This window comes from Sulfurospirillum sp. E15m, assembly GCF_059415145.1.
Genome location: NZ_JCAHZS010000004.1, coordinates 88,389 through 203,731, shown reverse-complemented (window position 1 = coordinate 203,731; position 115,343 = coordinate 88,389). Strand labels below are relative to the sequence as shown.

The 115,343-nt window shown below is 35.8% G+C and carries 115 protein-coding genes and 2 tRNA genes (1 of these 117 only partly in view); 56 read left to right on the top strand and 61 right to left on the bottom strand.

The features are described from left to right. The 8 genes from pgsA to murJ form a co-directional block, all read right to left on the bottom strand. Positions 1 to 346, bottom strand: partial view of a CDP-diacylglycerol--glycerol-3-phosphate 3-phosphatidyltransferase gene (gene pgsA / locus AC5SLP_RS07830; RefSeq protein ID WP_495254599.1) — the 5' portion only. The gene continues 197 nt to the left of window position 1, outside the view; only the first 346 of its 543 coding nucleotides appear in the window; its start codon is at positions 344 to 346; its stop codon lies off the left edge, out of view. Next, positions 343 to 1,110 carry an enoyl-ACP reductase gene (locus tag AC5SLP_RS07825; protein WP_495254598.1) on the bottom strand — a complete coding sequence of 256 codons (768 nt, stop codon included), beginning with the start codon at positions 1,108 to 1,110 and terminating at the stop codon, positions 343 to 345. Before AC5SLP_RS07825 ends, pgsA begins: the two co-directional genes overlap by 4 nt. Continuing rightward, positions 1,110 to 2,003: a 4-hydroxy-tetrahydrodipicolinate synthase gene (gene dapA / locus AC5SLP_RS07820; protein ID WP_495254597.1), complete on the bottom strand. Its 894-nt coding sequence runs from the start codon at positions 2,001 to 2,003 to the stop codon at positions 1,110 to 1,112. The genes AC5SLP_RS07825 and dapA overlap by 1 nt, the downstream gene beginning before the upstream one ends. A 1-nt stretch (position 2,004) precedes the next feature. Next, on the bottom strand, positions 2,005 to 3,264 hold the full coding sequence (locus AC5SLP_RS07815; protein ID WP_495254596.1) for a M16 family metallopeptidase: 1,260 nt from the start codon (positions 3,262 to 3,264) through the stop codon (positions 2,005 to 2,007). Between the two features lie 48 nt (positions 3,265 to 3,312). After that, a complete protein-coding gene (locus AC5SLP_RS07810) occupies positions 3,313 to 4,374 on the bottom strand; it encodes a quinone-dependent dihydroorotate dehydrogenase (protein ID WP_495254595.1) in 1,062 nt (353 codons plus the stop codon). Between the two features lie 75 nt (positions 4,375 to 4,449). Next, the gene (locus tag AC5SLP_RS07805) at positions 4,450 to 6,186 is read right to left on the bottom strand and encodes an ABC transporter ATP-binding protein (protein ID WP_495254594.1); all 1,737 of its coding nucleotides are present in this window, start codon (positions 6,184 to 6,186) and stop codon (positions 4,450 to 4,452) included. Then, positions 6,168 to 7,565, bottom strand: coding sequence for a cysteine--tRNA ligase (gene cysS / locus AC5SLP_RS07800; protein WP_495254593.1), 1,398 nt, complete (start codon positions 7,563 to 7,565; stop codon positions 6,168 to 6,170). Before cysS ends, AC5SLP_RS07805 begins: the two co-directional genes overlap by 19 nt. Further along, positions 7,552 to 8,961, bottom strand: coding sequence for a murein biosynthesis integral membrane protein MurJ (murJ, locus tag AC5SLP_RS07795; protein ID WP_495254592.1), 1,410 nt, complete (start codon positions 8,959 to 8,961; stop codon positions 7,552 to 7,554). Before murJ ends, cysS begins: the two co-directional genes overlap by 14 nt. A gap of 139 nt (positions 8,962 to 9,100) precedes the next feature. Between murJ and AC5SLP_RS07790 the strand changes: the two genes are divergently transcribed. From AC5SLP_RS07790 to AC5SLP_RS07750, 9 genes are all read left to right on the top strand, one after another. Further along, positions 9,101 to 11,029, top strand: coding sequence for a flagellar assembly protein A (locus tag AC5SLP_RS07790; RefSeq protein ID WP_495254591.1), 1,929 nt, complete (start codon positions 9,101 to 9,103; stop codon positions 11,027 to 11,029). Further along, positions 11,026 to 11,583, top strand: coding sequence for a Holliday junction branch migration protein RuvA (gene ruvA, locus AC5SLP_RS07785; protein WP_495254590.1), 558 nt, complete (start codon positions 11,026 to 11,028; stop codon positions 11,581 to 11,583). Before AC5SLP_RS07790 ends, ruvA begins: the two co-directional genes overlap by 4 nt. Positions 11,584 to 11,598: 15 nt before the next feature. Further along, positions 11,599 to 12,639 carry a D-alanine--D-alanine ligase gene (locus AC5SLP_RS07780; RefSeq protein ID WP_495254589.1) on the top strand — a complete coding sequence of 347 codons (1,041 nt, stop codon included), beginning with the start codon at positions 11,599 to 11,601 and terminating at the stop codon, positions 12,637 to 12,639. 51 nt (positions 12,640 to 12,690) lie between these two features. After that, positions 12,691 to 12,915, top strand: coding sequence for a prevent-host-death protein (locus AC5SLP_RS07775; RefSeq protein ID WP_495254588.1), 225 nt, complete (start codon positions 12,691 to 12,693; stop codon positions 12,913 to 12,915). Then, positions 12,908 to 13,627, top strand: a complete 720-nt coding sequence (gene estV / locus AC5SLP_RS07770) for an EstV family lipase (protein WP_495254587.1) — start codon at positions 12,908 to 12,910, stop codon at positions 13,625 to 13,627. The genes AC5SLP_RS07775 and estV overlap by 8 nt, the downstream gene beginning before the upstream one ends. Continuing rightward, a complete protein-coding gene (locus AC5SLP_RS07765; protein ID WP_495254586.1) occupies positions 13,624 to 13,893 on the top strand; it encodes an acylphosphatase in 270 nt (89 codons plus the stop codon). Before estV ends, AC5SLP_RS07765 begins: the two co-directional genes overlap by 4 nt. Positions 13,894 to 13,895: 2 nt before the next feature. Beyond that, on the top strand, positions 13,896 to 15,332 hold the full coding sequence (locus AC5SLP_RS07760) for a Mur ligase family protein (RefSeq protein WP_495254585.1): 1,437 nt from the start codon (positions 13,896 to 13,898) through the stop codon (positions 15,330 to 15,332). Between the two features lie 93 nt (positions 15,333 to 15,425). After that, positions 15,426 to 17,534, top strand: a complete 2,109-nt coding sequence (gene pta / locus AC5SLP_RS07755) for a phosphate acetyltransferase (RefSeq protein ID WP_495254584.1) — start codon at positions 15,426 to 15,428, stop codon at positions 17,532 to 17,534. Then, entirely contained in the window at positions 17,531 to 18,736 is a 1,206-nt protein-coding gene (locus tag AC5SLP_RS07750; RefSeq protein ID WP_495254583.1) for an acetate/propionate family kinase, read from the top strand. The genes pta and AC5SLP_RS07750 overlap by 4 nt, the downstream gene beginning before the upstream one ends. 39 nt (positions 18,737 to 18,775) lie before the next feature. Here the strand turns inward: AC5SLP_RS07750 and AC5SLP_RS07745 are convergent, their stop codons facing one another. Further along, complete coding sequence (locus tag AC5SLP_RS07745) at positions 18,776 to 19,222, bottom strand: GatB/YqeY domain-containing protein (RefSeq protein ID WP_495254582.1); 447 nt, start codon at positions 19,220 to 19,222, stop codon at positions 18,776 to 18,778. Positions 19,223 to 19,308: 86 nt separating this feature from the next. Here AC5SLP_RS07745 and flgH point away from each other — a divergent pair, with 86 nt between their 5' ends. Both flgH and AC5SLP_RS07735 read left to right on the top strand, forming a co-directional pair. After that, positions 19,309 to 20,016, top strand: a complete 708-nt coding sequence (gene flgH, locus AC5SLP_RS07740) for a flagellar basal body L-ring protein FlgH (RefSeq protein WP_495254581.1) — start codon at positions 19,309 to 19,311, stop codon at positions 20,014 to 20,016. A 17-nt stretch (positions 20,017 to 20,033) separates the two neighbouring features. Further along, a complete protein-coding gene (locus AC5SLP_RS07735; protein ID WP_495254580.1) occupies positions 20,034 to 20,477 on the top strand; it encodes a hypothetical protein in 444 nt (147 codons plus the stop codon). Between the two features lie 55 nt (positions 20,478 to 20,532). On the opposite strand, the gene AC5SLP_RS07730 is transcribed toward AC5SLP_RS07735, so the two are convergent. The 14 genes from AC5SLP_RS07730 to AC5SLP_RS07665 form a co-directional block, all read right to left on the bottom strand. Continuing rightward, positions 20,533 to 21,774, bottom strand: coding sequence for a type II secretion system F family protein (locus AC5SLP_RS07730; RefSeq protein ID WP_495254579.1), 1,242 nt, complete (start codon positions 21,772 to 21,774; stop codon positions 20,533 to 20,535). Further along, a complete protein-coding gene (locus AC5SLP_RS07725; protein WP_495254578.1) occupies positions 21,771 to 23,522 on the bottom strand; it encodes a GspE/PulE family protein in 1,752 nt (583 codons plus the stop codon). The genes AC5SLP_RS07730 and AC5SLP_RS07725 overlap by 4 nt, the downstream gene beginning before the upstream one ends. A 66-nt stretch (positions 23,523 to 23,588) precedes the next feature. Further along, positions 23,589 to 24,449, bottom strand: a complete 861-nt coding sequence (locus AC5SLP_RS07720; protein ID WP_495254577.1) for a CDC27 family protein — start codon at positions 24,447 to 24,449, stop codon at positions 23,589 to 23,591. Then, on the bottom strand, positions 24,442 to 25,251 hold the full coding sequence (locus tag AC5SLP_RS07715) for an AAA family ATPase (protein ID WP_495254576.1): 810 nt from the start codon (positions 25,249 to 25,251) through the stop codon (positions 24,442 to 24,444). The genes AC5SLP_RS07720 and AC5SLP_RS07715 overlap by 8 nt, the downstream gene beginning before the upstream one ends. After that, on the bottom strand, positions 25,244 to 26,779 hold the full coding sequence (mshL, locus tag AC5SLP_RS07710) for a pilus (MSHA type) biogenesis protein MshL (protein WP_495254575.1): 1,536 nt from the start codon (positions 26,777 to 26,779) through the stop codon (positions 25,244 to 25,246). The genes AC5SLP_RS07715 and mshL overlap by 8 nt, the downstream gene beginning before the upstream one ends. Continuing rightward, complete coding sequence (locus AC5SLP_RS07705; RefSeq protein ID WP_495254574.1) at positions 26,748 to 27,176, bottom strand: hypothetical protein; 429 nt, start codon at positions 27,174 to 27,176, stop codon at positions 26,748 to 26,750. The genes mshL and AC5SLP_RS07705 overlap by 32 nt, the downstream gene beginning before the upstream one ends. Further along, positions 27,173 to 27,820: a hypothetical protein gene (locus AC5SLP_RS07700; RefSeq protein ID WP_495254573.1), complete on the bottom strand. Its 648-nt coding sequence runs from the start codon at positions 27,818 to 27,820 to the stop codon at positions 27,173 to 27,175. Before AC5SLP_RS07700 ends, AC5SLP_RS07705 begins: the two co-directional genes overlap by 4 nt. After that, positions 27,813 to 29,339 (bottom strand): hypothetical protein, encoded by a 1,527-nt coding sequence (locus tag AC5SLP_RS07695; protein ID WP_495254572.1) that lies wholly within the window; start codon positions 29,337 to 29,339, stop codon positions 27,813 to 27,815. The genes AC5SLP_RS07700 and AC5SLP_RS07695 overlap by 8 nt, the downstream gene beginning before the upstream one ends. A 62-nt stretch (positions 29,340 to 29,401) precedes the next feature. After that, positions 29,402 to 30,301: a GTPase Era gene (era, locus tag AC5SLP_RS07690; protein ID WP_495254571.1), complete on the bottom strand. Its 900-nt coding sequence runs from the start codon at positions 30,299 to 30,301 to the stop codon at positions 29,402 to 29,404. 10 nt (positions 30,302 to 30,311) lie between these two features. Beyond that, positions 30,312 to 31,637, bottom strand: a complete 1,326-nt coding sequence (gene hslU / locus AC5SLP_RS07685) for an ATP-dependent protease ATPase subunit HslU (RefSeq protein WP_495254570.1) — start codon at positions 31,635 to 31,637, stop codon at positions 30,312 to 30,314. After that, positions 31,634 to 32,179 carry an ATP-dependent protease subunit HslV gene (hslV, locus tag AC5SLP_RS07680; RefSeq protein WP_495254569.1) on the bottom strand — a complete coding sequence of 182 codons (546 nt, stop codon included), beginning with the start codon at positions 32,177 to 32,179 and terminating at the stop codon, positions 31,634 to 31,636. Before hslV ends, hslU begins: the two co-directional genes overlap by 4 nt. A 5-nt stretch (positions 32,180 to 32,184) precedes the next feature. Next, positions 32,185 to 32,631 carry a 50S ribosomal protein L9 gene (gene rplI / locus AC5SLP_RS07675; protein ID WP_495254568.1) on the bottom strand — a complete coding sequence of 149 codons (447 nt, stop codon included), beginning with the start codon at positions 32,629 to 32,631 and terminating at the stop codon, positions 32,185 to 32,187. Positions 32,632 to 32,633: 2 nt separating this feature from the next. Next, positions 32,634 to 33,047, bottom strand: a complete 414-nt coding sequence (locus AC5SLP_RS07670) for a rhodanese-like domain-containing protein (RefSeq protein ID WP_495254567.1) — start codon at positions 33,045 to 33,047, stop codon at positions 32,634 to 32,636. A 5-nt stretch (positions 33,048 to 33,052) separates the two neighbouring features. After that, positions 33,053 to 34,282, bottom strand: a complete 1,230-nt coding sequence (locus tag AC5SLP_RS07665; protein ID WP_495254566.1) for an argininosuccinate synthase — start codon at positions 34,280 to 34,282, stop codon at positions 33,053 to 33,055. A gap of 154 nt (positions 34,283 to 34,436) precedes the next feature. On the opposite strand from AC5SLP_RS07665, the gene AC5SLP_RS07660 reads away from it, so the two are divergent. Genes AC5SLP_RS07660 through AC5SLP_RS07640 form a run of 5 tightly spaced genes read left to right on the top strand, consistent with a single transcriptional unit; the run spans position 34,437 to position 38,084 of the window. Next, on the top strand, positions 34,437 to 34,682 hold the full coding sequence (locus AC5SLP_RS07660) for an RNA-binding S4 domain-containing protein (protein WP_495254565.1): 246 nt from the start codon (positions 34,437 to 34,439) through the stop codon (positions 34,680 to 34,682). Next, a complete protein-coding gene (gene trpD, locus AC5SLP_RS07655) occupies positions 34,682 to 35,665 on the top strand; it encodes an anthranilate phosphoribosyltransferase (protein WP_495254564.1) in 984 nt (327 codons plus the stop codon). The genes AC5SLP_RS07660 and trpD overlap by 1 nt, the downstream gene beginning before the upstream one ends. Before the next feature lie 11 nt (positions 35,666 to 35,676). Continuing rightward, positions 35,677 to 36,087, top strand: coding sequence for a tRNA (adenosine(37)-N6)-threonylcarbamoyltransferase complex ATPase subunit type 1 TsaE (tsaE, locus tag AC5SLP_RS07650; protein ID WP_495254563.1), 411 nt, complete (start codon positions 35,677 to 35,679; stop codon positions 36,085 to 36,087). After that, positions 36,074 to 36,796 (top strand): LPS export ABC transporter ATP-binding protein, encoded by a 723-nt coding sequence (gene lptB, locus AC5SLP_RS07645; protein WP_495254562.1) that lies wholly within the window; start codon positions 36,074 to 36,076, stop codon positions 36,794 to 36,796. The genes tsaE and lptB overlap by 14 nt, the downstream gene beginning before the upstream one ends. A 16-nt stretch (positions 36,797 to 36,812) precedes the next feature. After that, on the top strand, positions 36,813 to 38,084 hold the full coding sequence (locus tag AC5SLP_RS07640) for an RNA polymerase factor sigma-54 (RefSeq protein ID WP_495254561.1): 1,272 nt from the start codon (positions 36,813 to 36,815) through the stop codon (positions 38,082 to 38,084). On the opposite strand, the gene AC5SLP_RS07635 is transcribed toward AC5SLP_RS07640, so the two are convergent. From AC5SLP_RS07635 to AC5SLP_RS07625, 3 genes are read right to left on the bottom strand one after another with little or no spacing between them, the layout of a single operon-like run. After that, positions 38,081 to 38,911 (bottom strand): adenylosuccinate lyase, encoded by an 831-nt coding sequence (locus tag AC5SLP_RS07635; protein WP_495254560.1) that lies wholly within the window; start codon positions 38,909 to 38,911, stop codon positions 38,081 to 38,083. The genes AC5SLP_RS07640 and AC5SLP_RS07635 overlap by 4 nt on opposite strands. 55 nt (positions 38,912 to 38,966) lie before the next feature. Then, positions 38,967 to 39,692 (bottom strand): arginyltransferase, encoded by a 726-nt coding sequence (locus tag AC5SLP_RS07630; protein ID WP_495254559.1) that lies wholly within the window; start codon positions 39,690 to 39,692, stop codon positions 38,967 to 38,969. Positions 39,693 to 39,694: 2 nt separating this feature from the next. Then, a complete protein-coding gene (locus AC5SLP_RS07625; protein WP_495254558.1) occupies positions 39,695 to 39,865 on the bottom strand; it encodes a hypothetical protein in 171 nt (56 codons plus the stop codon). A gap of 326 nt (positions 39,866 to 40,191) precedes the next feature. Here AC5SLP_RS07625 and AC5SLP_RS07620 point away from each other — a divergent pair, with 326 nt between their 5' ends. After that, positions 40,192 to 41,316 (top strand): tyrosine-type recombinase/integrase, encoded by a 1,125-nt coding sequence (locus AC5SLP_RS07620; protein ID WP_495254557.1) that lies wholly within the window; start codon positions 40,192 to 40,194, stop codon positions 41,314 to 41,316. Positions 41,317 to 41,319: 3 nt separating this feature from the next. On the opposite strand, the gene AC5SLP_RS07615 is transcribed toward AC5SLP_RS07620, so the two are convergent. The 3 genes from AC5SLP_RS07615 to AC5SLP_RS07605 form a co-directional block, all read right to left on the bottom strand. Next, entirely contained in the window at positions 41,320 to 42,225 is a 906-nt protein-coding gene (locus AC5SLP_RS07615; protein WP_495254556.1) for a hypothetical protein, read from the bottom strand. Between the two features lie 72 nt (positions 42,226 to 42,297). Beyond that, positions 42,298 to 42,729 (bottom strand): hypothetical protein, encoded by a 432-nt coding sequence (locus tag AC5SLP_RS07610; RefSeq protein WP_495254555.1) that lies wholly within the window; start codon positions 42,727 to 42,729, stop codon positions 42,298 to 42,300. A 12-nt stretch (positions 42,730 to 42,741) separates the two neighbouring features. Further along, a complete protein-coding gene (locus tag AC5SLP_RS07605) occupies positions 42,742 to 43,302 on the bottom strand; it encodes a hypothetical protein (protein WP_495254554.1) in 561 nt (186 codons plus the stop codon). A 226-nt stretch (positions 43,303 to 43,528) separates the two neighbouring features. Here AC5SLP_RS07605 and AC5SLP_RS07600 point away from each other — a divergent pair, with 226 nt between their 5' ends. The 11 genes from AC5SLP_RS07600 to AC5SLP_RS07550 all read left to right on the top strand — a co-directional run bounded on the left by AC5SLP_RS07600 (position 43,529) and on the right by AC5SLP_RS07550 (position 57,190). After that, positions 43,529 to 43,774: a hypothetical protein gene (locus tag AC5SLP_RS07600; RefSeq protein WP_495254553.1), complete on the top strand. Its 246-nt coding sequence runs from the start codon at positions 43,529 to 43,531 to the stop codon at positions 43,772 to 43,774. Positions 43,775 to 43,776: 2 nt separating this feature from the next. Continuing rightward, a complete protein-coding gene (locus AC5SLP_RS07595; RefSeq protein ID WP_495254552.1) occupies positions 43,777 to 44,460 on the top strand; it encodes a hypothetical protein in 684 nt (227 codons plus the stop codon). Further along, on the top strand, positions 44,457 to 47,495 hold the full coding sequence (locus tag AC5SLP_RS07590) for a hypothetical protein (RefSeq protein ID WP_495254551.1): 3,039 nt from the start codon (positions 44,457 to 44,459) through the stop codon (positions 47,493 to 47,495). Before AC5SLP_RS07595 ends, AC5SLP_RS07590 begins: the two co-directional genes overlap by 4 nt. 71 nt (positions 47,496 to 47,566) lie before the next feature. Continuing rightward, positions 47,567 to 47,887, top strand: a complete 321-nt coding sequence (locus AC5SLP_RS07585) for a hypothetical protein (protein WP_495254550.1) — start codon at positions 47,567 to 47,569, stop codon at positions 47,885 to 47,887. 18 nt (positions 47,888 to 47,905) lie between these two features. Next, on the top strand, positions 47,906 to 48,337 hold the full coding sequence (locus AC5SLP_RS07580; protein WP_495254549.1) for a hypothetical protein: 432 nt from the start codon (positions 47,906 to 47,908) through the stop codon (positions 48,335 to 48,337). Positions 48,338 to 48,346: 9 nt separating this feature from the next. Beyond that, complete coding sequence (locus AC5SLP_RS07575; RefSeq protein ID WP_495254548.1) at positions 48,347 to 49,126, top strand: nucleotide-binding protein; 780 nt, start codon at positions 48,347 to 48,349, stop codon at positions 49,124 to 49,126. Continuing rightward, positions 49,123 to 49,398, top strand: coding sequence for a hypothetical protein (locus AC5SLP_RS07570; RefSeq protein ID WP_495254547.1), 276 nt, complete (start codon positions 49,123 to 49,125; stop codon positions 49,396 to 49,398). Before AC5SLP_RS07575 ends, AC5SLP_RS07570 begins: the two co-directional genes overlap by 4 nt. Positions 49,399 to 49,687: 289 nt before the next feature. Then, positions 49,688 to 55,006, top strand: a complete 5,319-nt coding sequence (mobF, locus tag AC5SLP_RS07565; RefSeq protein WP_495254546.1) for a MobF family relaxase — start codon at positions 49,688 to 49,690, stop codon at positions 55,004 to 55,006. After that, a complete protein-coding gene (locus AC5SLP_RS07560; protein ID WP_495254545.1) occupies positions 55,006 to 55,353 on the top strand; it encodes a hypothetical protein in 348 nt (115 codons plus the stop codon). The genes mobF and AC5SLP_RS07560 overlap by 1 nt, the downstream gene beginning before the upstream one ends. Positions 55,354 to 55,416: 63 nt before the next feature. Continuing rightward, entirely contained in the window at positions 55,417 to 55,623 is a 207-nt protein-coding gene (locus AC5SLP_RS07555; RefSeq protein ID WP_495254544.1) for a hypothetical protein, read from the top strand. Between the two features lies 1 nt (position 55,624). Further along, positions 55,625 to 57,190, top strand: coding sequence for a type IV secretion system DNA-binding domain-containing protein (locus AC5SLP_RS07550; protein WP_495254543.1), 1,566 nt, complete (start codon positions 55,625 to 55,627; stop codon positions 57,188 to 57,190). Positions 57,191 to 57,235: 45 nt separating this feature from the next. Here AC5SLP_RS07550 and AC5SLP_RS07545 read toward each other — a convergent pair whose 3' ends face one another. From AC5SLP_RS07545 to AC5SLP_RS07535, 3 genes are all read right to left on the bottom strand, one after another. Beyond that, positions 57,236 to 57,688, bottom strand: a complete 453-nt coding sequence (locus tag AC5SLP_RS07545; RefSeq protein ID WP_495254542.1) for a DUF805 domain-containing protein — start codon at positions 57,686 to 57,688, stop codon at positions 57,236 to 57,238. Between the two features lie 156 nt (positions 57,689 to 57,844). After that, positions 57,845 to 57,929 (bottom strand) — tRNA-Leu (locus tag AC5SLP_RS07540). Between the two features lie 84 nt (positions 57,930 to 58,013). Beyond that, positions 58,014 to 58,292, bottom strand: a complete 279-nt coding sequence (locus AC5SLP_RS07535; RefSeq protein WP_037955478.1) for an HU family DNA-binding protein — start codon at positions 58,290 to 58,292, stop codon at positions 58,014 to 58,016. 165 nt (positions 58,293 to 58,457) lie between these two features. On the opposite strand from AC5SLP_RS07535, the gene flgL reads away from it, so the two are divergent. The 9 genes from flgL to AC5SLP_RS07490 all read left to right on the top strand — a co-directional run bounded on the left by flgL (position 58,458) and on the right by AC5SLP_RS07490 (position 73,582). Beyond that, positions 58,458 to 60,872, top strand: a complete 2,415-nt coding sequence (gene flgL / locus AC5SLP_RS07530; RefSeq protein WP_495254541.1) for a flagellar hook-associated protein FlgL — start codon at positions 58,458 to 58,460, stop codon at positions 60,870 to 60,872. A gap of 86 nt (positions 60,873 to 60,958) precedes the next feature. Next, positions 60,959 to 63,076 (top strand): FtsK/SpoIIIE family DNA translocase, encoded by a 2,118-nt coding sequence (locus tag AC5SLP_RS07525; protein WP_495254607.1) that lies wholly within the window; start codon positions 60,959 to 60,961, stop codon positions 63,074 to 63,076. Positions 63,077 to 63,098: 22 nt separating this feature from the next. Then, positions 63,099 to 65,657 carry a bifunctional aconitate hydratase 2/2-methylisocitrate dehydratase gene (gene acnB / locus AC5SLP_RS07520; RefSeq protein WP_495254540.1) on the top strand — a complete coding sequence of 853 codons (2,559 nt, stop codon included), beginning with the start codon at positions 63,099 to 63,101 and terminating at the stop codon, positions 65,655 to 65,657. Positions 65,658 to 65,715: 58 nt separating this feature from the next. Further along, the gene (locus AC5SLP_RS07515) at positions 65,716 to 66,210 is read left to right on the top strand and encodes an FKBP-type peptidyl-prolyl cis-trans isomerase (protein WP_495254539.1); all 495 of its coding nucleotides are present in this window, start codon (positions 65,716 to 65,718) and stop codon (positions 66,208 to 66,210) included. 5 nt (positions 66,211 to 66,215) lie between these two features. Further along, positions 66,216 to 66,908, top strand: a complete 693-nt coding sequence (locus AC5SLP_RS07510) for a response regulator transcription factor (RefSeq protein WP_495254538.1) — start codon at positions 66,216 to 66,218, stop codon at positions 66,906 to 66,908. Beyond that, positions 66,895 to 68,556: an ATP-binding protein gene (locus tag AC5SLP_RS07505; RefSeq protein WP_495254537.1), complete on the top strand. Its 1,662-nt coding sequence runs from the start codon at positions 66,895 to 66,897 to the stop codon at positions 68,554 to 68,556. Before AC5SLP_RS07510 ends, AC5SLP_RS07505 begins: the two co-directional genes overlap by 14 nt. 67 nt (positions 68,557 to 68,623) lie before the next feature. Next, positions 68,624 to 69,424, top strand: coding sequence for a sulfate reduction electron transfer complex DsrMKJOP subunit DsrO (dsrO, locus tag AC5SLP_RS07500; protein WP_495254536.1), 801 nt, complete (start codon positions 68,624 to 68,626; stop codon positions 69,422 to 69,424). A gap of 1 nt (position 69,425) precedes the next feature. Continuing rightward, complete coding sequence (gene nrfD, locus AC5SLP_RS07495; protein WP_495254535.1) at positions 69,426 to 70,556, top strand: NrfD/PsrC family molybdoenzyme membrane anchor subunit; 1,131 nt, start codon at positions 69,426 to 69,428, stop codon at positions 70,554 to 70,556. 2 nt (positions 70,557 to 70,558) lie between these two features. Beyond that, positions 70,559 to 73,582, top strand: coding sequence for a molybdopterin-dependent oxidoreductase (locus tag AC5SLP_RS07490; RefSeq protein WP_495254534.1), 3,024 nt, complete (start codon positions 70,559 to 70,561; stop codon positions 73,580 to 73,582). Positions 73,583 to 73,616: 34 nt separating this feature from the next. Here the strand turns inward: AC5SLP_RS07490 and ppsA are convergent, their stop codons facing one another. Continuing rightward, positions 73,617 to 76,001, bottom strand: coding sequence for a phosphoenolpyruvate synthase (gene ppsA, locus AC5SLP_RS07485; RefSeq protein WP_495254606.1), 2,385 nt, complete (start codon positions 75,999 to 76,001; stop codon positions 73,617 to 73,619). 102 nt (positions 76,002 to 76,103) lie between these two features. Next, the gene (locus AC5SLP_RS07480; RefSeq protein ID WP_495254533.1) at positions 76,104 to 76,841 is read right to left on the bottom strand and encodes a MipA/OmpV family protein; all 738 of its coding nucleotides are present in this window, start codon (positions 76,839 to 76,841) and stop codon (positions 76,104 to 76,106) included. Positions 76,842 to 76,976: 135 nt separating this feature from the next. On the opposite strand from AC5SLP_RS07480, the gene AC5SLP_RS07475 reads away from it, so the two are divergent. Then, a complete protein-coding gene (locus tag AC5SLP_RS07475; protein ID WP_495254532.1) occupies positions 76,977 to 77,861 on the top strand; it encodes a helix-turn-helix domain-containing protein in 885 nt (294 codons plus the stop codon). A gap of 56 nt (positions 77,862 to 77,917) precedes the next feature. Here AC5SLP_RS07475 and AC5SLP_RS07470 read toward each other — a convergent pair. Continuing rightward, positions 77,918 to 77,995 (bottom strand) — tRNA-Pro (locus AC5SLP_RS07470). Between the two features lie 179 nt (positions 77,996 to 78,174). Between AC5SLP_RS07470 and AC5SLP_RS07465 the strand changes: the two genes are divergently transcribed. Genes AC5SLP_RS07465 through trmA form a run of 3 tightly spaced genes read left to right on the top strand, consistent with a single transcriptional unit; the run spans position 78,175 to position 81,570 of the window. Continuing rightward, complete coding sequence (locus tag AC5SLP_RS07465) at positions 78,175 to 79,689, top strand: B12-binding domain-containing radical SAM protein (RefSeq protein ID WP_495254531.1); 1,515 nt, start codon at positions 78,175 to 78,177, stop codon at positions 79,687 to 79,689. 23 nt (positions 79,690 to 79,712) lie between these two features. Then, a complete protein-coding gene (locus AC5SLP_RS07460) occupies positions 79,713 to 80,423 on the top strand; it encodes a DUF445 domain-containing protein (protein WP_495254530.1) in 711 nt (236 codons plus the stop codon). A 43-nt stretch (positions 80,424 to 80,466) separates the two neighbouring features. Next, complete coding sequence (gene trmA / locus AC5SLP_RS07455; protein ID WP_495254529.1) at positions 80,467 to 81,570, top strand: tRNA (uridine(54)-C5)-methyltransferase TrmA; 1,104 nt, start codon at positions 80,467 to 80,469, stop codon at positions 81,568 to 81,570. 17 nt (positions 81,571 to 81,587) lie between these two features. Here trmA and AC5SLP_RS07450 read toward each other — a convergent pair whose 3' ends face one another. Next, positions 81,588 to 82,769, bottom strand: coding sequence for a methyl-accepting chemotaxis protein (locus tag AC5SLP_RS07450; protein WP_495254528.1), 1,182 nt, complete (start codon positions 82,767 to 82,769; stop codon positions 81,588 to 81,590). Between the two features lie 192 nt (positions 82,770 to 82,961). Here AC5SLP_RS07450 and AC5SLP_RS07445 point away from each other — a divergent pair, with 192 nt between their 5' ends. Together AC5SLP_RS07445 and ilvA are read left to right on the top strand one after the other, a co-directional pair. Then, complete coding sequence (locus AC5SLP_RS07445; protein ID WP_495254527.1) at positions 82,962 to 83,399, top strand: CoA-binding protein; 438 nt, start codon at positions 82,962 to 82,964, stop codon at positions 83,397 to 83,399. After that, positions 83,396 to 84,607, top strand: coding sequence for a threonine ammonia-lyase (ilvA, locus tag AC5SLP_RS07440; protein WP_495254526.1), 1,212 nt, complete (start codon positions 83,396 to 83,398; stop codon positions 84,605 to 84,607). The genes AC5SLP_RS07445 and ilvA overlap by 4 nt, the downstream gene beginning before the upstream one ends. On the opposite strand, the gene AC5SLP_RS07435 is transcribed toward ilvA, so the two are convergent. From AC5SLP_RS07435 to AC5SLP_RS07415, 5 genes are all read right to left on the bottom strand, one after another. Then, positions 84,604 to 85,059, bottom strand: coding sequence for a hypothetical protein (locus AC5SLP_RS07435; protein WP_495254525.1), 456 nt, complete (start codon positions 85,057 to 85,059; stop codon positions 84,604 to 84,606). The two genes, ilvA and AC5SLP_RS07435, sit on opposite strands and share 4 nt — an antisense overlap. Before the next feature lie 30 nt (positions 85,060 to 85,089). After that, complete coding sequence (locus AC5SLP_RS07430) at positions 85,090 to 85,836, bottom strand: amino acid ABC transporter ATP-binding protein (RefSeq protein ID WP_495254524.1); 747 nt, start codon at positions 85,834 to 85,836, stop codon at positions 85,090 to 85,092. Between the two features lie 8 nt (positions 85,837 to 85,844). Continuing rightward, positions 85,845 to 86,930, bottom strand: coding sequence for an amino acid ABC transporter permease (locus tag AC5SLP_RS07425; protein ID WP_495254523.1), 1,086 nt, complete (start codon positions 86,928 to 86,930; stop codon positions 85,845 to 85,847). 1 nt (position 86,931) lies between these two features. Then, positions 86,932 to 88,086, bottom strand: coding sequence for an amino acid ABC transporter permease (locus AC5SLP_RS07420; RefSeq protein WP_495254522.1), 1,155 nt, complete (start codon positions 88,084 to 88,086; stop codon positions 86,932 to 86,934). Positions 88,087 to 88,155: 69 nt separating this feature from the next. Continuing rightward, positions 88,156 to 89,184: an amino acid ABC transporter substrate-binding protein gene (locus AC5SLP_RS07415; RefSeq protein WP_495254521.1), complete on the bottom strand. Its 1,029-nt coding sequence runs from the start codon at positions 89,182 to 89,184 to the stop codon at positions 88,156 to 88,158. A gap of 390 nt (positions 89,185 to 89,574) precedes the next feature. Here AC5SLP_RS07415 and AC5SLP_RS07410 point away from each other — a divergent pair, with 390 nt between their 5' ends. From AC5SLP_RS07410 to AC5SLP_RS07400, 3 genes are all read left to right on the top strand, one after another. Further along, positions 89,575 to 91,686, top strand: a complete 2,112-nt coding sequence (locus AC5SLP_RS07410) for a methyl-accepting chemotaxis protein (RefSeq protein WP_495254520.1) — start codon at positions 89,575 to 89,577, stop codon at positions 91,684 to 91,686. Positions 91,687 to 91,759: 73 nt separating this feature from the next. After that, the gene (locus AC5SLP_RS07405) at positions 91,760 to 93,124 is read left to right on the top strand and encodes a class II 3-deoxy-7-phosphoheptulonate synthase (protein WP_495254519.1); all 1,365 of its coding nucleotides are present in this window, start codon (positions 91,760 to 91,762) and stop codon (positions 93,122 to 93,124) included. A gap of 84 nt (positions 93,125 to 93,208) precedes the next feature. Then, complete coding sequence (locus tag AC5SLP_RS07400) at positions 93,209 to 93,523, top strand: NIPSNAP family protein (protein WP_495254518.1); 315 nt, start codon at positions 93,209 to 93,211, stop codon at positions 93,521 to 93,523. Between the two features lie 28 nt (positions 93,524 to 93,551). On the opposite strand, the gene AC5SLP_RS07395 is transcribed toward AC5SLP_RS07400, so the two are convergent. After that, positions 93,552 to 93,830 (bottom strand): J domain-containing protein, encoded by a 279-nt coding sequence (locus tag AC5SLP_RS07395; protein ID WP_495254517.1) that lies wholly within the window; start codon positions 93,828 to 93,830, stop codon positions 93,552 to 93,554. A 121-nt stretch (positions 93,831 to 93,951) separates the two neighbouring features. Between AC5SLP_RS07395 and AC5SLP_RS07390 the strand changes: the two genes are divergently transcribed. Beyond that, positions 93,952 to 94,368 (top strand): chemotaxis protein CheX, encoded by a 417-nt coding sequence (locus AC5SLP_RS07390; protein ID WP_495254516.1) that lies wholly within the window; start codon positions 93,952 to 93,954, stop codon positions 94,366 to 94,368. 3 nt (positions 94,369 to 94,371) lie between these two features. On the opposite strand, the gene AC5SLP_RS07385 is transcribed toward AC5SLP_RS07390, so the two are convergent. The 6 genes from AC5SLP_RS07385 to AC5SLP_RS07360 form a co-directional block, all read right to left on the bottom strand. Beyond that, positions 94,372 to 94,986 (bottom strand): DedA family protein, encoded by a 615-nt coding sequence (locus AC5SLP_RS07385; RefSeq protein ID WP_495254515.1) that lies wholly within the window; start codon positions 94,984 to 94,986, stop codon positions 94,372 to 94,374. A 27-nt stretch (positions 94,987 to 95,013) separates the two neighbouring features. Continuing rightward, positions 95,014 to 95,592: an ATP-binding cassette domain-containing protein gene (locus AC5SLP_RS07380; protein ID WP_495254514.1), complete on the bottom strand. Its 579-nt coding sequence runs from the start codon at positions 95,590 to 95,592 to the stop codon at positions 95,014 to 95,016. After that, positions 95,589 to 96,824, bottom strand: a complete 1,236-nt coding sequence (locus AC5SLP_RS07375) for a glutamate-5-semialdehyde dehydrogenase (RefSeq protein WP_495254513.1) — start codon at positions 96,822 to 96,824, stop codon at positions 95,589 to 95,591. Before AC5SLP_RS07375 ends, AC5SLP_RS07380 begins: the two co-directional genes overlap by 4 nt. Before the next feature lie 168 nt (positions 96,825 to 96,992). Further along, positions 96,993 to 97,217, bottom strand: a complete 225-nt coding sequence (locus AC5SLP_RS07370; protein WP_495254512.1) for a hypothetical protein — start codon at positions 97,215 to 97,217, stop codon at positions 96,993 to 96,995. 1 nt (position 97,218) lies between these two features. Continuing rightward, positions 97,219 to 97,560 carry a hypothetical protein gene (locus AC5SLP_RS07365; protein ID WP_495254511.1) on the bottom strand — a complete coding sequence of 114 codons (342 nt, stop codon included), beginning with the start codon at positions 97,558 to 97,560 and terminating at the stop codon, positions 97,219 to 97,221. Between the two features lie 11 nt (positions 97,561 to 97,571). Beyond that, positions 97,572 to 97,925, bottom strand: a complete 354-nt coding sequence (locus tag AC5SLP_RS07360) for a hypothetical protein (protein ID WP_495254510.1) — start codon at positions 97,923 to 97,925, stop codon at positions 97,572 to 97,574. 186 nt (positions 97,926 to 98,111) lie between these two features. Here AC5SLP_RS07360 and AC5SLP_RS07355 point away from each other — a divergent pair, with 186 nt between their 5' ends. Genes AC5SLP_RS07355 through AC5SLP_RS07345 form a run of 3 tightly spaced genes read left to right on the top strand, consistent with a single transcriptional unit; the run spans position 98,112 to position 99,229 of the window. Next, positions 98,112 to 98,426, top strand: coding sequence for a hypothetical protein (locus AC5SLP_RS07355; RefSeq protein ID WP_495254509.1), 315 nt, complete (start codon positions 98,112 to 98,114; stop codon positions 98,424 to 98,426). Between the two features lie 4 nt (positions 98,427 to 98,430). Then, positions 98,431 to 99,033 carry a hypothetical protein gene (locus tag AC5SLP_RS07350; protein ID WP_495254508.1) on the top strand — a complete coding sequence of 201 codons (603 nt, stop codon included), beginning with the start codon at positions 98,431 to 98,433 and terminating at the stop codon, positions 99,031 to 99,033. A 4-nt stretch (positions 99,034 to 99,037) separates the two neighbouring features. Further along, positions 99,038 to 99,229 (top strand): hypothetical protein, encoded by a 192-nt coding sequence (locus tag AC5SLP_RS07345; protein WP_495254507.1) that lies wholly within the window; start codon positions 99,038 to 99,040, stop codon positions 99,227 to 99,229. A 432-nt stretch (positions 99,230 to 99,661) separates the two neighbouring features. On the opposite strand, the gene AC5SLP_RS07340 is transcribed toward AC5SLP_RS07345, so the two are convergent. From AC5SLP_RS07340 to AC5SLP_RS07330, 3 genes are all read right to left on the bottom strand, one after another. After that, positions 99,662 to 100,018 carry a hypothetical protein gene (locus tag AC5SLP_RS07340; protein ID WP_495254506.1) on the bottom strand — a complete coding sequence of 119 codons (357 nt, stop codon included), beginning with the start codon at positions 100,016 to 100,018 and terminating at the stop codon, positions 99,662 to 99,664. A 132-nt stretch (positions 100,019 to 100,150) separates the two neighbouring features. Further along, entirely contained in the window at positions 100,151 to 100,753 is a 603-nt protein-coding gene (locus tag AC5SLP_RS07335; protein WP_495254505.1) for a hypothetical protein, read from the bottom strand. Positions 100,754 to 100,761: 8 nt separating this feature from the next. After that, on the bottom strand, positions 100,762 to 101,529 hold the full coding sequence (locus tag AC5SLP_RS07330; protein WP_495254504.1) for a hypothetical protein: 768 nt from the start codon (positions 101,527 to 101,529) through the stop codon (positions 100,762 to 100,764). A gap of 190 nt (positions 101,530 to 101,719) precedes the next feature. Between AC5SLP_RS07330 and AC5SLP_RS07325 the strand changes: the two genes are divergently transcribed. Next, the gene (locus AC5SLP_RS07325; RefSeq protein WP_495254503.1) at positions 101,720 to 102,223 is read left to right on the top strand and encodes a hypothetical protein; all 504 of its coding nucleotides are present in this window, start codon (positions 101,720 to 101,722) and stop codon (positions 102,221 to 102,223) included. On the opposite strand, the gene AC5SLP_RS07320 is transcribed toward AC5SLP_RS07325, so the two are convergent. The 10 genes from AC5SLP_RS07320 to AC5SLP_RS07275 all read right to left on the bottom strand — a co-directional run bounded on the left by AC5SLP_RS07320 (position 102,218) and on the right by AC5SLP_RS07275 (position 108,568). After that, a complete protein-coding gene (locus tag AC5SLP_RS07320; RefSeq protein ID WP_495254502.1) occupies positions 102,218 to 103,267 on the bottom strand; it encodes a hypothetical protein in 1,050 nt (349 codons plus the stop codon). The genes AC5SLP_RS07325 and AC5SLP_RS07320 overlap by 6 nt on opposite strands. Then, a complete protein-coding gene (locus tag AC5SLP_RS07315) occupies positions 103,268 to 103,861 on the bottom strand; it encodes a hypothetical protein (protein WP_495254501.1) in 594 nt (197 codons plus the stop codon). A 10-nt stretch (positions 103,862 to 103,871) separates the two neighbouring features. Continuing rightward, positions 103,872 to 104,192 (bottom strand): hypothetical protein, encoded by a 321-nt coding sequence (locus AC5SLP_RS07310; protein WP_495254500.1) that lies wholly within the window; start codon positions 104,190 to 104,192, stop codon positions 103,872 to 103,874. Positions 104,193 to 104,201: 9 nt separating this feature from the next. Next, positions 104,202 to 104,594 carry a D-Ala-D-Ala carboxypeptidase family metallohydrolase gene (locus tag AC5SLP_RS07305; protein ID WP_495254499.1) on the bottom strand — a complete coding sequence of 131 codons (393 nt, stop codon included), beginning with the start codon at positions 104,592 to 104,594 and terminating at the stop codon, positions 104,202 to 104,204. A 19-nt stretch (positions 104,595 to 104,613) separates the two neighbouring features. Beyond that, entirely contained in the window at positions 104,614 to 105,999 is a 1,386-nt protein-coding gene (locus AC5SLP_RS07300; protein ID WP_495254498.1) for a hypothetical protein, read from the bottom strand. 133 nt (positions 106,000 to 106,132) lie between these two features. Further along, entirely contained in the window at positions 106,133 to 106,675 is a 543-nt protein-coding gene (locus AC5SLP_RS07295) for a hypothetical protein (protein ID WP_495254497.1), read from the bottom strand. After that, positions 106,672 to 106,869, bottom strand: coding sequence for a hypothetical protein (locus AC5SLP_RS07290; RefSeq protein WP_495254496.1), 198 nt, complete (start codon positions 106,867 to 106,869; stop codon positions 106,672 to 106,674). The genes AC5SLP_RS07295 and AC5SLP_RS07290 overlap by 4 nt, the downstream gene beginning before the upstream one ends. A gap of 140 nt (positions 106,870 to 107,009) precedes the next feature. Continuing rightward, positions 107,010 to 107,327 carry a hypothetical protein gene (locus AC5SLP_RS07285; protein WP_495254495.1) on the bottom strand — a complete coding sequence of 106 codons (318 nt, stop codon included), beginning with the start codon at positions 107,325 to 107,327 and terminating at the stop codon, positions 107,010 to 107,012. Continuing rightward, the gene (locus AC5SLP_RS07280) at positions 107,320 to 107,616 is read right to left on the bottom strand and encodes a hypothetical protein (RefSeq protein ID WP_495254494.1); all 297 of its coding nucleotides are present in this window, start codon (positions 107,614 to 107,616) and stop codon (positions 107,320 to 107,322) included. Before AC5SLP_RS07280 ends, AC5SLP_RS07285 begins: the two co-directional genes overlap by 8 nt. Further along, positions 107,609 to 108,568, bottom strand: coding sequence for a transposase (locus tag AC5SLP_RS07275; RefSeq protein ID WP_495254493.1), 960 nt, complete (start codon positions 108,566 to 108,568; stop codon positions 107,609 to 107,611). Before AC5SLP_RS07275 ends, AC5SLP_RS07280 begins: the two co-directional genes overlap by 8 nt. A gap of 272 nt (positions 108,569 to 108,840) precedes the next feature. Here AC5SLP_RS07275 and AC5SLP_RS07270 point away from each other — a divergent pair, with 272 nt between their 5' ends. The 5 genes from AC5SLP_RS07270 to AC5SLP_RS07250 all read left to right on the top strand — a co-directional run. Then, complete coding sequence (locus AC5SLP_RS07270) at positions 108,841 to 109,800, top strand: NAD(P)-binding domain-containing protein (protein WP_495254492.1); 960 nt, start codon at positions 108,841 to 108,843, stop codon at positions 109,798 to 109,800. Between the two features lie 8 nt (positions 109,801 to 109,808). Then, complete coding sequence (locus AC5SLP_RS07265; protein ID WP_495254491.1) at positions 109,809 to 112,922, top strand: hypothetical protein; 3,114 nt, start codon at positions 109,809 to 109,811, stop codon at positions 112,920 to 112,922. Between the two features lie 3 nt (positions 112,923 to 112,925). After that, a complete protein-coding gene (locus AC5SLP_RS07260; RefSeq protein ID WP_495254490.1) occupies positions 112,926 to 113,624 on the top strand; it encodes a tRNA1(Val) (adenine(37)-N6)-methyltransferase in 699 nt (232 codons plus the stop codon). Beyond that, on the top strand, positions 113,612 to 113,992 hold the full coding sequence (locus AC5SLP_RS07255; RefSeq protein ID WP_495254489.1) for a YkgJ family cysteine cluster protein: 381 nt from the start codon (positions 113,612 to 113,614) through the stop codon (positions 113,990 to 113,992). The genes AC5SLP_RS07260 and AC5SLP_RS07255 overlap by 13 nt, the downstream gene beginning before the upstream one ends. After that, a partial coding sequence (locus AC5SLP_RS07250) for a hypothetical protein (protein WP_495254488.1) occupies positions 113,968 to 115,343 on the top strand: 1,376 nt, incomplete at its 3' end. The genes AC5SLP_RS07255 and AC5SLP_RS07250, both read left to right, overlap by 25 nt.

The window sequence follows — 115,343 nt, the reverse complement described above, 5'->3', positions numbered from 1 at the left end:
CGCGAAGACCCGTGATGAAAAACTCACGTGTTAAAATCAAATAAATTGCCCATGGATTTGCTCTATCTAAAATCATAAGACCAAGAAAAGCAGCTAATGTGAGCATCTTATCGGCAAGTGGGTCTAGAATTGCTCCTAATTGGGTTTTTTGATTCCAATTACGAGCAATATAACCATCAAAAAAATCTGTTGCACTGGCTATGACAAAAATAAGTGCCGCAAAATAATCCAGCCATGAGGTATGTATACCTTCAAAAAAAGGCAAATTGCGATTGACCAATAGGACAAACATCAAAGGAGCCAGTCCTATGCGCATACTCGCAAGCAAATTCGGTAAATTCATCATTTAAACGTAGTACCGCCATCAATAATAAGGGTATGTCCTGTAATCCATGATGCTTTCTCCGAGCAAAGGAAAAGACAAGCCCCCGCTAAATCTTGTGGTTGTCCCATACGATTTAATGGAGAAAGATGCGCCGTTTTATCGCGAACTTCTTCATAATTTGTAAAGGCACGCAATGCATCGGTTTCAATCGGTCCACCACTAACAACATTAACACGAATTCCCATCGCACCAAGCTCAGCCGCGGCATAGCGTACCATAGCTTCTACTGCCGCTTTTGCTGTGCCATGACCTGCATAGTTTTCAATATAGACTAAATTGCCAGTCGAAGAGAGTGAGATGATGCTTCCACCACCCACTTTTTCCATTCGCTTGGCTGCTTCTTGCGCACCTACGACAAAAGCATTAACGGTTGCAGTAAAGATATTGTTAATACCTTTTGGTTTCAGTTTCATAAACTTTGTGTAGCCACCCACAACAGGGCGACCAGAAATAATTGCATTCGAAATGAAAAAATCAACTCGATCAAAGTCTTTATCAATTTCTAAAAAAAGATCTTTATAGGTTTCTGGCTCTAAAATGTTTAAAGGATATGCTTTCGCTTTAATCCCATAAGTTTTTTCTAAATCTTTGACTTGTTCTATGGCTAATTCTTCATTAGAGTTGTAAGTAAATGCAACATTTACTCCCTCTTTTGCAAATTCATACACGATAGCTTTACCGATACCTCTAGTACCTCCGCTAATGACGAGTGTCTTTCCTTTCATTAAAATCCTTTAATCGTATATTTTTTAAGCGTATTTTCGATGCGTTTCATATTTTCATTACTTGGGGCACACAGTGGTAAACGATATTCTAATGTTTCAAGGAGACCTGCAATATACATAGCCGCTTTAATTGGAATAGGATTACTTTCACAAAAGAGCGTTTTATTGATTTCATACAAGGAATCATTAATTGCTTTTGCACCATGAAAATCACCTTCAAGTGCCAAATGCGTTAATTCTGAAATTTGATCCGGTAAAATATTGGATGTAACAGATATAACACCTGATCCTCCGTTGGAGAGAATAGGGTAGTTAATCGCATCTTCACCACTAAATACAGCCAATTTTGGTTGATGTGCCAGTAAATCAACACAGCGATCAATAGAACCGGTTGCCTCTTTAACACCAAAAATATTAGGGCACGCATCAAAAAGTCTAAAAATAGTATCCGGAAGTAAATCACACCCTGTACGACCAGGTACATTGTATAAAAGTACAGGAATATCAACAGAATTTGCGATGGCTTTATAATGTTGAAAGAGTCCCTCTTGTGTTGGTTTATTATAATATGGCGTAACAGAAAGGATACCGTGTGCACCGTGTGCTTGGGCAAATTTTGCAAGTCCTATGGCTTCATGCGTAGCATTACTTCCTGCGCCCGCGAGTACTTTAACGTTACTGTGCGAACAGACATCGACAGCTATTTCAATACATCGTCGGTGTTCTTCATGGTCTAACGTAGCACTTTCTCCCGTTGTACCGACAGGTACAACGACATCAATGCCATTTTTTATTTGTCTCTCTATCAATTTTGCATAATGAACTTCATCTAATTTACCATTTTTAAATGGTGTAATAAGTGCTGTCATAGCACCTTGTAAAACATGTTGCATCTTAGTTATCCTTTCGTAAAATTACGGTGGTTGATGTGTGTGAAATCAAATATTTATTGACAACGTTGATTATATCCTCTTTTTTTAATGCATTAATGGCATCTTCATAGGTGAGTAAAGGGGAGATGTCCCCCTTGGCATAATAGGAGCCAAATAATGTCGCTAATTCACTTGAGCTCTCTAAATTATGGATAAAATCAGCTTTCGTATTAATCTTAATTTTTTCAATATCTTTATCGCTAATATCGCCTTTTTTGAGACTATCAATGATTTTAAGAATTTCAGCTTCTACGCTTTCGGCTTTGACACCAGGATTACAAACAGCTAAAAATAAGAAAATAGATGGGTCTTTGTTTTCCATCGCGTAGCCATAGATTTGATTGACCATTTTTTTCTCATCCACTAATATGCGTTGCAATTTACTGCTTTTACCACTGCTTAATAGTTCACTTAACGCAGAAAGCGCTACTTGGTCTTTGTTAAGAAAGTTGGGTATTTTATAGGCAATAGCAACCATCTCTACTTCACTCTCTTTTTTAATCATAATGCGCTTTGCACCATCTTGCTGTGGTTCTACTTGATGATGTTGGGCTGGAATGTCGGTTGTATTTTTAATGCTACCAAAGTTTTTTTCAACTTCAGCAAAAACATCTTCTGCTTGAATATCGCCAGCAACAACTACAATAGCATTGGCAGGCTGATAATACTTTGCATGAAAACTACGAATGTCTTCAATAGTCCAATTTTTGATATCGTCTTTAAAACCAATGGGTGTCCAATGGTATGGATGATACGTAAAGGCATTATTGAACAGTCTAAAATAAAGATACCCAATCGGCGAATTATCCGTTCTCCAGAGTCTTTCTTCTAAAACGACATTACGCTCAGGTTGAAATTCTTCGTCACTTAAACGAAGATTTTGCATCAATTCCGCAAAAAGTTCTAATGATTTAGAAAGATTTTTAGAAGAGCTTTTGATATAGTAATGTGTATAATCAAATCCTGTGGAAGCATTATTAACGCCACCAAACCCTTTGACTATTTCATCAAATTCGCCTGATTTTAAGTTTTTAGTGGATTTAAAATTAAGATGTTCTAGCATATGAGCAATACCACTTTTGCCCATAATTTCATTGCCACTACCCACTTTATAAAAAATATCCGTTGTGATAACATCACTTTTATTGTTCATAGGAATCACAACAATTTGGAGTCCATTTGACAATGTCTTGGTGTAGTGTTGTGGAAGTGAATTAGCCATTAATGCTCCTAAACATACTAAAAGTAGTCCTAATAATTTCATTGTATATCATCTCCTGTCGCTTCCAATGAGCTCACTAATATGGCTGAAGCCATCTTTTTCCATACGCTCAATAATTCCTTGGTTAATAGCACGATTCAGTGGCGGTCCTCCAAAAATAAATGAAGTGTATGTTTGTATTAAACTCGCCCCAGCTTTCAATCTTTTGTAGGCTTCATCGGCTGAGTCAATTCCCCCCACTGAGATAAGTGTTGTTTTACCAAAGAATTCTTTAGCAATCTCTTCAAAAAGAGCAGCACTTTTTTCTTTAAGCACTTTGCCGCTGATGCCACCAAAATCTTTTGCATTCGGCAATAAACTGTAATCAATCGTCGTATTGGTTGCAACGATGCCGGCAGCTCCATATTCAAGAGCACATGCACATAAATCTATAGCATCTTTTGTTTGCAAATCGGGTGCAATTTTCAGTAAAACAGGTTTACATGTAATCTCTTTTGCCATAATAAAAAGCTCTTTAATAAACTGCTCATTTTGCAAATCTCTTAGACCGGGTGTATTGGGTGAAGAGATATTAATCACCAAATAATCACTTAAATCTTTAAACCGTTTTATCAGTTTTTCATAATCTTTCAATGCTTCATCGCTGGGCGTAACTTTGTTCTTACCAATATTAGCACCAAGAGGTGTTGCGAAAGGGTAAAGTGCTTCTATTCTTTTAGCAATAACATTCATGCCATCGTTATTAAAACCCATGGCATTTTGAATCGATTCTTCTTTAGGAAAACGAAAGCATCTTGGTTTTGGATTGCCACTTTGGGGAAGCGGAGTCATCGTGCCATATTCAATATAACCATATCCAAGAGCCGTGAGCATTTTAATCATAGTACCATTTTTATCAAAACCTGCGCCAAGACCCAAAGGATTTAAAAATGTACGACCAAAGAGCTGTTGTTCAAGACGTTTATCATGAACAAAAAAACGTTTCGCAAGAATAGACAGAATAAAAGGAGCGTATTGTGCACCATTTTTGAAAAAAAACTCAGCCATATGGTGAGCCGTTTCCGGAGAAAAGTTAAACATCAATTTTTTCATCGTGCTATAATCAAACATCTTCTATTCCCTTTAAAATATAAAGTACGCGATTATACCCCATGTAAGATAAAAGATGGTTGATTGTAGGCACTTTTAATGTTGTAAGCCTTTAAGATGTCTATATTCTTCTGAGTGAGCAAGTAACTCTTCATCACTTCCAATTGCAGAAATTTTACCATGCTTTAACAGTGCAATTTTATCGGCTTTTTTGATAGTAGAGAGTCTGTGTGCAATCACAAACGTGATTTTATCTTGGATAAGATGTTCGATGGCTTCAGTGATTTTTTGCTCGCTGTGTGAGTCCAGTGCTGATGTGGCTTCATCTAAAATGAGAACTTTTGGATTTGTATAAATCGCTCTAGCAATAGCAATACGTTGGCGTTGCCCGCCTGATAGATTCGTACCAAATTCATCCAAGTGGGTATGAATTCCATGTTCAAGGTTTGCAACAAATTCATAGGCATTTGATTTACGAAGCGCGTCAATGACCCTTTCTTCATCGACCTCTTTACCATAAGCAACGTTAGCAGCAATGGTGTCATGTAAGATATAAACGCGTTGTGTGACCATCGCAATGTTGTTGCGTAAATCATGGATGTCAAATTCACTAATAGAGGTGCCATTGATCAATATATCTCCTGAAGTAGGTGCGTAAAAGCGCATTAAAAGATTCATTAAAGAGCTTTTCCCTCCACCGCTATTTCCTATAAGCGCAATCATTTCACCTGATTTCGCTTCAAAATCAACAGCGTGTAACGCTTGTTTATCACCATAAGATAACGAGACCTCTTTAAACGTAATGCTATCAATAGTGTCAGGTAAAGCACGCGAACCATATTTGATGGTTGGATTTTGGTCTATTAAAAAGAAGATTCGTTCACTTGCAACCAATGCATCTTGCATTTTATTATAAAGGCTAGAAATTCTTTTAATAGGGGTATAGAGCATAAAAAGAGCTGTTAAAAATGAGAAAAAAGCACCAACACTCATGGAACCTTCAATGACTTCTTTACCACCAACTAAGATAACGACGGCAACACCAATGGAGCCTAAGGTTTCCATGACAGGGCTAACAAGTTCATTCACTTTTGTTGATTTCATAGTCAGTCTAAAATAACGTTCATTGTTTTCATGAAAAAGCTTGTGCTCATATTGCTGTGCGTTATTGGCTTGAATAATCTCAATATTGTTAAATATTTCACTCAGTTTTGCTGTAATATCGGAAACTTTTTCTTGAGATTGGCGTGATATTTTTTTCATTTTTCGAGAGAGAATACTCAGTGGATAAATCGCTAAAGGCATAATAATAAGCGCATAAAAAGCCAGTTCGGAACTTTGATAGATAACAACCCCAACCAGCCCAACAATCGTAAAAATTTGACTAAAAAATTCTGGTATCAGATTAGATACGACGGTTCGCACACGCTCAACATCGTTCGTATTACGACTAATAAGTTCACCCGTGCGGTATTCATGAAAAAAGGCGAGATCAAGTTTTAGGAGGTTTTCTAAAATTTTATCTCGAAATCGTTTGATAATATCTTGTCCAATATAAGCCGTAAAATAGGCTTGCGTATACCTTCCACCTTCTTTAAGAGCATAAACGGCAATTATCGCAAAAGGCAACAACTCTAACATATGCTGATCTTTTGCTATAAAGATTTTATCTAAAAGGGGTTTGACAAGATATGCCGAATAAGCGGTTCCTCCACTAGAAAGAGCCATACCAACTACGGCTAAAAGAAAATAGGGAATATAGTCTTTAAAAAAGGGAGCGAAGCGGGACAATACTTCTTTTAATCCATATATTTTCAAAGTAGTTTCTCCCATTGTGTTCCATTTGCCGTATCCATCAGCTGTATCTGTTTACTCTCAAGTATGGAGCGAATTTCATCAGCTTTTGCAAAATCTTTTGCTTTTTTAGCGGTTGTTCGTTCTTCAATCAGACTTTCAATCTCTTGTTTTTCTTGCTCATCAATTCCTAATTGAAAATAAGCATAAGGGTTATACAAACCAATACCTAAAAGAGTTTCTATCCAAATCAGATTGGCATGTACCGTTGCTTTAAGTGCTTTGTCTTTTGGATTGGTATCTAATGTTTCATTGGCAGTGGATATCATCTCATCTAATACAGCCAGTGCTTTGGATATATTAAGATCATCACTCAGCGCCTCAAGCATCACTGTTTTAAAGCTTTCCAAAACCGTACTTGGTGTGCTTTCAAAAACTCTCTTTTTCAGTCGGTACAGTTTATCCAGTCTCTTTTTTGTATTAAGAAGGTCTTCTTCCGCAAAATTGAAATTGGCGCGATAATGTGTGGCTAAAAGATAAAATCTCAGTACTTCACCACTGTAAATAGCCAGTGCATCTTTAAGAAAAAAGCTATTTCCTAAAGACTTACTCATTTTTTCGCCGCTAATGGTGACAAAGCCATTGTGCATCCAGTATTTGGCCAGTTCTTGATTGCTTTTGCATCGGGTTTGAGCTGCTTCGTTTTCATGGTGAGGAAAGAGTAGGTCAGCTCCACCGGCATGGATGTCAATCTGAAAATCACCACTGGATGCAAGATGTTTTTCAATCATAGCAGAACACTCAATATGCCAACCAGGACGCCCGACACCAAAGGGAGCAGGGTAACTGGGTTCATTTGCTTTAGAAAACTTCCACAATGCAAAATCTTTTTGATCTTTTTTTTCTTCTTTTTGCTCCACTCTTGCTTGTGTCGCATCTTCTTCAATAAGACGATGACTTAATGAAAGATATTTTTTATCTTTAGATGTATCAAAATAGATACCATCACTTGTTGCGTATGCAACGTGTTTGTCAAGCATTTTTGAGACAAAATCAATAATTTCATTCACCGTTTCAGTTGCTTTAGGTTCAATATCAGCATCGTTTACATGTAAAGCATGCATTTCGTTTTTATAACGACCAATATAAAATGCTGTAATCTCTTCTAAAGATTTTCCGCTCTCTTTCATTTTATTGATAATTTTGTCATCAATATCCGTGAAATTTTTTACAAAAGTTACCTTATATCCAAGCGCTATTAAGACACGACGCAAAAGGTCAAAAGCAATAGCACTTCTAGCATGTCCCAAATGTGCATCATCATAAACAGTAGGACCACAAACATAGATTTTAACCTCATGAGGCTTAATGGGTATGAATGGAACTTTTTTTCTCTCTACTGAATCAAAAATAAACATGTATAAAATCCTTTAAAAGACTAAGCAAAAGCGCTTCGCACGCCAAAACTATGAATAAAATAAGTAACTTTTTATCGCGAAGTATAGCAAAAAACGTTTTGACACCAAAGGAGCGAATCGTAAAAATAAGCAAGACATACCCTGCTAAAGAGCCAGCAAGGGCTAGCCCCGCAACCCCCATAGGCTTAATCAATGCAAAAGAAAAAAATAAATTTGAAGCCAGCGAATACATCGCAATCATGGCTGCTTCTTTCTGGCGCATCCCTGCATATAGCCACAACGAAAAAAGTTTAGATAGCCCAAAAGGAATGAGGCCTAGCATATACATCGAAAGGACAAAAGCTGTTGTTTGCGTATCTTCTGTTGAAAAAGAGCCACGCTCAAATAAAAGTTTGACAATCTCGTGACTGAGCATATACCCGCCAAGTGTTGATGTTGTCAGTAAAAATGCCAGAATCCAAAACCCTTGCGAGAGCATTTTTGTTGCCGCTGTCTCATCATTTGCTTTTAATAAGCGTGTAATTTTTGGGAAAATACCTGTGGTAAGAGCAATCGCAAAAAGGGCTAATGGCAGTTGAAAAATACGATTGCCATAATAGAGGTAGCTAATACTACCCGTGACTAAAAAACTAGCCAAGGTTGTATCAACGAAAGAGACAATTTGAGGTGTCGAATTTCCGATGATGGAGTGCCAAAATGAACGATCAAAGTTTTTTTGTGTTTTTTTCAATTCGTCGTCATTGCGTTTTCTATATGCAAATCCTAGTACAAATAATTTACATAAACGTTCTTTTTTTAAGGCAATAAGATGCGCAATAACCTGAAGAAGTCCACCAACTAAAACACCATAACTGAGGGCATATACAATGGTTTTTCTATCCCAATGTTGAAATAAAAGCAAGGCAGTAATCATCCCAATGTTTAAAAGAGCGGTTGAAAATGCTGTTACCGCAAAACGATGCTTGTATTGGAGCAAAGAGCCAAAGAGTGTTACACAAAAAATCAATGGTAAGTAATAAAAATTAATGGCGACAAAAGGTGCGCATAAAGCAACCGTCTCATCATCAAAACCAAAGGCTATAATCTTAGAAAAAAATTCACTAAAAAGGGTAACCAGTAGCGAAAATATAAGAAGGAAAACAAAAAAACGTATGAAAATTTTATAGGTAAAAAGTGATTTGTGTGAAGTCTTGATAAAACTAGGAATGAAACTTTGTGTAAAAGCACCTTCCGCAAAAATACGTCTAAAAAGATTAGGAAATTTAAAGGCAACAAAAAAAATATCACTATAAATATTGGCACCTAAAATGGATGCACTTAACATATCTCGGATGAAACCAAAAATTCTTGAAACCAATGTTCCAATACTGTTTGTGAAAAAGGATTTAATAAGCATTTGGTATATTATCAAAAAATCGTTTAAACAATATTTTTATCTTTATTTGGGTAAGATTATGACAACACTTATCCTAAATTTAGCCGATATAGATTTACTAAAGACAGCAATTAAATTATTAACATTATGAGGATGAACATTGGGACTATTTGATAAAATCAAAGGATCAAGCACAGAAGATAAATTGCTTCACGAGAGCGAAACATCTGAGTTCAAACCCATCATCATCGATACCATTAACGTTATTAAAGAACTCAAAAACGTAGCGATAGCAAATCATATTAAGCCTACAGAGCTCTCTTTTAAATTGTTGAAAACAACAACATTTTACAGTGACGAGAAAAGTGAAAATAATGAGATGAGCGATGAAGAGATGAAACTCTTTGTTGATGATAATTATCTTTTAAATCCAAATCTCAAATTTTCTCAACATTACCGTGTTGAAATTTATAAAACAACGGATGAAGTTGAAGAAGTCATTCTACCCGATATCTCATTAAGTGGCAACAAAAATCTCACAAAAATCATCGCGACAATTTCCAAAAGCCATGACGTCAAATATTCATCAAAACTCGAAGAAAAGATTATTGAAGATATTCAAATTAAAAAAATAAAAGCGGGTATTCTCGTTGGTATTCGTGATCAAAATATGCATAAAGAAGTCAAACGCATTGTTGCGAATATTCGAGTTAATGGCTTCTTAGATCAAAATGTCTCTTTTGTGGTATGCCAGGGTGTAGATGAACAACCTTCAATCAATGATGACCTTATCTTTCATTATAAGAAAAAAGTAGAAACAAAAAGTACCGACGGGAAAGTTGATTATGCCAAAAGGGGCTTTGTTTTAGCGGTTGAAAAAGATGAATGTATCATTGAATATATCAAACCGCAGATGGGTACACCTGGTCGTAACTGTAGAGGTGCTTTTATGCCGGTAAAAGACCCTCGAAAGAGTAATGAAACCAATATTGTTATTTCTCCAAATATTACACGAAAAGAGAGTGAAACCAGTATCAAATACATTGCGAATCGTGGTGGTTATGTCAATTTTGAAAAAGGCAGTTATGACATACAAGAGCAGATGGAAATTAACGAGATTAGTTTTCGCTCCACAGGCTCAATCGATACCAATCTTGATTCAAACATCAAAATCAATATTAAAGAAAAAGATATTTTAAAAGATGCCATTGGTGCAGGAATGAGCGTTGAAACATCGGAAGTTCATGTGCAAGGTAACATCGGTAGTGGTGCTAAAATCAAAGCCAAAGTTGCTGAAATTGGTGGGCAAACGCATCAAAGCGCTTATATCGAAGCCGATAAAATCTTTATAGCCGTGCATCGTGGTGAGGCCAATGGTCAAGATGTCACTATTGATCGCCTCGAGGGTGGCAAGGTTATTGGCGATACCGTACATGTAAAGCAAATGATTGGTGGTGAAATTATCGCTAAAACTGTCAAAATTGATGAATTGATGTCTAACGCTAAAATTACAGCCTCTGAAATTTTGGAAGTGCAAGAGTTAAAGGGTAATAATAACAAGTTTATTATTGATCCAAGCGTTACCAAAGAGTTTAACGAGATGATTGCTTCAATTAATCTCAAAATTGAAAAATTAGAAGAAGAGCTCAAAGCCTATCCAAGACAACTCAGCAGTAAAAAAGAGTTTATTGATAAAAATAAACCTATGGCAGAAATGGTCAAAGAGAAGATTATGGAGTTAAAGCGTAATGGCGTTGAACCACCTGTTACACTTTTTGCAAAAATCAAAGATTTTCAAGAAAAAGTGTTAGATTATAATAATTTTCTACAAACGTTCAAAGATAAGAAAGAAGAACTACAAGAGTATCGCGTTGAATTAAATAAAGTCCAAAATAAAGTCTTTACGGCAAAGATTATCAATCATTCAGCATGGAAAGAATTTAATGAAATACGCTTTAAATTGATTTCGCCTCCAAAAGATATAACGTATAATCCAAAAGAGCGTGAAATTGCACGTGAAATAACGCTAAAAGATATGGGAAATGGAGAGCACAGAGTGATACGTTCTGGCGAGTATAGCAGTAAATGATAGTAGGTATTGAAGGGAAAGTTGTTAAGAAAGAGATTACCTCTGTTTATCTTAAAACAACATCAGGATTAACGTATAAGATTCATGTCTCATTGTTCAGTATTAGCAAAATAATGAGTGACTTTGTAGAATTACATGTAACGCAAATTATTCGTGAAGATCAACATAGCTTATATGGATTTGTTGATGAAAATGAGAAAAAAGTCTTTGATACACTTATTAAACTGAATGGAATCGGACCTTCAACTGCACTAGCCGTTTGCTCAACATTGAGTCCTGATGATTTTTCACAAGCGTTACTGCAACAAAATGTACATGCTTTTCAAAAAGTTCCTGGCATTGGACCTAAAAGTGCAAAACGTATTTTAGTGGAACTTAGCGATTTCTCATTGCAATTAAACAGTGATGAAAACAGTAACGCAAGTATTCTTGAAGCGACTATGGCGTTAGAGAGTTTAGGCTTTAAAAAAGAGATGATTAAAAAAGTGCTAAGTACGGTACAAGGTACTGATACGCAAACGCTTATCAAAGAAGCTTTACGCAAACTTAGTTAATATAAAAGGAAAAAAATGACCATTGCCGTTTTATTTGGCGCACATAGTTTTGAACATGAAATCAGCATCGTAAGTGCTATTGCTTTAAAAAAAGTTCTTCCACAGAGCACATTAGTTTATATTTTTTGTGACTATTATCGTAATTTCTATCTGATTCCGACCAACGACATTACCTCCAAACGTTTTAGCAGTGGTGCTTATAAAAAAGATAAAGCACTTTTTCTTAAACAAGGAGGCTTTTTTGCTAAAAAAATGCTTGGTGAAGAGAAAATTGAATTTGATGTGATGATTAATTTGGTTCATGGTATGGATGGAGAAGATGGTAAATTAAGCTCAATGCTTGATTTCTTTGGAGTTCCTTATATTGGCCCTCGCACAGAAGGGTGTTGTATGAGTTACAATAAACTTTTTACAAAATTCTTAGCGCAAGAAGTAGGGGTGAATGTACTTGATTATCAAGTATTTTCAAAAAATGACGCTTTATCGTCTATTCGTATTCCTTATCCTTTTATCATAAAACCATTACGATTAGGAAGTTCTATTGGTATAGGTATTGTCAAAGAGGCAAAAGAGTTGGCATATGCACTTGATGTCGCTTTTGAATTTGATGATGCTGTTTTGATTGAACCGTTTATCTGTGGTGTGAAAGAGTATAACCTTGCAGGATGCAAAACAGACCATTTTATATTTTCAATTATTGAAGAGCCTCAAAAAGAAGAATTTTTAGATTTTGATAAAAAATATCTTGATTTTTCACGCACTAAGCGTGTCAATGAAGCGAGTATCAGTAATGAATTAGAAGATAGCATTCGAGACTCTTTTCGAAAACTGTATGATCCACTGTTTTGCGGAGCTTTAATTCGTTGTGATTTTTTTGTCATTGATTATAAAGTGTATCTTAATGAAATAAACCCTATTCCTGGCAGTATGGCAAATTATCTTTTTGATGATTTTGAAACCATTATTCACTCTTTAAGCCAATGGTTACCAAATGACATACAAATGCCAAAAGAGTACCGCTATATCAATTCAATCCAAGCTGCTAAAGGTAAGTAAAAGTCTCTTTTATGTAGTATCTTACATAAAATAATGCACAAAGGTTCCCTTATGACCTATGCTAAAGATGAGATTATGACAGCTACCGATATGGTGAGAAATTTTAGCTCTGTACTTGGTAGTCTCACCAAAGGCAAAAGCAAGCGTGTCGTCGTCGTGAAAAATAATCGCTTTGAAGCGGTTATGATTCCGATAGACGAATATGAAAAAATGAGCGAAGCGGTTATTATTTTAGAAAAAATATACGCTAGCACAAAAAAGAAAAGCGATGGCTAAGAAAGAGGTCGTTTTTCACTCAAATGTTTATCATTTAAGTTATGAACTTATCAATCCACACCAGTCTCAAACACTACTCATTCTGCATGGATGGGGAAGTAATAAAGAGATTATGAAGCAAGCTTTTGCAAAAACCTTTCCTCAGTATACGCATTTATATCTTGACTTGCCTGGTTTTGGGCATTCGAGTGTAAATGATGTTATCAATACGGCTATGTATGCCAATATTGTTGAATGTTTTTTAAAAGCATTACATGTAAAACCTTCCATCATCATTGGACATTCGTTTGGAGGCAAGGTAGCGACATTATTGCATCCACCGATGCTTGTTTTACTATCTAGCGCGGGAATTGTGATACCAAAACCCTTAAAAGTACGCGCAAAAATTGCGTTGTTTAAACTCTTTAAACCTTTTTCCCCAAAAAAGTTTTATCGCTTATTTGCCACAAAAGATGTGGAAGGTATGAGTGAAACAATGTATGGCATTTTAAAGTGTGTTGTCGATGAAGACTTTAGTCAATTTTTTGCAAATACAACGGCTAAAACAGTCATTTTTTGGGGGAAAGAGGATAGGGCAACACCTCAAAGTAGCGGTGAAAAAATTCATTCGCTTATCCCTAATAGTCTTTTTTACCCATTAGAAGGTGATCATTTCTTTTTCCTAAAAAATGCACAAAAAATTGAAAAATTGATTTTGGAGTCTATGGATTGAGTACGTATAGGTTGATCGTTACAGGTCGAGTTCAAGGTGTTAATTACCGCAGGTTTGTTGTCGAAGTAGCACAAACATTAGATTACGTTGGCTATGTGTGTAACCTTGAAGATGGAAAGGTTGAAGTGGTTGTGAATGCTCAGTATGAAGAGGATTTCGAGTTTTTTATTAGTAAATTATATGAAGGTTCACTCTTTTCTGATGTACAAGATATTACATATGAGAAAATAGAAACACTGCATTTTGATCGTTTTGAAAAGAGATAGACATGGATAAAATAATATTAGCCATCATCCATTTTGCATTTATTTTAAGCATTGGGTACTACTTTATTACAGCAATGCAGTGGTATAGCTACCGTTTGGAACGCGTTATTTTTCATTTCAATCGCTACGATTGGCATGGTTACTTTTTTATCATACCCGTGGTTGGTTATTATGTATTAGACGGTGTTGTGCTGTATGGCTTTGTCGCTGTTTATATCGCTTCACTACTCTTTTGGACTCGTAAAATTGATAAAAAATTGGTTTTTACTGCTCGTGTAAAACGTTTTTTCCTCTTTCTTATTCTTGTGTCATTATTTACAGACCTCTTGTGTTTGAGCTGGATTCATTGTTTAAAATTTGGCGTTGTTATTCCTTTAATCATGGCGCATCTCATGAGTATTGCCTATGAAAAGATTCTATTTAATGGTTTCAAGAAAGAAGCTTCTGCTAAACTGATGCGACAACCATCCCTTAAAGTCGTGGCAATCACAGCAAGTTATGGGAAAACAAGTATTAAAAATTTTCTTGCACAAATCTTATCTTCTGAGCTTACTGTCTACAAAACGCCCCGTAGCGTAAATACGCTTGGGGGTATTATAAAAGACATTAATGAATCCCTACCTGAGCCTTGTGACGTTTATATCGTCGAAGCAGGTGCCCGTTTAAAAGGAGACATTGATGAAATCGCTCGCTTTGTCAATCCACATATTGCTGTTGTCGGCTCCATTGGTGAACAGCATATTGAATACTTTAAAACACTTGAAAATATTCGTAATACCAAAATGGAAATCATTCATTCATCACGTTTAACAAAAGCATTTATTCATGAAAGTGCTCGTATCCAACCAACCGATACCGTTGTTTCTTTTGGTTCTGAGATTACACATGTTGAAGCTACTTTGGATGGATTAGCGTTTGATATGCTCATTGATGGGAAGCAAGAGCATTTTACATGTAATCTTTTGGGCGCATTTAATACAATCAATATAGCAGCTGCCATTCATGTCGCCAAAGAGCTTGGCGTTTCGGTAGAAAGTATTAAACGAAATGTTTTGAACTTAAAAAGTGTCGAGCATCGCTTGCAAAAAATCGAAGCTGGCGGAAAGTTGATTATTGATGATAGTTTTAACGGTAATTTAGAAGGCATGATAAGCTCTTATGAATTGATAGACACCTATCAGGGACGTAAAGTTATTATAACACCGGGTATTGTTGAGAGCACAGAAGAGGCAAATACAGCACTTGCACAAAAAATTGATGCTATTTTTGATTTAGTCATCCTTACCAGTAAAGCCAATATAAAAGTCTTAGACGAACATATCCACCGTGCTGAGAAAATTATTTTATCCGATAAAACAAAACTCCAAGAAACATTGGCCTTACATACAAAAGCAGGGGATGTGATACTTTTTTCTAACGATGCACCTAGTTTTATTTAAAAGAAAATAAAAAAAATATTTTGTTATATGTTTATTAGATCGTTATTATATTATTTTGGAAAATGAGTTGAGAGACATACATAAAGGAGAGAGATGAAAACGAAAAGTTTATATATCTCATCGCTTGAACCAGCAGCGGGCAGTTTGATTGTAGCGATGGGAATTATGGAACTGTTAAAAGGACGTCTTGGGAAAGTTGCTTTTTTCAAACCAGTCATTTTAGATGGCAAACAAATTGATAAAGATATCGATTTCATGCTTGAACATTATGCATTGGGCATGGAAGCCAAAGATATGTACGGTTATACCGTGCACGAAGTTGAAAGCTTAATTGCTGAAAACAAATATAATGAAGTCCTTGAAAATCTCATTGATAAGATTAAAATCTTGGAAAGTCAGTATGACTTTGTACTGATTGAAGGATTGAGTCAATCAAATTTTTCTCAAACCCTTGATTTTGATATTAACCTATCCATTGCAAAGAACCTCAGTAGCCCTTTTATTAGTGTTCTAAAAGGTAAAAATAAAAGTGTTAAAGAAGTAGTGGATGAAATTCATATTGAAGCAGAAGCCATCAAAGTTGCTGGATGTAAGCATTTTGCAACCTTTGTCAATCGCCTTGGAGCTAGTGAAACTGAAACACTTAAATTGTTGATTCAAAATGAGACGTACCAACTAGCACCATTGTATTTTTTACCTGAAGTGCCAGAACTAGATACGCCAACGGTTGCTGAAATCAAGCAAAAGTTGGGCTGTATGCATATTTATGGCGAAGAAAAAGACTTAAGACGCGTTGTAAAGCAAAGTAAGATTGCGGCAATGAAACTTGACAACTTTTTAGAATATATCGAAGACGGTGATTTAATTATTACATCAGGCGATAGGTCGGATATCATTGTCGGTTGTTTAAGCACAGCTTTTTCAAACAATTATCCTAATATCTCCGGTATTTTATTAACGGCTGGAATGATGCCTCATAAATCGATTAATAAACTTGTTGCGGGATTTAAAGACCTTTCTATTCCTATTTTAAGCGTAGATGACGGCACATTTACCACTGCCGTTAATGTTGCAAACGTACCTGCTACGATTACACCGCAAAGTGTCAGAAAAATTGCACTCGCTATGGGACTTTTTACCTCGAATGTTGATATTGAAGAGATAGAAAAATGCATTGATACAGAATCTTCAGCGAGTTCAATTACACCTATTATGTTTGAATATGCTTTATTTGAACGTGCACGAAGAGATCGCAAAAAAATCGTCCTTCCAGAAAGCAATGATGAGCGCATTTTGCGTGCAACAGAGATTTTGTTGCGTCGCGATGTTGCTGATATTATTCTTTTGGGTGTCGAAGAAGATGTACGCCAAAAAAGCGCATCTTTGGGACTTGATATTAGCAAAGCAACGATTATTGACCCATTGACATCTCCTCTCATGGAAGAGTTTGTAACATCCTTCTATGAAATGCGTAAAGCAAAAGGTTTAGCCTTAGATGTGGCTCGCGATAGTATGATGATGAAAAACTATTTTGGTACGATGATGGTTTATCTAGGATACGCTGATGGTATGGTTTCTGGCGCAATTCACACAACGCAAGAGACAATTCGCCCAGCACTTCAAATTATTAAAACGAAACCGGGGATTTCTATCGTATCAAGCCTCTTTTTTATGTGCTTAGATACACGTGTATTGGTTTATGGAGATTGTGCCGTTAATCAAGACCCAAATGCGGAAGAATTAGCACAAATAGCGATTTCATCAGCCGATACAGCAAAAATGTTTGGTATTGAACCTCGCATTGCAATGTTATCATACTCAACAGGCGATTCAGGCAAAGGTGAAGAGGTAGAAAAAGTTCGACTCGCAACTAAAATTGTTAAAGAGAGTCGTCCTGATCTTTTGGTTGAAGGTCCTATTCAATACGATGCTGCCATTGACCCAATTGTTGCTAAGACGAAACTTCCAAACAGTCAAGTGGCAGGACAAGCGACTATTTTCATCTTCCCGGATTTAAATACGGGTAACAATACCTATAAAGCCGTCCAAAGAAGTTCGGGTGCCGTAGCAATAGGTCCTGTTTTGCAAGGACTTAGAAAACCTGTTAATGATTTAAGCCGTGGATGTTTGGTTCCTGATATCGTCAATACGGTTGCTATTACTGCTATTCAAGCACAAACCAATGATGGAGCAAATAAGTGAAAATCTTAGTTTTAAATGCAGGTAGTTCATCGGTAAAATACCAATTAATCAATATGGAAAGCTATTCGGTTATGGCAAGTGGTCTTATTGAGCAAATTGGAGAGAGTTCCTCAGCCGCTCGCATTAAGTACGTCGATAAAGAGGGTTCTGAGCAAAAAATTGAGCATCAGCTTCCCATCCCAAATCACGAAGTTGCTTTAAAACTTATGAGTGCACTTTTAATTGAATCCAATGTCATTCATGACCTCAATGAACTCGATGGAATAGGGCATCGTGTCGTGCAAGGCGGTTCATCGTTTTTTGAACCTGTGTTGGTGAATGAATGGGTAACATCTGAAATTGAACGATTAATTCCATTGGCACCTTTGCATAATCCAGGTCATTTAGCTGGAATCAAAGTCTCATTAGAACAAAGCCCGAGTGTACCTCAAGTGGTTGTCTTTGATACGGCTTTTCATTCTACTATGCCTCCACATGCCTACATGTACGCTATTCCTTATAAACACTATACGGAGCTTAAGATTAGGCGTTATGGGTTTCACGGTACGTCGCACAGCTTTGTATCGAAAGAGGCAGCAAAATATCTTGGTAAAAAACTTGACCAATTAAATGCCATTACACTCCACCTCGGGAATGGTGCTAGTGTTACCGCTATTCGTAATGGACAAAGTGTTGATACTTCCATGGGATTAACTCCGTTAGAAGGATTAATGATGGGTACCCGTAGTGGCGATATTGACCCTGCTGTCCTCTTTTACCTCTCTCGAAAAAAAGGTCTTGGTATCGAAGAGCTTGATACCATGCTCAATAAAGAGAGCGGATTAAAAGGTATTTGTGGTAGCAATGATATGCGTGCTGTTAAAAAAATGGCAGATGAAGGTAATGAACAAGCTCAATTGGCACTTGATATGTTCAGTTATCGCATTAAAAAGTATATCGGCGCATATAGTGCAGCTTTGGGCCGTGTGGATTGTATCGTTTTTACAGGAGGTATTGGTGAAAATGACAGTGATATGCGCTTAAAAAGTTGTAGTGATCTTTCTAATTTTGGTATTGAAATTGATCCAACACTCAATAATCGACGCTCAACACGTACGCTCCAAATTAGTACGCAAGAAAGCCCTGTTAAAGTTCTTGTCATTCCAACCAATGAAGAGTTAGAAATCGCGCTTCAAACACAAGAAATTATTCAATCACGTTAATTTATTATTTACATGTAGAGAAAATTCTCTACATGTAAATTAAACTAAAAGTTCTTTCGCAATCATATTAATGCGTTTTCCATCAGCAACACCGGCACACTCAGCAAGGACTAATGGCATAATTTTCCCAATTTCTTTAAGTGAAGTAGCACCTGTGGCACGAATATGTTTTTGAATAATTATTTTTAGTTCATCATCACTGAGTTGTTGTGGTAAATAAGTTTTGAGTAAAGTAGCTTCTGCCACCTCTTTTTTGTATAAATCATCTCGTTGTGCTTCTTTAAATGCTGAGGCAGCATCTTCGCGCTGTTTAAGGGATTTTTGAATAATTTTAATAATATCATCATCACTCAGTTCTTTACGTTCATCGACTTCGATTTGTTTAAGAGCACTCATTAAAAAGCGAATGGCATCGCGTTTAAATGTATCTTTGTTTTTCATGGCATCTTTGAGATCATCTTGAAGTTTTATTTTTAGTTGAGACATCTTTTTCCTTTAAAATTGGCGTTGCTTTACTTTAGAGGTTTGTATTTTATAGTATAATAGTGAAAAATAGAATAAAACGGAGCGATATGAAAATTCTTCTATACGGTCTTGCAACTACTCTTTTTTTGGCAGGTTGTTCTGTACACCCCGCTGATCCAAAGATTAGTATGAAAGCCCCGGTGTATGTAGATGAAACACCTTCACGCGTTAGCGAAAACATAACATCGAATCCTGGTAGTATTTTTGGGCAAGGTGATAATCCATTATTTGCCGACCTTAAAGCTATGCATATTAATGATGTTGTAACGGTTACAATAACTGAGAAAACAGCACAGACATCTTCAGGGAAAAAAGCATTATCGAAAGATAACTCAGATAATTTAGGAGCAGGCATTACAACAGCCGCTGGTGGAGGTGTTATGGGCAGTGTTTCAAATCAAATTAACAAACTTGGTAATATTGGTTTTACAACAACTTCTAATAATACATTTACAGGGACTGGTAGTAATACACGCAATGAAAGTTTTTCAACCACTATTTCTGCTCGCATTATTAAAATTTTAAATAATGGTAATTATTTTATTGAAGGAAGTAGAGAACTTCTTATTAACGGAGAAAAACAAATCATCCAAGTCAGTGGTGTCATAAGACCTTACGATATTGACCAATACAATAATATTGATTCAAAATACATTGCTGATGCTAAGATACTCTATAAAACTGAAGGTGATATTGATCAGACAACCACGAAGCCATGGGGTTCCAAATTTATGGAAACTATTTGGCCATTTTAATACTATAAGGAAATTTTTTGCAAACACTTAACCCTCCTAAATTTATAGAGAGAGATAAAATTTTTAAAGCGAAAGATATCATTGTTGCCCTCAAATACTTTGGTGCAAGTTTTGATAAGCTAAAAACAAATACGCCCAATCGTGCAAGAGCGATTGTCCTTGGCTATAAAGCATGGCGTTTAGGCCTTAATGAAACACAATTACATACTCTTTCCGAACGGAAGATAGACGATAAAGAGATTATTGATATTTTAGGATACAAAGAGAAAAAAAGTATTCGAAAGTGGAGTATTTTTACGAAAGTTAAAGAAGATGATTATCGTATCAAAGTTGAACGCTTATGGTGTAAAAAATTAGGTGCTTTATGTTTAATTATGAATCTTGACCAAAAAGCGTTGATTACATTAGCACAAGAGCGTTTTGCTGAGAACTTGGACTGTACTATCCCTGACGAATTTTAATATTCTCATGATGGATTTGTGTCTTAATACAAATCCATCATGAGCCATTATTTATTTAGTGTTTAACCGCTTTTGCCATATCCCACATTGGCATAAAAATTCCAAGAGCCATCAATAAAACCATACCAGCAATAAAGCCCAAGAGAATAGGTTCTATATAGCTCGCGATATTATCAATGATTTGATTGAAACGAGATTTAAAGTATAAGGTCACCTTCTCAAGCATTTTATCTAAAGTACCACTTTGTTCACCTGCTTGAATCATCTGAATCAACATACCTTCAAACAATTCAGTATCTCGAAACGATTCTGTTAAAGAGATACCCCGCTGTACAGAAACTTTTACTGCAGAAAGTCTTTTTTTTAGAAAAGTATTGTCTAGAGTCAGTAATGCGGTGTCCAGTGCATCTGCAATAGGAATACCTGCTCGAATCAACTCTGTAAAAACAAGGCAAAAGCGACTGAGTGTTGCATAAAAAATAATATCCCCAATCAGATATACTTTAAGAATATAACGATCAAAACCTTTTTTAAACTCTTCATTATTATTAATTAAATATTTAATTAAGACAATAATGCCAATTAATCCCGCTAAAAGATATAACCCATATTCATTAATCATATGTTCCATAAAAAGAAGGATTTTAGTAGGAAGAGGAAGGTCAGCTTTTAATTTTGCAAATATCTCTTTAAATTTTGGCACAACATAAACCATCAAAATAGTAAAGGCTATCGCTATAGCAATTACAACGGTAATAGGATAACGTAGTGCTTTTTTGAATTTTTGCCTATTTTCTTCAATTTCATCAAGAATTTCTGCTAATTTTTCTAGTGATTCGGCCATATTACCCGTGCTTTCACCAAGTTCAACCATAGCAATAGTTACATCACCCACAATATCACGATAGGCCATTAAAGATTGTGTCAAGCTAAGTCCAGAGTTCAGATCATCATTGACACTATTAAAGATTTCTTTGAGTGTTTTATCAACTGTTGCATTGGTAACTTCTTTAACACTATCATGGATAGAAATACCAGCATTGGTCATAACACTTAATTGTCTAATAGCAGCTATTAAGCTAGGCATTTTGACTTTTTTACGGGTAATCGTACCGAGCAGTTGATTTTTTAAAGCACTAAATTGATCTTCTAATGGTGCAGATGTTTCTTTAACGGTTAAAATGACACCAGGGATTTTAATTTTAGCGATAGCGATAGCATCGTGTTTATTGGGAGATTTAATAACAGTCTTAGTTTTTTGCCCTTTAAAAAGATAATTCACTTCATAATATTTCATCCTTTGGCCACCCTTACTATTTCATCGAGAGTTGTTATTCCATTGGCTGCTCGTGTTATACCGTCTTGATACATATCAATAAAGCCTTCTACTAAAGCTTGTTCTTTTACCTCATTTTTCGTTGCACCTTGTGCAATCATGCTTGATATCTTTTCGCTAATTACTAAAATTTCTGAAATCATTTCCCTACCTAGATATCCTGTTTGAGCGCATTTCTCACAACCGTTGTTTTTATAAAATTGATATGTCTCAGGGAGCATAGATTTGATTTCATCATAAGCTGTTTTGGGTAAAGTATATTTCGTTTTACAGTAAGGGCATAATTTCCGTACCAATCGTTGCGCCTCAATAGCGATGAGTGAACCACTCATTAAATAAGGTTCAATTCCCATATCAACGACTCTGGTGACTGCGCTAATGGCATCATTGGTGTGTAACGTTGAGAAAACAAGGTGGCCTGTAAGTGCCGCTTGTACGGCAATTCGAAGTGTTTCTGTATCACGAATCTCACCAATCATGATAATATCTGGATCTTGTCTTAAAATAGAGCGAAGCGCAGATGCAAATGTCAAATTTGCTTTCTCATTAACCTGTACTTGTTGTGTCAAAGTCAGTTGGTATTCAACAGGATCTTCAACTGTGATAATTTTACTTTGAACGCTTTTAATAGCATTGAGAGCAGCATAGAGTGTTGTCGTTTTACCGCTACCGGTTGGACCCGTAACCAAAATAATGCCATAGGGGGAACGCATTGCTTGTGCAAATTTAACATAATTTTTAGGATGCATTCCTAGATCTTCAATTTTAATCATCACTTTAGACTTATCTAAAATACGAATAACTATTGATTCACCGTTAATTGTAGGAAGTGCAGAAATCCTAAAATCATATTCGCGGCCCAAAATTGTAGCTGAAAAGCGTCCATCTTGTGGTTTTCTTTTCTCGGCAATATCCATATTAGAAAGCAATTTCATACGTGATGCTAAAGGAGGGTAGATATCTTTATCAAAAATGAACGTCTCTGTCAGCATACCGTCAATTCTACTTCGCACAATACAATTGTTTTCTGTTGGTTCAATATGGATATCACTTGCGCGTGCTAAAATAGATGTCTTTAAAATAATTTCAATGAGCTTTAAAATACCAGATGATTCTTGAGGATTTTCAACAGCACTTGAAGTAATTTCTTTACGAATCTCACCAATCAACCCTTTGATACTCTCACTCAATTCCATTTTCACAAGGTATTTTTCAATTTGAGAGGGATCAGCGATAATCACTTTGAGTAATTTACGAGGGAAAATTCTCTGCACACCTTCTTGTGCATTAATATCTAATGGGTCTCGTAAAGCAACATAGATATTAATTTCATCTTCACGAACAGGCAAGGCTCTAAATTTTTTGAGTTGCGCAAAAGGGAGTTTTGAGGCTAGTCGATAATCAATATCAATCGAATCTAAATCTAAATATTCATAATTTAAATTTTTAGCCAATGCTTGTAAAAATTTTTCACTATCAATTGCAAAGTTAGTGTTTACATCTTCAAGACTCAATACCCCTTTTTTGAAAAATTCAATTACAAGGATAAGAAGGTCTTCTTTAGTAAAAAAATTATTTTCAAGAAGAATTTCTCCAAATACTTTTTGAGTATTTTGTTTAATTTCTTCTTTTATCCTCGTAGCCGTATTTTCATCAATAATACGGTTATGAATCAAATATGCTAAAATTGTTGTTGTTATCTCGCCCATTATCTGCCAATATTGATAAATTTATATTTATTGTACCATTTCTAATACTAAGAAACCAAATAATCTTTAGTTCATCATTTCACCAACAGTGATTTGATTTAATAAGCTCTCTACAGCGGAAGATTTGTTGTTTTTCAAATAAGCCTTCAGTGCTAAAATAGCGTCATCTTTATGTCCAAGCTTGTACTTGGATTTTGCAAACCAAAGCCAACTTTTTTCATTTCCTGCATCAATATTATTAGCAATCAATGCCCATTTGTTGCTTTCATTATAGTTTTTGTTAAGATAGTATTCTTCTGCTAGCATAAGAGCAAAAACAATATTATGCGTCGAGTCAAATTTCTCTTTGAGATACTGAATAGAATTAATTTCATGTGTTTCTATCTTAATCATACCTTTAGGCTTAATATCGTCAAGAGGCGGTGGTGGAAGTAGAGTACCATCAATTTGATCCTCTTTATTTCTATAAAAAGACTCTTCTTGTGAATTTTCAGATGGCTTTCGCATAAAAAGCTTTGTGGTTGTCTCTTCTTCTTGTATACCTGAAGCTGCTTTTGGTATTTCAGGTGGGGGAGAATACTTTTTGGATACGCTAGATTGTGTAATAGTTGGAAGTTGCAACAATAACGTCTCTTCAGTCTTATTTTCTTCTTTATTGAGAGCAGGTTGTGTCAAATTAACATCAAGTGCCTTGGTTGGCTGAGTTGTAATATTGGTATCGGATACTTGTTTCGTATTCGTAGTAGGTGTCGATATTTCTTGGCGCATAGAAATATTGAAAACTGATTCAATGTGTGGATAAAAATAGTATATAAATATCGATACAATGAGGATAACAAGACCAAAATACACAAAGTGTAATTTTTGTTTCAATCGATATTTAAATAATCGCTTTTCGAGTTCAACAATCTCCGATGTACTAAGCATCAAGCATTCCTAGGCTAATACCGGCCATTTCTAAATATTTTACATGTAATGCATTCGCTTTAATTAAAGAAGGTTTGTTCGTATCGTAGTATTCTAAGATTTCAAATAATTTATACATTAGTTTATTGATTGTTCTTAAATTACCTGATGTCATTTGAGCAATCAATTTGTAATGCTTCTCTTTTAATAGGTTGAGATATTCAAAGCGGTTATGAAAAAGAAGCTTTTTTTCAATATACGTCTTGATTTCATTAAGGGAAGCATTATCAATCTCTATAGTTTCCCAAATACGCGTTTGAAAATAATCTTTTGCTAAGATATCCTCTTTTTCTGTTTTATGAACAGTAAATAAAAATTTAAATAGCCTTGAATCCGCCATAAGACGAATTTTTTCAATAAGATCTGTGGGATAGAGTTGTGCTTCGTCAATTAAAACAGTAATCGTCAATTCTGTCGAAGTAATATGTTTACTAACCACTGCTAAGAATTCATTGTAATTTGAAAACTCAGGTGAAGCTTTTCCAAAAGTATGTTCATACAAAGCTTTAATAAAAACTTTTTCATCAAAAAAAGGACGAGGAAAAAAGATGATTCGTTTTTTTTGCCTCAAATCATTGTAGATTTTTTGAAGTAAAAACGTCTTTCCCGTCCCTGGTTTACCATAAAATAAGATTAATTTTAGTGGTTTATCCAATGTCTGAACTAAACGATCATACGTCATTGCAGACTTATCTAAATTGACATAGTCAAATACTTCTCCATCCACGAAGATGGTTTTTAAATCACTATAGCTGCTATTCATTGATTTTTTGACTATAACCTAAATCTTTAAGTGTTGTTTTGTCTGTACCTTTAGATCCAATAATATGTGGTGTAATCACAAATACTAATTCACTCGTAGCAATCGTATCTGCCGTGTGTTTAAATGCTTCGCCAAGTAGAGGAATGCTACTGAGTAGAGGCACGCTACTATTTTCTTTACCTTTGCTAGAAGCGATGAGACCACCTAGGATGATAGTACTACCATCTTTAACTTTGACAACCGTTGAAAGTTTTTTCTCAGAAGTATCCGGCGCTATTTCTCTAGGGTCAGTCGTGCGCGCTTCATCATCAGAGTATTTAAAATTGCTCACAGATGGGTTAATGCGAAGGATAATTTCATTATCTTCAGAAATTTCAGGCGTTATATTTAAAAGCACCCCGATAAAAATTGAATAATTAGTATACGTTGTTGTGAGTGTTGTTGTCGTTGTTGCCGTATTGGTTGTATCTTCTGGAACACGATAATTAATATTGTCACCTACTGTAATAAGGGCTTGCTGATTATTCATTGTTAAAACTTTTGGACTAGATACAACTCTTGTGTCACCATTAGATGATAAGAAGTCTATTAAGCCAGAGATAGAGAAAACAGCATCATTGACTACTGTTAAATTATTATAATTTTTTGTAATAGCATTGTCATAATACGTTGCAGGTGAATTCGTTGAGTCTGTATGCGTATGTGCAGTTTGTCCTTGATTGCTATTGTTAAAAATAGAACTACTGCTAAAACCCAATGAAAACTTACTCCAATCAACACCTGTCTTATTACTACTGCTAAGAGCAACATTTAGGATAGAAACATCAATCAACACTTGTTTGTGTAACCTATCTTTTAGCATATCAATATAGTCCGAAACGCGATCCAACTGTTTTTTGGTTGCTGTAACAGTAATCATGCCTGCATTTACGTTAATAATGGGTGCTTGTGCTTTATACGTTTCTGCGCCAGTGTTTAACACCGATACAAGCTCATTAGAGATAGTTTTCCAAAAATCAAACGATTCATTTGAAGAGATAATATTTTGACTTAGTGTTGTTGTATTCTTTGTTGTCGTTCCACTCACTTCAGTTGGCGTAGCATCTACTGAAGCGTTAATGACTGCTTTACCTTCGCGGATAGAGGAGATGTAGTCTACTTTAAAGGATTTTGTACTTAAAGCTGAAATTTTTAAAAAGTTTTTGTCATAGGTATAAAAAAGGTCATTATCTTGAATAACAATCTGAAACACTTCATCAAGAGAGAGATTTTTAATGTTAATACCATTCAGATTTTTAGCCAATATTTTTTCAGCTTCTGTATCTTTAACCACGACACTAAAATCGCATACATCAGCGAGCTCCGCAAGAAGTTCACCTCCTGTTGCTTTATTATTCGTTTTAATATTAAACGTTCTATATTCACAACTTTTGCTTTTTTCAGCAGCTAAAACAGGTGAAAGAGCGATAGCTAAAGTCGCTACGAGTAGAATTAAATTATTTGGAAAAGATTTTAACATTGCTCTCATCTTTCGTCCTTATCAAAAGTTCTTTTTTTTCAATTTCATTGCGTAAGATAACACTATCATGTCTAATATTCGTTAATTTATAAGCGCCAACGGTATCTAATCGCTTATACCAAGTCCCATTGATCTTAGCTTTTTGATCAAAAGTAGCTTCAAGAATATAAGAAATTACTTGGTTAGATGCATTGGCATCAGAATTATTTCCATCCGAATAAATCACGATAAATGGGTTATTGAGTTTATCAATCATGACGACATTAGCTCCTGATCTTCTTTCTGCAATTTTTTCAAAAATTTTATCATATGATTTAACTTCATTGCCTAGAGACAATTGTTCTTGCGCATAAGAAGATATTAAAATACTGCAAAGTGGTAAAATGATTTTTGACAATGTTTTCAATATTTCATCCCCCAAACAGCAATATTAAATTGCCCTTCAATATTCTTTTTAGCGGTACAATTCAATTCATATATATCTACAACCAATTCACTCTCTTCAATAGCATTCATAAACTTCATGGTGTTTGCGAAAGAGCCACTGAAATCAACTTTAAGGGTTAAAATTTGTTCAATTTTTTGAAGACTTGGCTCATTCATTTTGTTTTCAATAACTTTAATTCGAACAGCATACTTTTGTGCAAGCTCGGTTATTGAGTTTAAAAATTTTGCCCAATTTTCATCGTTGAACAATAGATAAGAAAGTTCTTTTAATTTACTATCGACATAGGCATTTGTATAAGTCGTTTTTTCAAGTAATAATTTTGCATTTTCAGTATCTGCTTTAACTTTTTTAATCATAAAGGATTCATCTCCATCGCGAGATACAGATGCCAAATAGGCTTGTTCGTCTTTTAATTTCTTTTCTACTTCTTTTGAAGTACGCATTGTTTGTTTGAGTATTTTATCTGTTATAGGAAAGAAATAACTGTACGAAAGATAACCAAAAACAACAAAAACCATTAAAAAAATGAGATAGACTTCATTACTTTTTTTACCGTCAAAATAATGATCAATTTTATCCAAAAGAGAATCAAGACTATTCATCATGTAATCCTATTGAAATTTTACTCATATAAAGCCTTATTGTGTCATCATAAAGAATTTTATCAGTATTGATTTTATATTTTTTTAATTCGGTAAGATCCTGAATAAATTCTGTCACTTTCTTTTCACTTCGATTACGTACAAAAATATCAAGCTGATTTTTTTTGAAGTCTACCGCTTCAACCTTACAATCATTTTTATTTGAAAGTTGAAAAACCTCCAAAAGAATTGCAGCTTTCATAGGATAGGAAATTTTCTTATGATAAATTTCGCTTAAAAGCTTTTTGCGAAACTCAAATTTAGTAGTTTCATTTTTAACCAGCGCATCAACTTTGTCTTTTTCTACTTTAAGCGTAGCTAGTTGTTGTCGTATATTGGATGTTCTTTGAAATAGCTCATTGTAATCACTGGTCTCTTTAGCAGCTTTTAAACTTAAAAAAGAATGGTATGCAAATTGATAAGCAGGATATGCTAATCCAATAATAATACTGGCAGCCAAAATTCCTAACAACTTACCAGCAGGTCTATGTTTTAATGGAGGAGGGCGTTTATAGATTGAAAAATTGAGATTGTCATCTGGATTTTCTATATAAAGTTGTGCACTGAGCATCATCAAGATATGAATTTGATCAATATACCACTCTTTTGAATTAATAGCAATGCTAAAATTAAATTCGAATGATTCTAATCCTAAGTAGCTTTTTCCATACTCTTCAATTCCAGAAAATGTTCCTATCTCTGAGCCAAGGTAAAGTTTATCAATATAATCAATATTATAAGATCGTTTTGTAAAGACAAGAACATCGCTAATATAAAGGAAAATTTCACCAAACAACTGCATAAGGCTTTGTTGGTATTGATTATTTGTAGCTCTTAGTCCTTCATTGGTGAGAAGCTTATAGAAATCCTCTTCGTCTATTCGTTCGCCAACAAGTTCACAAAATTTTTCATTAATCTCTTTTAAAGAGTAATGTAGAGATTTTGAATAGACATATTCTCCGCCTTTATAAATAGATAAAAAGGCATCTGATTTTTGAAAATAGACAAAACAGTGGGTTCCTTCAGGTTCTAAAAAATTTTTTCGATATAAAGCTTTAATTAAGAATGGAGCAGTGGTAACATAATCGATATAACGAGTTTTTTCTTTAATGGGAAGCAATTTTGATTGCATCAAATTTGCATCAATAACAAAAACATTAAAAGAGCGATTTTTTGCATCTTTTGCATCTGTTTCAAGGTAACTAATAACATATTCGATGGATGAGTCGAGAGCTAATTCATCATAAACTTTGATTTCAATAGCATCTTTTAAGTCACTATCAGGAATATTTCGGCTAATGTCAATAGTGGCACTGATAATATCTCGTGCTTGTAAATAAGAGATGAAAAAAGCATTTTTATCACTTTTTTCAAGCTTATTAAGTTTTATTTCATTTTTCGCGTAAGCGTAAGAAGTCAGTGATAAAGGGTCGATAGAAACAATTTCTGAGCTATAACGTCTATCCTCAGTCATGGACATTTTTAAAACCCCTTTATTTTAAAAATTAATCGTTAATATGTGACGATTTTGACACATTTACTTTATTCAACTATATAACCAATTTTCTTCAACATTTCTTTATCTTGGCTCCAACCTTGCTTGACAACTACTACAAGTTTCAAAAAGACACGTTTTTGTGACAAATTTTCGATTAATTTGCGTGCGTGTGAGCCGATTCTTTTGATGGTTTGTCCCTCTTTGCCGATAATAATTCCCTTTTGGCTCTTTTTATCGACGACAATAGTAGCATAAATATTATCGATTATTTCATTTTCTTCAACTTTATCAATCAAAACATCTGCAAAATAGGGAATTTCATCACTCGTATTATCAAAAATTGCCTCACGAATTAACTCTTTATAAATATCGCGTGACCTCTCTGTTGTAAGGATTTCAGGATCATACAGGTATGGATGTTCTGGTATGTATTTTGCGATAGCTTCCAAAAGATAGGATTGTGAGATTCCTTTTTTAACAGAAACAGGAATGAGGGCAGTAAATTTATCTTGATAGGCTTGATATTCAGTGATTTTATCAAAAAGAGCCGTCTGTGATACACTATCTGTCTTAGTAAGTAAAACCATATGCGGGATATTGGCTTTGTTTAAGGATATAAAATCAATATAATGTTGAAGTGTATCACTTGCGGGCGCTAAAAAAAGAATCAAATCACAATCCCCCATAGCTTTCATAGCTTCTTCAAGCATAAATTGATTTAACAAGCGTTCCTGTTCATGAATTCCCGGTGTATCAATAAAAATAATTTGCGTATTTTCATGCATTGCTATAATATTTAAACGCTTTCGGGTTGCATTAGCTTTATGGGAGACAAGAGCAAGTTTTTCACCGACTAACCAATTTAGAAGTGAGCTTTTACCAGCATTTGGTCTTCCTACGACGGCTACAAACCCTGCTTTTGTTTTTGTGTTTTTGTCTGTCATTTAACTTCTTTTAAAGAATATATCGACTGCTATCTTCATTCTCAACAATAGCATCTAATTTTTCATGGACAAGAGATTCACTTACATGTAATGTCTCACCTTTGTGTTCATCGGCACTGTAACTAATATCTTCTAGAACTTTTTCGATAATCGTATGCAATCTTCGAGCACCAATATCTTCTGTTTTTTCATTCGTAATTTGCGCAATTTTAGCTATGGCTTGAATTGCGGCATCTTCAAACACAAGATCAACGCTTTCTGTTTTTAAAAGGGCTTGATATTGAAGCAATAAAGAGTTTTTGGGTTGTGTTAAAATCTTATATAACACTTCTTCCGTGAGTGAGCTAAGCTCAACACGCAAAGGAAAACGTCCCTGAAGTTCAGGGATAAGATCACTAGGCTTGCTTAAATGAAAAGCACCTGCTGAAATAAAAAGAATATGATCGGTTTTAATACTTCCGTATTTTGTATTAACATCACTTCCTTCTACAATAGGAAGGAGGTCGCGTTGGACGCCTTCTTTGCTTGGGTCGCTTCGGTGAGATTGTGACGAATTAACGGCAATTTTATCAATTTCATCAATAAAGATAATGCCACCATTTTGGGCACGCTCTCTGGCTTCACTTTTGACAGCTTCCATATCTAACAGTTTTTCACTTGCTTCAAGTTTTAAGGCCTCTTTGGCATCTTTAACTTTCATCTCTTTTTTAATATTGCTTTGTCCAGAACCTAAAATTTTAATAAAAGATTCCTGCACCTTAACCATCTCTGGAGGTAAAGACGAATCACCTAAATCGGAGTTTCCTTGTGAAATTTCTACTTCGATTTTTAGTTCATCAAGCTCACCATCGCGTAATCTTTGACGCATTTTTTCAAAGCTTTTTTCATAATCAGTTTTTTTCTCTTCACTCACCCCTTTTGGAAGAGGAGGAAGAAGTTTCTCAATAATTGTTTTTTCAACATGAGCTGCAATATCTTCTTGGTTTTTTTCTTTATGTTCCGCTTTGACAAGGTTGATAGAGGCCATCATTAAATCTCTGACCATTGACTCAACATCGCGTCCTACAAAACCAACTTCTGTGTATTTACTCGCTTCTACTTTAACAAAAGGCAATGAGAGCATCTTAGCCATACGGCGTGCAATTTCTGTCTTACCGACACCCGTGGAACCAATCATTAAGATATTTTTTGGCATAACTTCTTCAGCCATAGCATCATCTAATTGTAATCTTCGATAACGATTACGCAAAGCGATTGCAATTGCTTTTTTAGCATTAAATTGCCCGATAATATACTCATCGAGATAAGCAACAATTTGTTTAGGTGTTAAATTCATGAGGCACTACTCTCCAAAACAAAAGTTTTGATATGATCATTGGTATAAATGCAAAGTTCACTAGCAATTTTAAGACTTTCTTTGACCAAAGTCTCTTCATCCAACATCGCGTGACGATCCAATGCGCGAGCTGCGGAGATGGCATAATTTCCACCACTGCCAATAGCTGCTATTTTCCCATCTTCTGGTTCAACGACATCGCCATTGCCACTTAAGATGAAGATATGCTCACAATCTAAAACAATCATCATCGCTTCTAAACGACGCAACATTTTATCTTTGCGCCACTCTTTTGAAAATTCGATGACAGATTTGTATAAATCACCTTTTTTTTGCTCTAAAATACTTTCAAACATATCAAAAAGATTGAAAGCATCTGCTGTACTACCAGCAAAACCAGCAAGAATCTTGCTGTTATAAAGTTTTCGAATTTTTGTGGCATTGTTCTTCAAAACAGTATTGCCAAATGTCACTTGTCCATCACCGCCAATAACTGCTTTATTTTTGCCTCTACATGCGAGGATGGTGGTTGCTTCAAACATGCTCTTTATTCTCCAATGATAATAAGTGCCAATGTGGCATGAATACCATGTCCTAGTTTAATGCTAACATCGAAATTCCCTGTTGTTTTGATGGCATGTTCAATTTCAACAGTTTTTTTGTCAATCTCAATTGCATATTGCTCTTTAAGTTCTTGTGCAATTTCATCTTTTGTCACCGCGCCAAAAAGACTACCATTTGCTCCAAGTTTTCGCTTAACAGTCAGCTTTAATTCTGCTAATTTTTTTTCAATCATTTTTAAATTTGCAATTTCTAGAGCTTCTGCTTCTGCTTTCTTGCGTTGATCAGATTCATATTTACGCATGACTTCATTTGTTGCTAAAAGCGCATAACCTTTGCCAATCAAAAAGTTTTGACCATAACCGTCTTTGACTTCTTTGATTTCGCCTTTTTTGCCTAAATCTTTTACATCTTTAATCAATAAAACTTTCATCGTTATTCCTTCGTACGAATATTTTTGGGAAGAGGGGCATTTTTAAGTGTTTCACCACGATATTCCATAATGCCCCTATCTAAATGAGCTATATGTGTAAAGCCCATACGTTTAAGAATATGAATCATCTGAAAAGTTCGACTAGAACTATGGCAATAAAAAATCATTAGATTTCCTTTGCGTTTAGAGAGTTCATCTAAATGAAGATGAATCGTTGATGTTGGCAGTAGCATATCTGTTCCTTTAATACTTAAGGCAGAATATTCTGTTATTTCTCTAATATCAATTAACAGAAAATCGATTTTGCCTTTGAGCCGGCACGAGAGCAAAAATTGTAGCTCCTCGCCCGTAATCTCATTACTTTGTGAAACAGTTTGTACTAATCCTATCATCCGCTCTTCTTCAGTTAAATTCATAACACTTAACGATTGCCTTGATTCTTTTTATTTTTTCCACTGATAATAAAACGTAATGCATTGAGTTTAATAAAACCTGCAGCATCTTTTTGATTGTAAACTTCATCTTCTTCAAATGTACAAAATGCCTCGTTGAAAAGGTTATTTGTTTTTGAATCTCTGCCGATAACCGAAACATTACCTTTATAGAGTTTAAGTTTCACGGTACCATTAACGGTTTCTTGTGATTTATCAATAGCCGCTTGCATCATTTCGCGCTCTGGTGAGAACCAAAAACCGTTATAAATTGTTTTGGCATAGCCAGGCATTAATTCATCTTTAAAGTGAGCTGCTTCACGATCTAAAGTGATACTCTCAATAGCACGGTGAGCTTTTAGCATAATCGTACCGCCTGGCGTTTCATAACAACCTCTACTTTTCATACCCACAAAACGATTTTCAACAATATCGATACGACCAATACCGTGTTTACAACCTAAAGCATTTAAGCGAGCTAACATTGTAGCAGGAGAGAGTCTTTCACCATTTAGGGCAACCGGATCACCTTTTTCATACGTAAGTTCAATCACTTCTGATTGATCAGGTGCTTGCTCTGGGCTTACTGTCCAACGCCACATATCTTCTTCAGGCTCAGCCGCTGGATCTTCAAGGACTAAACCTTCATACGAGATATGAAGAAGATTTGCATCCATGGAATACGGTGATTTACCTGGTTTTTTCTCAATACTGATACCGTTTTTTTCTGCGTATGCAAGGAGCTTTTCACGAGAATTTAAATCCCATTCACGCCATGGGGCAATAATCACAAGATCAGAATTCATACTAAGATACCCCATTTCAAAGCGTACTTGGTCATTTCCTTTACCTGTTGCGCCATGACTTACGCCATCTGCTCCTACTTTAGCCGCAATTTCAGCTTGACGTTTTGCGATTAATGGGCGCGCGATAGATGTTCCTAATAAATATTCACCTTCATAAATAGCATTCGCTCTAAACATTGGGAAGACATAGTCGCGTACAAACTCTTCTTTGAGGTCTTCAATAAAAATATTTTCTGGTTTAATGCCCAATGAGATGGCTTTTTTACGTGCAGGCTCTAACTCTTCACCTTGACCGATATCTGCTGTAAAAGTAACTACTTCACATTTGTACTCATCTTGGAGCCATTTTAAAATAATACTGGTATCAAGTCCGCCAGAATATGCAAGAACAACTTTTTTGACATTTTTTTTCATGATTAGATTCCTCATAGAAATAATAGAATTCCGTGATAGTACCGCAACTTTGTAAAAACTTTGCTTATGCTTCAAAGAAGCTTTTACATGTAAAAATAAAAAAGCAAGTTTAAATATTCTTTTGATAGAATGAGCATCAAATCAAGGATAGTGTATGAGAATTGACAAATTTTTAAACAGTGTAAATATTACAAAACGTCGCGCCGTCTCTGAAGATATGTGTAAAAATGGCGTTGTTAGCATTAATGGTGTGATTGTAAAACCTGCTAAAGACGTCAAAATAGGCGATATTATTACTATAACGTATCTTGAAAAAGCAATGAAGTATGAAGTACTCCAAATACCTGAAACCAAAACAATACCAAAAACAAAACAAAACGAATACGTAAGGGAAGTGTGATGAATTACCAAGAGGCATATCAGCAATTTAATACTCTTTTTGAAAATCAACTAACGGCAGAAGCAGCAGCACATTTTTTAGTTGAACTTTATAAGCGCGGTGAGAGCTTTGAAGAAATTGCTGCAGCAGCAAAAGTAATGCGTGAGCATAGTGTGCAATTAGAAATACCGCAGTATTTACAAGCTGAAATTATTGATATCGTAGGAACAGGTGGCGATAAAAGCGGTACTTTTAATATCTCTACGACGACATCCATTGTTTTAGCGGCGTTAGGATGCAAAGTTGCCAAACATGGTAGCGGTTCGGCCACATCACTTTCAGGCAGTGCCGACGTTTTAAAATCCCTAGGTCTCAACCTCAATCTTACGCCTGAAAAACAAGTAAAAATGCTTGAAGAGTGTGGATTTGTCTTTATGTTTGCTATGAATCACCATCCTTGCATGAAACACATTATGCCTATTCGAAAAAGCCTCTCACATCGTACTATTTTCAATATGTTAGGACCACTTGCTAATCCAGCCAATGCCCAAAAACAGATGATTGGTGTTTTTCATGTGGACTATATTGAACGATTCAGCAGAGCACTACAAGAACTAGGAACAACAAAAAGCATGGTAATAAGCTCTTTAGATGGGCTAGATGAAGCGAGTATTACGAGTATTTCACGTTATACTATGATTGAAAACGGTACGATGCGTGATGGAGAAATTGACCCTCAATCCTTTGGACTTAAATTAGCACCTCTTGAAGCCATTAGAGGTGGCGATAGTATACAAAATGCAGATATCACGCGTGCCATTCTCCAAAATGAAGAAAAAGGTGCTAAACGTGATGTTGTACTCCTAAATGGGGCATGCGCGCTCGTCGTTGATGGCAAAGCACGCGATATCCAAGAGGGTATAGAGATGATGGATGAAACATTGGCCAGTAAAAAAGCTTGGGACAAACTAAGCGAAATTATTCGACTCTCCTATCTGGTATGATTTACGAAAAAATGTGTGATTTAGCACACTTAGAGGCATTTGCAAAAGATGTTAAAGCACAGTTGGGAGAGAGTGGAATTGTGCTACTGCGTGGTAATTTAGCCAGTGGTAAAACAGCATTTGTAACGGCCTTTGCAAAAGCAATGGACATTCATGAACCTATTTCATCGCCAACTTTTTCTATTCTTCATGAATACGAAGGACAACTCTTTCATTATGATATTTATCAATGTGAAAGTGATGGTTTTTTAAAAAGTGGTCTCATTGAAAAGCTTGACGCTCCAGGCTACCATCTCATTGAATGGGGTGGTGCTGACTTTGAAAAAATTTTACAACATTTTGGAATCGGTTATAGCACCATAGACATCGAACCCATAGATACAAAACGAAACTATAAGGTACATATCAATGCATACGCTTAAAGTACAGCAACTCGAAAAAATCATCAAAAAAACGCCTATCATTAAAGGAGTTTCATTAGAGGTCAAAAGTGGTGAAGTCGTAGGGCTTTTAGGACCTAATGGAGCGGGAAAAACGACAATGTTTTATATGATTTGCGGACTCATTCCGCCCACTTCAGGCAACATCTATTTTGACAATCAAGATGTCACCCAAGTGCCTTTACATGTAAGAGCCAAGCTAGGCATTGGTTACCTTCCTCAAGAATCAAGTATCTTTAAAGATTTAAGTGTTGAAGAGAACATTATGCTTGCCGCAGAAATTGTCTATCCCAATAAAGATGAGGCATTAAAAAGAGTTGAGGAGCTTTTAAATCTTCTTAATATTGAACCTATCCGTAAACGAAATGGCGTAAGCCTTAGTGGAGGAGAAAGACGACGTTGCGAAATTGCGCGTTCATTGGTTTTACATCCTAAATTTTTACTTCTGGATGAACCCTTTGCAGGGGTCGATCCTATCGCGGTATCGGATATCCAAAGTATTGTACAAGAACTTGCAAAACTCAATATCGGCGTATTGATTACCGATCATAATGTTAGAGAGACATTGGCAATTTGTGATCGTGCTTATGTACTTAAAGATGGCGCATTATTGGCCAGTGGAAGCAGTGATCAAGTAGCACAAGATAAATTAGTTAAAACGTATTATCTTGGCGAAGATTTCCGATTTTAGAACATAGGAGAAAGGGTTGAAGCTTCGCGTTTCTGGTTCACAAGCGACCAAACAAAAATTTTCATCAACCCTTAGAGGTTGGCTTCCTATCCTTCAAGCCAATCTTGACACCTTAGTCGAAACTCTTGAGCCTTTTGTTCAGGAAAATCCTCTAATAAGCGTTACTTCAGGATGTGAAGTTCCTGAAAAAAAATTTGAGAAAAAAAGTTTTTTTTCCGAAATTTCTAAAACATCTGTTTCAGATACCATTGAAGCACTCACGGTTGATAAAAAATCGTTGTTTCAAACCCTGCATGAGCAGATAAATCCTCCACTGTTCCCTACTGAAAAGTCACAAAGAATAGCCTATGAAATCATTGAAAATATCAATGCTGAAGGCTATTTTGAGATGGAAGCCTTAAGCGAGATTGCTCAAAAACTGCAAGTTTCAAACACTGACGTTGAAAAGATACGCCAACGCTTTTCTTATTTGGAACCTTTAGGCATAGGGGCAATGGATGTCAAAGAAGCCTTTTTATTTCAACTCCAAGATATGACGCTTGATGATGAATTATACGGCATAGTGGAAAAGCTTATCATCCATTTTGAAGCAATTGAGTCTTTCAATAAAGAGCCTCTTTTTCATGAAGCACTTAGCATCATTAAACGCTTTCGCAACCCTCCGGCAATTGATTTTTTAGAAGATGAAAAAGAGGTGATACCTGATATATTTATTTATGATTTAGACGGGGCTATTGAAGTAAGACTCAATGATGCGTACTATCCCGAAATCATCATTGATACAGAAGGGTTGGATGAAACCAATAGTTTTGTTTCTCAAAAGATTAAAGACGCAAAAGATTTAATTGATGCCCTTGAAATGCGTAAAGCAACGTTGTATAAAATTGGTCTTATGATTGTGGAGTACCAATATGATTTTTTCTTTGGAAAATCCATAAAACCAATGAAACTCAAAGATTTAGCAGATGATTTAGGGCGAAATCCTTCCACTATATCGCGTGCTATTGCGGGGAAATATCTTTCATGCTCTCGCGGTGTCATTCCCCTCAAGCAATTTTTTGCTACGGCATTAGAAGAAGATATATCCAACAGTGCCATTAAAGAATACATGTTGGAATTAGTAAAAAATGAACATAAAATGAAGCCGCTAAGCGATATAAAACTCTTAGAGATGATTGAATCAAAATTCAATATTAAAATGGTACGACGCACGATTACAAAATACCGCCAGCAATTTAACATCGCCAGCTCTTCCGAGCGCAAAAAACTTTATACCCTCACCGTTTAAGCTATTTTAACATCCACATTTTTAAAGTGCATTCTAAGCATTTCATAGGCATTTTGTACTTCTTGAAACTTAGCAACATACTTTACATGTAAATCTCCGTCATACAATCCACAGCTATCAGGATGATACTTCTTAACCAATGAAAGATAATTGCGGCGAATTGTCTCAAAAGAGTCTTCTATCTTACAACCGAGCACGCCAAAATACTCTTCAAGCAATGAGAAGAGGGCATTATGTCGATTTCTTCGTGCTTTTCTAGCCATGAGAGCACGTTTGTATATTTGGTAGCTTTCTAATGCATAATTAAATTCAACAAAACAGCCAAAGAGTTCCTTCTGTGCGAAGAGTTTATCAAGTAGCATAATGGTTTGTTCCGAATTCGGGTAGAGCGTAATCGTACCGTTTTTAGGTCGAATGCGTACCAAATGGTCTTTAAAATAACTTTTCAAATACGATGCAAAAAGTGAATTATGCGATCCTAGATTAAAAACGACAACATAATTATCTTCAATGCTGACATTAATATGCATCTTTTGTAAAAGCTGATTGGGTTTTAAGAGTGAGATTTTGATACTTTTATCGAAAGAGTGTTCAATGAGTTTTGCTTGCTCATCGTTCCCCGTCTTACGAAGATAAATTTTAGATACCAATTTTAAAAAATAACGTCTTTGAACCAATTCATCGGCATCTTTAAATATAATCATTTTCTCTTTGCGACCAATTTTTTTACGGAAGTTTTTATCAGCAATATTTTGAAGATAATAAAATGTTTTAGCATCTTCTTGAATCGTGATAGCAAGCATATCGTGCGTCATTGAGAGGTGCATTGAGTCATCCTTTTTGCATTAAGATAACTCAATAAAGCAAAAAGAATTCCAACTTTTAAATCCAGATAGCATCCTCGTCTATCGTAGGATTTCCTTGCAGAATTTGATATGGTTGATAGGAAGCTTTATACTTTAAACTTTGACAGTTTTCCACATAATACCCCAGATAAATCCAATCAAGGTCATATTCTTTAGCGAGAATGATTTGCTCATAAATAGAGAGTCTACCAAGGGATAAATAATCAAATTCTGGATCATAATAAAAATAAATTGAAGAAATGCCATCGTCTAAAAAATCAATTAAATCAACGCCAATAAGCCTATCATTATAAAAATAAAGGACTTCTTTACCAAAATTATGTGCGCCACTTACATACAATTCGTGATAACTTTGCGGTTTTAGATAATAGTATTTCCAACCACGTTTTTGCTCCATGTGACGATGGTATTTATCGTATAACTCTAAATGTTCGTTACTGATGTTTGGTGCTTGAATGACATAGCGAATGCCTTCCACTTTTTTAAAAGTACGCTTTGCAGAACGTGAAAATGCATAGTTTTTGACATCAATACGTAAGCTTAAACAGGATTTACAATTAGGACATTGGGGTCTTGAATAGTAATGTCCAAAACGCCTCCAACCTCGCTCTACTAAAGCTTGATTGAGTTCCATAGTCGCATTTTCGATGTACTTGTATTCCATACGCGTTTTGCAACCATCCAAATAGGAACACGTTGTTTCTAAGGTTGAAAATTCAATAATACGTGATAAGAGTGCCATTGTTATTTGAGTTTATGAACACCTGACGTTTTCATAAAGAGCTCAAACTGATTTTGCAATTTTTTCTCTTTTTCTCTCTTTTGCTCTTCAATAAGCTTTTCTTGATTTACTTTTTCGTTTTGATTCATTTTATCTTTAAGCGATTTAAGATCATCAAATAGATTGCCTTGCATCATTGACCTTTACATGTAAAATATAATATAAATAGTTTGGATTATAGCAAAATTTTATCGAAAGAGACTTAGAATTGCTATGTCGGGTATGGATATTTAAAAAGAAGTGGTACCTGAGGCCGGACTCGAACCGGCATATGTTTCCATACTAGATTTTGAGTCTATTGTTTACAATTTTTTATTAATTCTTAAATCTTATCAAAACCTTTCAAAGTATCGTATTTATAGTGCTTTAAAAAACTTATTTATTTTCTTTTTTTTGCATCTTTTTTTATTAAAAAATAAATTTTGTAGTAAAATTGTAGTAAAAAAATTAGGAAATAAATATGCTTAAATCCGTAGGTGGAAAATATGAAGGTGTATGGATCAACGAACTCAAGAATGGTGACATAAGCTATTATATCAATTATCGAGATGCTGATGGTAAACCTACACGAACATTGGTTGGTAAAAAAACTTCTGCCAGTGATTTTACTGCTAGAGATGCATATGCAAAACTTATTGAAGTTAAATACAAATTACAGCACGAAGAAGCACCAAAAATTTCTGCAGGCAGAGTTAAAAAAATCAAATTTGATGATATCTGGCTTCAGTACCTGGAATGGGCGAAAAATAATAAAAAGAGCTGGCAGACTGATGCATGGAATTATGAGAAGCATATTAAACCATTTTTAGGAAATAAGGCAGTCAAAGAGATTAAAAGCACAGACTTTGAATCATTTAAAACTGAAATGGCTTCTAAAACGAACGCAAAGGGTGCAAAAATCTCAAATACAACTGTAAAGCATCAGTTAGTACTCGCTCGCCATATTATCAACTATGCACTCAAAAACGACCTTATCAAAGATTATTCAAATCCAATTTCAAATGGTCGCGTGAGGATGCCAGAAATTGATAATGCAAGATTGGCTTTTTTGACAAAAGAGCAAGCTAAAGAGCTGCTTGAGATATTGTGGACCTTAGATCGCCAAACTTATCATCTAACTAAAATTTTACTGCTTACTGGTGCACGTTTAGGAGAAGTCACATCACTCAAATGGCAAGATGTTAATTTTGATACAAATACGATTTTTTTTAAAAAAACTAAACGAGGTAATGAAAGACACATTTTTATAAACGATAGTCTTTTAGAATCTCTCAAAGAGCTATCAGAAAGTCAAAAGAGTGATTTAATCATTAGCACTTCAACTGGAGGTCAGTTACTTAAAATGCCAGCTCATTTTGATACTGCGATTGAAGCAATAATACCAGGGAATAAAGATAAAGAAGCTAAACAAAAGATCACAGCTCATAGTCTGCGACATACACATGCTAGTTGGCTCGCAATCAGTGGACTTGATATCTTACAAATTAAAGAGCAGTTAGGACATAAAACTATTGAAATGACAATGCGTTACGCCCATTTAATACCTAACAAAAGACATGAAGCAACCAAGGAGTTAGATATTTAAAAATTAATTTACCTCTTTGTACATAGGTTTATGATTCTTATCATATACAATTTCAAATTTCAAGTCGGACACGTTTTTATCATATACAATTTTAGAGAACTCTTTTCTACTAAATTTATTTATTAGCTTAAACAAAGGAGTATTTAGTTCAGCAATAAATACACTATAAGTTACGTCTATGAATTTATTTGCTTCTTCATTAAATAAAACCATCGTATCTTCATTTTGTTTCATCTCGTCTATATACTGTTCTATTATCTCATTAAAGCTTTGGTTTATCACTTGCTCTATAACTTTTTGCTTATTTGGTGTTGGTTCCAATTTTAAAATCTCAGCCAATGTTTTATCATATATCTTTATAAGTTTTTCATCTAGCTTTTTTTTAATTCTCTGATTCGACTCTAAGGTTGAAATTATTTTTCCAAGAGGTAAAATAGAATTCTCAACAGAATAACCATAGTATATTTTTAATAAAATTTCTTGTCGTTTAATTGATTCTATTAAAACCTTTTTTTGTATTTCATCTTGTTTTAAACTGTTGATATAGTTTTGTCTTATCTGTGATAATTTGAGGCGACTTATATCTTTATCTAATTCATCTTTACTTTTGAGTAAATTGAGAACTTCAAAATTAAAATTGTAAATTAAAGTAATAGGTGCAAGTGATTTTTCATCATATCTTGTTTTTGAGAGCTCATTTATACTTGATACAATACTCTCAAAACATTCAATTTTTTTGGTTCTTATTGAATCCCATTTTTGTATTTCGAAAATAATATATCCACCCAATAAACTAATGAGTAGTGGTATGCCTATTAAATTACGAAAAGTTTGATTAAAGAGAATCATATGAAGTATAAGTTTTATTTTTTTGCTCAAAATATTTTGAAAATTCTTTAGTGTTAACATCAAAAACCTTTTATAAAATTATGTAATAGATTACAAAGCTCATATTGAATTTAGGGAAGGATGATGCTAGCGTTATGTTAGTTCATAGTCTTGATGTTTTTTTAGATTAGTTTGCATAAACTTTTTTAGTATTCTTTCATGGATTAAACTGTGTGCAGCACCTATTGTTTTGATATTAGTTTCTACAACATTACCAAGCAAATTGACTATTTGAAAAAAGAATGAACCATCAGTATGTGTAACTTTTAGAATAAAGAAACCATCAAGTGGTCCAGCAATAAGGGTATAAATAGTTTTATTTTCTAATAAATTAGCAAATTGTTTTGTGATTTTGTAAGATTTATTTTGACTTTGATTAGTTTCAAAATATATTCTTAAAATAAAGTTGCATGAAGCTCCGTCAATATTTTCACATATTATTTCTTCAGCTATAAGGTATTCAATAGTATCTTCACTAGATTCAAGAACTTCGTACTTTTCAATTTCTAAGATTTCATTTTTCATATACTATCCATGCTAAATTTTATATTGAAGTAAATATGTCATAAACTCACTCATTTTATTGTTTTTTTGTGCGGATAACAGTTTATCTTTGAAAATAGAAAGAGTGGCAATATCTGCAATACCTGCGATTTCATCTGCAAATTTAGATTTCAAAAGGGCATCAAGGTCATCTAGTGAAACATTTGTTTCTTGTTCCGCAGTATTGAGCTCAGTAATGCCTTTAATTTCCTCTCCTATATTTCTATCTTCTTCATGTTTCATATGTTCTTGTTCTAATTCAAGTTCTTTTAAAATTTTAGCTCTTTCGTAATCGGGAAGGTATGATGGAAAAGACTTAACTACATGTTCTTTACCAGCTTCATCAATTTCAATTTCTTCTCTTTCAATATTAAAAATAACTTCATATATACCTAATTCTTTACACTTCTTTTCTATTGGCTTGATTGCATTTCTTTTTTTCCAGTTACTAATTACTGCTTGTGTTGTTTTCATTTTATCAGCTAAAGCAAGTAGCGTAGCAACATTAAAATGGTGAAGAAGTCTTTGAATGTATAGATCTGCATTAAAAACCATATTTACCTCTTTTTTAAATTACAAACAAACTTATAACACAATATTGTACCAAATTACTGCTAAAAGACATAATTATAACATGAATGGAATAAAATGGCAAATATATGTCAAAATAAATAATTATTTGTGATAAATATTGACATATATTGTTTATTTTGTTATAATTTGACCGAAATAAATGAAATATATAACACTATATAACAAAAAATAAAAAATTGGATATAACATGAACGAAAATAAAAAATTTTTATTCGAATCAATTTGCAAAGAACACGGTATTAGCTTAGATTTAAAGTCATTGGCACACATTATAGGCATAAGTGCTAGTAAAGCCAATAAAATATTTATGGACTACACAGAAAAACAAATAATTGAAAAAAATATTCTGCCTCGTTTTAAGAAAATTGGAAGACGTCGTATTTGGACTGCTGCATCTATTGCTGAATGGCTTGATGAAACTGAGAAGGCTTGATGATGACAACTCCAAAAGCTTTTTTGCATCCTACCAATTTTAGACATGAAATATCAATTAAGAGATTAATGAATGATTTGCCTGGCGGTATTGGATATGGAGTTGCAATGCTTGTGATTGAAACACTTGCAGGGCAACCTGGAATGAGATATCCAGCCGAAGCAGTTGATCTTCTTGCCCACGATATAGGGGTTAGTATACCAATATTAAATACTGTCTTAACAACGTATGGAATTTTTGAAGAAGTTCGCGACGAAAATGGTAAAAGCTATATATGTCCAAGTCTAAATATATGGCAAGAACCATATGTTAAAAAAGTAGAGATAAATAGCTTACGAGGGAAAAAAAGTGCAATAAAAAACCAACTCAGGCTTCAGTTGCAAATCGATGAATTAAATCACACATTGAGTTCAAGCGACTCAAGTCAACAAATAATAAATAAATTAATTAATGAAAGAAGTAAAAAATCTCTCTCTAAGAAGAGTCTAAAAGACCAAATAATCAATAAATACAACAATACTGGCGAAATTTGGGAAGGTGTAGCTGGCTATACAAGCCTATCTATTCGACACGGATATTTGCACAACAATGTAACGGATCAAGACTTGTCCCCAGAAGATGCAGTCAAAGTATGGGGAACCCTAACTTACTTATACACCAAATCAACCCATGGAATTTCAAAATGAAAAAAATATTTTTAGTACTACTTTACGCATACCTACAACTATACGCTGATTGTACGGTCCAATATGTATATCAACAAAATATGCTCATGAACGAAACGGGGAAAACAGACGCTGAATGTGCTGCACTAGAAGCAAAAAAAACTGCCTTTGCTGCACAATATGAAGGGACGACATTATCAATGTCTTCTTCCGCATCAGCTACATCGACGCTAACAGCCACAACGAATTCCTCAACGGTTACACCGACAGCAACGTCTACTGTGTCTCAGTCATCCGTAAATACGACGGGTGGCTGTGGAATGCCTGCTTCATTCCTAAACTCTCCGAGTGCCCTCTCGTTTAATGAAAATACTCTCAATAAAGGTATAAGCAACATTCAGCAAAGCGATTTTGAATCAGTTGCATTCAAAGAAGGCGATGTTGGTAATTTTTCAGGATTTACTTGTCCAAAAGTCTCTGAAATCAAAGATACATCTTTTCCTCAAAATTTAACTGCTCAAGACGGTGAAAAAGGTTATTCAGTAAAGATCACTGGAATCAATTTTTACACGGGTGCCTATACTTGTGAATATAGCTTTTTAAAGTCAAAAACATTCTATACTTTAAACAAGGTAAACCCAGCTTGTGCAAAAGACGCGAGTGCTATCTCGAACGCTATCACGAAAGGTGATATTAATGCATTGCCAAATATTAGCTATAGTGGAAATTATGGTATTTATACGTTTAGCGAAGGACAGATCAATGCAACAACTGATTTGAAAAAAACATACACGAATCTCTTGAAAGGTATTGCTGACATCAGCAAATCAGAAAGCAGTGTTGCACCAGTTGATATAAGTGGATCTTTGGATTCACACACAAACCATACCAGCACATTACCATCGCTCTTTTTAGGCATTTTAACCGGTGACGTTGAATTCCTAGATAATCCAGTTATTGACCCTTCTGGAAAAATCCGAATAAAAAACACGACTATTGATTTTACGCCAGCAGAAGTTACGGATATTGAATCACTTGAATCTAAATTTGTTTCTGTTTTTAAAAGTCTTGATGCACGTTTTTGGGGCTTTTACTATTACTTAATAGCCAACATATCGTACGCTTTTAGTCATATCGTAACGATGATTTTTGGACTTGGTACCGTTGGTATATTTGGATACGCTTTTATGCGCCGTTCGATTGATAGAGATAATGCATCAGATGCTAAATTCCAATTTGATTTTAAAAATAATTTTATGGCTGCCATTACGGCATTAATCGTTTTCTCTGCCCCAATTGTCCCTGCAGATAAGGGAATACCAAGCGGGTTCCTCTATCAGCCGTCAAATGCACCTACGCAAGCACAGCAGCAAGAAATTATGCAAAATGCGACTTTGGTTCAAGTCGGTATCCGTTATATTTTCCAGTTGGGCACTTACTGGGCGAATTTAGTAAACGATTATGCGATGTTTGCTTACTTAAAATTCATTTCGTCTTCCTATGGGTATTATGACGCTTCCTCAATGAAAGCCGATTTCAAAAAAGATGTTTCTGATTTCATGGTAAGAAGTATACTCCTTAAAAAAGAAATGGATTTTTTTGAAAAAAGTTGTGGCAAGAACTATCTTTCATATTTATCCAAGGACAACACACTGCCAAATTATTATGGCGGTGTAGACGCAAATATCAACTATTTAACAAATAACCCTCTTGGATTCGACAGTGTTGATTATGGGACTTGTTCGGCTTTGTTTCAAAAAATTCAAAAAGAAAGCAGTGACAACTTTGTTAAATACAAAGAGATCGTAAAAGGTTATGATAATATTTCCGATAATCTTCAGTCTTTTCTAGATAGTGACATGAAAGAGATCAACAGCTTTCTTAGTCTTGTTATAAATATCAATAACAAGCTGGGCTGGACTAGCGTGGCACTTGTTCCAAGCATTACCGATATTCTTGAAACCAAAAAAATCTTAACATTTTCCATGAAGCAAGAATCTGCCAACGAAGACATCACCAAATCTGTGGGACAGATGGAAGTAAAAAAAGTTGATCTTGTCAAAAGAAACGAACTTGAAGCTGGGCGAAGTGAGGCAATTAAAGACTCCATTAAAACGGATGAGAGTAATGACACATGGCGATTGATAAAGAGCTTATTCGACGATGCGCCAAGCGTAAGCGGCTACGCAGGCACAGCAATAGGCTGGGCTGCAGGAAAGGTGGTATCAAGTTTCGGTTACTTCATGTTTCCTGGCTTCACCGAGCTTTACACAGGAATAGAAAAAACGACAATACCGACCGCTATTGCTAATCAGGTTTCTACCGGAATTAGCTTTATCCAAAGACTCGCACCAGTGGGAATTTTGACCACTATTATGAATTCAATCTCGACGCTTGATAAACTCGAAGTTATAAAAGGAACAAATGGGGAAGATGGTAAGACGTTTACGGTTTTTCTTATAACGTATGCGCTCTCATTAACACTATACTCCATGATATTTTCAATTTTCGCAGTCGCCCTAATTACGCTATTCACAGTTTCAAAAATCATCTTCTATTTTATTGAGGTGATCATTGCCATTTTCATCTCTACTGCCGTTATGCTTTGGGGATTGATGTTCGACAAAAACAGTTCTACTTCGACTATCGGGGAATTTTTTTACAAAATTAGCTTGCTTGCACTTTCTCCGATCAGCATCGTTTTATCGATTTATGTCTTCTTGTTTGCCAAAGGGGCTATGCTGTGGTTATACCGCTTGCTCGCCGAATTTATCCTGTTTTCATCGAAAAGCGCTATTGTTGGCCTTGATTCGAAAAATGAAGGAATCACAAACATTACCGGTATCGATAACATTATCGCAGGCATAAACACCTACGGTGTGTACGCAATGGGCGAAATGCTTGTAATTTTCTTTACGATCTTTCTCGCATACACCATAATGATGAACTTTCATGATTGGGTACTAACGTACTTTGGACATAGAGGCTCATCAGTGCAGCATAGTATGAATGCGATCGCTTTAGAAGCAAAGAACAAAGTCATGACAAAAATCTAACAAACTGGCGGTGAGGATACGCGTATATCTAGGCGGATCCTTAGATTAAAAATTAAAACAAAGGAAAAAATATGTCTCAAAAGAACAAAAAAACGAACAACGCGTGGGACTGGCGCAGAACGCGTGAAATCCCAAAATTATCAATTTCTAAAATAGAGATAAAAGCAGAGATCTCGCAAGCAATCATCATGGTTGCTGCTTTTTTGGCGTGGGTTCACTCATCATTCATGCTAATTTACATTTTTTTTGGATTTCCATTATCTTTCATGGTTTTCAATGCCTTTCATAAAGAGGAAATGAATGAAGAAAAATATCATAAAAAATTTCTAATCAAATTTTTTACATACAGTCTCATTGGCCATATTCTTGGGTATTTAGTTTTTAAACTTTAATAGAAAAAGGATAAAAAAATGAAACAAACAGATGCGGAACAGACGTACCAATTTTTTGAAGAGGCGAGGGTGGTACTTGCTACCCTTGAAGATAAAATCGAAGCTTTTAATAAAGCTTCTCAAGCTTTTGAAAAAGCAAATATTGACTTCTCAAAGGTCGACAAGAGCATTGATGAAATAGGTATTAAAATTGCCAACAAAATTCAAGTCAGTGAGCTACAAAAGTATATGGTCGAAGCGATCAAAAACATTAGAGCATCAAATGACGAGCTAGACGAAGTAACTTATGCATTACATCAACGCCGACAGAATGAGACATCCAAGCTTATCACTGTTTTTATAACAGCTTCATTATCGTCAATGTTTGTTGCAACTATTTTGATTATTTTAGAGGCAATCAATCAACCGTTTTTTAATCAAATCTATCGTTTGATTCAATTTTTTAAATAAGGAATATCTATGAAAAAGAATATCGCAGTTATCAACACTAAAGGCGGTGTAGGAAAGAGCACCATCGCATTTCATGTATTACCGGCTATTTTAGCGGATAGAAATTTTGAGATTATCGAGATCGATAATAATAATAAAACTGATGAGACGTTTTTAAATACACAAATTCTTAAAGGTAAGGTCACCTCTTTTAATATCGAAGAGGGTACGCAAAAGCTCGAGGAACTTGTCGTTACAAATATGCTTTATGAAGATAAAATCAGCGTGATTGACGCCGGCGGCGGTGATGATTCAAAAAAAGTTATTGATGCGTTTATCGAGCAGAATCTAATCGATGATACGCTTTTCATCATACCTTTTACGCCTGATTTTGCACAATTAAAGAATCTCGTCGATACATATAATATTCTTCCGGAAAAAGCCAAAATCATTGTTGTCCTCAATAATGCAGATATCAATGATCCAGACCATATTATGTTTATCAAGGGTAACGAAGACTATGAAATTCCAAATATTTCAACTATCTTCCCATATTTTGCCATATGCCCTAAAAGTACACTGTTTTCCTATTCCGTTGCTAGGAATAAAGAGACGATCAGTGACTTAGCGCTTCTTGCAACACAATACAACCAAGACGAAATTCTGCAATTTGCAAAAAACAAGACAAAATCTGACAAAGATAAAATGCTAAAAATCTATCGAAACTGGAAAATTTCACGCAATGCGAAAACCTATCTTGAATGCCAGCCTATCTTAGAATTAAAAAATATGATTTTGAGTTTTCAATGAAAGCAAGTGAATGGATGGCAAAAAATAAGCCTAAAAAAAGGGCATCTAAATTAGATGCCCATCGTAAACAAATTGAAGATTTAATTGAAGGTGGATATACACAGCAACAAGTTGTGGAGTACTTACGTTCTGTGTTAAACATTAAAACTTCTCAATCAAATGTCCACAAATTTTTGTCTAAAAAAACAGTTGCATCGGCAACTCAAAAACAAAAAAAAGAAGAGTCTAAAGGCAAAATGGACCTAAATGACCATTTTAAATCTTTGTTATAGAAAAGTGCCCAAAATCACTATATATAACCAAATATTACTATTAATCGCCATATATCACTCATATATCAATAGTAAATGAATGGAATATTCCACAACTAAAATTTTTAGATGTTTTATATATCGATTGTATCGTCGTTTCGGAGCAAAATTAATGCCGCCGGCAGGGCGTGTCGTGTGTACAAATTAACGAACCCAAAGGGTGAGCAAATTTGAGCTTTGCTCAAATTTAAAGAGCGAATCAAAAATTTACAATTTTTGATGATGCGATTGAAAATACAGGAGTAAAAAAATGACAACCATGAGCAAAGCTCTTACGGTATCTCAGGCCGCATCATATTACATTGATCAAAGAAAAGGTAGCTACTGGGACAGAGATGCTTCAGAGTCAAAATGGTTTGGACGAGGTGTCTCCACACTTGAATATGAGCAAGATGCGACTGTTAAAGCGTCTGATTTTCAAAATATGATCAGACAGCAGAACGCTCACGGTTATAAAGTATTACGTGATACTGTAAGCGGTGAGATGAGATCCGGATTTGATATCACAAACTCGGCACCCAAAGAGCTGTCAATCCTTAGTGAGATATGTGAGAAAAAAGAGCTAGAAAAAATTCACGATATCGCAAATCAAAAAGTGCTTGAATTTATACAAGACAATTTGTCGTTTGTCAGAGTCACAAATCCTATCTCAAAAAAAAGAGAATTAGTTAAAGCCGAAGGTATTGCCGTAGCTCAATTTAAACATCACACTACGCGTGCAAAAGATCCGGATATCCATACGCATAATGTTTTGAGCAACATTGCATATCATAAAGGACAAGCCTATGCACTTGAACCTGATATGATCTATAAAAACCAAAAGCTTCTAACCCAGATCTACCATAATACTTTGGCGATTGAATTAACAAAATTGGGCTATGAAGTAGAATTCAAGCGAAACGAAGGTGGAAACTATGAGGCACATATTCAGGAAATTCCTCTGAATATAATTACTTCTTTTTCAAAACGTAGCCAAGAAATTGAAATTGAATTTGAACGTTTATGCCAGATCTATCCGTCGCGAGATAGAAAAGAATTACGTGAAGAAGCTGCGCTCAAGCGTGAGATCAAAGGTACTGAATCTCGAGAAGAGATTATGAAATTATGGGAAAAGGAACTGTCTGAATTAAACCAAACAAAAGAAAGTATCATTGGATCCATTCAACAAATACAAAACCAAGATAAAAAAACGATACTATTAACTAAGGAAGAAATTGTTGAGAAAGCAATCAATACGATTAGCGATCATAAAGCTATTTTTTCAAAAGAAGAAGTACTCCACGAATCTCTCAAATTGGCCGAAGCTCATTTTAACCTGGAAGAAATTCAAAGTGCGATTACAGAAAATAAATCGCTTATTAGTATTAATCAATTCAAAACCACAACTCAAGAAATAGTCAACGCTGAAAATCATATTTTAGCTTTTGCTGATGTATGCAAGAATAGATGCTCTGCAATCCTTAATCAAAATGATATCAATCATTTTTTAAATGAATTCAGGGCCGAAGGAAAATATGAACTCAACGATGGCCAAAAATCAGCAGTTTCTCTCATATTAAATTCACAAGATCGTTTTATTGGCATTCAAGGCGATGCCGGTAGTGCAAAAACATCAGGAGTTGTAGCGGCAGTCAGTGCCTCGCTCGCACTCGCGCGCTCGCGAGGCAAAAACATCGAGATTGTTGGGCTTGCGCCCACTAATCTCGCTGCAAAGACATTGGAAAAAGAGGGCTCTATTTCGAGTTTTACGATTGATGGCTTTTTGCAAAAAAAACTACCAAAATCCGACAAAGAAAGAGTCTACATTGTCGATGAGTCGTCTATGCTTGGCACCAAAAAATTATCAAAACTTATTCAAAAAATCGAAAATGAAAATTCACGGATTGTGCTTGTAGGTGATTCCAAACAGTTGGATGCAATTCAGGCCGGTTCTATGTTTAATAAACTGCAAGAACATCAATTAGTTCGATTTGCGTTTTTAGATAAGTCATTGCGTCAAAAAAATATTGAAACAAAAGCAATAGTAGAAGCGTTTAAGATCGGTAACATTGAATTGGGTTTTGAGAAACTCGACAGCATTAATCATCTGGTGATCAATGAAGATATGTCTAAAAATGCAAAAGATATTATCAAGAACTATGTCGATGATATTGAGCAGGCGACGAATAGCGCAATGTTGGTAAATACCAATGAAGAACGTGCATTGTTGAACTCTTTAGCTCACAATGAGCTCCAGGTAAGAGGATTGATTGATAAGAATGATCAATCGATGAATATGCTCTCGCGTTTGAATATTAACGATACGGTAGATAAATTTATATCAGCTGCATATAAGCCCGGAATGACGTTAGTAAATACCAGAAAAATGGCAAATATCCTACAATATAGTCAATTGAGAATCTTGGATGTTGATTACAAAAATAACAAGGTTAAAATCCAAGATCCAACCAATAAACAACCTAAATGGCTATCTATTACCGCGAATGCTAATAATTGGGAAATCTTTAAATCAAAAACCTGCAATTTTTCTACTGGAGAAAGAATTGTTTTTGAAAGAAAAAATAAAACTTTAAACGTTGAAAACGGCACTATTGCTGTAATTAAAAAAATAAAAGATGATCAAATAACCATTATCATGGGTCAAGAAGAAAGAACATTTAATGTAAAAGAATTTCCTTTTTTCTCGGCAGCACATGCACTAACTGCGCATAAAAGTCAGGGGCAAACATTAGAGAACGTGCATATATATGCCGACGCGAATGTGATGATGAATAATTTAAAAAGCGCATATGTTTTTGTTTCAAGAGCGAAGAGTTCAATAAAGCTATATTCTAACGACAAACGAAAATTGATTGATCTATTTAAATTTTCTACAGAAAAAGAAAATGCATTTGAAATCAATGACGCTAAATTTAAAAGCGGCAAAATAGATGATACCGAGATCAGTAAAACAGCAAAATATGAACTTGTAAAAATTTTAAATTCTAAAAAAAATCAAATCAAAATCGAAAAAAAGATCAAGCGAATCAAAGCAATTGAAGCAATTGAAGCAAATAAGCACTACGATGAAGCAATTATCAAAGCAAAAAAGAATTTTGAATTTTCATCTCGAGAACTAAAGCAGTTAGGTATTGATTATTCAATTTTTAAGACGCAGATACATCAAATATCTGTTAGGGGCTTCGATTTTGAAAAAAATCCGGAGTTGAAATCAAAAATTTTAAAACTTCTTGAGACAAAAATAAAAACAGAAAAAAAATCAAAGGAATCAAGTAATGCAGAAAAGCTGTGTCACCATATAAATAATAATGCGTTATCAAAAATTAGCATAAAAGCTATCATCGATGCATTAGAATTGAAAGATGAAAAAGACTTATTAATTACCTTGGAAGCCAACAATAACGACATTGATAATTTTCCCCAAGATATTGAGATTGTAAATTTCTCTACATTTGAGGATATCGAAAAATTAGAACAATGGCGAGAAATCGAATCTCATACAATATTGCCTTATCAACAAGTCGAGGTTAAAAAACTTTACAAATATTTGAACCATTTCGAGGATAAAGAGTGTAAAAATCTTATGATTGCGTCAACATATGCTGCAGCAAGAGAACAATTAAAAGAGCTACGTGCACAATATATCGCGAGGCAGCGAGAAAATAAACATTACAGATTAAAAAAAGAAGCTGCCTATAAGGTACTTTCCACAGTATTGGGTGATCGTCTCGATAAAGTAAATGAAGCGCGTAACAATCTTTTTATCCAAGATGATGGCTATCAAATAAATGGATTGCAGCGACAAAAAGAAGCTATTGAAATCGCCCTGGCTAAGATCGAAAATAATGAATTTCTATCCTACCTTGATCTTAAAAAAACAAATATTGATGGTTCTCTATTTGAAGGTAAAAAGAATATAGAAATCTTGGGTTATACGATCGGACAAATAGAACTAGAATCGTTTTGTTTTGATAAAAAGACGGATTTTAAATGCTGGGCAATAATTGAAAATTTTAAAAATAACGGTTTTATAACCATACAAAATTTGGAAGTATTAGGCATATCAAAAAATGACACCATAAAACGCTACGGCAATCCGATTATGATGAATGTGGATATAACCATAGCTGACTTCAGAGAATATGATCAATCTAAAATTTACGATTACAAAAAAAGCGCGATTAATGCTAATGATATAAAAATTTCAGTCAATGAAATTAATACTAATGCACATGTATACAGTACTGATATTTTATTAAATGAACGCAATGAATTAAAATTCGATGCAGTAGAACATTATGAAGATCTATCTTTTAGCGTTGAAGAAAGTATTCAATTTCCGCAAAGACAGCTCGAATTTGAAAAGCTCTCAGATCAAGAAGTACTAGACTTAAAACAGAGAACCAAAAATGAATTAGCTTTACAAGATCCAGCGCCAGTGCTTGATGCCCTGGGCATTGAATATAAACAGAATCACAATAGATATTTTTTCAAACTAAGAAATGAAGAAAGAACAGCGAGTTGTAACATGTATTTAGATCGCTCGGGAGAATGGAAATTAAAGGATTTTGGATCTGGACTATCGGGGACAGTTGAAAATATAGTGATGGAAATCACGCAAATGGACTATAAAAATGCACTCGATTTTTGTCTGGCCAACACAAATTGCAGAAATCATTTACAAGAAAGAATCGATGAGATATCAGGTAAAAAGCATACAAACAATGCACGATTAAGTGAAGAGATCAAAGAATCAATTGAACATCGCCGACAAAGTAACATAGAAAAACAAACACAGCACGACACGAGCTCTAGAGTCATATCAGCCAAAACAATTAATGAATTTAGCCTTGAGGCGAGGGCCTATCTTGCCTCAAGAGGGATATCGGCAATCCCTGAAAATTTTTATGAAATTACTGGTGAATTCAAAACACACGATGGAAAGGTTTTCCAAAATCGAGGAATCGGCGTTTTAACTGGTGATCAATCAAAAGTAGACCTAAAACAGCTTACGGGTATAGGTGCTGATATTCATTTTTTTCAACCTATTACCAGGAAAGATGGTTCCGTCATGAAAACGCAGAGTTTTGGTTCAAAAGACATCACATACGTGTCAAATAATTGTGAGACAGTAGCAGTCTTCGAATCAAAAATGGACTATGCAGCAGCGTTCGATCAAGGTATTTTAAAATCTAGTGATGTAATCATCGCTAACGGCGTTGGAAATTATAAAAAAATTGTAAATTTGCTCTCATCAAATAATTACAAAGACATACATTTTTTTAATCAGAACGATAAAGCCGGTGAAAAATTTTTAGATGACATTGTTACTGAAGCTAAGATCCAAACATACAAAAAAATTGAATACAAAGCGCACGAAAATAAAGCTGACATTAATGATCTTACAAAAAATCAGATTCAGCTCAAGGAGCGTTTAAAGCAAATCACAATAGAAGCATCTCAACAACAAGAAGCGTCTCGAAATATTTTAATTCAAAAAAACTCAGAAAACCATCAACAACAAAACAATGAACATAGATTAGAACGAAAACAAAAAAGGAGCAAATGATGTTAGGCGTTTTTAAATATATGGAAAGCCTTGTGGTCGTATCTGGACAGTGTATTCATGAGGATTGTACGTCTTTATTGCTTTCTATCAATGCCATTGAGTTTCAAAAAGACTCAAAAAAGGTTAAACGAGTTGGATTGTTTAAGAAAAAAAATGACTTTAAATTGACTTTTTACCGTATGCCAGCCTTTATCTTGAATCAGCCTGCTCAAGAGGTACAGACTATCATGGATACCCTTATTGATACACATGTACACACGCAAGGTGATCAACAAGCATTTAAGATCTTTGTCGAGATACTAAATATAGATCAGATTCGATTTGATCGAATTTTGCTTCAAAAATAAGCAATCGAGTATTTTTTATTTTTTATAAAAAAATATATAAAATAATACAAAAAGGATGAGCAAATGATTATAAGTTTTTTTAAGTTAATAGCCAAGTTGTTGTTTGGTGGGGAAAATGAAAAGGAATCAAAACCAAAAATCGATGAGGAAGAACAGGAAGAGGAACAAACGCATGAACTGCGAAACAAAGCACCTATAGGGTCACATAAAAATGTGCTGCTTAAATATTTAAACAACACGCAAAACCAAAACCTTACTATTAGGAGATAAAATGAAGACTGGAACCATAGTTTTTTTTAGCGCTATTGTCATTAATGGTTTTGTCGCACACCAAATACAAAACGAAACCACAATAAATTCAGCAATACTATTTATTGCTCTATCATTCACTGAATATATTATCTGGCACCTTTTCATTAAAGAGTTTAGGATTGTAAACGATAGAATATTTTTCTATCGCTCTTCAGCAATGGGTAGCTATCCAAACTTTTTCGGTCAAACCGAAGGTAATAGGTGGACATCTTCTTTTATAGTCAAAAATGCGCTTAAGAAAGGAAATTTGTTTCTGGATCAATTTCGATTTGATTTGAGTGTAAAGAAGCGTTTTAAATTTTTTAGCTATACAAAGATGTATAGCGATTTCGATTGCTATATCACCGCTTACGATCTAACACAAGGTGGAGGTATAGTTTTTGGAGGCATGGGAAGTGGTAAGACAGAATTTTATCATTCAATTATTTCGCAAAATATATTTGAAAGAATATTGGCTTATACGAACAAAGGTGATTTTGTGCAAAAGCACTATCGACAACATAAAGACATCATTCTGAACCCATTTGATGCAAGAAGTCATATGTGGAATCCGTTTGAAGAAGCGGAAACCAGTCCCTTTGTAATTGGTGTTTTTATGATAAACCTTTTTAACGCTATTGCAGGCGATCAAAAAGACTTTTTTAGCGCAGGTTCGCAAGATCGATACATGCAATTGTTCAACCATATTCAATTCAATAATCCTCTTCTATCAGCTAAAGAAAAATTTGATCTTTTTATCAAGTCTCTCAAAGAATATTTTGAGGCTCCACAAACTCAAAGCCGCACCAGTGAAGCAGATATTGTTAGCACCATGAAACTTTCTTTTGAATTTTTAGACTATATGAATTTTTGTATCCAAAACGGAAGTCCTACATTTACAATTAACAATTACTTGAAACATAAAAAATGTCGGTTATTTCTGCTCGCAAGAGAAGATCAAAAATCAAAATTAACACCTTTCTTTTCAGCATTCATTGCTGCTTTTACATCAGTGATGTTAAGTCAAGAAGATCAGAAAGAATCTTTCACACTTTTTGCATTGGACGAGTATCTGACATTTGCACGAAACATGGATGATGATACCTTAGAGGGGTTACATACAGGCATCAGAAGCAAAGGAGGTGCTTTGTTACCAGGTGTTCAATTTTTCCCAGAGAATCACTCTGCAAATGGTTTAACACAACGAATACTGAATTCTGCCAGATATTGGTTCCTGTTTCAAGGGATCGATGAATATACTTTGGATAAAATCAATAATACCATAGGTATTGTCCGCTATAAAAAGGAGCAATTCAAGGACAAACATTCCGATAGATTTGATAGCAAGGATTATGCAACAGAGGAGTCAAGTCTGTTAAACAAAAGTATGTTTCAATCGTTGGCACAAAAATTTGAACATATCACATTTTTACCAGGAAAGAAACTGCTTTACAAGGGGTATACCCCAAAACTTGATTTAAAAAATAAAAACGAGCCTTTTATCCAGAGCGATAATATTGCAAAATTTTACCAACGAAAATCATAGAAGAAAAGTAGCTACCGATAATGTCAGTAGCTACTTAATTATCAATTAGTACTTGAATTGATATGGATATTTGGCAAAGCGATTGTTCTTTATATCGTCATCACACGCTGAATTGCTACGAGCTATAAAAAGATCAAAGAACAAAGATAATTGTCCTATGACAGGGACAAAATACATGAACCATATGAAACCGCTTTGGCCAGTATCGTGAAACCTTCGAACGCTTAAAGTTAAGCAGCATATTAAAAACAAGAACATTGGTATATCAATAACTTTTATATGCCTGATGATTCCAAAGATAGAAAATTCTTTTTTTGAATTAAAATTTACAATATCAATACCAGCAAATTTTTGTAAATAATATGAACCAAGAGCATATGTTAAAAAAAGAATACATGTCCCTATGGCAAAGACAACGGTATCCCTCCTTGTTGCGCGACCCCAGATATTCAATATATTTAGCCAGGAAGTCAAATAAATTTTAGAATATCGAATCATAGTAATATCTCCTTGACAATAAAGGCAATTTGAATGATGAAAAGATTATAACATAATATATCATGGAACAGTTGTAGTAAAATTGTAGTAAAAAAGAAGATTAATACTTAACTTAAAGAATGGGCTAAAATGCTTTGAAAGCTCGATTTAAAGGGGTGGTACCTGAGGCCGGACTCGAACCGGCATATGTTTCCATACTAGATTTTGAGTCTAGCGCGTCTACCAATTTCACCACTCAGGCATAATTTTTATTGAGGTGGAAGTATAAATAAAAAAAGCTTAAACATCAGTAAAACTGAAATGTTTAAGCTTTAGAAGTTTAAAATTAAGCTTTTGCTACAGCGTCTTTAAGTTTTTTACCAACTTTAAATTTTACTGCTGTTGTTTTTGCTACATCAACAACTCTGTTTGTACCAGGGACTCTAGCTTTTCTTGCAGCTCTTGTCGCAGTACTAAATGTACCAAATCCGATGAAGCTTACATCTTTACCAGCAACTAAAGCTTCGCTGATTGCTTCTAAAGCCGCATCAACAGCTTTTTGACTATCTTTTTTAGAAAGACCTGCTTTCTCAGAGACTGCTTGGATGAATTCCGCTTTTTTCATTGCCCATTCCTTAATATAAAGTGTTTGTGTGAGGATTGTACAATTTTTTTTAAAAAAAGACAATAATATTTTTTAAAAAGTTAAAGAATATACCGAAAAAGACGATATTTTGCACAAGGAACCAAATTTGCTTGCTTCTTTTATAAGAAAAAAATGGAGTTAATCATGAGAGTTACAAATTCGCTTTTATTTAACACATCCCTACGTAATTATCAATCCTCTTCACAAAAGCTGTACGATGTCAATCAACAACTAGCTTCGGGACTGAAGATACAGAACAGTTATCAAGATACTGGCGTCTATGTTGATTCGATGCGTCTTAATTCTGAAATAGGAACTTTAACCCAAGCTTCTGAAAGTAGTTCTAAAGCACAATCTTTTGCGAAGAACACTGATACAACACTCAATGATTTTACATCGGACTTGGATAAATTTAAAACTAAGTTATTACAAGCAGCAAATACATCAAATTCATCCACAAGTTTACAAGCGCTTGCAAATGAACTTCAATCACTACGTGACCAGATGAAAAGTCTTGCAAATACCTCTATTAATGGACAATTTCTTTTTTCAGGTTCCGCGCTCTCTCAAAAACCTATTAGCGATGATGGTACCTATAATGGAAATGGTGAAAGTCTTACATCGTTATTAGGTTCTGGTGTCGAACTTCCTTATAATATAGATGGGCAGTCATTATTTCTTGGGTCAGATAGCGACTATAATAGAGTTGTATCTACTAATGTTGTGATGTATAATCAAACAGACTTACACCCAGATATAATGAACAATGCGGGAACCAATTCTACTGCAAGTGAAGTCTATCTTTCAGCCGACGATACCATTCGTGATATGGTAGGAGATACTGACAGTACTACAAGCAATGACCCTAATTCTGTGTTTTACCTTTCAGGCAGAAACACTGATGGCAATACGTTCTCAACCAAAATTACGATGAGTTCAAGCTCTTCCGTCTCAGATTTACTTGAAAGTATTGGACAAGCCTATGGCAATACATCAACCAATCAAAAAGTTGATGTCAGTATGAATGATTATGGACAAATTGAAGTTAAAGATTTAACAACAGGTCATCAAACTTTAGAAATGAATCTTTTTGCTGCCGTTGATCGCTCTGCCGCAGCTGGAACATCAGGAAATGCAGACCAAAATAATATTAATGATTTGATAGCAAATCCAAATGTAGACATCATTGCCTTTAATGCGAGCAACTACACCACAATTAATTCTGCATCGACCATTGCTTCTCGTGCAGATATTAACAACAGTGGGACATATCGTATTGGTTATCCACTGGAGAATAGCAGTGGGACAACGGCAACGGCAAGTACACTCTTAAGTGACGTCCTTCCTTCTAATGTCGATAATATAGTGATTGGTGGTACAACACTCAATGTAACAGCAACAACAACGGTCCAAGATTTAATGAGTGCCATTGAAACAGAAAATGGTCTAACGGCAGGCTCTGTTCGCATTGAAAATGGACAAATGATAGCCAGTGATCCAACCAATACGCTCAACACCACTTTAGTTGCCCGAGATGCAACAAATACTGCAGTATCGGCCTTTAGCATTCCTGATGCTATCAATTATACACAACGTGGTTTTGAAAAAGATGGTAATGAATTACAAAGCAATGTTTCTCAAGTAGTCAAATCAACCAATACGTACGCCACGGATTCTACAAAGCTTAGTGAAGTCGCTGGTGTTTCTACACTAAATGGAACGTCGTTTTCACTTGATTTCACAGACAAAAATGGCAATAGCAATACCGCAACCATTAATCTTAGTAATGCAGGAAGTACCGTTTCTATTGATTTAAACGGCGATGGCGATACAACAGATGCTAATGAGACATTCTCTATTTTAGATGGCAATGGCAATGCGACCAGTGCAGATAATGTTACCTATAAACAGCTGAATGATGTTGTCAGTATGCTCACTTCTGGCACATTACCAACCACAGGTGTTCCTGCGGCAAGTACTGCGTTTGAGGAATACAATTATGCTGTAAAAACTGCCGCAAATAGCGTTGAAGTGACTATGGACCAAGACGGTCGTATGAATATTATGGATAGAACTGCATCAAAATCAAAAATAGAATTTTCAATGTACGATAACAATGCAAATGATTATAGCGGTACGACCAGCGCATCTCTCTCGTTTATGGCAAACGACTCGGTTACTATTTCAAACCCAAGTATCGATATGTTTGCACAATTGGATGAAATGATTGAAGCAGTACGTTCAGGAACCTTTAATATGAGTTCAACCGCCGATGACCCACGCAATATGGGAATTCAAAATGCTATTTCTACGATTGACCACATTGCAGACCATGTTGAAAAAGCGCATACACAAATTGGTGCGTACACAAATGCACTTACTGATGCAAAAGATAGAGTCGATACTCTAACAGTAAATGTCAAAACCGTTCAAGCAGATATTATCGGTGCTGACCCTGCCGAAGCGTATTTAACATTCACACAATTGAGTGAATCATATCAAGCTATGCTTTCATCTATTACGAAGATTAGTTCGATGTCTCTTTTAAATTACATGTAATAATCTGTTATAATACCAATACTAGATTATTTACATGTAAAGGATTTGTTATCTTAAAAGAGACATTTTTTATTATTTTTATTGCTATTGTTCTTTTTTTAGGTGTTGCAACTATTTTACCAGATGCATCTGTTGTAGGAAAATTTGGCGCGTATTTGGGTCATTCAAATCAACATTTATTTGGATATTTTTCATTTTTTTATCCATTTGTGTTGATTTTACCAGCGTTTACACTCTATAAAGAAAGTAAGATTACAGAACGTCGCTTGGGTGTTAGTGTCGCCTCTTTAATCTTAATTTTTGCCATTTTAATGGCACAATCTATTTTAGTCAGTAATGCTTTTAGTGGTTCATTGGGTCATTCAATTGTTGATTTATTGATCGGCTTCATCGGCATTATGGGTGTATGGATTTTTATTATTGCCATCTTTTTACTTTCAATGACGCTGCTTGTAGAATCAAGTATTAGTGATTTTCTAACATGGATTAAACCTACATTTACAAAAACCAATATTAAAGAGTATAAAGCGCAAGAGAGCGAAGAAGTTACTACAGAACGTCCCGTAATTCCAAAAGAGAAAGAACTGTCATTAAAAGAGCGCATTAAACTTGAAGAAGAGAGTGAAGCAACCCTCCAAGAAGAGGTTTTTGAAATTACGCAAGAAGAAACAGCGGAAACAGAACCTAAAAAAGCGCTTGTTCGACTCAAAAGTGCCAAAAAAGTTGAAATACTCAGTGAAGTGGAAGAGAATAAAAAACTTCTCTCAGAAATTGACCAAGGAGAGGTCGATAAGCCAAAAGATTTTAAATTGCCACCCTTGACTTTTTTAGCCAATCCTCCTGCAAAAGCTGTTCATGTTAATGAGAGTGAAATCGACCAAAAAATTCAAGACCTTTTAGAAAAACTCAGACGCTTTAAAATTGAAGGTGACGTAGTACGTACCTATTCAGGTCCGGTGGTTACAACTTTTGAATTCAAACCAGCACCTCATGTAAAAGTTTCACGTATTTTGACCTTACAAGATGACCTTGCCATGGCATTAAAAGCTAAAACGATTCGTATTCAAGCACCCGTTCCAGGGAAAGATGTTGTAGGTATTGAAGTGCCAAACCAAAAAATTGAAACTATTTATCTTAAAGAGATTCTTGAAAGTGATATTTACAAAAAGTCATCATCACCGCTTACTATTGCTCTTGGAAAAGATATTGTTGGCAATGCGTTTGTAACTGACCTTAAAAAATTACCGCATTTATTGATTGCAGGAACAACGGGTAGTGGTAAAAGTGTCGGTATCAACGCCATGTTACTTTCCCTGTTATATCGCAATTCTCCCGATACATTGCGTTTTTTAATGATTGATCCTAAGATGCTTGAATTTTCAATTTATAACGATATTCCTCATCTTTTAACTCCCGTTATTACTAAACCTAAGCAAGCAATTATTGCGCTTGCTAATATGGTCAGCGAAATGGAACGACGCTATCAAATTATGAGTCGCTCAAAAACGAAAAATATTGAAAATTATAATGAAAAAGCCAAAGCCATTGGTGTAGAACCATTGCCGTATATTGTGATTATTATTGATGAGTTAGCAGACCTCATGATGACCAGTGGGAAAGATGTAGAATTTTACATCGCTCGTTTAGCTCAAATGGCACGCGCCAGTGGAATTCACATCGTTGTAGCGACACAAAGGCCTTCTGTTGATGTTGTTACGGGTCTTATTAAAGCAAACTTACCTTCACGCATTAGTTTTAAAGTAGGGCAAAAAATCGACTCAAAAGTCATTTTAGATGCTATGGGAGCGGATTCATTGCTTGGAAACGGCGATATGCTTTTTACCCCTCCAGGCACCTCAGGACTCATTCGTTTACATGCTCCATATACCAGTGAAGATGAGATTGATAAAGTCGTTGAATACCTGAAAAAACAGCGTCCTGTCGTTTATGATGAGAGTTTTTTAAAGGAGAGTGATGAGGGGTATTCGGCTAGTTCTGGAGCCAAAGAAAGTGGTGAATTAGATGAGCTTTTTGAAGATGCAAAAGCCATTGTCCTTAATGAAAGAAAGAGCTCTATTTCTTATATTCAAAGAAGATTAAATATTGGCTATAATAGAGCTGCAACGATTGTAGAGCAACTTGAGGCGATGGGCATCCTTTCTTCTCAAAATGCGAAAGGTCAGCGCGAAATTATCGTTAATTAACTATATCAAGGAGTCAGTCACAATGGATTTTTTTGAAAGCTATACAGCTGAAGTGAATGAAAGAGCAAAATTAGGTGTTCCTCCTTTACCACTTGATGCTAAAAAAACAGCTCAAGTTGTAGAATTGTTAAAAAAAGAAGAGGGTGATCAAACGTTTTTGAAATCCCTATTAGCAGACCGTGTACCACCGGGTGTTGATGAAGCCGCATATGTCAAGGCAGCTTTTTTAAACGATGTCGCACAGAAAAAAGTTACATGTAAAGCGATTAGCCCTGTTTATGCTGTAGAGCTTTTAGGTACCATGTTTGGTGGGTACAATGTTCAACCACTGGTTGATGCATTAAGTTCGAAAGATGCTGATATTGCACGCGCTGCCTGTAATGCTTTAAAACATACTGTCCTTGTTTATAGCTCATTTAATGACATTGAAGGGCTTGCCAAAACGAATGCTTATGCTAAAGAAGTCATGCTTTCATGGGCTAACGCTGAATGGTTTACATCAAAACCTACTATTGCTGAAAAAATTACGGTTGCTGTTTTAAAAGTAGCAGGTGAAACCAATACCGATGACTTAAGTCCTGCTAGCGAAGCATTTACAAGAAGTGATATTCCGTTGCATGCTAATGCCATGCTTGTGAAACGCCTTCCTGGCTCAACCGATAAAATTAAAGAATTGATTGCAAAAGGCTACGAAGTTGCTTATGTGGGTGATGTTGTAGGAACTGGAAGCAGTCGTAAATCTGGTATTAACTCCATTCAATGGTGGATGGGACGAGACATTCCTCATGTGCCCAATAAAAAAACAGGCGGCCTCGTCTTAGGTTCTACCATTGCACCAATCTTTTTTAACACCGCAGAAGATAGCGGCGCATTACCGATTGAGGTGAATGTTGAAGGTTTAGAGACAGGTGATATTATTGATGTTTATCCATTAGCGGGAAAAATTGAAAAAGCGGGTAAAGTCATTGCAACCTTTAAACTAGCTCCAAATACACTTGCGGATGAATACCGTGCAGGCGGACGTATTCCTTTGATTATTGGTCGTGGTTTGACAACCAAAGCACGTGCAAGTTTAGGAATGGGAGCAGAGAACATTTTTGCAAAACCTGAACAACCAAGCGAACAAAAAGGCGTTGGTTATTCCCTCGCTCAAAAAATGGTAGGTCGTGCATGTGGTGTTGAAGGTGTTCGTGCTGGTATGTACGTCGAACCTCAAACACTGACCGTTGGCTCACAAGATACAACCGGTCCAATGACCAGAGATGAAATTAAAGAGCTTGCTGCGCTTGGTTTTAGTGCTGATCTTGTTATGCAAAGTTTCTGTCATACAGCGGCATATCCAAAGCCAAGCGATGTTAAGCTTCAACACACATTGCCAGCGTTCATTACCTCTCGTTCAGGCGTGAGCTTAAGAGCAGGGGACGGTGTTATTCACTCATGGCTTAATCGTATGGTTTTACCCGATACGGTTGGAACCGGTGGCGATAGTCATACACGTTTTCCAATTGGTATCTCTTTTCCTGCTGGTTCAGGATTGGTTGCATTTGCAGCGGTTACGGGAAGTATGCCATTAAACATGCCTGAATCTGTTTTAGTTCGTTTTAGTGGCGAATTACAGCCTGGTATCACATTGCGTGATTTAGTGAATGCTATTCCTTATTACGCGATTAAAAAAGGCCTTTTAACGGTTCCTAAAAAGAATAAAAAGAATATCTTTGCAGGGCGTATTTTAGAGATTGAAGGCCTTCCAAAACTCAAAGTCGAACAAGCATTTGAACTCAGTGACGCCTCTGCTGAACGCAGTGCTGCTGCATGTACGGTAGCCTTGGATGTTGAGCCAGTTGTTGAATACCTCAAATCAAACATTACGCTCTTAGAATCCATGATTAAAGCAGGCTATCAAGATGCGAAAACATTGCAACGACGTGCTGATAAAATGAAAGCATGGATTGCTAAACCCAATCTTCTCAAAGCCGATGCCAACGCGCAATATGCAGAAGTCATTGAAATTAACCTCAATGAGATTAAAGAGCCAATTTTAGCATGCCCAAATGATCCAGATGATGTTGCAACACTCAGCGAAGTTTTAGCAGATGATAATCGTCCTAAAAAGATCGACGAAGTCTTTGTAGGCAGTTGTATGACCAATATTGGACATTATCGCGCCCTTGGTGAAGTATTGCAAGGCGAAGGGAAAGTGCCAACTACCCTTTGGATTGCACCACCAACCAAAATGGATAAAAACCAACTCACAGAAGAGGGGTATTATTCACTCTTTGGCAGTGCAGGTGCGCGTATTGAAATTCCTGGATGTTCTTTATGTATGGGTAACCAAGCCAACGTAAAAGAAGGAGCTGTGGTATTTTCAACGTCCACACGTAACTTTGACAATCGTATGGGACCAAATGCTAAAGTCTATCTTGGTAGTGCAGAATTAGCAGCACTTTGTGCTCTTTTAGGCAGACTTCCAAGTGTTGAAGAGTACATGAGTTTAGTTCCTAAAAAATTGGCGGGTAAAACCGATAAAGTCTACAAATATCTCAATTTCAATCTCATTGAAAATTACGAATTAGCTAACTAATACATCTCAAGCCACCCAAAATTGAGGGTGGCTTTTTCTTTTACATGTAAGGATTTCTTTGACTATTCATAAAAATTGCGTCGTGACGCTAGACTATACTGTTTTCGATACGAATAACACACTTCTTGATAGTGGTTCACAGCCACTTATATATCTGCATGGTGGATATAATGAAATTTTTAAAAAAATTGAAAAAGAGCTAGAAGGTAAAAGTATCGGTGATAGCATTCATTTGCAACTTTTGCCCAAAGAAGCATTTGGAGAATATCGCAGTAGCCTTGTTTTAATACAAGATCGTAGTATGTTTGAAGATGATCTTGAAGTTGGTCAGCAAGTCGAAATGGTTTTTAGTGAAGACGAAGAAGAAGAGGTTATGCTCGTTTATACTGTTTCAGATATTCAAGAAGATAGAGTCGTTTTAGATGCCAATCACCCTCTTGCTGGTATCACCATTCTTTTTGACGCAACGGTTATTGGCTTACGTGAAGCAACGGCGGATGAAATTGAAGAAAGGTTGCACCATACCATACAAGCCAATGACTCCTCTTTATAAAACCAATGAATAATACACTGAGTTTATTTGAACATTTAACGATTTTATACGCAGAAGACGAAGAGAGTTTACGCCATAGCGTTGCTCAAACGTTAGAGCTTTTTTTTGACAAAGTCATTCAAACATCCAACGGAGAAGAAGCGTTAGAGCTTTTTTTTGAACACAATCCTGATGTTTTATTACTCGATATTTGTATGCCAAAATGCAATGGCTTGGAACTATTGAAAAAGATACGAGCATCACATAAAAGAGTTCCTGTGATTATTATGAGTGCTTATGCCGAACAAAATTATTTTCTACAATCCATTGAACTTAATATCTGTAAATATCTGCTCAAACCTTTTTCAAAAGAGAGCTTTTTAGGAGCACTTAAAACCTGTGCAACATGGATGTATGAATGGGGTGAGGGCAATTTAATCAAAGTCAGTAATGACATCTTTTATGACCCTGATGAGTGTGCTGTCTTGGTAGGAAATGAGCACTATCCTTTAACGAAAAAAGAACGGTTACTGTTTGAATACTTTTTACGACAAAAAAACCGCATTATCTCTTACGATGAGTTAGAAGAAGCCATTTGGGCAGGGGATGGCGGAAGTAAAGAGGCATTAAAAGCGTTAATCAAAGAGTTACGTAAAAAACTTCCCAGCGATATTATCGAAAATACGTTTGGTATAGGCTATAAGCTTGCTATCCACTAAAACGATTCTTTCGCCTTCGACGAAAACCAAAACAATGATTTTTGTTTTGATGCTCTTTATGGCAATGACGACGATTTTTGGCTGGATGCGTTACCTTGATGTTAAAGAATCCATCGAGAAATCTCGTAAAGATTATGCGTTACAAATTCATAGCCTCTACGCAACAACCTTGCAAAGAACAAGTGCTTTTTACCTCAATCGTGCTTATGCTAACTTAGATTCCTATGGTATTAAAGATGCCCTTTTGCACAAAGATGTCGAGCAACTCACAGGTCTTTCAAGTTTTCGTTGGAAAGTCCTCAAGCAAGAAAACCCTTTTTTATTAGGCATTCGCTTTTATGATGAGACACGTACACTGATTGCCTATTTAGGGAAAGAGCCTAAACACAGCGAAATTAGTGAAAAAGGCATCATTCCTCGTGAAGCGCAGTTTGGCTTTTTCTTCTCAAAACACTATGCAGCATATCATATTGTCGTTCCCGTCTATGTCAATCAAAATATTATCGGAATGTTGGAATTTGCCATTGCTCCAGAATTTTTTCTCAATGAAGTCGAAGAGTTTTCAGGACTTAAAGGCTACATTCTCTTTAAAGGTGAGAGCTTTGCACCACAGGATGAAGCCTTATCTGGTATCAGTTTAAAAGACGGTGTTATTTCACAAAATCGCAAAAGTACGTATATTACGCATGTTATTGAGTTAGAAGGCATGATTGGCGACAATTTAGCACAACTGCTCTTCTTTCAAGATATTAGCGACCAACAGCAAAAGCTTCTGGATGCTATTTACGAGGCTTTTTTTCTTGCACTCAGTATCATGGGTGTTTTATTAATTATTTTAAATTATGGCTTTAATGTCCTCATCAGACGTCTTGAAGAGAGTGAAGCGAGTCTAAGACATCTTAATCATACACTCGAAGACCGTGTCAATCAAGAGATTCAACGTCGCATGGAGAATGAGCAAATTTTGATGCATCAAAGTCGTCTTGCAAGTATGGGAGAAATGATAGGAAACATCGCGCATCAATGGCGACAACCGCTCACTGAATTGGGGGCGACGCTGATTAATTTACAAATGCTCTGGGAAAAACAAAAATTAAACAGTACGATTTTTGAAGACCGTATCAACCGCTCTGAAGGGCTCATTGCATACATGTCAAAAACCATTGACGATTTTCGCAATTTCTTTGCTTCAGATAATCAAAAAGAGCTTTATTGCATTAACGATGCACTTTCAAAAGCCATTGCGCTTATTGACCCTGCGCTTAAAAATCATCATATTAAACTTATTGTTGAGGAACAAAACCGTTGCGAGGTGTTTGGATATCCTAGTCAATTTGCACAAGCAATTTTAAATATAATCAGTAATGCCAAAGATATTTTATTAGAAAGGCATATCGATGAACCAATGATTCATATTACAATTACATGTAAAAATGAAAAAGCATTGATTAGCATCGAAGATAATGGCGGCGGCATCGCATTAGAGCCTATTGAAAAGATATTTGAACCTTATGTCAGTACCAAACATGCCAAAAGCGGTACGGGTATAGGTCTTTATATGAGTAAAACGATTATTGAAAAAAATGCCAATGGAACACTCAAAGCTTTCAACACTCAAAAAGGCGCTCTTTTTGAAATAACACTTTAATCTTTCTCTCTAATTTCTCCCTACTCATTGTTAAGATTCTTTTTGGAATTAGCAAAAAGGAGTTCTTATGCACGAAAAAAAGCCAAAATTAGACAGAAGGGATTTTGTAAAAAAAACAACAACTCTTCTAGGGGCCGCCGCGTTAGTTGCGCCTCAAGCTAACGCTTTTAGCCTCACTAACCCTGGTCGCGAAACAAATGATACTCGCTATATAGGGCAAGAAGGTAAACGCTTTGGTATGGTAATTGACCTACGCAAATGCGTTGGTTGCCAAGCCTGTACCAGTGCGTGTAAAAGCGAAAACAAAGTACCTAAAGAGAAATTTAGAACCTATGTACCCGAGTATGAATTAGGTTCTTACCCCACTGTACGCAAAGCATTTTTACCGCAATTGTGTAATCACTGCGCCGAACCATCGTGTGTCAGTGTTTGCCCTACGGGAGCAACTTTTGCTCGAAAAGACGGTATCGTCGTTGTTGATAGTGAAATCTGCTGGGGATGTGGGTACTGCATTAATGCGTGTCCGTACGATAAACGTTACTTCAATCCCATCACCAATGTTGCTGACAAATGTACATTATGCGCTCATCGTGTTGATCATGGATTACTTCCCGCTTGTGTTGAAAGTTGCGTAGGAGGTGCACGTGTTTTTGGTGACTTAAATGATCCGCACTCTCATGTTTCAAAACTCATTGCAACGTTTCCAACAACCGTACTTAAACCTTCTAGCGGTACAAAACCACGTATTTTTTATATCGCACTCAGTGGAGAAATCCAATCGTTGCCGTATTCAAACGGTATTTTAGATGATTTAGCACGTAAAATTGATGGCTTGCCTGCTAAAGAATGGTCAAGCAAAGGAGTATAAGATGGATTTTGGATCATTATTACATACAATCAATTCGATCACGCCCGATAGACCTTGGGGAATTGATATACCGAACTATTTTTGGTTCACGGGAAGTTCAGCCGCAGCATTTATTATTTCAAGTTTTGCGCACGTTTTTGGGATGAAAGAGTATAAACCAATTGCAGGTTTTTCATTACTATTGGCATTTGTTTTACTCGTTGCGGCACCGATGAATCTCATTGATGATTTACGCCAACCGGGACGAATTATAAACTTCTTCTTCTATGGATGGGAAAACTTTCCAACATCGCCTATGAAATGGGGTGTGTTGCTTTTGATTGCTTATCCACTGCTTATTTTAGCAGAAGCTATTGTGTTGTATCGTCCTTATTTTAGTGCCTCAAAAAATGTGGTGAGAACTAAAGAGCAAGAAGAAAAAGACCATCAGTTAGGTGCAACATTAGGGGCGATTGGTATTCCTTTGGCGTTAAGCGTTCACGGATACACAGGCTATATTTTAGGAGCTGTGCATGCTATTCCTCTGTTTCATACACCGCTCATGCCTATTTTATTTTTAGCTTCTGCGATGGTTTCGGGTACTGGATTATTGATTATTTTATTGCCTATTTTTCAAAAGTTTTTTACAGATTTTAAACGTATTGATTATGGCATGATGCAACGCTTAGCAAGGCTTTTATCTTGGTTTATCGTGATAGACCTTGTGATTCGCTTTTTTTGGCTGACCTTTGCTATTACGTTTAACGGTGAAGAAAAATACGCACTCAAACTCTTCTTTGGAGAAAACTTTTGGGAAGTGTTGATTATAGATTATGTGATTTGTCTTTTCATTCCGATGGCAATAGGCTTTACAAACTATTTTGCACGCTCTTTTAAATGGGTTTTATTTGCCGGTGTCCTTTCGGCAGTTGGTGTTTGGATTTTTAGATGGAATACCGTTCTTGGCGGACAAAGCATTGGAAAAACAACACCTTTTTTCTTGGAGTACCATCCTCATATCACAGGTCCTGATAGCATCTTTTCCGTCGTCTCTAACTGGAGCCTCTTAATTGCGTTAATTGCGTTAGTGATGGTTGTTTTCCCTTGGGATAAAGAGATGGCAAATTATTATGTAACAAAAGAGGAGTGTTAATTATGGAACAATCTCGCAGAAAATTTCTTATAGGAACCAGTATTGTAGCCAGTGGCGCTGCGATAGTCGGGTACAATGATACGTTAAAGCATGCTGTTACAATGACACGAAGAGGTGAAAAAGCTGCAGATTCTATTTATGGAAATGCTGCCTCAACTGAAGTAACGCAAAGAGACGGTGCAATAACGCATGAGAGCGGTTTTATAGTACAACCAAGTGTTTGTAATGGATGTACAACCCACTGTTCTGTTCGTGTTAAGATTGATACGAAAAGCGGTGATGTTGTACGTGTTTTCGGAAACCCATACAGTCTTCTCTCCAGTGACCCTTGGCTTCCTTATAAAACGCCTTTGCAAGAAAGCTTTAAATTGACGTCTGCGTGGAATGAAAATGGACTTGATATGCGCTCTACCGCTTGCTCTCGTGGCAACTTGGTCTATGAAAAGCTCAAAGATCCGTTCCGGGTGACATCACCGCTAAAACGTGCAGGAAAACGGGGTGAAGATAAATGGGTCAGTATTTCCGTTGAACAGCTCATTAAAGAAGTGGTTGAAGGAGGGGATTTGTTTGGTGAAGGGCATGTGGATGGACTCAAAACGTATGCCGATACCAAAACGTTGATTGATGAACAAAATCCAGATTATGGCCCTTTGGCAAATAAATTGTGTGTTATCGGTACGGCAGATGAAGGACGACAGAACTACATGGTACATCGTTTTGTTCAAAGCTTTGGTACGGTGAATTTTATGGGACACACATCTATTTGTGGTCTTTCTATGCGAGCAGGTGAAGCAGCGTATTTGGATGATTTTGTAGCATACCCGCATATGAAACCTGACTTTGAACATTGTGAGTTTTTACTCAGTATTGCAACCGCTCCAGCACAAGCAGGCAATCCATTTAAACGTCAAGCAAAGCTCTTGGCAAAAGGACGTAGTGAACAAGCTTTACGTTATGTGGTGGTCACGCCTATTCTTACAAACAGTGATTCTATCGCAACGGCTGATCGTTCACGTTGGTTACCAATTAAACCATCGGGAGATTTAGCACTTGTCATGGGAATGATGCGTGTGATTATCGAAGAAGAACGCTATTTAAAACAGTATCTCTCTATACCAAGCGAAGCATCTCAAAAAGTATTGAATGATTATAGTTTTACCAATGCATCGCATCTTGTCATTCAAAACGGTGATAAAAAGGGCGAAATACTTCTGGATCAAAATAAAACTCCATTCGTTATTGATAAAACCGATGGATTGCTAAAAAATGCTAATACCGTTCTTGAAGCAGATATTTTATTTGAAGGCGATGTGCTTTTAGAAGGCACATCCTACACCGTTAAAAGTGCGTTTCTTCTTTTAAAAGAGGCCGTGTTTGAGCACTCTTTGGATTTTTATGCTCAACAAAGCGGTGTCGATGCCAAAACGATTACTGAATTAGCCCGCGAATTTACGTCCTATGGAAGAAGCGTCGGCGTGGATTGTCATGGTGGTACAATGCATTCTACGGGCTTTTACACCACGTATGCCATCATGATGCTAGGAGCACTCGTAGGAAATCTAAACTATAAAGGTGGCATGAGTACGGGAGGGGGTAAATTTAAAGATTTTAACGGTTCATGTTACAATCTTTTAGCCTATGCTGGAAAACAAAAACCTTTTGGCACACGTATTGATAGAGCGCGAAAAGCGTATGAGAAGAGCAGTGAATTTAAACGAAAAATTGCACAAGGCGAAAATCCATACCCTGCAAAAGATGCATGGTTTCCTTTTACCAATGCTTTAGAATCTGAAATCATCACAAGCAGTGCGAATGCTTATCCTTATAAGTTAGGAGCTCTTATTAGTTGGTCTTCTAATTTTATCTATGGACAAAGTGGTAGTGAGCATTTAATACCTTTACTCAAAGACCCAAAAGCAGCGATTCCTCTTTTTGTCGCCATTGATCCATTTATCAATGAAACAAGTCGTTATGCAGATTATATTGTGCCAGACTCTGTCCTCTATGAGACATGGGGTGTGCTTGCTCCGTGGGCTGGACATCTTACAAAAACGACGCATGTACGATATCCTATCTTAAAATCACCGAATGCCTCTTTTAAAAACGGTGAACCTATCTCTATGGATAGTTTTATGATTGAACTTGGAAAAGCTTTGGGGTTGGGTGGTTTTGGTAAAAATGCCATTAATGGAACAACTGCAAAATTTGATTTTGATAAACCTGAAGACTTCTACCTAAGAGCATTTGAAAACGTAGCAATGGATGGGCAAAATCCTGTACCAGAAGCCAGCGATGAAGAAATTGCGATTGCTGGACTAAGTGAGTACATCCCGACACTTCAGCGTATTTGCAAAGAAAACTGGAAAAGAGTCGCTTATGTGATGTGTCGAGGTGGACGATTTGCCAATAAATCCAGTGCGTATGATGGCAATAAAATGAGTAAATCTTATACCAAAGCAATTGCGGTTTATAACCAAACCGTTGCTCTAACGCACAACGCTTTAACGGGCGAGCAATACAGTGGTGTTCCTCGATATTATGCACCTCGTCTTTATGCGGGCAAACCTATCGATATGGCATCTAAAGAGTTTGATTTGTTGGCATTTAGTTATAAATCCAATGTCCTCTCAGCGGCAAGTGCATCGGTTGAAATTCTGCGCGATACACGCTATACAACTTATGTCGATATCAATGCGATCACAGCAAAACGTTATGGTATAAGCCATGGAGACGCGGTGCGTGTTCGTTCACTTGATGGAACGATTGAAGGATTGTGTCGTGTCAAAGAAGGCATTCATCCTCTCTCTTTGGGTATCGAACACGGTGGTGGAAGAGAAGGTGAGGGTGCATTGAGTGTTACAATCAATAATGAACGCAAAGAAGGGCGTATTGCAAGACGCAGTGGTGTGAATATCAATAAATTAGGTCTTAGAGATATCAGCAGACTTAATGCTCCAACACTGAGTGATTTTGTCATCGGTTCTAACGCACGCCAAGCGATTCCTGTACATATTGAAAAAATCTAATTTTTCAAGTAAAGAGACCACAGTATGTGGTCTCCTATTTTTTTAATTTCTTTTCCAGATGACTTACGACTTCATGCATTTTATATAAAGAATCTGGATTCAGGGAAATTGAGTGAATGCCATTTGTCACTAAAAACTCTGTGATTTCAGGATAATCAGAAGGTGCTTGCCCGCAGATACCAATGTATTTTTTCCGCTCATTGCATGCTTTAATGGCCATAGCAAGCATCCGGGTAACGGCTAAATTCCGCTCATCAAAGATATGCGCTATTTGACCGCTTTCTCTATCCACACCCAAAGTTAATTGTGTCAAATCGTTCGAGCCTATGGAATAACCATCAAAAATCTCAAGAAATTCATCGGCTAAAATAACATTCGCCGGTATTTCACACATTGCGTAAATTTCAAGTCCATTTTGACCTTGAATCAATCCTTGTTCATTCATAATTGCAATGACTTTTTTGCCTTCTTCTGGTGTTCTGACAAAGGGAATCATAATTTTGACATTGGTAAGTCCCATATCGTCTCGCACCCGCTTTAGCGCTTCACATTCCCAGGCATACGCCTCTTTGTAGCTATCATCATAATAACGACTGGCGCCACGAAAACCTATCATTGGGTTTTCTTCAAGTGCTTCATACGCAAGCCCTCCTGGCATATTACGGTACTCGTTGCTTTTAAAATCACTGGTACGAATCACAACGGGCTTAGGATAAAATGCCGCGGCTATCATTCCGACACCTTCGCTAATTTTTTGAACAAAAAACTCTTTTGGGTCACTGTAAGGACGCATAAAAGAGCGAATAGCTCTTTCATCATCCACATGCTTGCGCTTGTGCATATTGACAAGTGCCATTGGATGTGCATTGATAGAGTGCGTCATAATGAACTCCATGCGAGCCAGTCCCACACCATCATTAGGCATTTGCGCAAAGTGCAGTGCTTCATTTGGATTGCCAACATTCATCATCAATTTTGTCTTGGTTTCCTTTAACGTGCTAAAGTCCAATGTTTTACATGTAAAAGCAAGCTCGCCTTCGTACACGTAGCCTTCATCGCCTTGTGCACAGCAGACGGTTACCTTTTGCTCGTTTCGCAAAACATCGGTGGCATTGGCACATCCTACCACAGCAGGAACACCAATTTCACGAGCGACAATGGCGGCATGACAGGTTCTACTACCACGATTGGTAATGACAGCAGAAGCCTTTTTCATAATAGGTTCCCAATCGGGAGTTGTAGTATCTGCGACTAAAATATCGCCGGCTCTAAAGAACCTAAATTCTGATGTGTTATGAATGACTTTAACCGTACCGCTGCCTATCTTATCGCCCACAGCGCGACCTGTGGTTAATACATGTAAATTTTTTGTTTCATCTAACGAATACTTTTCAATCCTGATACTGTTGTCTTGTTTACTTTGAACCGTCTCTGGTCGTGCTTGTACGATGTAAAGTTTGCCATCGAGTCCATCTTTCGCCCATTCAATATCCATAGGACAGCCATAATGCTCTTCAATAATCATCGCTTGCTTTGCAAGAGAAATCACTTCATCATCGGTAATGGAAAAAGAGGTTTGCTCATCTTCGCTTGTCGCAACGTTGTGGGTATGGTTAGATGCATCATAAAGCATCTTCTCTTTTTTGCTCCCCAAACTACGTTTAATAATCGTTTGATACCCGTCTTTGAGTGTCGGCTTAAAGACAAAAAATTCATCGGCATTGACTTTACCGCTGACAACATTTTCACCCAAGCCAAAAATAGAATTAATCAATATCAGGTTTTCAGAACCACTTTCGGTATCGATGGTAAACATAACACCGCTACTAGCAAGGTCACTTCGTGCCATCTTTTGGACACCAATAGAAAGAGCGACTTTTAAATGGTCAAACCCTCTACTATCACGATAACTAATCGCACGATCTGTAAACAATGAAACATAACATTCTTGAATGCATTTGAGGAGCTGTTCTGCATTATGAATGTTTAAAAACGTCTCTTGCTGTCCTGCGAAGCTTGCATCGGGCAAATCTTCTGCCGTTCCTGAAGAGCGCACGGCAACATCGATATTAGTCGCACTATACAACGAAGAGAGTTGGGCATAGGCGACCAATATTTCATCGACCAATACTTTAGGCAGAGTCGCTTGTTGAAAAAGGGTACGTATAGCAAGCCCTTTTTCTTGCAAACATTGTGTATCGGTACAATCAAAATCATTGAGTATGTTTTTGATTTTTTCTCCGAGACCATTTTCATTTAGTAACAAATAATAGGCATCACTGGTCGTCGCAAATCCATAAGGAACTAAGATACCTTTTGTGGATAATTTTTGGTACATCTCACCAAGACTCGCATTTTTGCCACCAACTAGGGGAATATCACCAATTTGAAGTTCGTTAAAAAAACGAATATAACGCATCATAACCTCCCATAAGAAAAGTTATACCAATGGTAGCACAAAATAGAATCAAGGTTGCTGTAAAATATTACATGTAATTCATTCGAGTGTTCTTTTGCACCTTCATAAAAAACGATACAAGAGAGATAAATACCCTGCAAGTTGATAATGCTCATTCACAATAGGACTTTTGTAAATCGTATTATCAAACCGAGTATATTCCACATTTGCAATTATGGACCAGGTTTGGCTAAAAGCAAAGATTTGTGTTAAACCAATGTAGGTGTTCAGTGCACCATCAGCATGATAATAAGGGCGTGCCAAAGTCGCTTCTGAAGCTTTAACGCCATAATAATAGTTGCTTTTCTTATCGCTTAAGTACTCAAAACCTGCATAAACAGACAATCCAGCATTTTCCGTCTCAAACAGCGTGTAATTATAAGCTGTATTAAAACTATATCCGTCTGTGGTGTCGCTGATGTCCCTTGAAATCGTACTGGTGATATAGCTATTCTCAAAATTATATTTTAATCTCAGACCGCCTTCTAATGACATATTGCGATTTTTCATTCCTTTTAAAGAGTCACTGTCATTACTTTTATATCCTAAAAGTGATGGAAGTAATACCGCTCCTATTTGCAATTTTTTTGTATCGTAAACGTTATAGCCCACAGTGATGCCCTCAATAAAAAGGCTCTCATACGTCAGCTCAATATCAGGCAAAGGAATCGTAACGTTTGAAATACCTTTGTACGGACTGGTGCTTGTAGCGACACCTAGACCGATTTGAAAGGAAGGCTCATCAGCCGCACAAAGGTTTGTCAGCACAATACAAGACACGAGTATCAATTTTTTGTTCATCTCTTTCATCTCCGTAGTAATTTAACGCGACTATTTTATAGAAGAGTGTTGCCTCTTTTATAGTAAAAAAACGAACTTTCTCTCGCTGGATTTAGTATATAATAAGCGCGTTATTTCTTGCTTTTAAGGAAAAAAATGTTTGAAGATACGGGAATGCCGCCTTATGGCGATTATGCAAAAGCATTTCCACAAAACCCATCCCTTTGTGCTTATATTCATTCATACGTTTATATCATCAGTGAAGTAGACGATATGCAAGAACAGTATATCACGCGCTTTTTCCCCTCCTTTATGACGCAATTTGTCTTTGATTTTTATGGCAGCTTGAGTGAAGTGATTGAGGAGGGCAATACGCCGCTTGATATTGATAAAGGAACGTATGTTAAAAGTGGCATTGGGACATGGATGGACTTTTTTCAAAAAAAGAGTGTGTCCTCCAAAAGGCTCGTTAAAAGTTTTAAAGTAACACTTCATCCTCATGTTTTGTATGAAGTATTTGGCATTTCGCCTTTTGATATTAAAAATGAAGATTTAAGTATCAACGATATTTGGGGAGAATACGAAGGACAGCTCCTATTTGAAGAGTTGGAGTCTAGGCAAACAGGAGAAGAGATGATTGATGTTTTTGAGCGCTACTTCATGAAACGACTCTCCCAGAAACACTTTGCAAAAAAAGATATCTCAACGTATCTCATGCATGGACACGATTATTCATCTCTAAAGCTACTGTCGCAAGAGTGTGGTTTTAGCGAGCGGTGGATTCAAAAGCAGTATCTTGAGGTCTTTGGTGAATCATTTAAACATATTCATAACAATAGGCGTTTTATTAAAGCGTTAAGGCAGATAAACAAGACGGTACTCAAAGGCGAAACCGATCTCAAATTTGTTTCCATCGCTTACCAGTGTGATTATTTTGATCAGACCCATTTTATTAAAGAGTTTAAAAAATTTACGGGGCTCACGCCTTCTTATTATTTTCATACGTTTAGGGAAAAAATACCGCTTTCTTGGCTTTGGTGAACACAAATAGTGAAGATACAATGAAGGAAAATAGAGAAAAGTACTCTTACTAAAAATGGTCGGAGCGACGTGATTCGAACACGCGACCTCTACCACCCCAAGGTAGCGCGCTAGCCAGGCTGCGCTACGCCCCGACACATTTAAAGAATGAGGATTTTAACAAAGCTAACCCAAAAGTTTTATTAGTAAAATGGTTTTTTATCCAATATTTTTGCGCGATATCTCTTTTCATCATTGCTTTTTACCCCACACTCATTTAACCCAGTTCACTAAAAAAATTCACTATAATAAAAATAAAACAAAATGGTTTTTAATGAAAGATATTATTCTCACAACCTTTAATGCACGTTACACGCATACCTCTATTGCGCTACGTTATCTCTTTGCCAACCTTGAAGAGTTGCAAGAAAAAGCGCATATCCTTGAATTTGTCATTAACGCTTCTGTCGCCGATTCGGTTGAACAAATTTTAAAATATTCCCCTAAAATTGTAGGCATTGGCGCTTATATTTGGAATGCACTGGATGTCTCTGAACTGATTGCGATTTTAAAAAAAGTTTCTCCTCAAACACTGATTATTTTAGGAGGACCTGAAGCGAGCCATTTTCCTCACCGTGTTGATTTTAGCGGAGCAGACTTTATCATTCAAGGTGAAGGCGATGTTGCTTTTTATGAGCTTTGCAAGCAATTACTTGCCAATGAAAAACCTGAAAAAAGAGTTATTAAAGCGCCGATGGTCAATTTTAATGCCATTAAATTGCCGTATGCGTATTACAGCGACCATGACATTAAGCATCGTTACTGCTATGTGGAAGCAAGCCGTGGATGTCCTTTTACCTGTGAATTCTGTCTCTCTTCGATTGATAAAAAAGTGCGCGATTTGGAGATTGAACGCTTTTTAACAGAGCTAGAAACACTCTGGCAACGAGGAGTCCGAAATTTTAAATTTATTGATAGAACGTTTAATCTTAGTATTGAAAATGCCACGAAACTGTTGGATTATTTTTTAGCCAAAAAAGAAGAGTATTTTGTCCATTTTGAAGTGATTCCCGACCATTTTCCAACAGTGCTTCGTGAAAAAATAGCACAGTTCCCGCCCGCGGCATTGCAACTTGAAGTCGGTATTCAAACATTAGACCCTGAAATTTCAAAAAACATCCATAGACGACTCAATATTGCCAAGATTGAAGACAATCTTGCTTTTTTACAAAATGAGACACATGCACACTTACATGTCGATTTGATTGTCGGCCTTCCAGGAGAAAGCGTGGACGGATTCGGGCGCAATTTAGATAAACTGTATAGCCTCACCAAATGCGAAATTCAAATCGGTATCTTAAAAAAACTCTCTGGTACGACTTTGTCTCGCCATGATGAAATCTACGGCATGAAATATTGCGACAAACCACCTTATGATATTTTGCAAAATGACCTGATTTCTTTTGCGCAGATGCAAAAGATGAAACGTTTTGCACGTTTTTGGGATATGGTCTATAACAGTGGCAATTTTAAGCATATCGCGACACTGCTTTGGAAAGAGGGCAAAGTGTACGATGGCTTTTCAGCGTTTAGCGAGTGGTTATATGGTGAAACGGAATCAACATGGCAGATTGCATTAGACCGATTGGCAGAACTTATTTTTCGCTATCTTACACAGCAAATGCATTACGCAGAAGAGGAGATAAAACAGATGATGATTGAAGATATTATGACGTGTCGTGGGCGTAAACTTCCCTCATTTTTGCGTGATAATTATGTACCAAGAGAAGCCCAAAAAGAGACAACCATTAAAGCAAATAAACGCCAGTTAAAACATTCTTCATTATAATGGCGATTTTTTTAGGAGAACACATGCACATTACAAAAAGTTTCATGACGGACATTCTAAGCGTTGCCCTTGTTGGCATTGCCTATTTTATTCCAGAGCCTTATGCCCATTGGGCACTTTTAGCAGGTTTGTTTGCGCTCTCAGGCGCTATCACCAATCAGATTGCAATCCATATGCTCTTTGAAAAAGTTCCTCTTTTTTATGGCAGTGGTGTCATCGAATTGCAATTTGAAGCGTTTAAGACCTCTATAAAAAACTTGATGATGGAACAGTTTTTTACCAAAACACAACTGGATGCTTTTTTCGCACAAGAAGAACAAAAGCTCGATTTAACGCCGATTATTGCTGAAGTCGATTTCTCGCCTGCCTTTGATGCCCTTACTAAAACGGTAATGGAGTCTTCTTTTGGAGGTATGCTCGGTATGTTCGGCGGTGCAAGCGCATTAGAGGGCCTTCGTACACCTTTTAGTGAAAAACTGAAACATTCTATCACTGAAATCACACAAAGTGATGTATTTCAACAAAAAATTGCTAGTAATATACAAAAATCATCACTTAGTGGAGATATGCTTGGGAGTATTGAAACGATGATTGATGCAAGGCTCGATGAGCTGACACCTAAAATGGTCAAAGAGATTGTTCAGAATTTTATTCAAGAACATCTTGGTTGGCTTGTCGTTTGGGGTGGTGTGTTTGGTGGTATCATAGGGCTTCTTTCAAGCGTTGTTTTATAAATACAAATAATTTTACATATAATTTTACAGAAAAAGGGATGCAATGGAGTGTGGTTATTTTGGAAAATGTGGCAGTTGTTCGCTTTATCATTTAAATTATGAAGAGCAAATTACATACAAAAAAGCTGAAATAGCGGCACTTTATGAACCTTTACATGTAAAAGAGTTTGAGTTCTTCACCTCCAATGAATCGCATTACAGGTCACGCGCTGAATTTCGTATCTGGAAAAATGGCGATACCCTTAGTTATGCAATGGGTGCTATGGATAAGAAAAGTACGATTTGTATTGATACCTGTCCTAAAGTCGAAAAAAGAATTGATGCGCTAATGCCACGCCTGCTTCAGGCACTTGAATCATCTCCTCTCTTAAGAGAGCGTCTTTTTTCCATTGAGTTTTTAACCTCGTCTGAACACCTTTTGGTGACACTCATTTACCATAAGCCATTAGACGAGGCGTGGGATAATGAGGCAAAAGCTTTGGAAAAGCGCTTTGATATTTTTGTGATTGGGCGTAGTAGGGGAGTCAAACGTGTTCTCTCCAACGATTTTGTCGAAGAACGCTTTGAAATCAAAGGAAAGCCCTATTGTTATCACATCATTGAAGGTGGTTTTTCGCAACCCAATCGAGCGATGAATCAAACCATGATTTCATGGGTGCTCAGTCATCTCACCAACTGCGAAGACCTTTTAGAACTCTACTGTGGGTATGGTAATTTTACTATTCCTCTCGCATGCCAATTTCAAAAAGTGCTTGCAACAGAAATCTCTAAAACGTCGATAAAATCAGCATTGCTCAATTGTGAACTCAACAACGTCCATAACATTACATTTTTGCGGATGAGTGCTGAAGAGCTCACTTCTGCCTTAAAAAAAGAACGTGAGTTTAACCGCCTTAAAGAGGTTGATTTAGAAGCGTATCAATTTAGCCATGTGTTTGTTGATCCACCCCGTTCTGGGATGGATGAAGCAAGTCTAGCGTTTATTTCGCAATTTGAAAACATCATTTATATCTCGTGTAATCCCCACACCCTTAAACGTGACCTTGATGTATTAACACGCCATTTTAGCATCGAGCACTTTGCTTTGTTTGACCAGTTTCCTAACACCGAGCACTTAGAATCAGGCGTTATTTTAAAGCGTCTCTAGCCTTTTACATGTAAAGGCTAGATTTTAAATTGTGCTAGTTTGGATGAGAGTTCACTGGCTTGCTTTAGTAAATTGCCAGATGCACTGTTCAGTTCTTTGATATTATTGCTGTTTTGCAATGAGACATCGTACATTTGAGCAATATTTTGTAAAATCATTCCTGTATCGCTTGAAAGTTTTTGAGATACGGCAGAAGCATTGGATGATGCGATAGATGCTTGTTTAATCACCTCTTCTGTTGTGCTGATTTTACCTTCAACGTCTTCAGAATTTGCCGCAATTTTTTCAATAAATTTATAATTTTCGTTCATTTGACCACTGGCATCAATGATATTTTGAACAATAACACTGATGGTTGTATTAATCTCTGAGAGACTTCGTTGTGTTCTTTCTGCTAAATTACGCACTTCATCCGCAACAACAGCGAACCCGCGTCCATGCTCACCCGCACGTGCTGCCTCAATGGCGGCATTAAGGGCTAAAAGATTTGTTTGGTCTGCAATATCGGCAATGACCGTTAAAACGTTTTTCACTTGATTGGCATCGCTACTGAGTTGATTGAGTCTATCGGAGGTTAAAGACTCAACTTCGGAAGCTTTTTGAATATCAAAAACAAGATTTTGTATCTCTTGAGCTGTTGAATGCAGGGTTTGAGATGCCACTAAAATCTCTTCACTGGTGCGTGTGGCGCTTAGTGTGGTCTGCTCTAATTCCATTTTCATAGCATCACCCAAATCTTTAGTCGTTTTTACAAAACTCAGCTCATCGACAATGCGTTTTTCAATTGTTTTTGAAACAGTTGAAAATTGATCGGCCATGGTTGTACTCTCTTTCGCCGAGAGGGTAGAGGCAACAACGGTTTGATGAATCTTGTCAATAAAGTTATTGATATTAGAAGAAAGCTCTGCTATCTCATCTTTTGAATTAATTGCTATACGCTTGGTTAAATCTCCACTTCCTTGTGCCAAATCGTAAGTAATATTTGAAAGCATATCAATAGAACGTGAAATACTGAGTGTCATAATACGTGTAAAAATGAAGAAAAAAATCATACCTAAAATAGAGCCTGACACTAAAATAAGGCGATTAGTCCCTTCGAGTAAAAAAAAGACCAATATCGTGTTTCCCATAAATCCAAAAACTGTAGCAAGTGCGAGTATCCAACCTTTTGTCTTGATGCTAATAGCATTGAGAAACATTTATTATCCTTATAGTTCAAAATTTAAAATGCGCCGATTATAACACACGCATACCAATATCTACATGACAAATAATCGTCGCACTCGTCTCATTTTGATTATAACAAAAAAATATTTCTAAAACCATGGATAATCGCGACAAAAGTTATACTGTGTTATACTTTCCGCTTAAATTTTTTACAAGGAGCCAATATGGAATGCGAAATCCCAAATATTAGTATTAATGATGACACCATCATGCAAGACATCTTTTCGATGTGTAAGAGTATTGCCATTATTGGACTCTCACCCGATCCAGAAAAAGACAGTCATAAAGTTGGGCGTTTTCTCCAAGAACAGGGATTTAAAATTTATCCCATCTATCCTAAAGAAGAGACGATTTTAGGCGAAAAAGTCTATCGGTCTATTCTAGAAATCGAAGAAAAAATTGATATGGTAGATATGTTTCGTAAGCCCGAAATTGCTGATGCTCTCATTGAAGAGGTATTGCAACGAGGAGATGTGAAAGTATTTTGGTTGCAACTTGGTATTGTCAATAACCAAGCGTGCCAAAAAGCCAAAGAGAATGGACTCTTATGTGTCCAAAATAGATGTACTAAAATAGAATACGGAAGGTTAAAAAGACAATGATAGCGCTCAGTGAAATCGTAAAAGCAAAAAGACAAATCAGTTCAGTCGTCACGCAAACACCATGTGCCATTGCACCACTTTTAAGCGAAGAAGTGGGTGCAAGTGTGTACTTAAAAAAAGAAAATCTACAAGTGACAGGTGCTTATAAACTAAGAGGTGCGTACAATAAAATCGCTTCACTATCCCAAGATGAGCGCAAATGTGGTGTTATTGCCGCTAGTGCGGGAAACCATGCACAAGGCGTTGCGTACAGTGCGCGTAGCTTTGGCATTAAAGCGACCATTGTTATGCCTGAAGCGACTCCACTTCTCAAAGTCTCTGGCACCAAAGCATTAGGAGCAGAAGTCATTCTCAAAGGCGATAATTATGATGAAGCCTATGCGTATGCAATGTCTTATGCTAAAAAACATGGACAGACGTTTATTCACCCCTTTGAAGATGAAAAAGTAATTGCAGGACAAGGTACCGTTGCTTTAGAGATGATTGATGAAATCAACGACCTTGATGTTGTGGTCATTCCTATTGGTGGAGGAGGGCTCATCAGTGGTATGAGTTCGGCAATTAAACAAATTGACCCTAAGATTAAAGTGATCGGTGTTTGTGCTAAAGGTGCTCCTGCAATGTATGAGTCTTTTCACGCTAAAAAAGCCATCAACTCGCACAGCGTTCGCACTATTGCCGATGGTATCGCTGTTCGTGATGTCAGTGAAAGTAATTTAGCGCATATTTTAGAGTGCGTCGATGATGTGGTCATGGTGGATGATGAAGAGATAGCTTCTGCCATTTTATTTTTGCTAGAACGACAAAAATTGGTTGTTGAAGGTGGTGGTGCGGCAAGCGTAGCGGCCATTATGCATCAAAAATTTGCTTTTGATAAAAACACGAAAATCGGAGCTGTTTTAAGCGGTGGAAATATAGACGTTCAAGTGCTTTCAATTATTATTGAAAAAGGTTTAATTAAATCACATCGTAAGATGAAGTTGGTGATTACACTTATTGACAAGCCAGGAGCACTGATGCAACTGACAGACCTATTTAAAAATGCCAACGCAAATATTATTCAAATTGATTATGACCGTTTTTCCACAAAATTGTCTTATGGTGATGCACAAATTACGATTATCCTAGAGACAAAAGGGATTGAACATCAAGCTAAAATTAGGGCTTTATTGACTGAAGCAAAATATCCATTTAAAGAAGAGGTTTAGTCCTCGTCTAATGCTTCATATGCTTTTAAAAGGCTCTCTCTTAATTCATCAGAGAGAGCTTCTCCATTTTCACATGAATTCTTCAAAAATATTTCGAGGCTATTAAGAACATCAAAAAGTTCAGCTTCAATTTCACGTGCGCTTTTTTGTTTAGCCATCATCGTTTCAAAAAAGACAAGCTTACGAATAAAATTAGAAAGTTCTTCCAAAGCGTTTGACTCATCTTTGCCCTGTAATAAGACATAAGGACGGACTTCTACCTCTTTAGAACTATCTAAACTTTGTTTGATACTGCGCACATGTTCTTGAATAATCGCAGAAAATCTCGCATAACGATCATACGAAGTGCTTTCTTGCATGACATCCAGTTTATTGGTGAGTTTACCAATTTGTTTTATCATCACAAAAGCCACCATTGCAACAATCATCAAAACGGGAATCAGCTGCTCCATAATTCAAAACTCCTTACATGTAAAACCATTTTAGTGCGATAAAATTTGCTCCAAGAAGAGTTTAAGACGATCTGATTCTGGATTTTGAAAAAATTCTTCAGGTGTATTTTCTTCAACAATCTGCCCTGCATCCATAAAGATAATTCTATCGGCTACTTTTTTAGCAAAACCCATTTCATGTGTTACACATACCATGGTTTTATCTTCTTGCGCTAATTCTATCATAACATCCAAAACTTCGGCAACCATTTCAGGGTCAAGTGCTGATGTTGGCTCATCAAAAAGCATAATTTTTGGATTTTTACACAAACTACGTGCAATAGCAACACGTTGTTGTTGTCCACCAGAGAGTTGATTTGGATATTTGTGTGCTTGATTGGCAATGCCAACACGCTCTAAATATTTCATCGCCATCGCTTCAGCTTCTTTACGTGGCATTTTTTTCACCCAAATAGGCGCAAGTGTTAGGTTGTCTAAAATCGTAAGATGGGGGAAAAGATTAAAGTGTTGGAAAACCATCGCCACTTCTTCACGAATAGCTTTAATCTTTTTAACATCATTACTTAAATCAATTCCATCAACGCTAATACTTCCTTCTTGAAACTGCTCAAGGTAATTGATACAACGAATCAGCGTTGATTTACCAGAACCCGATGGTCCACACACAACGATAATTTCACCTTTTTTGACATCTAAATTTACATCTTTTAAAACGTGGAAATCACCATACCACTTGTTTAAATTTTTAATTTCAATAATCTCTTTTCTCTCTTTCATCTTCTATCCTATCTCAAATTTGTATTAAATCGTTTTTCAAGCTTTTGGCTAAAGTTTGACATCATGTAACAAAAGAACCAAAAGATAAAAGTTACAAATACATAACCTTCTGTTTCATATCCTAACCAATATGAATCAGCAGCGCTTAAACGTACCATCGCTAAAAGATCGAACAAACCAATAATTAAGACCAAGGTCGTGTCTTGGAAAAGAGCAATTGAAACGCCTACAAGATTTGGAATCGCAACTTTTAACGCCTGGGGTAAAATAATTAAAAACATCTTCTGCCAATAGGAAAATCCAATAGCATCTGCCGCTTCATATTGTCCTTTTGGAATGGATTGAAGCCCACCGCGGATGTTCTCAGCAATATAAGCAGCTTCAAACATAGCAATACCAATCAGTGCACGCAATAATTTATCAAATGTCATCCCTTCAGGAAAAAAGAGTGGCAAAATAACCGAAGACATAAATAAAATTGTAATCAGTGGTACACCTCTGATAAATTCAATGTAAGTGACGCTGATGCTTCTAATAATAGGAAGATGAGAAGCCCTTCCAAGCGCTAAGATAACGCCAATAGGAAATGCGGAGACAATGCCAACAGCCGCAACCATAATGGTCAGCATCAAACCACCCCATTTATCGGTTGGTACAACAGTAAGTCCAAATAAACCACCATGCACCAAAATAAAACCTGCGATAAAATAAATATGCGCAATAACCAATTTAACAATTGGGCTTTTAAGGTAACGGAAAAGTGCTATAAGCACAATAAAAAGTGCATAAACACTATTAACACGCCATCTAAATTCCGAAGGATAAAATCCATACATGAACATATCAATTTTCATACGAATAAACACCCAACATGCACCACCACTGACACAATCTTCACGTGTTGTTCCTGCGAAGTTAGCATTAATGTATGCCCATTTGATAAATGGAGGAATCACCCATGCCAGTAGGGTAATGCCTAATAGGGTTAATGCGACATTTAAAGGTGTTGAAAAAAGATTCTCACGCACCCAATACGTAAGGCCTTTTGTGCTTGAAGGAGCTTTACGTTCTTGTTTTTTTTCATAAACAGCCATCTTAACGCTCCTTTATTTTCATTTTATGGTTAAACCAGTTCAGTAAAGCCGAAACTAAAAGACTAAAAATTAGATAAACCAACATTGTCATGGCAATAATTTCAATGGCTTGTCCTACCTGATTTAAAGATGTTCCCGCAAAAACGGTAACAATCTCAGGATACCCAACAGCCGTTGCCAATGAGGAGTTTTTCATAAGATTTAAATATTGATTGATAATAGGAGGAATAGCGATACGAATAGCTTGCGGTAAGACAACTAATTTTAATGATTGATACGGGCTAAAACCCATAGAAGCGGCGGCTTCTTTTTGTCCATGTCCCACAGCTTCAATACCAGAACGAACAGCCTCGGCAATGAATGTTGCTGTATAAATGGTTAGAGCAAAGGCAAGGGCGAGAAACTCTGGAGAGAGCGTTTTACCACCTTTAAAATTAAAACCTCTTAATTCGGGATAACTAAAATGAAGGTTAGCGCCACTTAAAAAATAACCAATAATAGGAAAAAGGATGACCATGCCAAGAGCCCATGGCAAAACAAAAAAATCATTTCCTGTCTTTTCTTTACGCTTATTCGCCCATTTATTTAAAACAAAGCCACAAAGTATGGCGATCACTAAACTGGCCAACATGACGAAAAAAGTTGTATTGTAATTGGGTAAAGGGAAATAGAGTCCTCTATTATTTACAAAAATAATATCAAAGAAATTGAAACTCTGTTTTGGACTAGGCATAGAACGCAGTACAACGTTATACCAAAAGAGAATTTGGAGCAACAATGGAATATTTCTGAAAAAATCAATATAAGCTTTAGCAAGTTTTGCAATGAGCCAGTTGCTAGAAAGCCTTAAAACACCGATTATCAATCCAACTAATGTCGAAAAGATAATACCGACAACCGTGATAATGATGGTATTTAGTAAACCAACAATAAATACACGTCCGTGTGTATCTTCTTCTGTGTAGGGAATAGGAGATTGATCAATACCAAATCCAGCCGTTCCTTGTAAAAACCCAAAACCTGTTTGAATGCCTCTTTGTTCTATATTGGCGACTGTGTTGGTTCCAATATACCACAAAAAAGCAACCAAGCCAATAACCGTTAAAAGCTGGAAAAGAATTCCTCTAATCTTTTGATTTCTCAAAAGTGCTAACATACTCGTCCTTTAAAATAAAATCGAGGGCAGACAAAGCTACCCTCAGTATGATTTTGTTACAAATCTCTATTATCTAAATGGAGGTGCGTATTGTAAGCCGCCTTTTGTCCAAAGAGCGTTATAACCTCTTTTAATTTTAAGAGGTGATCCTTCACCAACGGTTGCTTCAAAAGCTTCACCATAATTACCAACTTGTTTGATAATATTGTAGGCAAAATCTTTTTTAAGACCTAAATTTTCACCCATTTGACCTTCAACACCTAAAAGACGTCTCACATCTGGATTGTCTGTTTTAAGCATTGCATCAACGTTTTTGCTTGTCACACCCGCTTCTTCAGCTGTAAGCATTGCATAAAAAGACCATCTTACGATATCAAACCATTTACCATCGCCTTTACGAACAACCGGTCCTAATGGCTCTTTAGAAATAACTTCTGGAAGAACAATAGACTCATCTGGTTTTGCAAGTTTGATTCTCAAACCATAAAGTTGTGATTGATCTGATGTTAGAACATCACATCTTCCACTTTCATACGCTTTGACAACTTGGTCATTGGTATCATATGAGACCAATTTGTATTTCATTTTATTGCTTCTAAAATAATCCGCAACATTTAATTCTGTTGTTGTACCTGTTTGAAGACAAATAGATGCACCATCGAGTTCTTTTGCACTTTTAACGCCCAACTTTTTGGTCACCATAAAACCTTGACCATCATAGTAATTTACACCAGCAAAACTTAAACCTAAAGATGTGTCTCTGGTTTCAGTCCATGTTGTATTACGAGAAAGCATATCGATTTCGCCTGATTGAAGCGCTGTTAATCTCTCTTTTGCGTTTAATGCTACATATTTGACTTTTTTTGCATCGCCAAATACAGCAGCAGCAACTGCTCTACATATATCAACATCGATACCTCTATATATACCATCACTGCCTACTTCAGAGAACCCTGGTAGTCCTCCATCAACACCACATTTGACAAAACCTTGCTTTTGTACTTCGCTGAGAGTATCAGCATTAAGGGTAATTGAACCTAGGCTCAAAACAGTGATTGTTGCTAAAGATATTTTAGCTGTACGAGATAAAAACATCATATCTTTCCTTCCTTTCTAAAAGTTGATACGAAGCATTTTAACACTAAAATTTATTTTTTGGCGAAAAAATTGCTTATTTATTAACCAAACAAAAAAGGTGTGTAGATTCTCTATCTTTCCTAAATCTGCGAATTATGAATATTTAGTGATTAATTTTTAATCATAAAATGATTGACTTCTTTTTCAGCTTTTATGTATAGTTTCCGTTATTTTTTTAATATATAAAGCGGTAAATATCCCTATATATGGTAGTTTATCTGTTTACATGTTGTATTTATTTTTAAAGCAATGTGTACACTTCATAGATACAAAAGTATCTAATGATACCTTTTATAAAAAAATAATATCAAAAATGGTTAATTAATAATCAAAATGCCAAGGAGCTTTCACGTGCTTTCTTTTAAAGATAAATGTATTCTCATGCCAAAGTGGTTAAGAAATAGGGCTATGTTAAGTGCTGTTGAAATTGCATTTGATGGAATTGCCCAAACGCGCAAACGAATCTTAATCGAATGGGCCAATGAAACATGGAGAGAAGTGGAAAACACATCAACTCTTTTAGAAGAAGAGGGCAGTGATACGGTTGCTATTTTAAAAGAGCAAGAAAAACTGAGTGAGACTATCTTAGAATACTATATTGTTGATAGTGCTAAAAAAGTGCGTTATAGCTCAGCCAATCGTACATTAAAAGAGTACCGCTACGATGAAAGTGCTTTTTGTGAAGCTATTGATTATACGTATCTTGGAATGACACAGCTTCTTTTTGGACCTTATCTTGATGATGATACTTTAAGTTTTAAACCAAAATTCTCGTCTTTTCATGACCGTGTTACGTTAGCATTTATGAAAAGCTTCAAACAAAATGATGAAACATTGATTTTAATCGCTCGTATTTCCAATGATACATTGAGTGACCTTATCCAAAGAGAAGCAGGGCATATTTTTAAAGAATCAGGGGACAACTATCTTTTTATGATAGAACCGTATTTCAATAAAAATATCAAATCAGGTACGGCACTTTCTCGCTCTCGTTTTGAAGACAATACGTTTAGCTTCGGCGAAAATTTAAAAGAGGGCGTTCATACAGAAAATGGCACCATTTCTATTAAAAATCATACCGAATTTGAAATTATCTTCAATGACCCAGCGACACATTCATTGCACCCAGGCGTTGCCAATACCATTAAAAATGGCTCAAACCTTTTTTGTGCCTATCCTGGATATCCTGATTATCGAGGCATTCCTGTCATTGGAAAAGGTATTACATTTAATTTGCCTTATAGCTTAGATAAATGGGGTATGATGTGTGAGGGAGACCTCTTGGAAGTCTATGACATGATGCAAGTACGCCACAAAATCTATATAAAAATGGCACTGGTTGTGGGCGTATTCATTCCCGCTGTTTATTTTGGCATATCAACGTACGTACCTTTTTTATCAACCCTTCAAGAAATTGGTATTATCACCATCTTGTCTTTGGCTATGGGATTTGGTCTTATAGGTAATGAATTACGTACTTTTTTCAAACAATATTCCTCATTAAGAGCTTTATTGCAAGGTTTTGTTGAAGGAGACGGCGATATTACCAAACGAGCTGATCTTAACCGATTTAATAAAGATGAAAACAGACGTACTGCTATTTGGATCAACAGTGTCATCGATATCTTTGATACGATTTTGAAAAAGACAAAGACTTCTTTGATTAATCTACTCAATTTAAATCAGCACCTTACCAATACGATTGTCAGCACTGGTAAAAAAATTGAGCAAATTGGCGTTAGTATCCAAAACATCGTCTCTCATATTCAGATACAAAATAGTTTTATACAAAATTCTGTTGAAAAAGCAGATGCAATGAGCCATAAAATTGCACAAACACAACAACAAGTTGCTTCGAGTCTAGGCACTATTGAAACCTCTATTCGAGACATTAAAACGATTGCAGGAGAGACGACGCAAATCATTTTTACACTCGAACACAATATCGCTGACGTTTCTTCTATGATAGAAACTATTAAAGACATTACCGATAAAACCAATCTACTTTCTCTAAATGCAGCAGTAGAAGCAAGTCGTGCAGGAGAACAAGGACGAGGGTTTGCCGTTGTGGCAGAAGAGGTCAGAAAATTAGCTGAACTCACCGAGAAAGCAACGGTGCGCATCGAATCCATTGTCCATAGTATTAATGAAAATGTCAATGATACGCTTGCGAGCATGCAAAACGTCAATAACAGTGTTGATAAAGGAATAGAGATTGGTTCAAATTCTTTACAAACGATAGATGCTATTTTATTGGATCAAAAAGAGGTGATTCTTGCAATGAAAGAAGATGTCTATAAAATCTACGAAGACTCACAAAATACGATGAATCACGCCAACGCAATTACCAGTGAAGTGCATGAAATCACACGGTTTAATCATCAAATTAAAACGATTTCAGACAGTGTAACCCACCATGTCAATTCGCTGAGTAAAACTGTGGGGCAGTTTAAAACCTCTTAATGCTATGAAGTCATTCAATTGACTTTAAAGGCAATATCATTATAATAAAGAAAAAATCAATGAAGGGTCGTTTATGAGTTCTTGGACGCGTGCATCATGGAGAGAAAAACCAATTAAGCAACAACCAATCTATACGAATCAAGAGATGTTGAAAAATGTTGAAGAAGAACTAAGCAAATACCCGCCTCTTGTTTTTGCAGGTGAGGTAAGACAACTCAAAGCTTCGTTAGCTGATGTCGTAGCAGGAAAAGCCTTTTTACTCCAAGGTGGTGATTGCGCGGAGAGTTTTGCAGAGTTTAATGCGGTTAATATTCGCGACATGTTCAAAGTAATGCTTCAAATGGCAGTTGTTTTGACCTTTGCAGGTGGCTGTCCTATCGTCAAAGTGGGTCGCCTTGCAGGACAGTTTGCAAAACCTCGCTCTTCAGATTATGAAGAGATGGATGGACTGAAACTTCCAAGTTATCGCGGTGACATTATCAACGATATTGACTTTACGGAAGAAGCGCGTATTCCCAATCCAAAACGTATGCTAAAAGCTTATAATCAATCTGCGGCAACCATGAACTTACTCCGCGCTTTTTCACGCGGTGGTTTGGCAGATTTGCATCAAGTACACAAATGGACACTCGGCTTTGTTTCCGAAAGTCCTCTCGGTGAGCGATACCAACACCTTTGTGACCGCATTTCCGAGACACTCGCATTTATGGAAGCGTGTGGCATTACATCGACCAGTACACCAAGCATTCATGAAACGGTAGTTTATACATCGCATGAAGCATTACTTCTCAATTATGAAGAAGCATTGACCAGACAAGACAGCCTTACAAATGATTGGTATGACTGTTCAGCCCATATGCTTTGGATTGGCGATAGAACCAGAGATGTCGATGATGCACATGTTGAATTTTTAACAGGCGTTAAAAACCCCATTGGTATTAAAGCGGGACCTAGCATGACGGCAGAAGGACTTATGAAACTTATTAATAAGCTCAATCCTGAAAACGAAGCGGGTCGCCTTAATATTATTGTACGTATGGGTGCCGCAAAAATAGAAACAGAATTTCCAAAACTGGTACGTGCGGTTAAAGAAGCTGGGGCAAATGTTTTATGGAGCATTGACCCAATGCATGGCAATACCATTAAAGCATCCAATAATTATAAAACACGTTCGTTTGATGAAGTGTTACGTGAAGTCAAAGGCTTCTTTAAAGTGCATGAACAAGAGGGAACTTATCCTGGTGGCGTTCACTTAGAGATGACCGGTCAAGATGTCACCGAATGCATCGGTGGCGCCCAAGAGATCACCGAAGAAAACCTTGCATGCCGTTACCAAACGCAATGCGACCCACGCCTCAATGCCAACCAAGCCTTAGAGCTTGCATTCCTTATTGCAGATTCACTCAAAGCGGCGCGCCAGAGATTTCTAGCAGATTAAAACTTCTTTACATGTAAAGGTTTTTGCCTTTACATGTAAAACAAAATAGCTCATTTTATTTTTATTTTACGATAAGGAAAAAACATGGTTTATGAAATGAGAACGTATACCGTGAAAGTTGGAAAACAGCACGCATATATGAAACATTTTGAAGAAGTGGGGTTGCCCATTATCAGTAAATATGCAAAACTTGTAGGCTATTGGTACAGTGATATTGGAGAACTCAACCAAGTTGTTCATATTTGGGAGTATCCTGATCTTAATACCCGAGAAGAGCGAAGGAGGGCGCTTTATAATGATAAAGAATGGCTTGAAAACTTTGTTCCTCTTGGTTTACCCATGCTTGATAAACAAGAGTCAAAAATAATGTATGCCTCAAATTTTTCACCGATTCAATAGTCCTATTTGACTGAGTTTTAACGCTCAGTCATCTTCCTGCAATCCAATCACTTTTCGAAAATGGATACTGCTTTTTAAACTCGGCTTTGTCAAAATCAAATCGATAGTGATTCATATACGTCTCTATCAATTCATAAGCATCATTAATCGCTTGAAACTTGGCATGATCACCTGTTGGCATATCGGGATGAAATTCTCTGCATAACAAAAGATAGACTTGACGTACCGTTTGTCTGTCAATCTTACCAACGAGCCCTAAGATATCAACAGCCTGTTGAAAGGCTTCTAACGTAATAGCTGGTGCCATTTGTATTGCTCCCAAATGAAAAGTTTATCTTTCCTTCTCTTGCCTTAGGATTTTCTTTAAACTATAATTTACATATTTTGAACTATAATCAAAACACAAAATCATATTTTTTGGAAAAAAAATGAAACAAGCTGTGATTCAGGCCATTGAGAATTTTTGTTCCACTATCTTATACGCACCATTAGAAACGGGTATTTCAAATGGAAAACAATTTTACGGTGCGGCAATTTCACTCTATGAAAATGAAGAAGAGCATATCTGGTATCTTCTTTTTAAACGCAATACACTCAATGAAATTGCTAAAAATCTTCTTTTTGAAGACAATCTGCATGAAGATGATCTGAATGATTTGTTAAAAGAGATATCTAACCAAATCATCGGTTCTGCTAAAGTTATTTTAGAAGAACAAAATCCACATCATCATTACCAACTCAGCGTCCCTGAATTTATGGGACATATTTCAGAACCTTTTCCCATCACGATTAAAGAAAAATATAGCTATATCGTCAAAGGTGAGCCGTTTATCGTCGGTAAATGATTTTTATTTATGTATATACGTGCGTTCTTTTCTTTTGTTAAGCCAAATATAAATAACACCAATAAACACAATAAGCAGTACAATGCTTACTGTAGCGATATGAAGATTTTCGTGTAAGAGCGTTTCATTCTGACCAAAATAATACCCCATTAAAGCCAAAATACTCACCCAAATGCCAGCACCAATCCCCGTATATGATAAGAAACGGGTAATATCCATGTGCGCTAAGCCTGCAGGGAGTGAAACATACTGGCGAATGACGGGAATCAATCGACCACTGAGCGTTGAAATAGGACCATGTTTTTTAAAGAATCTTTCTACTTTTTCTAAAGTCTCCTTCGTAAAAAAAACATAGTGACCGTATTTTAATAACAATTTTCTTCCTAACTTAATTGCCAAGTAATAATTAAACCAAGCACCTGCGATACTTCCTAAAATGCCTGTTACGATAACTCCTGCAAGATTCATCTCTCCCTTAAAGCTCAAATATCCAGCGGGTATCATCACAACTTCACTGGGGAAAGGGAAAAAACTACTCTCTAAAAACATCATAATAAAAATACCAAAATATCCTAACGAACCGACTGTCTGAACAATCCATGCTACAATAAAGCTCATAAAACTCCTACAAAAAATAACACCGTACTATGCTTTTAATTCTATCACTCTATCACTGCACCACGTGGAGAGATTCTTATCGTGTGTAATCAATAAAATACCCACTTTATCTAAAAATTGCATCAACAACTGCATCACATGAAGCCCTGTAATATTATCCAGTGCAGAAGTGGGTTCATCCGCTAAAAGTAAGTGAGGTTTCATGAGTAATGCTCGCAAAATCGAACACCGTTGTAGCTGTCCGCCACTGAGTTGATGTGGCTTTTTATGAAGCAAAGCATGATCTAAATTTAAAGCGATCATTAAACGCTCATAATCTTCTAACGACGCAACATCATTGATTTGGTTTAAAATCGTGTACGTGGGATGAAACGATGTATAAGGGTCTTGAAAAATCTCAGAAATAGACGTAACATGAATCGCACCTTTTTGAGGTTTTAAATTACCCGAAATCAGTTCAAAAAGCGTACTTTTACCACTTCCGCTCGCGCCGAGTATCGTTACGACTTCGCCTACATTAACATGTAGCGAAAAATCATCGTATAAAAGCTTGCCATTAGGATAGCCAAACCTTAGGTTTTCAATGCGTAAAACCTCTTGGCTCATGCGCGAATTTGGCCTTTACCATAGACTTTAAATTTATACGTGGTAAGGTCGTTAATACCCATAGGTCCACGTGCATGTAATTTGTTGGTACTAATACCTACTTCCGCACCAAACCCAAATTCACCACCATCGGTAAAACGTGTACTTGCATTGACATACACAGCAGCAGCGTCTACTTCATTTAGAAATCGCTCCGCTGTTGAGTAATTCTCACTGATAATCGCTTCTGAATGCGAAGAACCATAAGTGCTAATGTGCCAAAGTGCCTCTTCAAGGCTTTCAACCATTTTAATGTTTAAAGCGTTACTCAAATGCTCCGTGTGATAATCTTCGTCGCTTGCTAAATTTACATGTAAAAGTGCTTGTGTTTTAGAACAGCCCTTAATCGTCGTGCCCATAGCATCTAAGGCTTCTTTCATACGTGGTAAAAAAGTAGTAGCAATCGCTTCATGCACCAAGAGTGTTTCTAGTGAATTACAGGCACTTGGACGTTGGCATTTGGCATTAAGAACAATGGCTATGGCTTGCTCGAGTTGCGCCTCTTTATCGACATAAGTATGGCAGACGCCTTTGTCGTGTTTTACCACAGGCACCGTCGCATTCTCGCTGACATAGCGAATCAACGCTTCACCGCCTCGTGGAATAATCAAATCAACGTATTTGTCCATCTTAATAAGCTTAGCAACACTTTCTCTGGAACTATCAGGCAATAAAGAGATGATTTCAGCTGGTAAATCATTTTTTTCTAGAACCGTCTGTAACAATGAAGCAATCACATGATTACTGTAAAAAGCTTCTTTTCCACCTTTTAACACACACGCATTTCCACTTTTAAAACAAAGGGCGGCTGTATCACTGGTCACGTTAGGGCGGCTCTCATAAATGATACCAATCACCCCGATAGGAATGCTCACTTTTTCAATGCGTAATCCACTTTGCACTACCCAACCTTCCAAAACGCGCCCCACAGGCTCTTTTAATGCGGCAATCTCACGAATGGCTTGTGCCATATCAAAAATGCGTTTAGGATTTAACAGCAATCTGTCCATCAAAGCGGCACTGAGGTTATTTTTGGTTGCTTCATCTAAATCTTTTTGATTTTCATGAAGAATACTATCGCAATTTGTCTCCAAACACTCTGCCATTTGCATTAAAACAGATACCTTTGTCTGAGGATCAAGCGTTGCAATGATTTTGCTAGCAGATTTGGCATGTTCTAAAAAAGTTTGCACGTTATTTTTTCCTTACAGTCGCATTTTGTGAGGATTTTACACTTTTTATATTTAATATGTCATAAGTATGTTCGGAGATTATATGATGATTGTCAAGGGGTAAAAGGGGTAAATTTAAAAGATTTTTATTTTTTTGAAGTTTTTAGAGAAAAGAGGCGATTAAGCCTCTTAACTCATTTTTAAAGCCATTTGGTCGATTAGCATGTCGAGCTTTGCGTCAATCCGTGCGATTAATTCATGCTTTTCTTTAGCTTCGTCCTGAACTTCCCATAATTTTAACACATCCGCTTCAAGGCGTTTTACTCGCTCACTGGTTGAAGCAAAAAACCAAATTATAGAAACTAGCTGAATAACAACTGTTAAAAGAAATTCAGGACTAAAAGTAAAACTCATACTACGCCAATGAAACAGCAGTCATTTTCGTAATATAAAGATAATCCGCTTTAACGGTGTTAAAGGTTTTACCAAGCAATGCCGCATAAATATCCGCTTCACTCATATTTGATTTAAGAGCCATTGGCAAGTAGGTTTTTGCACCTGCTTCATTTTTAACAATGACCATAACATCATTATAACCCGTAATACCAACGTCACTACCAACAACAGAACTCTCAACAAAACCTGCAAATTCACCATCTAAAGCAGTCGTACAAAAAGTTTGTGCAACTGTATCATCAGCAGGAAGTGCAAAAGAAAGCGTTTTGTTACCCAAAGTGTTTCTAATTAAAGTTTTCATCATTTCACCTCTTAATTTTTATCATAGAACATATTGCTGTATTCACATTTAACAGCAGTTGTATAGTCTTGGTCAAAAGAACCAATAACCATCGCTCTAATCTCACCAAAGTTAAGAGATGGCTTAACATGAGGAATTTTAACACTGGCACTAAACGTAGCTTTACCCGTTTTTTTACCAACGCTAAAAGACTTAGCATTTAAAGCACTAGGAAGAGGTGAAGCTGTGCCACCCTCAAACTTTTTATCATAAATCGAAATCTCACCTTCCATCAAAGATTGAAGAGCGAGAATGTCGTCTGCCGAGCCGTCTACGTCAAGTGTTTTAACTTGCTTGCCAGCGATTTTTTGTTTCATAAGAGGCATAAACAATCCTTTACAGTCTTTTTTTTCATTTTGCAAAATGTTGAAAGAAGTTTAAAAGATTAAATGAAATTATACTAATACCCCATCAAAACAACGAAATAAAGGGAATAAAAAAAGGCAAATGTAGAAAAGTAAAGAAAAAAAATACTATTTCAACATCAAAAAAACACAAAAAAGGGGTCTTATGTGATTATAGACAGCAAAGATTTTAAAGCATTTTTTGAGGTTGCTTATGACGTTATGAATATAAGTGAGCTTAAATGTTTCAAATGCGGAAACAGATTAGAAGAGCATGAAAACTTAAGCGGTCTTACATGTAGTAATAAACACGAGATAGGTTATCTAGAATATATGACCAATTACGCAAACATGCTCAAAGACATAGCAGACAATGCAGAGATAAACGGTATGACTTTTAAAAAGAAAGTCATTGAACCCTCAAACATCATTTATACAGAAAATGAAATCATTTTTTGTGATGAAAACATCGTAAGGATTTAAAAAAATGGAACACAAAAACATCAAAAAAGGCAATATTCATATCATTCATAATCTAGAATTTGCCAACATAACAGAAAGAGACAGTTACACGCCATCCACAGAAGATATAAACAAAATTTGTTTAGTCTTAGAGCCTTATGGTTTCTTTGCACTAAGAAGCATCGAACCAATAGAATGGAGAGGGTTAAGCAGTATTACAATAGATTTAGCTGATTTTAGCGTGTATTCAAAAGACCAAATAAATGAGCTTTTAAATTTTAAAAGCGATACATATAACATAGGAGCAACTGAATACAAATGCGGATATAAAAGAGGCGGTAAAGAAGTTTTTGGAATTGAAATTGATTTTGGAGCATTACCAAACGCAACAGCAAAGGGAGTAAAAATACCAAATTATAATAGTAATAATACATATTGGGTAGATACTTCAAAAAGCTATGCAGAAAACACACAATTCAAATACACACTACCAAGAATTGAACCTAAAAGTATAAGCTATGGAATTGACATATTCATAGACAAAACAAGCGGAACAGTCGTAATAAACAGTAAAATAAACTATTCGACCTATAATGCCAAAATAGTTTTAAACTACACAAAAGGATAAAAAAATGCACATGTACACAATGAAAAACAATCAAGATTACAGAACTGCTATCAATGGGCAAGGACATGGCGTTATTTTTATAGAACGCAAAAATGACATTGATACAGCGTTTGGTTATTTTAGAAATATTGATGCAGATATGAAAGAAATAACAGAGCAAGAAGAGAAAGAGATACAAGCGATCACACAAGTGTGATGTAACTAAGAAAGAGAAAAGGGTGATTTTTTTCCCACATGTGGGAAGATTTTCACCCTTTTTTTTTGGTTAATTTGGTATTAAGTTGGTTAATTTGGTAAAACAACATTTTAAAGCCTGTTACGTCACACTAAATCAAAGCTGCAAAGTCACACTAAATAAAGTTAGAAAGCAAAAGAGCGAGCTGTTTAGGAAGGAGTTTCGGAAAATGGTTGTCGGTCAGGGGCATTTTTGGCGTTCTCTTCTCTTTTGGTAGGTTGTGCCAAGCGAGGATATTTTATCCTACGGGGCTAAATACCACCAACAAGGGACAAAGTCCCATGATTGGCGGTATGCCCCTCTACCTACGGTGTAGGAGATTTTTTTAAAGATGATTTTTTTTTGAAGTGGTGAACGTATTAAAGAGCGAAAGAGCTTTTCAAGCGAAAAGCATCAAGAATGCTTAAAAAGACTTGTAACAACGCTATCAACACTCAATGTATTAACATCCAAATGCGTTTTACATGCTAGAGCAATATCATTCTCATTTTTTGAAAGTTTGACATTATTTAAAACAATTTGTTTACTCATTCGAGCGTCATTTTTAATAACCCCTTTAAATAAAGCCCAATATGAAAAATCATCAATAGGCGGTGTCGTTTCGTCTTGATATTTAATTTCTAAAACTTCACTCACTTGCATAGTCGTAAGTTCTTTAAAAAAAGCAATACAATCAGCAACGCTTTTAGCTTCAATCTGATTAACAATCGTTCTTCGACCTTGTTTTAATTGAACACGATACAATGGCATATCACCCCCCTAGAAACTGTATAATTCTTTGCAAATAACTATTTGCTAACGCACAACCACTTAAACCATTTTCAGACGTATCAAGACCTAAAAGCTCACATATTTTTTTTAAATTTTGTATTTGTTCTTCCATTAAACAGAACCCCCTAATAATTGAACAATAGGACTATAATCAAGAACACAACAAGGATTATTAAACAAAGGAATACGCAAATAAAAAAGTTCATTTTTATATTTGTAAAGTTCATCAGGACAAGAACGAAACAAAACAACATCAAACAAAGACTTATAATTATTAACATAATAAAACAATGCATCATTAAAAGAAGAAAAAGAAGCAATAAAAATTTTATTACTAAAAGTATAATCATTCAAATTAAAATTAGGACTTGAATATAAATCATAAGAAAAAGGACGAGAAAAACTAGACTGAGCATAGGTATACCATGAAGCAAGATTTAACGAATAATGAGAACGGACAACACCCAAAGGCGTAGAAAAAAAATCACTTTCAGTAAAACTATCTTGATTAACATTTTGACAAAATGCAAAACCATTATCAAATAAACCAATAAAATAAGGATAACAATGAGGTTCATCATTACTACAATAAAATCTATTACCAAGAACTAAAGAATAATAAACCGTATAACGAGAAAGAAGCAAATCATATTTTAAAAAATCAGCTTTAGTATCATCATAAAAAATCATTTTTTTAAAATCATCAACAAACATAAAAAAACCTACTTATTATGAACATAACCAAGACCATTAACAAGGCTAAAAAAAGCCTCACTAAGACCAGTTATTTTGCCATTAGTATCTTTTACAAAAAGAAAATCTGCTACTTGATTGAGGTCATTAAAATCAAGAGCCGTAGCAGTATCACGACCAATAATTTTTTTAATGAGAGTTTCATCATTAGCCGTAAAAGACTTAGTAAAAAGTTTAAAAAGCAATGTTTCGTTATAACGACTTGCCATAGCGTTACCAAATTGCATGTGATGATTTTCAGTTTGAATAAGAGAATTTTTAGTATCTAATTGCATCTTATAAGCACTAATACCCTCAACCGCACGACCATTTGAAGTATGGGCCATATTCTTAAAACCTGCATGAGTAGCAATGATTTGAGCAGTCATAATATTTTCTTGATTAGAATTTTGGAAAAAACCCATTTTACGAAAAAGTTTCATTCCCTTCATACGTTTTAATTTATTTAACGCACGATTTGCAGGACCAACTAAAAGAGCAGTTAAAAGAAGTTCAGCCTTATCGAAAAGGTAACTTATAATTGATTCTTGTTTTTGAATAGCATAAAATAAAGCACCAAAAACTAATACGTTCATAGCACTTTCGATAGCATCTTTCATTACTGGACTAGATATATCTTTTGTATAATCTTGAATTTGTGTACGAAACTCGTTATAACCCACTTGATATAAAATAGTCTCTGCAAACTCTTCAACAGAATTTTGACCAACTGATTTTAATTGCGCACCATCACCCATCAAAACACCCTTTTTTAAAAAGAATGTTAAGAAGAAGAGAAACAATTATACACACAACAAAAAATAAAACGATAAAATCGAATACTACGATAGGTAGGTGTATAATTTTAAAAAACTAAAAATTTAAAAAAATAAACTTAATTTAATAAAAATAGAGTATAAATATAAAAACAATTAATTAGGAAAAATTATGAAAAAAATATTTTTTTATGCATTAATTGCCTCATCACTCTTTGCAGACGTATTACAAGAAAATTACACAAAACAAGAATTTAATGAAATTGATAATAGAACTGGTGAAGAAATAGCAAAAGATTATGCAAATGAAATGTCAAAAAAATTACCGATAAAATTAGACGATACAACAAAATTAACAAATGCAATAGCAATAAATTCAAAAATGTATTTTCAAAAAGAAATAAATATAGAAAAAAATGAAAAATTAAAAAAAATACTAAGTACAGAAAATGGAAAAAAAATATATATAAAAGCAATATATGAATTAAAAAGAAAAGAAATATGTAAAAACAAATTACAAAGAACAAATATTAATACAAAAAATATAGGATTTCAAGATGATTATTACGAAAGTAAAACTAAAAAATACATAGGAAGTTTTAGTATAGACAAAAGTGATTGTATAAAACTAGAACAAGAAGAAAAAGAAAGAGGGATAAAAAACCCTCTCTTATAAACCCTGACCACCCAAACGATTAAAAAATTCTTTCAATGGTTCAGCATCACTACCATAACCATAAACTGAAGAAATATCAAAAGGTGTAGCAATGTCTACATCTTCATCATCTAATTCAAAATTATTCTCATCCGTATGCTTAATAGCCGTAGTAGCATCTTTAACTAAACGTGCCTCACGTGGAGGAATATCAGCAAGCTCGTTATTATCCCAATCAAAAACTTTTTGAGGGTTTTTTGCATAAACTTTAGCCTCAACCTCAAAAGAACGATGCGAAGCTTCAATCTCTAAAGGTGTCATACCAAGAACATTATCAGCCTCTAAAACAGCATTAGAAACGGGTGAAGTTTTAAAAGCATAATTTTGCCACATAGCATAATTTTTTCTAGCTTCAATTTCTTCAGGTGTCATTTTCTTATCACCTACCGTAACGGCATTATCCTCTTTTGCTTTTTTAGCTTCATCGTACTGCTTTTGTTTAAGCGTATTTGCATCATTCATATAGCCCATTAAAATATCCATGTATTGTAAAAGACCATACATATAATTATTAAAATAATCAAATTTTGATGCAAAAGTAGAAGTTAAAGTACCTACACTTTCGACAAGTGCCTTAGTATTACTTTTAAGAACATTTGGCAAAGTTTCACCAACTGGAGCAGGAGTAGAAGCATTAGAAAGCTGTCGAGACAAATAATCTGAAAGTGTATCCATCTCATTCATAGTTAAATTTGGATTTCTTAAAAGAGCTTGCTGCTCTTCAGGAAGAACAGACAAATCAACACCAGGATTTTTTTTAATTAAATCCATAAATTCCAATAAAGCACTAGCCGAATACAAAATGGCGTCAGTTTTACCCTTACCAAGACCATTTATTGCTCTTTCGGTTTCCACTTCAAGAACCGTTCGAGTAGTAGGTCTAACAAAATAAGGATTATTAATAGGAGAAGAACCCGAAGGAACTTCAACGCTAGAAAGAGAAAATGGGGTAGACGGTTGAGTATAAACCGTTTTCCCAGTATAACCTTGACCAGCCCATGCCATTTAGAGAGCCTTTAACGTAAGTAAAAAATGAGGAGCTAAAAGAATTTTACCATCTTTTTGTAACTTATAAATGATTGAGTTTGATTGAAAATCAGAAGCAGGGAAAGCCCAAAAACTTTGAGAAGCTAAAATCTCATAATCTCCATCACGCCCTAAAACATTAACAATAGTACCGTTAGAATATGCACCGTAATTACCGTCTAAATCATCAACAGAAAAATCTAGAGAAGTATCAGGATTGGGAAGAGGTAAAACAACCTTAGGCGAACTAGGCAATCTAGACATTGCAGAAGATTCAATAACAAAATCAACATAAGTAAAATTTTCACTAGAAGTAAAAATAAAACTACTATGGTCAGAAGAAAGAAACAACTGAAAATTAGAATTCAAAATAGTTTTACCATAATTAAAAATATTATCAGTAAAAGAAACAACAACACAATCTAAATATTCCAAATTATCAGTTTCAGTATTTGTACCTTGAATTAAAAAAACTAAATCACCACTAACAACATTAACAACAGTTGAATCAAAGAGAGTAGTAGAAATATCAATCGAAGGAACAGTTAAAACAGCAGTAGTAGCAGTATACATATTCCCCTCCTTACTTCATAATCGCAACTGTTTTATCAAACAGTACATCAAGACTTTGGATAGAAGTCAAAACAAGCTTTACATTATCAAGCGTAGGTGCTTGATTAAGTTCTACTTTTTGAATGTAATCGGTTAAAATCTCACCACAACGAGTTAAACCGATTACATCGTTTTTAAGCACGTCATTATTAGCTAAAACAGTATCTTTGTTAAACGTTTCTACCACTTGACTAGCCATAATCAAACCACCACCAATGGCAGGATTAAAAGCCGTAGCAACTTGACCAACACCTTTTAAAACTGCACTCCAATCATATTTTTCTAAATTCATTTTTTATCCTTATTTCATAATTGTTAATAATGGATTTGGTTTTTCCAAATCATCATCACAATGAATAAACGTGTCATACATTAAAACACGTTTAAAACCTACTTTCAACAGAGCCGAAACGATAATAAATCGAGACTTATCATCACGAGCGGAAATATCCACCGCATAACCTTTTATATGTGCGCTATCTTCAACACCCCCTACCTCTTTATTATGTTTAATACAACGACAACCACAATTAATTCTAAAAGGAATTTGTGCCATATCCCTAGCACTATCCAATAATAGAACAACCTCTTTATGAATGTTATTCAAACCACATCCACAATTACATGTAAACTCACTTTCTTTAAAGTGTTTTATTTGCGACCAGTCAATAAGTGCATTATTTGTTAATGGCATCTTTTTAAACTCCTTTTTTTTAAAAACTTGCACTAAATTTCTCTATAAAACTATCATTCAAACCGACACCAATATCATGCAAGGCGTTGTAAGTTTGGTCGATTGTGTCAAATACACGATTAACAAAGTAGTGTTTATTTTGATAAAGTTTTTCATCGTCAGGATTAAAAACTTCTAACTTATGAAAACGGTCTAAACGTTTCATATAGACATCTTCTAAAACTGTCTTTTGATGCTTTGATTGTGTATAGTCTTGAACTTTTGTTATAGCATCTTCAATCGTACACGGTAAGATATTTCCATAATGCGATAGAGTTGTAGAAAGAAATGCTTTAAATGCATTATGAACATAAATAAAATCAGTTGTAAAAGGTTTTCTAAATGTTTCAATAATATCAGTCTTAAAATGACCGTTAAACGTAGAAACAACAGACCAAAGAGGGTGAACGTCACTTCTTAGAAAACGTTGTCTTACAGCATCAAACGTGAGAATTTTTTGAGAACCATTTTTAAGTGTTTTATAACCTAGCATAATCTCAGTAGTATCTTTATCGCTAATATCACGTAGACTAAAATCTTCCAAACAACGACCCCAAAGATTATTAAGGTTATTAAGGATTATTTCAAATCCATCGAGGACTACACCACCAATCACCATGTTTTTAAGCTTTTCACGTCGAATCTGAAACTCTATTCTAAATACTTCTTGCGTTGGGTCATAATCTTTATTAGTACGCCACAATCCCTCAATAAAACTCTTATTAGGAAACTTTTTAATCTCTTTGGATTTATTATAAACACGCATCATGTAATCACCACTACCACGCATAAAACCTTGAAATGAACGCCCCATATAATAATGACTATCCGTCAAGGTTTCATCATCATAAATGCGGTTATTTTTCGTTTTTGATTTAATACGGTGAAAGTCTAAAATAGAAAATCTATATCCTTGAACATCGCATTGAAGATGGATTTCACTAATCTTAATCGTATAGTTAGAAATGATATATCTAGAAAGAAAGGAATTAACCTCTTGAACAGCAGATATATAGCCGTATCGTTGAAGAAAAGAGGCACGAAACTCAACTTTACAAAAGGGGCTTTGGTCGGCTGTAATGACAAGCTTTTTTAAATGGATTGTAATATCTGCGTTTTGAATAGAAACAGAGAACCCACGAACGGTAGAAGGTGAAATTTGAAAATACTTTTCACCAAAAGAGTGCTGAAATTGTGCATAGCTTTTATTTTCATTACGATTTTGTTGTGCTTCAAATTTAACACTTAAAAGCGTATCAATCAATTGGTTATAAGCCGTAATATCTTTACCGTTTAAAAGTTGTGAAGGATAGAGATGATATTTAAGAGTATCTATATTTTGCCAAAGCTTAACCATTTTTTGCATTTAAGACCTTTTGAGATTTGTCGCACCTAACCCCCCTTGATAAACCATTGTGGGGGCAAAGTGATTTTTGCTTTTTGAAGCCCTACGAATAGAGTTTCAAGAAACAAAAAGAGGGCAATTAAGCCCTCAATAATCAAATAAATTCATAAGAATTCCACACAATGTCAAAGTCAGTTTTACCAAAAGAACGAACAGCACCTAAACGACCTTTAAATAAATATTCTCCCCCAACATCAACAGAGTTGTAAAAATCTTCAGAAACTGGATATTCTTTACTACCACCCCGAAATGAAAGAGTAATATAATTAGTATCAGGGTATCTAACCTCATTGCCAAATTCATCTATGCGAGGAGTTTCAGTTTTTTTATTATTTGAATCTTTTTCAAAAACAATACCACCTTGAACAATTCTTTTTGAAACAACTGTAACACCTAATTCAATAATATTCCTATTAAGACGTGAAAGCATTTCACGCAATTGTCTCTTCTGCTCATCCAAAGTCATAGAGACAACTTGACCATTTGGCGACATATCCTTAAGAGGTACATTGTTTGCCGCATCGCCGTTATTTACGGGTGCAAAGACTGTCACGGGTACTGGATTACCGTTAATTTCTTCGATACTTGTTTGAGTATCAAAATCTTGTGTTTGTTGTTGTGTTTTTTTTGTATTCATTGAATTGTTTCCTTTAATAATTTTTCTAATTTATAAGAATTTAAAATCTTTCTAGACATGAGACAGTCACCTATTCCCGAATGAACAACCAATTCCTGACGTGTTAATGACGAGTTATAACCCCCTTTTTCTCTTAATAAAGTCAAAACAGATACAAACAATTGATAATCCGTTTGACTAATTTCAAACTTCATTTATAAAGTATCCATAACATAACCCTCGTCAGTTTCGACAGTAACGACAAAGGTATTTTTTTTACAAAAAAGCTCTTTAATTTTTTTTGCTTTCTTAAGAGCTTGACCATATGTACGGCATGAGTCCATGACGTTGTTATTCATAACAATTTTAAACATTGCTGACCCTTTGGAAGAAAAGAATTAAAACGTTTAACAATCTCTTTGACTAAAATTTCAGAACTATCTAAAGTTTGCTCAAAATTAAAAAGCTTTCCAGAGTGATAAAATCTAATCTCACCAATATCAACATGATGGCCTTTAGAATTTTGAACACCAAGAGAAGCAGTGGACGAATAATCATCATGCACAATTCGATAAGAGAGCTTTAATTCACTCAAATCAATCTCATTGTCAAACCTTTCAAATGGGAAAGGCTGAGAAGCCGTAGGGATATTATTAAAAACGATTTTAGGCATTTTTGAAACCGTGCAAACGTTGAAAAAGATTTTCATAAAATCCACGTGCATTTTGTTCACTATAAAAAACACGAAGAACATTAAAACCTTTTTCGTTAAAGCTTTTTTCATCAAATAAAATCTTTCCTACAACAAAAGAATTCAAAGAATGAACAAAAACTAAAGAATAAACAACCGATTTTCTAGGATGAAAAAACGTACTTTTGTGCGTAACATCACTATTAAACTTTGAAGCGTAAACAGAAGAAGCAATTTTTAATAACTGCTCAACATTCTCAACTCTAAACATTAAAAACCCCCTTATTAAATTTGTAATAAACAGCACGGAATAAATGAGACATGCACGCAACTAATGCAACCATTTTATTTTTGCCGCTTTCAACTAAACGATTGTATTTTTCTTTAATGATGTCATTAAAACGAATAGCGGACATGGTAGAGAGATAAAGCAATTTACGAATTAATGAGCTACCACGCTTAGACATTTTTTCTTTTTTATGGATTGAACTACCACTCTCAAAAAGACGAGGTGAAAGACCAACAAAACTTTGAAGTTGTTTTATTGTGTAATGAGATGAATGTAAAAAAATAGGCACTAATTCCAAAAGGAGAGCATATCCGACACCTTTAATCTCTTTTTGTAAATCTAGAACATGTGGGAAAAAATCTACCAAAACCTTTTGGGCTTGTTTTTCCAAATCCTTTTTAACCTCATTGATTTTATGTACTAATGCAAGGATTAAGGTATCCATCAAAGGAATAGGATTATTTTTTTGAGAATGAGAAAAGTTTTTTAATTGTGTTTCAAGTTTTCGTAAAAGGTCAATAGATGATGTATATTTACGAAGTGTTTTTTCAGATTGAGAAAAGATTGTTTTAAATTCATCAGCTTCTAATGTTTGAATAAATTTAGCAATACCCATACTATCGTGAATGTCAGTTTTTTTACGTGAGTTTAAATGCTTAAGATAGTGACTCATTTGATAGGGATTAATCATAATTTGTGAAAATCCATCTTGAAGATGTAAAAGTTTTTGCAATACATGCATATAATTCGATGTAGCCTCGTAACCAAAATAAAAAGCACTTTTTTTATATGTTGATTTCAAATAATCAAAAAGACCAAGAATAGAAGCTTCATTATTTAAGATTTGAAGAGGGTCATATTTTAAACCGTCAAGGGTAACGGAAATATCTAACTTTTCCATAGAAACATCAACACCGACAAAAACTTTACGCATGGTAAATCCTTTTTATGTTTAATGTGTGTACTTCTCTATACTTGTAAACGTGTTCAAATGACACAAGATTATTATTAAAAGTTAGTACACGAAAGCCCCTATCTCCGAATCAGGCAAATAAGCCTAAGTATAATAACGGGGTCAAGCGTGCATATCGTGACAAAATAATAATTTTTAACAAAAAAGAGAACAAATGTTAAAAACTTATTTGTCGAAAAGCATCTTACAAGTATAATAGTTACCATAAGAAGACAACAAATAAGGAACATGCCATGCAACAGATTTACGATTTAGTCATTATTGGCGGAGGCCCAGGCGGTATCGGAGCTGCTGTCGAAGCAAAAGTCTTAGGCATCAAACATATTTTGATGATTGAAAAAGGGGACAACCACTCTCAAACAATCCGCAAATTTTATAAAGATAACAAACGCGTCGATAAAAACTACAAAGGTCAAGAGATTGAACTCAAAGGGAGTATTGACTTTCGCGATGGAACGAAAGAGAGTACACTCAATTATTTCGATTCTCTTTTGGATAAAGGAGAAATCGATACCGCTTTTAATAGCGAAGTCGAAAGCATTACCAAAGAGGGCGATGAATTTCGCATCGTTACCACCCAAGCGGGGTATCGCGCTAAATATATCGTGATTGCCATTGGAACAATGGGAAAACCCAATAAGCCTGATTATACCTTACCCATTTCGCTGAAAGATCGCATCAATTTCAACCTAGATAAATGTTCGCAAGGGGAAAAGCTCCTTTTGGTTGGAGGAGGAAACTCTGCTGTTGAATATGCCATCGAACTTTCAAAAAGCAACAACGTTACGTTAAATTATCGCCGCGCTACATTTAGCAGACTCAATGATATTAACCTACAATTGATTCAAGAGTATAATGGGCAAGAGAAACTTCGTTTACGACTAGGCATGGACATCGTCTCTATCGAAAATGAAAACGGTTTGGTAAAAGTCAATTTTACAGATGGATACTATACGATTTATGATCGTGTTATTTATGCTATTGGTGGAACCACACCGGTTGATTTTCTAAAAAAATGCGGCATCACCTTCGATAGCGAAGGCAAACCAGAATTTGATGAAAATTACGAAACAAAAACAAAAGGCCTTTATCTTGCAGGAGATATCGCCGTGAAGAGCGGTGGTTCAATTGCCATTGCACTCAATCATGCCTATCAAATCATATCACATATTCTCAATTCACATAAACAGTAAGGTTCTGAATGGCAAAAGTGTCTCTCTCATCTTCGCAAATCATTAATATAGCGCTTGGTTTAATCATTGTTGTAGGAGGTTCTCTCTCCTACCAATTCGGCAACTTTGGTGGTGTTTCATTTGATGAACTGGGCGAAAAGTATATCAGTAAAAGTGACGTCAAATTTAGCGACCTCCCACAAGAAGACCAAAAACGATATATTGATAAAGAAGCTATTCTTGAGCAAAGCAAAGATGCTTCTTCTTTATTGGAAGACACTTATTTAGATGAGCAAGGCAAAACCCTCCCTGAGAATGAAGTGACAAAGCAAGATATGAAGCGCTTGATTAATAAACTTCAAAAGACACTTTTGTTTCTACAACATGATAATTTATTGATGATGAATGAAAAAAATGATTTGGTGAAAAAACTCGAAGAACAAGAGACGGAGCGTGAAGAAGAGAAAAACCAATGGATGAGTCAAAATACAGAACGTCTTAATGAAGCGGAACAACAACATTATCGAAACATCAGTGATTTGACGATGAAAATCAATGAATTACAAAAAGAGAATGTTGTGATTTCTCAAAAAGCCAACATAGAAGCCAATACCCTTCGCTCTCAAATTGAAGATTTGAAGAACCAAGCACAAGAAGATGAAGATAAAAAACGCCAAGATATAAAAAGAGCACGTGAAGAAGAGCAGGCAAAATTAGTCGATTATAAAGAAAAAATCAAGTTATTGAACGACCAAATTTCATTGCTGAATGAACAAATCAATACCAATAATGAGACTGCAAAAAGCGCATTTATGCGTAAACAAGACGAAATTGATAAGCTTAAAAGCGACCTTGTACAAAGTAGTAAAGAAAAAAACGAAATGATGACCAAACAGACACAGACGCTGATTCTTAATGACCAACAGCATAAAGAAGAGATTGCCAAATACACCAAAACCATTGAGCAACTCAAAGCAGATACTGAAAAGCTTATTGCACAAAATCGAAAAGATATGGCAGACCAAGACCAAGAAAATCAAAAGAAACTTTTAGCACAAGATGAAAAAGTAAAAGCACTCAATGCAGAACTTTCAAGCGCTCAAAAACACATTGATGCGCTTATGCTTGAAAATGAAAAAGATTTTAATAAATTCAAAACATACTTAGAAGATGAGAAAAAACTCAATACGGAATTAACTGCAACCAACAAAAAACTTGAAGAAAACGCACAACTAACAGAAAAAAACTTCAATGCTGCGCTTCTAAAACAAAATGAGGCATTGGCAAAGAAAGATGTCATTATCAAAGACCTTAACACAACCATTGCTAACCTTAAAAATGAAAAACAAAATGTGGAAGCAGAAGTGAAAAAACGTGTCGATGAAAATGATAAAGTTCATAATAAAAACTACAAAATTTTCAATGAGAAAATAGCACACTTTGAAGCATCCAAAAAAGAGCTGATTGCTAATCTAGATAAACAGCTTAGTGAATACAAAGCAACGGCCAAAGAAAACTATGACCGTATGCAATTTCATGCGGATGAACTCACTCGTACAAACGATGAACTCAAACAAAAAAACAGTGCAAAAGAACAAGAGTTACAAGCACTTAAAACACAATTAGCTTCTCTTAAAAATGATGCGCAAAAGCTAAACGATGCACAAAATGGTAAACTACAAGAGGCCCGAACAGCCAATGATGAGTTGCGAACAGCATTGAAACAAAAAGAGGGTGATTATCTCGCAAAAATTCAAGCACTTGAGGCGGACATCAAAGCAAAAGAGATTGCTCAAGCCAATCAACAAAAAGACGATACACTCAAACTAGCAGCGCTCGATAAAGAGTTCAAACGCAAAGAGCTTGAACTGCAAAAACAAAACGATACGATAACACGTCAAAATGAGAGCATTAAAGCATTACATGTAACGCTTAAAGAAGCAGAAACCAATGCAACAAAAGCAACCAATAAACAAGTCGAAGACTTAAAAGCAAAACTTGCGCTCATTGAAAAAAATCGTGTGAGTGAAGATGCCAAATTGGTTGATCTTAAAGATGAGTTACGCCGTAAAGAGATTGAGTATCTTGATGCATTAAAAGCCAAAGATAAAGAGGCTAAAACAAAAGAGACACAAATTCTTGCAGCGAAAGACGAAAACAAAAAATTAACCTTAGCAAAACTCGATGTCGAAGAGCAACTTAAGAAAATAAAAGAATCTTCAAAACAAGAACAATTACAGCACTTAGAGGCGATAAAAACGCTTCAAACAGAAATTAAAAATAAAGAAGGTGAAGTCGGTTCTACGAAAAAAGAGGTTGCACTCAAAATCATTGCGTTAGAAAAAGAGGTAAAATCAAAAGAGATGCAACTTCTAGCATCTAATGAAGAGTTTAAAAAGTTACAAACACAAAAACTGACCTTAGAAGAACAACTCAAAAAGACAAAAGATGATGCGAAACAGGCTGAATTATCCTACTTAGATACCGCTAAAGCACTCCAAACGGCGCTTAAATCTAAAGAGGCACAATTGGGCTCTTCTAAAAAAGAAGATACGTTAAAAAGCCTCTCTTTAGAGAAAGAGCTGCAACAAAAAACGTTAGCGTTTGAAAAAGAGAAAGATGCTCTTTCAAAACAATTGGCTGCACATGAGCAAACCATTAAAACATTAAACGATAAAATTAAAACACTTGAGGCAACCAAAGTCGCTTCAGCATCAACCAGTGCGCCAAAACCTTCGCCGGTAAGTCAAAAACAACCCAAAGGTAAAAAACCTCTTCTGGTTGCCAGTATCACTTGTACCGATATGGGAACAGGCGTCAATGCTGTCTCCGCAAAATGTAAACAAGAGGTTCAAGCTTTTCTCGCCCAATACGATAGTTCATATTTCTTCGAAGTAGCGCCCATTGTTGATAATGGAGGCTTTGCCTCTTTAAAACTTATCAAAAGTAAAAAAATTGGTGTTGAAGACAGTGAAATTGATCGTATTACAGGACTTGCCAACATAGGTTTGGGAAAAGCGAGAGCCAAAGCAGGCGGCGAGCTTGTTGAATCCTTCGTGGGAGAGGGAGCAAAAATTAGCTATGCACTCTCCAATATCGAGCAAGATAAAGCAAGAGGCTTCCAAATCAAGGTGTACCAATAAGCCATGATGTTATTTCAATCAAATGATGGGTATCGCTATAACAGCGATACTTTGCTATTGTATGACTTCATCGCATCCTTTAAGCCCGTTGGGAAACTGATGGATGTGGGATGTGGCTGTGGTATTTTAGGATTGCTCTTAAAACGCGATTTTCCACTTTTACATGTAAATCTTTTAGATATTCAAGAGATTAACATTAAAATAGCAACGACTAATGCAAAACAGAACGCTATAACGCTTGAAAGCGTTACATGTAATAATTTTTTAGAGACTCCCTTTAATGAAAAAATGGATATTATCGTCTCTAATCCACCATTTTACCATCATGGTGTCGTAAGAAGTGAAAATGAATCACTCTTCTTAAGTCGTCACAGTAGCGCCCTTCCTTTCGAGGAATTTGCTCAAAAAGTGACAAAAACACTCAGCAATCGTGGCTATTTTATCTTCTGTTACGATGCGAAGCAGTTAGATAGTTTAATGGCATCTCTTTTAAAAGCAAAGCTCAATGTTGAAGACATCTGCTTTGTGCATTCCAAACAAGATAAAGAAGCATCATTGGTTATGATTCGTGCACGTAAAAACTCAAAAACATTGTGCAAAGTTCATGCACCACTTTTTATCTATGATGGCGATGTTATATCATCAAAAGTACAAGCCATTTTTGATAAATCTGCAACAAAGAGTCTTCAATGGCAATCCTAATGCAAGAAGAGGGGTATCCTTATGCATTTGATCCAAAGGCTTGTCAAAATTGCTCTGGAAAATGCTGTATTGGAGAAAGTGGATACATTTGGGTAACACAAGAGGAGATAAATGCAATTGCAGTGAAACTTTCTTTGTCAAAAGAAGCATTTATCAATAACTATTTACTAAAAATTCGCTATCGTTTCACGATTAAAGAGATCGCCTACGAAGGCGGTTATGGCTGTGTCTTTTTTGACATGGAAAAAAAGATGTGTCGAATCTATGATGTTCGACCAAAACAGTGTCGTACATTCCCTTTTTGGGAATATTTTAAAGAAAATATTGACGAGGTAGTCACAGAATGTCCCGGTATTATTCGCTTATAGTCGTTTTTTTCTTATTTGTAGGATGTAGCACAAAAGAAGTGGTCTATACCGAAACAACGAAGAAAGTATTTGAAGAAGAAGACAATCTTATTTTGCAAGCACTTGATTATCAACAAAATGGCGATTATGTAAACGCTAAAAATGTGTATCACACGCTTTATGACCAGAGCCAAAAAAAGGTCTATCTGACAGAAGAAGCGGGGTTGGCTTTTTTACTGGGCACACCTGATGCGCACCAGCTAATCACGGAGGGTCTTACAAAATACCCTGATGAAAAGAACTTCAACCGTCTTTTAGTCGGACAATTGGTAAAAGAAAAGCATTATGAAGAGGCAGAACAAGAGATACTCAAACTTATCGCTTATGATAAAACGGTTCAACATCTCAGCATTGCCGCAAATTTATATTTACAAATGAAATCGTATGATTTAGCGCTCAAATATTTTGAAAGCGCTTACAAGCAAGAACAATCGGAAGAGCTTTTACTCAATATCGTTGAACTCTTATACCGCTTTTTAGATCGCAAAGATGACGCAATTGCCTATTTAGAGACGTATGCCAATATCGAAGGATGCGGAGAGCATGTCTGTTTCAAACTGATTGATATTTATGGGCGTGACCGCAATGTACACGGGCTAATTTCAACGTATAAAAAACTCTATAAAGAGCGCCAAAATGAAGAGATAGCCAAAAAAATTGTTGAGCTTTTGATGTACATCAAAGATGTCAAAGGAGCCACCACATTTTTAGAAAAAACACATTTTAACGAAGATCTGTTACTTCAAATCTATGCAACACAGAAGAAGTTTAAAAGCGCTTACACATTGGCTGAAAAGCTTTATGATGACAATAAGAACCTCGATTATCTCGGTAAAATGGCTATTTACGAGTACGAGATGAATAAAAAACAACTCACCCCCGAAATCTTACAATCCATTTCCGATAAATTTGAAGAAGTCACCAGTCTTTTGAAAGATTCTGTCTATCTTAACTATTATGGTTACTTACTGATTGACCATGATATCGATGTTCAAAAGGGCATTAAACTTGTTCAAGAAGCCCTTAAGTTGGAGCCTAATTCGCCTTATTATCTTGACTCGTTGGCATGGGGCTATTATAAATTAGGGCAATGCGATAAAGCCTATGAAATTATGAAAAATTTTGGTGAAAATATTGTGGAAGAAGAGGTTGTCACGCACCTTAATGCCATTAAAAAATGCACGCAAGACATGAACAAAGACATGAACAAAGACATGAACAAAGACATGAACAAAGACATGAACAAAGACATGAACAAAGACATGAACAAAGACATGAACAAAGACATGAACAAAGACATGAACAAAGACAT

What these genes read in the sequence shown, in the direction of transcription:
- AC5SLP_RS07290 (WP_495254496.1), bottom strand. Translation starts at nt 106,869, where the DNA reads ATGAAGTTTGAAATTAGTCAAACGGATTATCAATTGTTTGTATCTGTT.
- hslV (WP_495254569.1), bottom strand. Translation starts at nt 32,179, where the DNA reads ATGTTTGAAGCAACCACCATCCTCGCATGTAGAGGCAAAAATAAAGCA.
- AC5SLP_RS07405 (WP_495254519.1), top strand. Translation starts at nt 91,760, where the DNA reads ATGAGTTCTTGGACGCGTGCATCATGGAGAGAAAAACCAATTAAGCAA.
- AC5SLP_RS07430 (WP_495254524.1), bottom strand. Translation starts at nt 85,836, where the DNA reads ATGAAAGAGAGAAAAGAGATTATTGAAATTAAAAATTTAAACAAGTGG.
- trmA (WP_495254529.1), top strand. Translation starts at nt 80,467, where the DNA reads ATGGAGTGTGGTTATTTTGGAAAATGTGGCAGTTGTTCGCTTTATCAT.
- AC5SLP_RS07465 (WP_495254531.1), top strand. Translation starts at nt 78,175, where the DNA reads ATGAAAGATATTATTCTCACAACCTTTAATGCACGTTACACGCATACC.
- AC5SLP_RS07260 (WP_495254490.1), top strand. Translation starts at nt 112,926, where the DNA reads ATGATGTTATTTCAATCAAATGATGGGTATCGCTATAACAGCGATACT.
- AC5SLP_RS07330 (WP_495254504.1), bottom strand. Translation starts at nt 101,529, where the DNA reads ATGGGTGATGGTGCGCAATTAAAATCAGTTGGTCAAAATTCTGTTGAA.
- AC5SLP_RS07570 (WP_495254547.1), top strand. Translation starts at nt 49,123, where the DNA reads ATGAAAGCAAGTGAATGGATGGCAAAAAATAAGCCTAAAAAAAGGGCA.
- acnB (WP_495254540.1), top strand. Translation starts at nt 63,099, where the DNA reads ATGGATTTTTTTGAAAGCTATACAGCTGAAGTGAATGAAAGAGCAAAA.
- AC5SLP_RS07285 (WP_495254495.1), bottom strand. Translation starts at nt 107,327, where the DNA reads ATGCCTAAAATCGTTTTTAATAATATCCCTACGGCTTCTCAGCCTTTC.
- tsaE (WP_495254563.1), top strand. Translation starts at nt 35,677, where the DNA reads ATGTGTGATTTAGCACACTTAGAGGCATTTGCAAAAGATGTTAAAGCA.
- AC5SLP_RS07535 (WP_037955478.1), bottom strand. Translation starts at nt 58,292, where the DNA reads ATGAAAAAAGCGGAATTCATCCAAGCAGTCTCTGAGAAAGCAGGTCTT.
- AC5SLP_RS07490 (WP_495254534.1), top strand. Translation starts at nt 70,559, where the DNA reads ATGGAACAATCTCGCAGAAAATTTCTTATAGGAACCAGTATTGTAGCC.
- AC5SLP_RS07425 (WP_495254523.1), bottom strand. Translation starts at nt 86,930, where the DNA reads ATGGCTGTTTATGAAAAAAAACAAGAACGTAAAGCTCCTTCAAGCACA.
- AC5SLP_RS07275 (WP_495254493.1), bottom strand. Translation starts at nt 108,568, where the DNA reads ATGCGTAAAGTTTTTGTCGGTGTTGATGTTTCTATGGAAAAGTTAGAT.
- hslU (WP_495254570.1), bottom strand. Translation starts at nt 31,637, where the DNA reads ATGAATTTAACACCTAAACAAATTGTTGCTTATCTCGATGAGTATATT.
- AC5SLP_RS07605 (WP_495254554.1), bottom strand. Translation starts at nt 43,302, where the DNA reads ATGGTTTTTAATGCAGATCTATACATTCAAAGACTTCTTCACCATTTT.
- AC5SLP_RS07300 (WP_495254498.1), bottom strand. Translation starts at nt 105,999, where the DNA reads ATGCAAAAAATGGTTAAGCTTTGGCAAAATATAGATACTCTTAAATAT.
- AC5SLP_RS07265 (WP_495254491.1), top strand. Translation starts at nt 109,809, where the DNA reads ATGGCAAAAGTGTCTCTCTCATCTTCGCAAATCATTAATATAGCGCTT.
- AC5SLP_RS07320 (WP_495254502.1), bottom strand. Translation starts at nt 103,267, where the DNA reads ATGGCATGGGCTGGTCAAGGTTATACTGGGAAAACGGTTTATACTCAA.
- AC5SLP_RS07745 (WP_495254582.1), bottom strand. Translation starts at nt 19,222, where the DNA reads ATGTCTCAACTAAAAATAAAACTTCAAGATGATCTCAAAGATGCCATG.
- AC5SLP_RS07635 (WP_495254560.1), bottom strand. Translation starts at nt 38,911, where the DNA reads ATGCACCTCTCAATGACGCACGATATGCTTGCTATCACGATTCAAGAA.
- AC5SLP_RS07815 (WP_495254596.1), bottom strand. Translation starts at nt 3,264, where the DNA reads ATGGCTAATTCACTTCCACAACACTACACCAAGACATTGTCAAATGGA.
- AC5SLP_RS07370 (WP_495254512.1), bottom strand. Translation starts at nt 97,217, where the DNA reads ATGAGTTTTACTTTTAGTCCTGAATTTCTTTTAACAGTTGTTATTCAG.
- pta (WP_495254584.1), top strand. Translation starts at nt 15,426, where the DNA reads ATGAAAACGAAAAGTTTATATATCTCATCGCTTGAACCAGCAGCGGGC.
- AC5SLP_RS07390 (WP_495254516.1), top strand. Translation starts at nt 93,952, where the DNA reads ATGAAACAAGCTGTGATTCAGGCCATTGAGAATTTTTGTTCCACTATC.
- AC5SLP_RS07720 (WP_495254577.1), bottom strand. Translation starts at nt 24,449, where the DNA reads ATGCTTAGTACATCGGAGATTGTTGAACTCGAAAAGCGATTATTTAAA.
- mobF (WP_495254546.1), top strand. Translation starts at nt 49,688, where the DNA reads ATGACAACCATGAGCAAAGCTCTTACGGTATCTCAGGCCGCATCATAT.
- AC5SLP_RS07585 (WP_495254550.1), top strand. Translation starts at nt 47,567, where the DNA reads ATGTCTCAAAAGAACAAAAAAACGAACAACGCGTGGGACTGGCGCAGA.
- AC5SLP_RS07810 (WP_495254595.1), bottom strand. Translation starts at nt 4,374, where the DNA reads ATGTTTGATTATAGCACGATGAAAAAATTGATGTTTAACTTTTCTCCG.
- AC5SLP_RS07620 (WP_495254557.1), top strand. Translation starts at nt 40,192, where the DNA reads ATGCTTAAATCCGTAGGTGGAAAATATGAAGGTGTATGGATCAACGAA.
- rplI (WP_495254568.1), bottom strand. Translation starts at nt 32,631, where the DNA reads ATGAAAGTTTTATTGATTAAAGATGTAAAAGATTTAGGCAAAAAAGGC.
- ilvA (WP_495254526.1), top strand. Translation starts at nt 83,396, where the DNA reads ATGATAGCGCTCAGTGAAATCGTAAAAGCAAAAAGACAAATCAGTTCA.
- ppsA (WP_495254606.1), bottom strand. Translation starts at nt 76,001, where the DNA reads ATGCGTTATATTCGTTTTTTTAACGAACTTCAAATTGGTGATATTCCC.
- AC5SLP_RS07480 (WP_495254533.1), bottom strand. Translation starts at nt 76,841, where the DNA reads ATGAACAAAAAATTGATACTCGTGTCTTGTATTGTGCTGACAAACCTT.
- AC5SLP_RS07660 (WP_495254565.1), top strand. Translation starts at nt 34,437, where the DNA reads ATGAGAATTGACAAATTTTTAAACAGTGTAAATATTACAAAACGTCGC.
- AC5SLP_RS07445 (WP_495254527.1), top strand. Translation starts at nt 82,962, where the DNA reads ATGGAATGCGAAATCCCAAATATTAGTATTAATGATGACACCATCATG.
- AC5SLP_RS07760 (WP_495254585.1), top strand. Translation starts at nt 13,896, where the DNA reads ATGGATAAAATAATATTAGCCATCATCCATTTTGCATTTATTTTAAGC.
- AC5SLP_RS07825 (WP_495254598.1), bottom strand. Translation starts at nt 1,110, where the DNA reads ATGAAAGGAAAGACACTCGTCATTAGCGGAGGTACTAGAGGTATCGGT.
- AC5SLP_RS07560 (WP_495254545.1), top strand. Translation starts at nt 55,006, where the DNA reads ATGTTAGGCGTTTTTAAATATATGGAAAGCCTTGTGGTCGTATCTGGA.
- AC5SLP_RS07780 (WP_495254589.1), top strand. Translation starts at nt 11,599, where the DNA reads ATGACCATTGCCGTTTTATTTGGCGCACATAGTTTTGAACATGAAATC.
- AC5SLP_RS07400 (WP_495254518.1), top strand. Translation starts at nt 93,209, where the DNA reads ATGGTTTATGAAATGAGAACGTATACCGTGAAAGTTGGAAAACAGCAC.
- AC5SLP_RS07665 (WP_495254566.1), bottom strand. Translation starts at nt 34,282, where the DNA reads ATGAAAAAAAATGTCAAAAAAGTTGTTCTTGCATATTCTGGCGGACTT.
- AC5SLP_RS07510 (WP_495254538.1), top strand. Translation starts at nt 66,216, where the DNA reads ATGAATAATACACTGAGTTTATTTGAACATTTAACGATTTTATACGCA.
- AC5SLP_RS07385 (WP_495254515.1), bottom strand. Translation starts at nt 94,986, where the DNA reads ATGAGCTTTATTGTAGCATGGATTGTTCAGACAGTCGGTTCGTTAGGA.
- AC5SLP_RS07545 (WP_495254542.1), bottom strand. Translation starts at nt 57,688, where the DNA reads ATGATTCGATATTCTAAAATTTATTTGACTTCCTGGCTAAATATATTG.
- AC5SLP_RS07295 (WP_495254497.1), bottom strand. Translation starts at nt 106,675, where the DNA reads ATGAATACAAAAAAAACACAACAACAAACACAAGATTTTGATACTCAA.
- dsrO (WP_495254536.1), top strand. Translation starts at nt 68,624, where the DNA reads ATGCACGAAAAAAAGCCAAAATTAGACAGAAGGGATTTTGTAAAAAAA.
- flgH (WP_495254581.1), top strand. Translation starts at nt 19,309, where the DNA reads ATGAAAATTCTTCTATACGGTCTTGCAACTACTCTTTTTTTGGCAGGT.
- AC5SLP_RS07580 (WP_495254549.1), top strand. Translation starts at nt 47,906, where the DNA reads ATGAAACAAACAGATGCGGAACAGACGTACCAATTTTTTGAAGAGGCG.
- AC5SLP_RS07305 (WP_495254499.1), bottom strand. Translation starts at nt 104,594, where the DNA reads ATGCCATTAACAAATAATGCACTTATTGACTGGTCGCAAATAAAACAC.
- AC5SLP_RS07450 (WP_495254528.1), bottom strand. Translation starts at nt 82,769, where the DNA reads ATGTTTCTCAATGCTATTAGCATCAAGACAAAAGGTTGGATACTCGCA.
- AC5SLP_RS07590 (WP_495254551.1), top strand. Translation starts at nt 44,457, where the DNA reads ATGAAAAAAATATTTTTAGTACTACTTTACGCATACCTACAACTATAC.
- cysS (WP_495254593.1), bottom strand. Translation starts at nt 7,565, where the DNA reads ATGTTTATTTTTGATTCAGTAGAGAGAAAAAAAGTTCCATTCATACCC.
- AC5SLP_RS07670 (WP_495254567.1), bottom strand. Translation starts at nt 33,047, where the DNA reads ATGAATTTAACTGAAGAAGAGCGGATGATAGGATTAGTACAAACTGTT.
- AC5SLP_RS07715 (WP_495254576.1), bottom strand. Translation starts at nt 25,251, where the DNA reads ATGAATAGCAGCTATAGTGATTTAAAAACCATCTTCGTGGATGGAGAA.
- AC5SLP_RS07380 (WP_495254514.1), bottom strand. Translation starts at nt 95,592, where the DNA reads ATGAGCCAAGAGGTTTTACGCATTGAAAACCTAAGGTTTGGCTATCCT.
- AC5SLP_RS07325 (WP_495254503.1), top strand. Translation starts at nt 101,720, where the DNA reads ATGAAAAAAATATTTTTTTATGCATTAATTGCCTCATCACTCTTTGCA.
- AC5SLP_RS07610 (WP_495254555.1), bottom strand. Translation starts at nt 42,729, where the DNA reads ATGAAAAATGAAATCTTAGAAATTGAAAAGTACGAAGTTCTTGAATCT.
- AC5SLP_RS07340 (WP_495254506.1), bottom strand. Translation starts at nt 100,018, where the DNA reads ATGCCATTGTATCGTGTTCAATTAAAACAAGGTCGAAGAACGATTGTT.
- AC5SLP_RS07575 (WP_495254548.1), top strand. Translation starts at nt 48,347, where the DNA reads ATGAAAAAGAATATCGCAGTTATCAACACTAAAGGCGGTGTAGGAAAG.
- flgL (WP_495254541.1), top strand. Translation starts at nt 58,458, where the DNA reads ATGAGAGTTACAAATTCGCTTTTATTTAACACATCCCTACGTAATTAT.
- AC5SLP_RS07475 (WP_495254532.1), top strand. Translation starts at nt 76,977, where the DNA reads ATGTTTGAAGATACGGGAATGCCGCCTTATGGCGATTATGCAAAAGCA.
- estV (WP_495254587.1), top strand. Translation starts at nt 12,908, where the DNA reads ATGGCTAAGAAAGAGGTCGTTTTTCACTCAAATGTTTATCATTTAAGT.
- AC5SLP_RS07395 (WP_495254517.1), bottom strand. Translation starts at nt 93,830, where the DNA reads ATGGCACCAGCTATTACGTTAGAAGCCTTTCAACAGGCTGTTGATATC.
- AC5SLP_RS07700 (WP_495254573.1), bottom strand. Translation starts at nt 27,820, where the DNA reads ATGAATAGTCTTGATTCTCTTTTGGATAAAATTGATCATTATTTTGAC.
- AC5SLP_RS07625 (WP_495254558.1), bottom strand. Translation starts at nt 39,865, where the DNA reads ATGCAAGGCAATCTATTTGATGATCTTAAATCGCTTAAAGATAAAATG.
- AC5SLP_RS07630 (WP_495254559.1), bottom strand. Translation starts at nt 39,692, where the DNA reads ATGGCACTCTTATCACGTATTATTGAATTTTCAACCTTAGAAACAACG.
- dapA (WP_495254597.1), bottom strand. Translation starts at nt 2,003, where the DNA reads ATGCAACATGTTTTACAAGGTGCTATGACAGCACTTATTACACCATTT.
- AC5SLP_RS07255 (WP_495254489.1), top strand. Translation starts at nt 113,612, where the DNA reads ATGGCAATCCTAATGCAAGAAGAGGGGTATCCTTATGCATTTGATCCA.
- ruvA (WP_495254590.1), top strand. Translation starts at nt 11,026, where the DNA reads ATGATAGTAGGTATTGAAGGGAAAGTTGTTAAGAAAGAGATTACCTCT.
- AC5SLP_RS07345 (WP_495254507.1), top strand. Translation starts at nt 99,038, where the DNA reads ATGCACATGTACACAATGAAAAACAATCAAGATTACAGAACTGCTATC.
- AC5SLP_RS07335 (WP_495254505.1), bottom strand. Translation starts at nt 100,753, where the DNA reads ATGTTTGTTGATGATTTTAAAAAAATGATTTTTTATGATGATACTAAA.
- AC5SLP_RS07415 (WP_495254521.1), bottom strand. Translation starts at nt 89,184, where the DNA reads ATGATGTTTTTATCTCGTACAGCTAAAATATCTTTAGCAACAATCACT.
- AC5SLP_RS07315 (WP_495254501.1), bottom strand. Translation starts at nt 103,861, where the DNA reads ATGTATACTGCTACTACTGCTGTTTTAACTGTTCCTTCGATTGATATT.
- trpD (WP_495254564.1), top strand. Translation starts at nt 34,682, where the DNA reads ATGAATTACCAAGAGGCATATCAGCAATTTAATACTCTTTTTGAAAAT.
- murJ (WP_495254592.1), bottom strand. Translation starts at nt 8,961, where the DNA reads ATGCTTATTAAATCCTTTTTCACAAACAGTATTGGAACATTGGTTTCA.
- AC5SLP_RS07435 (WP_495254525.1), bottom strand. Translation starts at nt 85,059, where the DNA reads ATGGAGCAGCTGATTCCCGTTTTGATGATTGTTGCAATGGTGGCTTTT.
- AC5SLP_RS07615 (WP_495254556.1), bottom strand. Translation starts at nt 42,225, where the DNA reads ATGTTAACACTAAAGAATTTTCAAAATATTTTGAGCAAAAAAATAAAA.
- era (WP_495254571.1), bottom strand. Translation starts at nt 30,301, where the DNA reads ATGACAGACAAAAACACAAAAACAAAAGCAGGGTTTGTAGCCGTCGTA.
- AC5SLP_RS07310 (WP_495254500.1), bottom strand. Translation starts at nt 104,192, where the DNA reads ATGAATTTAGAAAAATATGATTGGAGTGCAGTTTTAAAAGGTGTTGGT.
- AC5SLP_RS07730 (WP_495254579.1), bottom strand. Translation starts at nt 21,774, where the DNA reads ATGAAATATTATGAAGTGAATTATCTTTTTAAAGGGCAAAAAACTAAG.
- lptB (WP_495254562.1), top strand. Translation starts at nt 36,074, where the DNA reads ATGCATACGCTTAAAGTACAGCAACTCGAAAAAATCATCAAAAAAACG.
- AC5SLP_RS07420 (WP_495254522.1), bottom strand. Translation starts at nt 88,086, where the DNA reads ATGTTAGCACTTTTGAGAAATCAAAAGATTAGAGGAATTCTTTTCCAG.
- AC5SLP_RS07360 (WP_495254510.1), bottom strand. Translation starts at nt 97,925, where the DNA reads ATGCCTCTTATGAAACAAAAAATCGCTGGCAAGCAAGTTAAAACACTT.
- AC5SLP_RS07350 (WP_495254508.1), top strand. Translation starts at nt 98,431, where the DNA reads ATGGAACACAAAAACATCAAAAAAGGCAATATTCATATCATTCATAAT.
- AC5SLP_RS07280 (WP_495254494.1), bottom strand. Translation starts at nt 107,616, where the DNA reads ATGTTTAGAGTTGAGAATGTTGAGCAGTTATTAAAAATTGCTTCTTCT.
- AC5SLP_RS07365 (WP_495254511.1), bottom strand. Translation starts at nt 97,560, where the DNA reads ATGAAAACTTTAATTAGAAACACTTTGGGTAACAAAACGCTTTCTTTT.
- AC5SLP_RS07775 (WP_495254588.1), top strand. Translation starts at nt 12,691, where the DNA reads ATGACCTATGCTAAAGATGAGATTATGACAGCTACCGATATGGTGAGA.
- mshL (WP_495254575.1), bottom strand. Translation starts at nt 26,779, where the DNA reads ATGAGAGCAATGTTAAAATCTTTTCCAAATAATTTAATTCTACTCGTA.
- AC5SLP_RS07595 (WP_495254552.1), top strand. Translation starts at nt 43,777, where the DNA reads ATGACAACTCCAAAAGCTTTTTTGCATCCTACCAATTTTAGACATGAA.
- AC5SLP_RS07600 (WP_495254553.1), top strand. Translation starts at nt 43,529, where the DNA reads ATGAACGAAAATAAAAAATTTTTATTCGAATCAATTTGCAAAGAACAC.
- AC5SLP_RS07550 (WP_495254543.1), top strand. Translation starts at nt 55,625, where the DNA reads ATGAAGACTGGAACCATAGTTTTTTTTAGCGCTATTGTCATTAATGGT.
- AC5SLP_RS07460 (WP_495254530.1), top strand. Translation starts at nt 79,713, where the DNA reads ATGCACATTACAAAAAGTTTCATGACGGACATTCTAAGCGTTGCCCTT.
- nrfD (WP_495254535.1), top strand. Translation starts at nt 69,426, where the DNA reads ATGGATTTTGGATCATTATTACATACAATCAATTCGATCACGCCCGAT.
- AC5SLP_RS07805 (WP_495254594.1), bottom strand. Translation starts at nt 6,186, where the DNA reads ATGGGAGAAACTACTTTGAAAATATATGGATTAAAAGAAGTATTGTCC.
- AC5SLP_RS07695 (WP_495254572.1), bottom strand. Translation starts at nt 29,339, where the DNA reads ATGTCCATGACTGAGGATAGACGTTATAGCTCAGAAATTGTTTCTATC.
- AC5SLP_RS07270 (WP_495254492.1), top strand. Translation starts at nt 108,841, where the DNA reads ATGCAACAGATTTACGATTTAGTCATTATTGGCGGAGGCCCAGGCGGT.
- AC5SLP_RS07555 (WP_495254544.1), top strand. Translation starts at nt 55,417, where the DNA reads ATGATTATAAGTTTTTTTAAGTTAATAGCCAAGTTGTTGTTTGGTGGG.
- AC5SLP_RS07725 (WP_495254578.1), bottom strand. Translation starts at nt 23,522, where the DNA reads ATGGGCGAGATAACAACAACAATTTTAGCATATTTGATTCATAACCGT.